General features: G+C 59.2%; 113 protein-coding genes, 3 pseudogenes and 1 riboswitch (2 of these 117 only partly in view). Of the genes and pseudogenes, 40 read left to right on the top strand and 76 right to left on the bottom strand.

Annotated features, from left to right (window positions below):
• From FHX08_RS23330 to FHX08_RS23345, 4 genes are all read right to left on the bottom strand, one after another.
• Nucleotides 1-1,857, bottom strand: partial view of a hypothetical protein gene (locus FHX08_RS23330; RefSeq protein WP_184327689.1) — the 5' portion only. Its footprint begins 303 nt before the window's first position; the window shows 1,857 of its 2,160 coding nt (coding positions 1-1,857); the start codon lies at nt 1,855-1,857; the stop codon falls past the left edge of the window.
• 67 nt (nt 1,858-1,924) lie between these two features.
• On the bottom strand, nt 1,925-2,383 hold the full coding sequence (locus tag FHX08_RS23335; RefSeq protein WP_184327690.1) for a hypothetical protein: 459 nt from the start codon (nt 2,381-2,383) through the stop codon (nt 1,925-1,927).
• Nucleotides 2,384-2,449: 66 nt separating this feature from the next.
• Nucleotides 2,450-3,904, bottom strand: coding sequence for a hypothetical protein (locus FHX08_RS23340; RefSeq protein WP_184327691.1), 1,455 nt, complete (start codon nt 3,902-3,904; stop codon nt 2,450-2,452).
• Complete coding sequence (locus FHX08_RS23345; protein WP_246698366.1) at nt 3,904-4,365, bottom strand: terminase small subunit protein; 462 nt, start codon at nt 4,363-4,365, stop codon at nt 3,904-3,906. Before FHX08_RS23345 ends, FHX08_RS23340 begins: the two co-directional genes overlap by 1 nt.
• Before the next feature lie 103 nt (nt 4,366-4,468).
• Here FHX08_RS23345 and FHX08_RS23350 point away from each other — a divergent pair, with 103 nt between their 5' ends.
• Both FHX08_RS23350 and FHX08_RS23355 read left to right on the top strand, forming a co-directional pair.
• Nucleotides 4,469-4,675 carry a hypothetical protein gene (locus FHX08_RS23350; RefSeq protein ID WP_184327692.1) on the top strand — a complete coding sequence of 69 codons (207 nt, stop codon included), beginning with the start codon at nt 4,469-4,471 and terminating at the stop codon, nt 4,673-4,675.
• A 45-nt stretch (nt 4,676-4,720) separates the two neighbouring features.
• Nucleotides 4,721-4,948: a hypothetical protein gene (locus FHX08_RS23355; protein WP_184327693.1), complete on the top strand. Its 228-nt coding sequence runs from the start codon at nt 4,721-4,723 to the stop codon at nt 4,946-4,948.
• Nucleotides 4,949-5,432: 484 nt separating this feature from the next.
• Here FHX08_RS23355 and FHX08_RS23360 read toward each other — a convergent pair whose 3' ends face one another.
• The 8 genes from FHX08_RS23360 to FHX08_RS23395 form a co-directional block, all read right to left on the bottom strand.
• Entirely contained in the window at nt 5,433-6,122 is a 690-nt protein-coding gene (locus FHX08_RS23360; protein ID WP_184327694.1) for a transcription termination/antitermination NusG family protein, read from the bottom strand.
• Nucleotides 6,119-7,948, bottom strand: coding sequence for an AAA family ATPase (locus FHX08_RS23365; RefSeq protein WP_184327695.1), 1,830 nt, complete (start codon nt 7,946-7,948; stop codon nt 6,119-6,121). Before FHX08_RS23365 ends, FHX08_RS23360 begins: the two co-directional genes overlap by 4 nt.
• The gene (locus FHX08_RS23370) at nt 7,945-8,700 is read right to left on the bottom strand and encodes a DUF1376 domain-containing protein (protein ID WP_184327696.1); all 756 of its coding nucleotides are present in this window, start codon (nt 8,698-8,700) and stop codon (nt 7,945-7,947) included. Before FHX08_RS23370 ends, FHX08_RS23365 begins: the two co-directional genes overlap by 4 nt.
• Nucleotides 8,700-8,921, bottom strand: coding sequence for a hypothetical protein (locus FHX08_RS23375; RefSeq protein ID WP_184327697.1), 222 nt, complete (start codon nt 8,919-8,921; stop codon nt 8,700-8,702). The genes FHX08_RS23370 and FHX08_RS23375 overlap by 1 nt, the downstream gene beginning before the upstream one ends.
• The gene (locus tag FHX08_RS23380; protein ID WP_184327698.1) at nt 8,918-9,493 is read right to left on the bottom strand and encodes a hypothetical protein; all 576 of its coding nucleotides are present in this window, start codon (nt 9,491-9,493) and stop codon (nt 8,918-8,920) included. The genes FHX08_RS23375 and FHX08_RS23380 overlap by 4 nt, the downstream gene beginning before the upstream one ends.
• Nucleotides 9,493-9,747: a hypothetical protein gene (locus FHX08_RS23385; RefSeq protein WP_184327699.1), complete on the bottom strand. Its 255-nt coding sequence runs from the start codon at nt 9,745-9,747 to the stop codon at nt 9,493-9,495. Before FHX08_RS23385 ends, FHX08_RS23380 begins: the two co-directional genes overlap by 1 nt.
• Complete coding sequence (locus tag FHX08_RS23390; RefSeq protein ID WP_184327700.1) at nt 9,737-10,069, bottom strand: hypothetical protein; 333 nt, start codon at nt 10,067-10,069, stop codon at nt 9,737-9,739. The genes FHX08_RS23385 and FHX08_RS23390 overlap by 11 nt, the downstream gene beginning before the upstream one ends.
• A 77-nt stretch (nt 10,070-10,146) precedes the next feature.
• Nucleotides 10,147-10,335, bottom strand: a complete 189-nt coding sequence (locus FHX08_RS23395) for a DNA-binding protein (RefSeq protein ID WP_409527416.1) — start codon at nt 10,333-10,335, stop codon at nt 10,147-10,149.
• 130 nt (nt 10,336-10,465) lie between these two features.
• Between FHX08_RS23395 and FHX08_RS31880 the strand changes: the two genes are divergently transcribed.
• Nucleotides 10,466-11,149 (top strand): Arc family DNA-binding protein, encoded by a 684-nt coding sequence (locus FHX08_RS31880; protein ID WP_184327701.1) that lies wholly within the window; start codon nt 10,466-10,468, stop codon nt 11,147-11,149.
• Nucleotides 11,146-12,381: a tyrosine-type recombinase/integrase gene (locus FHX08_RS23405; RefSeq protein WP_184327702.1), complete on the top strand. Its 1,236-nt coding sequence runs from the start codon at nt 11,146-11,148 to the stop codon at nt 12,379-12,381. Before FHX08_RS31880 ends, FHX08_RS23405 begins: the two co-directional genes overlap by 4 nt.
• 112 nt (nt 12,382-12,493) lie before the next feature.
• Here the strand turns inward: FHX08_RS23405 and FHX08_RS23410 are convergent.
• Nucleotides 12,494-12,999: pseudogene (locus tag FHX08_RS23410) on the bottom strand (DUF2937 family protein).
• Nucleotides 13,000-13,143: 144 nt separating this feature from the next.
• On the opposite strand from FHX08_RS23410, the gene FHX08_RS23415 reads away from it, so the two are divergent.
• Both FHX08_RS23415 and FHX08_RS23420 read left to right on the top strand, forming a co-directional pair.
• Nucleotides 13,144-13,404 carry a hypothetical protein gene (locus FHX08_RS23415; RefSeq protein ID WP_132655622.1) on the top strand — a complete coding sequence of 87 codons (261 nt, stop codon included), beginning with the start codon at nt 13,144-13,146 and terminating at the stop codon, nt 13,402-13,404.
• Nucleotides 13,405-13,508: 104 nt separating this feature from the next.
• Nucleotides 13,509-13,670 carry a hypothetical protein gene (locus FHX08_RS23420; RefSeq protein ID WP_165911936.1) on the top strand — a complete coding sequence of 54 codons (162 nt, stop codon included), beginning with the start codon at nt 13,509-13,511 and terminating at the stop codon, nt 13,668-13,670.
• On the opposite strand, the gene FHX08_RS31600 is transcribed toward FHX08_RS23420, so the two are convergent.
• The 4 genes and pseudogenes from FHX08_RS31600 to FHX08_RS23435 all read right to left on the bottom strand — a co-directional run bounded on the left by FHX08_RS31600 (nt 13,671) and on the right by FHX08_RS23435 (nt 15,556).
• Entirely contained in the window at nt 13,671-14,084 is a 414-nt protein-coding gene (locus tag FHX08_RS31600; protein ID WP_246698367.1) for a hypothetical protein, read from the bottom strand. It lies immediately after the preceding gene.
• Between the two features lie 12 nt (nt 14,085-14,096).
• A pseudogene (locus tag FHX08_RS31970) lies at nt 14,097-14,467 on the bottom strand (class I SAM-dependent methyltransferase); the annotation flags it as partial.
• 93 nt (nt 14,468-14,560) lie between these two features.
• The gene (locus FHX08_RS23430) at nt 14,561-14,851 is read right to left on the bottom strand and encodes a BON domain-containing protein (protein ID WP_132656283.1); all 291 of its coding nucleotides are present in this window, start codon (nt 14,849-14,851) and stop codon (nt 14,561-14,563) included.
• A gap of 57 nt (nt 14,852-14,908) precedes the next feature.
• A complete protein-coding gene (locus FHX08_RS23435; RefSeq protein WP_132655624.1) occupies nt 14,909-15,556 on the bottom strand; it encodes a hypothetical protein in 648 nt (215 codons plus the stop codon).
• 377 nt (nt 15,557-15,933) lie between these two features.
• On the opposite strand from FHX08_RS23435, the gene dxr reads away from it, so the two are divergent.
• Entirely contained in the window at nt 15,934-17,109 is a 1,176-nt protein-coding gene (dxr, locus tag FHX08_RS23440) for a 1-deoxy-D-xylulose-5-phosphate reductoisomerase (protein WP_132655626.1), read from the top strand.
• A gap of 33 nt (nt 17,110-17,142) precedes the next feature.
• Here the strand turns inward: dxr and hemA are convergent, their stop codons facing one another.
• The gene (hemA, locus tag FHX08_RS23445; RefSeq protein ID WP_132656285.1) at nt 17,143-18,357 is read right to left on the bottom strand and encodes a 5-aminolevulinate synthase; all 1,215 of its coding nucleotides are present in this window, start codon (nt 18,355-18,357) and stop codon (nt 17,143-17,145) included.
• Nucleotides 18,358-18,697: 340 nt separating this feature from the next.
• Between hemA and FHX08_RS23450 the strand changes: the two genes are divergently transcribed.
• From FHX08_RS23450 to FHX08_RS23460, 3 genes are all read left to right on the top strand, one after another.
• A complete protein-coding gene (locus FHX08_RS23450) occupies nt 18,698-18,952 on the top strand; it encodes a YMGG-like glycine zipper-containing protein (protein WP_132655628.1) in 255 nt (84 codons plus the stop codon).
• 172 nt (nt 18,953-19,124) lie between these two features.
• The gene (locus tag FHX08_RS23455) at nt 19,125-21,050 is read left to right on the top strand and encodes an autotransporter assembly complex family protein (RefSeq protein ID WP_132655630.1); all 1,926 of its coding nucleotides are present in this window, start codon (nt 19,125-19,127) and stop codon (nt 21,048-21,050) included.
• 78 nt (nt 21,051-21,128) lie between these two features.
• Nucleotides 21,129-27,560, top strand: coding sequence for a translocation/assembly module TamB domain-containing protein (locus FHX08_RS23460; protein ID WP_184327743.1), 6,432 nt, complete (start codon nt 21,129-21,131; stop codon nt 27,558-27,560).
• A 17-nt stretch (nt 27,561-27,577) separates the two neighbouring features.
• On the opposite strand, the gene FHX08_RS23465 is transcribed toward FHX08_RS23460, so the two are convergent.
• Complete coding sequence (locus FHX08_RS23465; RefSeq protein WP_132655632.1) at nt 27,578-28,006, bottom strand: Lrp/AsnC family transcriptional regulator; 429 nt, start codon at nt 28,004-28,006, stop codon at nt 27,578-27,580.
• A 131-nt stretch (nt 28,007-28,137) separates the two neighbouring features.
• Between FHX08_RS23465 and rocF the strand changes: the two genes are divergently transcribed.
• The 4 genes from rocF (at nt 28,138) to FHX08_RS23485 (ending at nt 33,128) form a co-directional block, all read left to right on the top strand.
• On the top strand, nt 28,138-29,073 hold the full coding sequence (gene rocF, locus FHX08_RS23470) for an arginase (RefSeq protein WP_132655634.1): 936 nt from the start codon (nt 28,138-28,140) through the stop codon (nt 29,071-29,073).
• Between the two features lie 13 nt (nt 29,074-29,086).
• A complete protein-coding gene (gene rocD, locus FHX08_RS23475) occupies nt 29,087-30,286 on the top strand; it encodes an ornithine--oxo-acid transaminase (RefSeq protein ID WP_132655636.1) in 1,200 nt (399 codons plus the stop codon).
• Nucleotides 30,287-30,572: 286 nt separating this feature from the next.
• A complete protein-coding gene (locus FHX08_RS23480) occupies nt 30,573-31,049 on the top strand; it encodes a chemotaxis protein CheW (RefSeq protein WP_029868938.1) in 477 nt (158 codons plus the stop codon).
• Nucleotides 31,050-31,367: 318 nt separating this feature from the next.
• A complete protein-coding gene (locus FHX08_RS23485) occupies nt 31,368-33,128 on the top strand; it encodes a methyl-accepting chemotaxis protein (RefSeq protein WP_132655638.1) in 1,761 nt (586 codons plus the stop codon).
• A 103-nt stretch (nt 33,129-33,231) separates the two neighbouring features.
• Here FHX08_RS23485 and FHX08_RS23490 read toward each other — a convergent pair whose 3' ends face one another.
• The 9 genes from FHX08_RS23490 to soxR all read right to left on the bottom strand — a co-directional run bounded on the left by FHX08_RS23490 (nt 33,232) and on the right by soxR (nt 42,078).
• Nucleotides 33,232-33,477, bottom strand: coding sequence for a formate dehydrogenase subunit delta (locus tag FHX08_RS23490; protein ID WP_132655640.1), 246 nt, complete (start codon nt 33,475-33,477; stop codon nt 33,232-33,234).
• Nucleotides 33,467-34,237, bottom strand: coding sequence for a formate dehydrogenase accessory sulfurtransferase FdhD (gene fdhD, locus FHX08_RS23495; RefSeq protein WP_409527418.1), 771 nt, complete (start codon nt 34,235-34,237; stop codon nt 33,467-33,469). The genes FHX08_RS23490 and fdhD overlap by 11 nt, the downstream gene beginning before the upstream one ends.
• A 56-nt stretch (nt 34,238-34,293) precedes the next feature.
• Nucleotides 34,294-37,173, bottom strand: a complete 2,880-nt coding sequence (fdhF, locus tag FHX08_RS23500; RefSeq protein WP_132655644.1) for a formate dehydrogenase subunit alpha — start codon at nt 37,171-37,173, stop codon at nt 34,294-34,296.
• A gap of 3 nt (nt 37,174-37,176) precedes the next feature.
• Entirely contained in the window at nt 37,177-38,733 is a 1,557-nt protein-coding gene (locus FHX08_RS23505) for a formate dehydrogenase beta subunit (RefSeq protein WP_132655646.1), read from the bottom strand.
• Nucleotides 38,730-39,209, bottom strand: a complete 480-nt coding sequence (locus FHX08_RS23510; protein WP_132655648.1) for a formate dehydrogenase subunit gamma — start codon at nt 39,207-39,209, stop codon at nt 38,730-38,732. Before FHX08_RS23510 ends, FHX08_RS23505 begins: the two co-directional genes overlap by 4 nt.
• Before the next feature lie 135 nt (nt 39,210-39,344).
• Nucleotides 39,345-40,238 (bottom strand): LysR family transcriptional regulator, encoded by an 894-nt coding sequence (locus FHX08_RS23515; RefSeq protein ID WP_132655650.1) that lies wholly within the window; start codon nt 40,236-40,238, stop codon nt 39,345-39,347.
• Between the two features lie 72 nt (nt 40,239-40,310).
• Nucleotides 40,311-40,652, bottom strand: coding sequence for a helix-turn-helix transcriptional regulator (locus FHX08_RS23520; RefSeq protein WP_132655652.1), 342 nt, complete (start codon nt 40,650-40,652; stop codon nt 40,311-40,313).
• Between the two features lie 101 nt (nt 40,653-40,753).
• Nucleotides 40,754-41,524 carry an SDR family NAD(P)-dependent oxidoreductase gene (locus FHX08_RS23525; protein ID WP_132655654.1) on the bottom strand — a complete coding sequence of 257 codons (771 nt, stop codon included), beginning with the start codon at nt 41,522-41,524 and terminating at the stop codon, nt 40,754-40,756.
• A gap of 89 nt (nt 41,525-41,613) precedes the next feature.
• Nucleotides 41,614-42,078, bottom strand: a complete 465-nt coding sequence (gene soxR, locus FHX08_RS23530) for a redox-sensitive transcriptional activator SoxR (protein WP_132655656.1) — start codon at nt 42,076-42,078, stop codon at nt 41,614-41,616.
• A gap of 80 nt (nt 42,079-42,158) precedes the next feature.
• Between soxR and FHX08_RS23535 the strand changes: the two genes are divergently transcribed.
• From FHX08_RS23535 to FHX08_RS23565, 7 genes are all read left to right on the top strand, one after another.
• The gene (locus FHX08_RS23535) at nt 42,159-42,734 is read left to right on the top strand and encodes an NADPH-dependent FMN reductase (protein ID WP_132655658.1); all 576 of its coding nucleotides are present in this window, start codon (nt 42,159-42,161) and stop codon (nt 42,732-42,734) included.
• Nucleotides 42,735-42,984: 250 nt separating this feature from the next.
• A riboswitch (TPP riboswitch) is annotated at nt 42,985-43,098 on the top strand.
• Entirely contained in the window at nt 43,089-43,697 is a 609-nt protein-coding gene (locus tag FHX08_RS23540; RefSeq protein WP_132655660.1) for a YkoF family thiamine/hydroxymethylpyrimidine-binding protein, read from the top strand. (Overlaps the previous riboswitch by 10 nt.)
• Nucleotides 43,698-43,711: 14 nt before the next feature.
• On the top strand, nt 43,712-44,503 hold the full coding sequence (locus FHX08_RS23545; protein ID WP_132655662.1) for an ABC transporter permease: 792 nt from the start codon (nt 43,712-43,714) through the stop codon (nt 44,501-44,503).
• Nucleotides 44,500-45,255, top strand: coding sequence for an ABC transporter ATP-binding protein (locus tag FHX08_RS23550; protein ID WP_132655664.1), 756 nt, complete (start codon nt 44,500-44,502; stop codon nt 45,253-45,255). The genes FHX08_RS23545 and FHX08_RS23550 overlap by 4 nt, the downstream gene beginning before the upstream one ends.
• Before the next feature lie 10 nt (nt 45,256-45,265).
• Nucleotides 45,266-46,270 carry an ABC transporter substrate-binding protein gene (locus FHX08_RS23555; RefSeq protein ID WP_132655666.1) on the top strand — a complete coding sequence of 335 codons (1,005 nt, stop codon included), beginning with the start codon at nt 45,266-45,268 and terminating at the stop codon, nt 46,268-46,270.
• Between the two features lie 65 nt (nt 46,271-46,335).
• A complete protein-coding gene (locus FHX08_RS23560; RefSeq protein ID WP_132655668.1) occupies nt 46,336-47,550 on the top strand; it encodes an acyltransferase family protein in 1,215 nt (404 codons plus the stop codon).
• 162 nt (nt 47,551-47,712) lie between these two features.
• A complete protein-coding gene (locus FHX08_RS23565; protein WP_184327703.1) occupies nt 47,713-48,447 on the top strand; it encodes a sugar transferase in 735 nt (244 codons plus the stop codon).
• 159 nt (nt 48,448-48,606) lie between these two features.
• On the opposite strand, the gene FHX08_RS23570 is transcribed toward FHX08_RS23565, so the two are convergent.
• The 9 genes from FHX08_RS23570 to FHX08_RS23610 form a co-directional block, all read right to left on the bottom strand.
• Nucleotides 48,607-49,014 carry a F0F1 ATP synthase subunit epsilon gene (locus tag FHX08_RS23570; protein WP_132655672.1) on the bottom strand — a complete coding sequence of 136 codons (408 nt, stop codon included), beginning with the start codon at nt 49,012-49,014 and terminating at the stop codon, nt 48,607-48,609.
• Nucleotides 49,014-49,253 carry a hypothetical protein gene (locus tag FHX08_RS23575; protein WP_132655674.1) on the bottom strand — a complete coding sequence of 80 codons (240 nt, stop codon included), beginning with the start codon at nt 49,251-49,253 and terminating at the stop codon, nt 49,014-49,016. The genes FHX08_RS23570 and FHX08_RS23575 overlap by 1 nt, the downstream gene beginning before the upstream one ends.
• Nucleotides 49,253-50,680, bottom strand: coding sequence for a F0F1 ATP synthase subunit beta (gene atpD, locus FHX08_RS23580; RefSeq protein ID WP_132655676.1), 1,428 nt, complete (start codon nt 50,678-50,680; stop codon nt 49,253-49,255). The genes FHX08_RS23575 and atpD overlap by 1 nt, the downstream gene beginning before the upstream one ends.
• Nucleotides 50,681-50,702: 22 nt before the next feature.
• Nucleotides 50,703-51,587 (bottom strand): F0F1 ATP synthase subunit gamma, encoded by an 885-nt coding sequence (locus FHX08_RS23585; RefSeq protein ID WP_132655678.1) that lies wholly within the window; start codon nt 51,585-51,587, stop codon nt 50,703-50,705.
• Between the two features lie 28 nt (nt 51,588-51,615).
• Complete coding sequence (atpA, locus tag FHX08_RS23590) at nt 51,616-53,145, bottom strand: F0F1 ATP synthase subunit alpha (protein WP_132655680.1); 1,530 nt, start codon at nt 53,143-53,145, stop codon at nt 51,616-51,618.
• On the bottom strand, nt 53,145-53,711 hold the full coding sequence (locus FHX08_RS23595) for a F0F1 ATP synthase subunit delta (protein WP_132656289.1): 567 nt from the start codon (nt 53,709-53,711) through the stop codon (nt 53,145-53,147). Before FHX08_RS23595 ends, atpA begins: the two co-directional genes overlap by 1 nt.
• A gap of 255 nt (nt 53,712-53,966) precedes the next feature.
• Nucleotides 53,967-54,356 (bottom strand): DUF4345 domain-containing protein, encoded by a 390-nt coding sequence (locus FHX08_RS23600; RefSeq protein WP_132655682.1) that lies wholly within the window; start codon nt 54,354-54,356, stop codon nt 53,967-53,969.
• Between the two features lie 77 nt (nt 54,357-54,433).
• Nucleotides 54,434-56,650 carry a primosomal protein N' gene (locus tag FHX08_RS23605; protein WP_132655684.1) on the bottom strand — a complete coding sequence of 739 codons (2,217 nt, stop codon included), beginning with the start codon at nt 56,648-56,650 and terminating at the stop codon, nt 54,434-54,436.
• A gap of 48 nt (nt 56,651-56,698) precedes the next feature.
• Nucleotides 56,699-57,640 (bottom strand): GNAT family N-acetyltransferase, encoded by a 942-nt coding sequence (locus tag FHX08_RS23610; protein WP_132655686.1) that lies wholly within the window; start codon nt 57,638-57,640, stop codon nt 56,699-56,701.
• 143 nt (nt 57,641-57,783) lie between these two features.
• Between FHX08_RS23610 and FHX08_RS23615 the strand changes: the two genes are divergently transcribed.
• Nucleotides 57,784-58,719 carry a tyrosine recombinase XerC gene (locus FHX08_RS23615; RefSeq protein WP_132655688.1) on the top strand — a complete coding sequence of 312 codons (936 nt, stop codon included), beginning with the start codon at nt 57,784-57,786 and terminating at the stop codon, nt 58,717-58,719.
• An 87-nt stretch (nt 58,720-58,806) separates the two neighbouring features.
• Entirely contained in the window at nt 58,807-59,883 is a 1,077-nt protein-coding gene (locus FHX08_RS23620; protein ID WP_132655690.1) for a TraB/GumN family protein, read from the top strand.
• Nucleotides 59,884-59,895: 12 nt separating this feature from the next.
• Here FHX08_RS23620 and FHX08_RS23625 read toward each other — a convergent pair whose 3' ends face one another.
• The 18 genes from FHX08_RS23625 to sdhC all read right to left on the bottom strand — a co-directional run bounded on the left by FHX08_RS23625 (nt 59,896) and on the right by sdhC (nt 77,862).
• A complete protein-coding gene (locus FHX08_RS23625; protein WP_132655692.1) occupies nt 59,896-60,396 on the bottom strand; it encodes a cytochrome b in 501 nt (166 codons plus the stop codon).
• Between the two features lie 102 nt (nt 60,397-60,498).
• Nucleotides 60,499-61,902: a dihydrolipoyl dehydrogenase gene (gene lpdA / locus FHX08_RS23630; protein ID WP_132655694.1), complete on the bottom strand. Its 1,404-nt coding sequence runs from the start codon at nt 61,900-61,902 to the stop codon at nt 60,499-60,501.
• 24 nt (nt 61,903-61,926) lie between these two features.
• On the bottom strand, nt 61,927-62,679 hold the full coding sequence (locus FHX08_RS23635; protein ID WP_132655696.1) for an SDR family oxidoreductase: 753 nt from the start codon (nt 62,677-62,679) through the stop codon (nt 61,927-61,929).
• Nucleotides 62,676-63,209 carry a hypothetical protein gene (locus FHX08_RS23640; protein WP_409527419.1) on the bottom strand — a complete coding sequence of 178 codons (534 nt, stop codon included), beginning with the start codon at nt 63,207-63,209 and terminating at the stop codon, nt 62,676-62,678. The genes FHX08_RS23635 and FHX08_RS23640 overlap by 4 nt, the downstream gene beginning before the upstream one ends.
• Nucleotides 63,202-63,945 carry a DUF4241 domain-containing protein gene (locus FHX08_RS23645; protein WP_132655700.1) on the bottom strand — a complete coding sequence of 248 codons (744 nt, stop codon included), beginning with the start codon at nt 63,943-63,945 and terminating at the stop codon, nt 63,202-63,204. Before FHX08_RS23645 ends, FHX08_RS23640 begins: the two co-directional genes overlap by 8 nt.
• A 15-nt stretch (nt 63,946-63,960) precedes the next feature.
• Nucleotides 63,961-65,205 (bottom strand): 2-oxoglutarate dehydrogenase complex dihydrolipoyllysine-residue succinyltransferase, encoded by a 1,245-nt coding sequence (gene odhB / locus FHX08_RS23650; RefSeq protein WP_132655702.1) that lies wholly within the window; start codon nt 65,203-65,205, stop codon nt 63,961-63,963.
• A 31-nt stretch (nt 65,206-65,236) separates the two neighbouring features.
• Nucleotides 65,237-65,554, bottom strand: a complete 318-nt coding sequence (locus tag FHX08_RS23655) for a YciI family protein (RefSeq protein ID WP_132655704.1) — start codon at nt 65,552-65,554, stop codon at nt 65,237-65,239.
• Nucleotides 65,555-65,571: 17 nt separating this feature from the next.
• Nucleotides 65,572-68,556 (bottom strand): 2-oxoglutarate dehydrogenase E1 component, encoded by a 2,985-nt coding sequence (locus tag FHX08_RS23660; RefSeq protein WP_132655706.1) that lies wholly within the window; start codon nt 68,554-68,556, stop codon nt 65,572-65,574.
• Between the two features lie 167 nt (nt 68,557-68,723).
• A complete protein-coding gene (gene sucD, locus FHX08_RS23665) occupies nt 68,724-69,626 on the bottom strand; it encodes a succinate--CoA ligase subunit alpha (protein ID WP_064707972.1) in 903 nt (300 codons plus the stop codon).
• A gap of 13 nt (nt 69,627-69,639) precedes the next feature.
• Nucleotides 69,640-70,131, bottom strand: a complete 492-nt coding sequence (locus tag FHX08_RS23670) for a DUF1579 family protein (protein ID WP_132655708.1) — start codon at nt 70,129-70,131, stop codon at nt 69,640-69,642.
• An 8-nt stretch (nt 70,132-70,139) separates the two neighbouring features.
• The gene (sucC, locus tag FHX08_RS23675) at nt 70,140-71,333 is read right to left on the bottom strand and encodes an ADP-forming succinate--CoA ligase subunit beta (RefSeq protein WP_132655710.1); all 1,194 of its coding nucleotides are present in this window, start codon (nt 71,331-71,333) and stop codon (nt 70,140-70,142) included.
• 36 nt (nt 71,334-71,369) lie between these two features.
• On the bottom strand, nt 71,370-72,332 hold the full coding sequence (mdh, locus tag FHX08_RS23680; RefSeq protein WP_132655712.1) for a malate dehydrogenase: 963 nt from the start codon (nt 72,330-72,332) through the stop codon (nt 71,370-71,372).
• A 174-nt stretch (nt 72,333-72,506) separates the two neighbouring features.
• Entirely contained in the window at nt 72,507-73,670 is a 1,164-nt protein-coding gene (gene zapE / locus FHX08_RS23685) for a cell division protein ZapE (protein WP_132655714.1), read from the bottom strand.
• A gap of 48 nt (nt 73,671-73,718) precedes the next feature.
• Complete coding sequence (locus tag FHX08_RS23690; protein ID WP_132656291.1) at nt 73,719-74,225, bottom strand: protease inhibitor Inh/omp19 family protein; 507 nt, start codon at nt 74,223-74,225, stop codon at nt 73,719-73,721.
• A gap of 211 nt (nt 74,226-74,436) precedes the next feature.
• Complete coding sequence (locus FHX08_RS23695; RefSeq protein WP_007822372.1) at nt 74,437-75,216, bottom strand: succinate dehydrogenase iron-sulfur subunit; 780 nt, start codon at nt 75,214-75,216, stop codon at nt 74,437-74,439.
• Between the two features lie 15 nt (nt 75,217-75,231).
• The gene (gene sdhA, locus FHX08_RS23700; protein WP_165911937.1) at nt 75,232-77,070 is read right to left on the bottom strand and encodes a succinate dehydrogenase flavoprotein subunit; all 1,839 of its coding nucleotides are present in this window, start codon (nt 77,068-77,070) and stop codon (nt 75,232-75,234) included.
• Between the two features lie 7 nt (nt 77,071-77,077).
• Complete coding sequence (sdhD, locus tag FHX08_RS23705; protein WP_184327704.1) at nt 77,078-77,458, bottom strand: succinate dehydrogenase, hydrophobic membrane anchor protein; 381 nt, start codon at nt 77,456-77,458, stop codon at nt 77,078-77,080.
• An 11-nt stretch (nt 77,459-77,469) separates the two neighbouring features.
• The gene (gene sdhC / locus FHX08_RS23710) at nt 77,470-77,862 is read right to left on the bottom strand and encodes a succinate dehydrogenase, cytochrome b556 subunit (protein WP_132655720.1); all 393 of its coding nucleotides are present in this window, start codon (nt 77,860-77,862) and stop codon (nt 77,470-77,472) included.
• A 301-nt stretch (nt 77,863-78,163) separates the two neighbouring features.
• Between sdhC and FHX08_RS23715 the strand changes: the two genes are divergently transcribed.
• A complete protein-coding gene (locus FHX08_RS23715; protein WP_132655722.1) occupies nt 78,164-78,658 on the top strand; it encodes a hypothetical protein in 495 nt (164 codons plus the stop codon).
• Here the strand turns inward: FHX08_RS23715 and FHX08_RS23720 are convergent.
• The 5 genes from FHX08_RS23720 to tsaD are packed head-to-tail and all read right to left on the bottom strand — an operon-like array spanning nt 78,655 to nt 82,126.
• Nucleotides 78,655-79,302, bottom strand: a complete 648-nt coding sequence (locus FHX08_RS23720) for a class I SAM-dependent methyltransferase (RefSeq protein WP_132655724.1) — start codon at nt 79,300-79,302, stop codon at nt 78,655-78,657. The genes FHX08_RS23715 and FHX08_RS23720 overlap by 4 nt on opposite strands.
• A 6-nt stretch (nt 79,303-79,308) precedes the next feature.
• On the bottom strand, nt 79,309-79,740 hold the full coding sequence (locus tag FHX08_RS23725; protein ID WP_132655725.1) for an EVE domain-containing protein: 432 nt from the start codon (nt 79,738-79,740) through the stop codon (nt 79,309-79,311).
• A gap of 5 nt (nt 79,741-79,745) precedes the next feature.
• Nucleotides 79,746-80,039 carry a YciI-like protein gene (locus FHX08_RS23730; protein WP_132655726.1) on the bottom strand — a complete coding sequence of 98 codons (294 nt, stop codon included), beginning with the start codon at nt 80,037-80,039 and terminating at the stop codon, nt 79,746-79,748.
• Nucleotides 80,040-80,048: 9 nt separating this feature from the next.
• The gene (locus FHX08_RS23735) at nt 80,049-81,032 is read right to left on the bottom strand and encodes an NAD(P)H-dependent glycerol-3-phosphate dehydrogenase (protein WP_132655727.1); all 984 of its coding nucleotides are present in this window, start codon (nt 81,030-81,032) and stop codon (nt 80,049-80,051) included.
• A complete protein-coding gene (gene tsaD / locus FHX08_RS23740; RefSeq protein ID WP_132655728.1) occupies nt 81,029-82,126 on the bottom strand; it encodes a tRNA (adenosine(37)-N6)-threonylcarbamoyltransferase complex transferase subunit TsaD in 1,098 nt (365 codons plus the stop codon). Before tsaD ends, FHX08_RS23735 begins: the two co-directional genes overlap by 4 nt.
• Before the next feature lie 72 nt (nt 82,127-82,198).
• Between tsaD and hemC the strand changes: the two genes are divergently transcribed.
• The 6 genes from hemC (at nt 82,199) to FHX08_RS23770 (ending at nt 88,031) form a co-directional block, all read left to right on the top strand.
• On the top strand, nt 82,199-83,128 hold the full coding sequence (gene hemC / locus FHX08_RS23745) for a hydroxymethylbilane synthase (protein WP_132655730.1): 930 nt from the start codon (nt 82,199-82,201) through the stop codon (nt 83,126-83,128).
• Nucleotides 83,129-83,133: 5 nt separating this feature from the next.
• Nucleotides 83,134-83,841, top strand: coding sequence for a uroporphyrinogen-III synthase (locus tag FHX08_RS23750; RefSeq protein WP_132655732.1), 708 nt, complete (start codon nt 83,134-83,136; stop codon nt 83,839-83,841).
• An 89-nt stretch (nt 83,842-83,930) separates the two neighbouring features.
• The gene (locus FHX08_RS23755) at nt 83,931-85,184 is read left to right on the top strand and encodes a COG4223 family protein (protein WP_132655734.1); all 1,254 of its coding nucleotides are present in this window, start codon (nt 83,931-83,933) and stop codon (nt 85,182-85,184) included.
• A 2-nt stretch (nt 85,185-85,186) separates the two neighbouring features.
• Entirely contained in the window at nt 85,187-86,794 is a 1,608-nt protein-coding gene (locus tag FHX08_RS23760; RefSeq protein WP_132655736.1) for a heme biosynthesis protein HemY, read from the top strand.
• A gap of 18 nt (nt 86,795-86,812) precedes the next feature.
• Complete coding sequence (locus FHX08_RS23765) at nt 86,813-87,298, top strand: TerB family tellurite resistance protein (protein WP_132655737.1); 486 nt, start codon at nt 86,813-86,815, stop codon at nt 87,296-87,298.
• Nucleotides 87,285-88,031, top strand: coding sequence for a glutamine amidotransferase (locus FHX08_RS23770; RefSeq protein ID WP_132655738.1), 747 nt, complete (start codon nt 87,285-87,287; stop codon nt 88,029-88,031). Before FHX08_RS23765 ends, FHX08_RS23770 begins: the two co-directional genes overlap by 14 nt.
• Here the strand turns inward: FHX08_RS23770 and FHX08_RS23775 are convergent.
• A complete protein-coding gene (locus tag FHX08_RS23775) occupies nt 88,012-89,256 on the bottom strand; it encodes an MFS transporter (RefSeq protein ID WP_132655740.1) in 1,245 nt (414 codons plus the stop codon). The genes FHX08_RS23770 and FHX08_RS23775 overlap by 20 nt on opposite strands.
• Before the next feature lie 108 nt (nt 89,257-89,364).
• On the opposite strand from FHX08_RS23775, the gene FHX08_RS23780 reads away from it, so the two are divergent.
• The gene (locus tag FHX08_RS23780) at nt 89,365-89,697 is read left to right on the top strand and encodes a YggT family protein (protein ID WP_132656293.1); all 333 of its coding nucleotides are present in this window, start codon (nt 89,365-89,367) and stop codon (nt 89,695-89,697) included.
• Nucleotides 89,694-90,005 (top strand): DUF167 domain-containing protein, encoded by a 312-nt coding sequence (locus tag FHX08_RS23785; RefSeq protein WP_132655742.1) that lies wholly within the window; start codon nt 89,694-89,696, stop codon nt 90,003-90,005. The genes FHX08_RS23780 and FHX08_RS23785 overlap by 4 nt, the downstream gene beginning before the upstream one ends.
• A 3-nt stretch (nt 90,006-90,008) precedes the next feature.
• Here the strand turns inward: FHX08_RS23785 and ppa are convergent, their stop codons facing one another.
• From ppa to FHX08_RS23805, 4 genes are all read right to left on the bottom strand, one after another.
• Nucleotides 90,009-90,545: an inorganic diphosphatase gene (gene ppa, locus FHX08_RS23790; RefSeq protein ID WP_112572889.1), complete on the bottom strand. Its 537-nt coding sequence runs from the start codon at nt 90,543-90,545 to the stop codon at nt 90,009-90,011.
• Between the two features lie 148 nt (nt 90,546-90,693).
• A complete protein-coding gene (locus tag FHX08_RS23795) occupies nt 90,694-91,200 on the bottom strand; it encodes a GNAT family N-acetyltransferase (protein WP_132655746.1) in 507 nt (168 codons plus the stop codon).
• 199 nt (nt 91,201-91,399) lie between these two features.
• The gene (gene typA / locus FHX08_RS23800; RefSeq protein ID WP_132655748.1) at nt 91,400-93,220 is read right to left on the bottom strand and encodes a translational GTPase TypA; all 1,821 of its coding nucleotides are present in this window, start codon (nt 93,218-93,220) and stop codon (nt 91,400-91,402) included.
• A 159-nt stretch (nt 93,221-93,379) separates the two neighbouring features.
• Nucleotides 93,380-95,470 (bottom strand): M3 family metallopeptidase, encoded by a 2,091-nt coding sequence (locus tag FHX08_RS23805; protein ID WP_132655750.1) that lies wholly within the window; start codon nt 95,468-95,470, stop codon nt 93,380-93,382.
• Between the two features lie 205 nt (nt 95,471-95,675).
• Here FHX08_RS23805 and FHX08_RS23810 point away from each other — a divergent pair, with 205 nt between their 5' ends.
• Nucleotides 95,676-96,122, top strand: coding sequence for a hypothetical protein (locus tag FHX08_RS23810; protein ID WP_132655752.1), 447 nt, complete (start codon nt 95,676-95,678; stop codon nt 96,120-96,122).
• On the opposite strand, the gene FHX08_RS23815 is transcribed toward FHX08_RS23810, so the two are convergent.
• Together FHX08_RS23815 and FHX08_RS23820 are read right to left on the bottom strand one after the other, a co-directional pair.
• Nucleotides 96,123-96,764: a LysE family translocator gene (locus tag FHX08_RS23815; RefSeq protein ID WP_132655754.1), complete on the bottom strand. Its 642-nt coding sequence runs from the start codon at nt 96,762-96,764 to the stop codon at nt 96,123-96,125.
• A 138-nt stretch (nt 96,765-96,902) separates the two neighbouring features.
• On the bottom strand, nt 96,903-98,126 hold the full coding sequence (locus FHX08_RS23820) for an argininosuccinate synthase (RefSeq protein WP_132655756.1): 1,224 nt from the start codon (nt 98,124-98,126) through the stop codon (nt 96,903-96,905).
• Nucleotides 98,127-98,317: 191 nt separating this feature from the next.
• On the opposite strand from FHX08_RS23820, the gene FHX08_RS23825 reads away from it, so the two are divergent.
• Nucleotides 98,318-99,169 carry an SDR family NAD(P)-dependent oxidoreductase gene (locus FHX08_RS23825; RefSeq protein WP_132655758.1) on the top strand — a complete coding sequence of 284 codons (852 nt, stop codon included), beginning with the start codon at nt 98,318-98,320 and terminating at the stop codon, nt 99,167-99,169.
• An 85-nt stretch (nt 99,170-99,254) separates the two neighbouring features.
• Nucleotides 99,255-99,896, top strand: coding sequence for a LysE family translocator (locus tag FHX08_RS23830; protein ID WP_132655760.1), 642 nt, complete (start codon nt 99,255-99,257; stop codon nt 99,894-99,896).
• Between the two features lie 69 nt (nt 99,897-99,965).
• Here FHX08_RS23830 and FHX08_RS23835 read toward each other — a convergent pair whose 3' ends face one another.
• The 5 genes from FHX08_RS23835 to FHX08_RS23855 all read right to left on the bottom strand — a co-directional run bounded on the left by FHX08_RS23835 (nt 99,966) and on the right by FHX08_RS23855 (nt 104,806).
• Nucleotides 99,966-100,760, bottom strand: coding sequence for an ABC transporter ATP-binding protein (locus tag FHX08_RS23835; protein WP_132655762.1), 795 nt, complete (start codon nt 100,758-100,760; stop codon nt 99,966-99,968).
• Nucleotides 100,757-101,635: an ABC transporter permease gene (locus tag FHX08_RS23840; RefSeq protein ID WP_132655764.1), complete on the bottom strand. Its 879-nt coding sequence runs from the start codon at nt 101,633-101,635 to the stop codon at nt 100,757-100,759. Before FHX08_RS23840 ends, FHX08_RS23835 begins: the two co-directional genes overlap by 4 nt.
• A 119-nt stretch (nt 101,636-101,754) precedes the next feature.
• A complete protein-coding gene (locus FHX08_RS23845; protein WP_132655766.1) occupies nt 101,755-102,708 on the bottom strand; it encodes an ABC transporter substrate-binding protein in 954 nt (317 codons plus the stop codon).
• Nucleotides 102,709-102,801: 93 nt separating this feature from the next.
• A complete protein-coding gene (rlmN, locus tag FHX08_RS23850; protein WP_132655768.1) occupies nt 102,802-104,037 on the bottom strand; it encodes a 23S rRNA (adenine(2503)-C(2))-methyltransferase RlmN in 1,236 nt (411 codons plus the stop codon).
• Nucleotides 104,038-104,290: 253 nt separating this feature from the next.
• Nucleotides 104,291-104,806 (bottom strand): invasion associated locus B family protein, encoded by a 516-nt coding sequence (locus tag FHX08_RS23855; RefSeq protein ID WP_132655770.1) that lies wholly within the window; start codon nt 104,804-104,806, stop codon nt 104,291-104,293.
• Nucleotides 104,807-105,145: 339 nt separating this feature from the next.
• On the opposite strand from FHX08_RS23855, the pseudogene FHX08_RS31615 reads away from it, so the two are divergent.
• Nucleotides 105,146-105,509: pseudogene (locus FHX08_RS31615) on the top strand (sigma factor-like helix-turn-helix DNA-binding protein).
• Between the two features lie 94 nt (nt 105,510-105,603).
• Here FHX08_RS31615 and FHX08_RS23860 read toward each other — a convergent pair.
• Entirely contained in the window at nt 105,604-105,996 is a 393-nt protein-coding gene (locus FHX08_RS23860; RefSeq protein WP_132655774.1) for a YkvA family protein, read from the bottom strand.
• 63 nt (nt 105,997-106,059) lie between these two features.
• A complete protein-coding gene (locus tag FHX08_RS23865; RefSeq protein ID WP_132655776.1) occupies nt 106,060-106,365 on the bottom strand; it encodes a 4a-hydroxytetrahydrobiopterin dehydratase in 306 nt (101 codons plus the stop codon).
• Nucleotides 106,366-106,400: 35 nt separating this feature from the next.
• Here FHX08_RS23865 and FHX08_RS23870 point away from each other — a divergent pair, with 35 nt between their 5' ends.
• The gene (locus tag FHX08_RS23870) at nt 106,401-106,901 is read left to right on the top strand and encodes a low molecular weight protein-tyrosine-phosphatase (RefSeq protein WP_132655778.1); all 501 of its coding nucleotides are present in this window, start codon (nt 106,401-106,403) and stop codon (nt 106,899-106,901) included.
• Here FHX08_RS23870 and thpR read toward each other — a convergent pair.
• Both thpR and FHX08_RS23880 read right to left on the bottom strand, forming a co-directional pair.
• Nucleotides 106,808-107,401, bottom strand: coding sequence for an RNA 2',3'-cyclic phosphodiesterase (thpR, locus tag FHX08_RS23875; protein ID WP_132655780.1), 594 nt, complete (start codon nt 107,399-107,401; stop codon nt 106,808-106,810). The genes FHX08_RS23870 and thpR overlap by 94 nt on opposite strands.
• A 68-nt stretch (nt 107,402-107,469) precedes the next feature.
• The gene (locus FHX08_RS23880) at nt 107,470-108,114 is read right to left on the bottom strand and encodes an arylesterase (protein WP_184327706.1); all 645 of its coding nucleotides are present in this window, start codon (nt 108,112-108,114) and stop codon (nt 107,470-107,472) included.
• A 72-nt stretch (nt 108,115-108,186) separates the two neighbouring features.
• Here FHX08_RS23880 and FHX08_RS23885 point away from each other — a divergent pair, with 72 nt between their 5' ends.
• The 3 genes from FHX08_RS23885 to FHX08_RS23895 all read left to right on the top strand — a co-directional run.
• Nucleotides 108,187-108,894, top strand: a complete 708-nt coding sequence (locus FHX08_RS23885) for an ABC transporter ATP-binding protein (RefSeq protein ID WP_132655784.1) — start codon at nt 108,187-108,189, stop codon at nt 108,892-108,894.
• On the top strand, nt 108,891-111,431 hold the full coding sequence (locus FHX08_RS23890) for an ABC transporter permease (RefSeq protein WP_132655786.1): 2,541 nt from the start codon (nt 108,891-108,893) through the stop codon (nt 111,429-111,431). Before FHX08_RS23885 ends, FHX08_RS23890 begins: the two co-directional genes overlap by 4 nt.
• A gap of 173 nt (nt 111,432-111,604) precedes the next feature.
• A protein-coding gene (locus tag FHX08_RS23895) for a Bax inhibitor-1/YccA family protein (RefSeq protein WP_184327707.1) crosses the window boundary here: on the top strand, nt 111,605-111,642 show its 5' portion. The gene runs 691 nt beyond the window's last position; the window shows 38 of its 729 coding nt (coding positions 1-38); its start codon is at nt 111,605-111,607; its stop codon lies off the right edge, out of view.

A 111,642-nucleotide genomic window follows, 5' to 3' on the forward strand; every position in this document is an offset into this window, starting at 1 on the left:
AGGCTGATTTCGGGCCTGTTCGGCCTTTGCCCTCGCATCGGTGACCATCTTTTCGAGCGTGTCTTCCACGGACTTGCCGAGGTTGAACATGCGCGAGGTGGAGGAAAAGATTTCCACCGCGGCATCAGCCGGCAGCGCGCCCTGCTGAACGAGAGGAGCGACGGCTGCGAAGTAAGCCGATGCGCCCTGAAGAAACTGCGAGACTTCCTGTTTCTGGCGCGTCAGGTCGGCACGGATCGTGGAATCGCTTTCGACGTCGATGCGGTAGTAGGAAGCGAGCGGCCGACGCAGCAGGTTTATGACGTCGAGCTTCAGTTTCTGCTGGTCTGGAGTGTCCTGCGGGTTGGGCAAGAGTGGAATGCCCGTCATCTCTTCCAGCGTGTTCAGCGAGAAGAGCTTCGGAATGATTTCGCTCATCATCACGAACAGGTCGCGGGCGCAGCGCTCCATCATGCGCTGCATCTTCTGGATGCGCAGCGAACCCCACTGGCTCTTGATGTTCTGCGCCGTGGCCGTTTCGGATGCCGCTGATGCACCGCGGACGATATCGCTAATCCCGGTGATTTCGTAGATCGCTTGCTTCGTCTGGTCCCGATCGGCGTAGAGCTCCTGCAGGGCCGTGATGAACTTCTCGATCGGCCAGAACGCGATTGCCGCTGCAATGCCGCCCTGGCTCTTTGACCAAAGCTCGCCGTTGTCGATCGGCGCGAACTCGTTGTCTTCCAGCTGCAGGACGCTCTTCAGGTCCGCCGCCTCGCCCGCATACCAGCCGCGGACCTTCATAGCCTTCGTCAGCACGTCTATACGCTTGGTGATCGTGTCGAGCTGGTCGGCCAGCTTGCGATAGATCGAGAACGGATTGACCGGCTTCAGGCGGCCCGTCAGTTCGATCGGCTGCATGGGCGTCGGGATCGGGAAGAAGTTCTTCAGTCCAAGCGGATCGTCGATCGTTTTCAGCATAACGCCGTCATCGCTGACGAATTTCACTTTCCTCGTCTTCTTGCACCAGATTTCCCAGCCGCAGATATCGCCGTCGCTCTTCGACCAGGTGTTCTTCTCGCCTTCGTCGAACTGGCTGCGGATCAGATTGCTGTCGAAGGACTCTTCCTCATCTTCCTTCGGGATGACGAAACGAAAGGCGTCCCACTGCCGGTCTTCCCAACGCTTGGCCGGACCGTGGCGGTAATCCTTCCAACTGACAGCCTCGAAGCAGATCCGCTCGTTCTCGACGGTCTCCAAGGGTGGGCCGCCGTTGCCGCCTATGCCGTTGGACCCAAAGCCGAGAGGCACTGGATCATCAGACGCCGCAGTCTCAGCAAGCCCATCATTGAACATCGTGGCGCCGATTTCTTCCGATGACCGGCCATTGTCCGGGCCTTCGTCGGTATCAGCGTCCGCGTCCCTGAGGTCCTGGTCAGTCGGCTCACCGCCTACGATATCACTCTTGAACTTCAGGCGGACAATGCCGCGGCCAGCGAGAAACGAATCCTGCGCGCCGGCTTCCATCTCGACCTGCAGACGGCTGTCATCGATCTGAACGGAAATGGCCCGTTCCATGATGTCGGCGACGATGCGCGCTGCAGGGTCCGGATCATTGAAACGCCTGCGGATGTCCGGTACCGGCGGCGAATTGATCACCGCAGGAACAATGGTTTCGACGTTTGCGAAGAGGATGTTGAAGTCGTACCGCGACCCCAGCGCCTTTTCGTCGTTCTCCGCCTTCTCTTCGTTGGTGTAGGCGCGGACGGCCTTTGCCGCGTCGTCGAGCCAGTCCTTTTCCAGCTTCTCGGCGGCTTTGATCTTGTCGATCCAGCGCTGCCCCTCTTCGCGGAGCTTTCTGTTCGGAGAAGCGGTCATTGATTATCCCACGCGAAAAAGGCCCGCCACGGATGACGAGCCTCTGAAAGGTGATGAGAGAGATGGATCAGGCGGCGGTCGGGTTCTGCGGATCGGGGTTCAGCTTTGTCGACACGACGTCACCGGCCGACCCTTTACCCTTCTTATCGCCTGTCTTCGCGCCGGCAGCTTTCTCGCGCGCCTTACGGCCTGGTTCCAGCTTCTTGTCGATGGCGTTCTGCTGGTCCTTGCCTTCGTCGCTCGAAAGATTTGACGCGTCGGTCGCTTCCTTGCGGTTCTCCGGCTGGACTGCGAGAGGATCGCCGCCCTGGTCGGATACCGTCTCGACGACAGCGCCGCTTGAGGGTGCCGAAATATACCGCTCGATGCCCGGGATCTCTTCCCGCAGCTCGTCGAACAGCTTTTCGTTCAGCTTGTTGCCGGCGCCATAAACAAGCTCGGATGCCCGAGCACCGGCGAGGCGATGTTCTCCACCGTTCCACTGACGGATGATGGACTTGAAGGCCTGTTCTTCATTCGCTTTCATGATGAAGTCCTTGTTGTTTCGGGACTTCGACGCGTTGATGAAACGCCATCGTCCCGCCTGGGGTTCCTATGCATTTGCACGGCGACGGCGGACCATCGCTTCGACTGCCTCTTTCACGTTGACCTTGATCTCAATGCTGCCATCCGGCCGGCCGTGAACGAGCGGCTCGCCCTTGGGAGGCGGAGGTGGTGGAGCTTCCTCTTTGATGACCTCAGATCGCCATGCGAGACCGAGATACCGCCAGCTCGAACCGATATGTTCGGCCCAATCCTTCACCGGGTTTTCAAGGAAGGTCTTGCGCTTGTCGTCCCATTCGCGCCGATATGCCTTCAGGCCGTCCACCCCGAGCGAAACACGCTGGCCCCGATCGTCTTCGCCCTCGTAGAACGTTGCGGCCTTGATGGTTGACCGGCCCGCGTTGATCCCATCGGCGACAGCGACCTTTGCCACCATGCGCGGCTTGCGCCCGCAATCCTTCAGGACATCATATCGAGTGCGGTTCGAGCCCCAATTCTTCACCATGATATCGTGAGGAACGTAGTCGTTGCCGTGATAGCCCTTCCCGTCGAGCCACTTGCACCACTCTTCCAGATCGTCTGAATCCGGGAGGTAGAAATCAATGATACGCGGACCCGGTTCACCCGGTATGCACTGGAAACACCAAATCGGGTTGTTCGTCGCCTTGCCCAAATCCCAGGCTGTATGGACTGGATAACGAAAGTCGATCTCGAAAAGCTTGAAGCGTCCCTGCTTCTCCGCTTCTGCGATTTCCGCGCCCCAATAAGAGCCCACCATCGCGCCGGCGAACGAGCAATAGAACTCCTGCTCGATCAGCAGATTGGCTATGTCCTTGCCATATAGCGAGGCATAGATGCCGCGCTGTCTCTCGATGCCCTCCGCGTCGATCGCCATCGTCTGATCGGCCCGCAGGATTTGCGTGAACCATCCCTTGGGATTGGTGACCGGATCATAAGCATCCGCCTTCGCAGCGTCATACATGCCCTTTGCATGGTTGTTGCCGCGCGGCGTGGTGATGAACGATGCCCAGCCGCCGTTCTCTTCCAGGATAGGCGAGAGGAACGCCCATGCACTCGGATTTGCGAGAGCCCATTCCGAAAATGTAATCCCCACCGGTGGCGACCCGACGAGGCTGTTGAAGTTGTCAGAGCCAACGACCTGAAACGTCGAGCCGGTCTTGAACCGGATGAACATCTCGTTGTCGTTCTGGTTCTCGATGATCTCCCGCGGGAAAGCCTCATCGATGCGGCGCTTGCCTGAGTGGGGATTCACCGCGTTCCAGATTGCCTTTCGAGCCTGAGCAGCTTCCGGCAGCATATGCCAGTACGTGCCAGGCCGCGTCATAGCACTGACGGCATGCTTCTGCAGGTCGATCTCATCCTTGCCGGCGCGACGATGCCAGATCAGCAGTTGGCGCCGGCATCCCCTCTCCCATGCGTTCCATGCCGGCAGCTGGTAATCGCGAGGACGCCAGCCGAGCGCGGGAATTCGAACCGTCTGCATCAGCTGTCCGAGAAGCGAACAACCTCGACCTTGAACGCACCGCCGTCAGGATCGGTCAACGCGACCTTTGTTCCATACTTCTTCGGCTTCAGCTTCTCAGCAATCCACTGGCGGGTGAGGATACGCAGCTGCGATCGACGAAGAGCTTCGCCGTTCTCTTGCCAACCTGTGATCTCGCCGGCCGCGTTCTTCTTTTCCATCCAGTCGTTGCTGCCGTCGTCGGCAATGTCGGTCATCTCGTCGACGAGGCTGTCAGCCTGGGCTTCGCGCGCGTATGCGTACATGGTCCGAAAAGTCTCATGCGCATCATCAGCCAACCATGCAAAGACGGTCGATTTCGATGGCATGTCTTCAGCGAGACAGATCGAGCGGAGGCTTTCGCCGTCCGAGATCCGGTCACAAATGGTGGCGGCAATCGCATCGTTGTAATCCGATGGCCGCCCTGTTCTCTTCTTTGCCATAAGGTTTCGACGCCTTGTGAATTTCGGGGGATAGCAGAGGTTGTATCTTGCGACTCATGGTCGTTCATCGTTTTCTTTCGAGAAAATCGGATGGAGACTAAAAATGCGCCTCGCTGTATTCACTTCGACCGTGCCTGCGGGTGCGACCGTTTTTATCAACCCAGCTCAAGTCGTCGCCGTTTCGGCTTTTAACAGTCAGACCCACATCCATGTCGCGGTGCCAAACCAAGATGGACATCCGTTCTTCTACACTGTCGCAGAGTCCTTACAGGCCGTGAGACAGGAACTAAATCTGGCAATGAGTGACTGACCTAATCATCTAATTCAAACTTCATAAAAGTTAGGAAATACAAATATGTGGCTTGAACTGCACGACGATGATGGACGAAGCATTTTCGTCAACATGACTAACGCAACCGACTTTCGAAAATGGAACCCGGAAGACAAATACACGCAAATCGCAATGGGCAGCTTTGGCGATAAAGGCAAAATTGTCATGGTGGTTGAGAGCCCGGGCGACATCATGAACATGATCGCCAGAGAGCAACAGCGCGGAGCTAACCTGGCAAAGACAGCCCGCTGACCACTGCATACCCTTTCGAGCTCGATAATTCTTGATGGTATGAGAGGTAAGTTATGTTGATCTGGTTACAGCTTGGCAGCGCCATCTGCGGCCTATTAGGAGCTGTCCTCTGGTGGCTATCAGCTCAAAGGTTCTTCACTCAAAGTAAAACCGCAACACTCGAGTCGACAATAGGTGGAGACGGTGACAGGGCCTATAATCTTGGCGACGGCATGCTGACGGTCGATCACCATTCTCGCGTCGCACTCACTAATGCGTGGGCTGCGGGGCTGTCTGGAGTGGCTGTCTTACTTCAGACAGTTCCGGTGGTTTTTCAGCTCTTTGGTGTAGCTATCTGAAGCTTTGACCAGCATCGCACTTCCCATAGGTCACGGGCGCCAAATAAGCACATTTCTTCCATCGTGCGGATTGCTGCTTATCCGCGTGGACCGGCGCTCTGCGCACTGAACATCCACAAATCAGTGCGCAGAATATAACCGAACGGTTATGCTTGATCAATATTCCCTGCGAGATTCCCCAGCGTATTCAGCGTTTCCGTTATGAATGCGCGAGAGGATGCGGACGACAGACTCGATGACAGACTGCCGCCAAGCTCGGTAAACTGCGACCGGCGAATCTTCCGGGTACTACTACCGCCACGCTTCCCGCGCCCTGGTTGCTGCAGTTCAAGCTCCTCTTCCCGCTGGCGACGAGCGCGTGCAAACAGGAAGCTCTGTTCCTGCTCCCACTGGATGTAGCGGAGCCGGTCGATGGTCTCCTGGGAAAACTCGAAGGGCATCGGTCGCTCTTCGTATCGCTTGGTGAAGCGCAGGATCTTGCTGACGCCTTCGACCTCTTCGACCGCGCGGTAGTCATGCGGACCGATATTGACAAACAGGTATCCAACAAACGTCGGAAAGCGCCGCTCGATCCAATGCTTCTGACGATGGTGCCTAACCTCGATCCTGTAGCTCGGCATGAAAGCTTCAAAGCCAGCGTTGCGAAGGTTGCGTTCGATTAGGCTTTCGCCTTTACGGTCGTGCCCTTCCCGCATTGACGGGCAGCGCTGAGCGCCTGGCGCCGTCTTTACGGCAAACCATGTCTCGATTGGTGGATGCCACTTGCGGGCTACACCTTCATCTGCTCGTAGTTTTCGGAAGGTACCCTCGTCGATTCTAAAGGCCGGTGAGTTCAAGTTGCTTGTCCCTCGGTGATAGTTTCAGCGGAGGCTCTGGGCACGTACAGGCGTTCCCAGGCGAGCTTGTTCGGTGTCGTATGGTATCGATAGGTTTTCTGGTCGAACCAGAAGCCTACCTTGCCTTCGAAGTCGCCATTGCGCTGTTTGGCGACGTTGATAACGACTGACGGCTTTTCGTTAAGTTCGTCGCGTTCCTCGTCGGTCTTCGCCGCTTTCAGCTTTTCCTCGTGAGCCTTGTTTCGCCAGACGCTGACGATGTTGAAGGCGTTGGCGCCGATCTCCATGGCGCCCTTGATATCTTCGGTTTCCGGTGCGCCGGCCCGATCCTTGTCGCCCTTGCGGGAGTGCGCGACGAGATGGACATGGACGTTGTTGGCGATGGTCCAGTCAACCAGTTGGAAGACTGCTTTCTCCTGCCCGTTGTAGTCGTCTTGCGCGATGCCAACGCGCATCAGGCTATCGATGATGAATTGGTCGCAGCCGTACTTCGCCCGGGCATAGTCGAAGACTTCCAGCAGCGCTGGAATGCCGGCTTTGCCGACGTGATCGTAGATCAGCAGACCTTGATCGAGCCAATCGAGAATGTCCCCGATAAAGCGGGCGGTCGGTCGATCCGAGCCACCAGTCTGTTTCGCGAGACGCTTCAATGTCTGTTCGCCCTTCATTTCGAGCGAGGCGATGCAGATCCGGCTTCCCTGTTTCACCCAGTGCGGTACGCAGTCGGAGAGCAACTGGCTTTTGCCGTGGCCGGACGCTCCGCTCCAAAGGGTAAGCTCCGCCGGACGAAGCAGGAACTTTCCTGCAAGCTTGTCGTAAGGCAGGCTATAGCCGACGTGCTCGCCTTCAGCCGGCCAGAAGAGATAAATCACACGGTCTTTCAGATCGGACGGACGCCGCAATCCGGCCGGGTCGAGCCCTTGCGCAGTACGAAGGCACTCATCCATGTCCTCCTTCGATACCCGTTCCTTCAGGCATTGGTTAGCGTCCTTGTGAGGCAGCTTGACGCGGAAGCACCGATGCCGACCGAGGCGGCTGGCGATCTCCTCCGCTGCTTCATCACCGACCGCGTCCATGTCGGTCGAGATGTAGATCCGCTCGAAGCGCTGGAGCCGATCGTATTCGTTCTGGATCCAGTTTTGCTTGCCGCCCTTGCCGCCGCCGAACGGCACTGACACCGCCATGTGCTCGTATGTCGCCCACGAAAGCGCATCGATCTCGCCCTCGGTGATGATCAGGTCGCGAGCGTTAGGCGATATCGCCTGCCAGCCGAAAAGCACCGGCTCACAGTTTGCGGCAGTCGGCATCGGCTTCGCGCCGTCCTCAGCCTTCCGGCTTTTCGCCAGAGCAAGAACACCGTCCGGCAGCAGGAACGGAAAAATGATCTCGTCGCCTCGCTCGCCGACGCGGTAGATTTCGAGAATGCCGTCAGGAATACCACGAGCGTTGAGGTATGCCTTTGCCTTGCCAGCCGGCTTCTTGCACTCCGGCCGCTTTGGGCGCTCGTAGTTCGGCCGCGGATCGCGTACCGGTTCCGGTCGGGCCATGCCGAGCCAGTTGCGGATGTCGTCGATGGCATCGGCGAGCGATCGGCGACGCACCGCCACCCAAAGATCGATCAGGTCGCCGCCCTCGCCAGAACTGAAATCCGACCAGACTCCAGCCTTCAAGCCCGACAGATGAACGCCTAGGCTCCTACCCTCCTCGCCGTCTACGGACCCCACACGCCACTCGTTCGAAATCTTCTTGCCTTTCGGAAGAAGATATTCCGCCACCGACTGTGCGCGCTCCGTCAGCCGGCGTTTGATCTCGATGATATCCGTCATACGTCGACCCCCGCGTAAGCTGGATCGTCGCGCCAGTCCGAGTTGGCGGGCGCTTGGCCGACGGGATTTGCCCAGCAATCGCCATTCAGCCAAGTCGCCGCGTTCTTGGTGAACTGCTGATCCTTGCCTCGCCGTTCCCCGGCATAAGCCAGGACAGCCGACAAGATCGTCTCCAAGTCAGCACGCTGCAGCGCTTTGACGAAGGCACCCTCAGCCCGACGCTTGTCTGACTTTTTCGGATAGATTTCCCAGAAGCGATCGAACGCCGCGCGCGCATCAAGAGAAGTATCGTCAGATACTTCCTTTAAAGGTTGGTGGTTGTTGGTTGCTAGTTGATAGTTGTTAGTTAGCTTTTCGCCGGAAGAACCTTCAGCTTTTGCCTTGCCTTGATTTTTCTCACTTTTTCCTTTCGGTCGTCCGCCCTTCGAACCAACTTCGGATGCAGTTTGGATTCTCTTCAGAGAACGTTCAACCTCACTTTGAGCACGGTTCTGGCACAGTTTGGCATCACTTTGGCGATAGATCTTTCCCTTTTCGACAAGGCTTTGAATGACACGCCGAATGTCAGCGGGCCGGTTCAGGCACAGTGACGATAGGCGCTTTGGGTTGTCGTCGACAGGCCCGCCCTCGGACATGATGAGCGCGCAAATCATCCAGTAGACCCCCTGCTCTTCAGCGGTGAGTTTGCCGGCGACGCCGGCAATGTATTCGTCGCAATAGAAGTCGACTCGTCGCGCTTTCCCGCTGGGCATCAGGCACCCCTCGGCGGGCGTGTCTTATGGACGGGAAAGGTCGCGACGTTTTGGCGGTCTGTTGACGCCGGGAGATGTCCGGCAAACAGATCGGCGAAGCGCTTCCAGGCTATCGCCGCTGCCTTCCCGTCGTTGAACGAGAGGGACAGGTCGGCTTTGAGCCTGGCCTGTCGATAGTCCTCCCAGGCGGACAGCTCGATCTCGGTCCGATCGTGGATCATGGGTGGCCCTCCACCGGCCCCAACAAGGACCGAAGGAAGATCCGCAGTACGCGCTCCACAGGCTCAGCGCTGTACGTCGCGCTCGAAAGACTTTCGAAGACGTTGTCGTTGCTCAGTGCTATCTCGACTTTCGCACGTATGTCGGCGGGCGTGAGGCAAGGCTGCGCTATCATGTCAGCCTCGGCATCGTCCATGGCGTGCCATAACGCATCGTGATCACTGGCCTGGTCGGCTGAAACGGCTTTCCGATAGCTATCGTCAGCACGCTTCCACGTGTCGATCGCCTGCCTGAGCTTTGGATTAACATCATTCGACGGCAGCAGGATCGACGCCAGGAACTCCCTGTTGAGGTCGACTTGAACCGCATCCGCGAGTGTCGGGCAGCTGGCAACGTACGACAGCTTCTGCTGTACCTCAGCTTCAGTTGTGCATTGGAAGACGACGAACGCATGCTCGGCATCCGCGAATGCGTCATACGCTTCACCTTCCGCTTCGAGATCTTCATGCGGACCGACAGTGTTCAGCCAGGTTTGGAGAGCGTGGGCATGTTTTTCGATAAGAGCGGTTAGCATCACACAGCTCCCTTCATTCGAACATAGGTTCCCGGGATGTCGAAATGCTCGGTACCTGCAACTAGAGCTGCCGTGTGCGAATGCGCGATGTTGATCAGGCTGCTGATGCGATCGAGCGCATTGTCGCGGGAACCATCGGGGCGCACATAGTTGCCTTCTGACGTCAGCAGATCATGGACGGTATCGAGAAGCTGCTCCAGGTCAGCAAGCTCATAGACAAGGTCTTCGGGTTCGAGTTGCGAATTAGGCTTCATTGGCGCGCTCCTTCGCAACGTCGTCCCGGTCGGGATGATTGAGATGAAAAAGCCGCGCGCGGAGTGCCTCCGCTTCCTCAAATGATCGCTGCGCGATGCTGACAAGGCGCTGAAGAGCACCGATCGCTTCGTCGCCGTCCATCTCGATTACCATCATGCCGATGGCAGTCAGGATGTCGTGGATCGTCCAGAGCGGATTTTCCATCTTGCAGACGATGTCGTAGGTCTGGCCCTCACGCACGAGGGCATCCGATTTTGCAGCGCCCGCGACAGCGGGTACTGGAATCTCGATTGGCTTGCTGCTAAGTATGTTGCTGTTCATTTTCGTTTCCTTTGCTAGGGATCGAGAACCATGGCTCGGGACCGTTGGCGCGGTTGCCGGGCCTTTCTCTTTGGCGATCATGCTGCGGTGTCCATGAAGAAGGCGATGAGCTTGCTGCGCTCCGCCACCCATCGGCCGCCAACCTTTTTTGCTGGCAGTTCTCCGTTATCAAGCATGTAAAAAGTCGCCCGAGCGGTGCGGCCGATGAGCTTAGCGATTGCCTCGGCCCCCCACACTAATTCCATTCCGTTATCAGTAGCCGTCACGCGTTCGACCTCCTTGTTAACCATAAACCATAATACGGATTCGCTACATCTTGACCATAGCGATTCCGTACGATTGAAGCAAGTGGTGATCTATAGCAATTCCGTACTATCTGTTCTCAGGGGGCGAAAAATGGCGCGGCCAAAATATCCGAGCGACAAGCAAGACCAGTTCATGGTCCGACTTCCGGAAGGCATGAGAGATCAGATTGCCACTGCCGCAGAGCAGAACGGCCGATCCATGAACGCTGAGATCGTGTCCAGGCTCGATCAATCTTTTCGAATAGAAGAGGGACTCGATCGCTTTATCGCGAGCCATGAAGAATTGGCAAAAGACCATCAAGAACTAAGCAGAGGGTATTCGGCGCTTGAGTCGGAACATGACAAGCTCAAGATCGAACTTTCGGCGGCCAAAGCTGCACTAATTGAGCAAAAGACCATATCGTTCAGCCTTCAGCACATGCTTGAAGAAAACTTGCAAGAAAGAAAAAAACAATCGGAACACGATTCGGAAACAATGGCTGCAATCGAAGCCCGATATAACGAGATGAAGGAGCAAGCCGTTTATCTCGAATCGCTCAAAGTCGAACTACTCAATATGTCGAGAGAGCGCCAAGAGATCAGAACGGACGCTGAAGCACTTGTCAGCGAGCAGGGAAAAGTCATCACTCGTCTATCTGAAGATCATAAGGCCACAGCGAGGGCCTTGATTGGCTTGCAGAATGCGTTGCAGAAAGCTGCTCGCGGCGACGATGCTGAACTTTCCAAGATTGTCGCATCCTTCTCAACTGATGATGGAGCTGGCGAGAAGCCATGAGCGTCCGAAAGCGCGAGTGGACAACGCCCAAGGGCGCCCAAAAGTCAGCCTGGGTAGTCGACTATACGGACGCCGCCGGCAAGCGCCGTCTGAAGACGTTTGCTCGAAAGAAGGAAGCAGATGCTTTCGCAGCAACGGCCTCGGTCGAAATCCGGGAAGGCGTTCATGTCGCCGAGAGCGCCAGCGTCACTGTCGAGGCAGCGGGCAAGCTCTGGATAGCCAGCGCCAGGGCGGCGGGGTTAGAACGCGCTACCATCATGGATTACGAGCGGCATCTGCGGATGCACATCAATCCATTCATCGGAAACACAAAGCTACCGAGCCTGACAATCCTCAAGGTGCGCAAGTTTGAGGACGATCTGCGCGAGGCTGGCCGATCGCCGGCAATGATCAAGAAAGTTATGGTGAGCCTTGGCACGTTAATTGCGGACGCATCGGAACAGGGCCTCATTGCGCGCAATGTCGTCAGGGAAAGGAAAAAGCGACGAGGCTCGAAAGATTCACGCCAGGAGAAGCGCCAGAAGGGCAAGCTAAAGGTCGGGGTGGACATTCCCACCCGAGACGACATCAAGGCGCTGCTGAGTGTCCTGAAAGGACGGTGGCGGCCTCTCATCCTTGTGGCAATTTTCTGCGGCCTTCGAGCTTCAGAGCTGCGAGGCCTGCGGTGGCCGGATGTCGACCTCGATAAGCGCGAGATCCATGTTCGCCAGCGCGCCGATCGGTTCAACGATATCGGCCGTCCGAAATCCGAATCTAGCGAGCGCACCGTCCCCGCACCCCCGATGGTGATCAACGCCCTGAAGGAATGGAAGCTCGTCTGCCCCAAGCGCAACACTGGCAAGAAGGACGACGCCGGCGCGCCGATTATGGTGCTCGAACTTGTATTCCCGAACGGGACCGGCAGGGTGGAGCAGCTGAACAATATCCTGCGACGCGGACTGCATCCGTCCTGGGTGGCCGCCGGCATCGCTGTTGACAGCGGCGAGGTCGACAAGAAGGGGAAGCCGATCATGGAGCCGAAGTACACCGGCATGCATGCCCTACGGCACTTCTTCGCCTCGTGGTGCATCAATCGGAAGGAAGACGGTGGGCTCGGATTAACGCCAAAAATGGTTCAGGAGCGCATGGGCCACTCCACCATTGCAATGACGATGGACACCTACGGGCACCTGTTTCCGAAGGACGACGACGCAGACGAATTGGCGGCAGCAGAGAAGGCATTTCTTGCCTGACTGCAACATGAATGCGACATGGACCGACGAACGCCCTGCATCATATGTATCTGTAGCGGATTCCTAATCTGAGGGTCACGCGTTCGAATCGCGTCGGGATCACCATTTCTTTTCAACGATAACGCGGCCGCCACCGCAAGGCGCGCTTTGCGCCCGCCCCAAACAGCGCCGCCACGATCCATACGCCGATAAAGCCGATCGCTGCCCAGACGAGACCTGCGAAGCTGACGGGCACGCCTGGCACGAAGTCGTGCCATTGGCAATTATTCCCTCATCGGCATCGCGCAACAGCACGAAAGGCTTTGCAATCAACGAGGCGGCACCGAGATTCGATTGCTGGGTGACGAGGCGCTCATAGCGCTCCAGCGTACGGCACATCGAGAGGCCGCGATCACGCAGAAAGTCGTCAGGGGAGCGGGCATAGATATCGAGCGCCTGCCGGCGGTCGAGATGATGGTCGGCGGCCTGTTTCGTGAAGTCGTCGACGATGATCTTGAGCTCGTCGATCGCCCCGCCGATACGCTGGCGATACTGCTGGGCAAATTCTGGCGCCTGGGAGAAAAACGTGCCGCCGGCAAGCCCGACGACCAGCGTAGCGACCCTTCCGATCGAGCCCATGACGGTGCCTCCAACTGTTCCCACGCCAGAACGATTCTGAAAGGACAAAAGTTGCCGCTGACACAATCGTTAATGCTATGTGATTGAACTGATTACGCTTCGTTCGAGTTGATCCCTCGACCAACTTGGAAAGAGAGGCTTGTTATGAGGAATATTGTCATCGCTTCCGCATTGGCTGCGGCTACGATTTTTGCCGGCGCTCTGCCGTCCCAGGCTGCCAGCGTGACCATCACCACGGACAACGGCGGATACGGCTATCATCGTATGATGGACCATCCTTACCACCGTCCTTACTATCGCCACCACCTGCCGCCGCGCCGGATTTCGGACGATTGTTTTACCCGCACGGAACGCATCCATCACCACGGTCGTACCGTAATCAAGGAAACCCGCGTCTGCCGCTAAGAGCACGAAAACCCCGGCTGGAAACCCAGCCGGGGTTATCGTTCCTGAGCATGAGGAACTTAGGTTTTTTCTCCGCGTTTAGCGGTGAAACGGGAGTATCCGCCATGCGTATTCGAATAGCTCTGCTTGCAATCGGTTTTGTCATCAGTGGCCTGCTGCTGGCACTCGTCCATCAGCCGCAAGGCCCCGTTACAACGCCGAAGACCGATCGGCTTATCGGCGAGAAGGCTCCCGCCGGTTTTCTGCCAGAACGCTTTGCCGGCTGATCAGCTGAACGACAGCTTGCGTGCCACGACGTGGAAATATTCCTCGTCTAGCAACGTCTCGCCACCGAGCGGACGGCCATCGACCGAAAAGAGCAATGGCTCGCCGTTAAAACCATTTTCTGAAAGCTGCGAGCGCAACTGGCCAGGTGTCGTAGCATAGACCATAATGCCGAAATCATGGGCGCGATGCAGCAAGATCGCATGTTCGCCGTCGCGCTGTTCGAGCGGCGCGAGGCGGCGCTCCCGCACCAGCCCCATTGCATGTTTGAGAAGCCGGAAGCTCAGCTTCACCGGGTGGTTGGACCAGACAACCGAAGAGCGGGCGCGCTTTTCGCCAAACCCATGCCAATTGCGATTGAAGGTTGAAAAGGCGAATGTGCCTCCGGCCTTCAGAACACGCGCGACTTCCCGCATGACCGATTTGCGGCCATCGGTATCGACGGAGTCGATACCATTATAGCTGAAGACGACGAGATCGAAGGAGCCTTGGCAAAAGCCGATAGATCGCGAGCGTCCATATTTTCGAAACGAAGGCCCGGATGGTTCGACCGCGCGAGCGTCACCATTTCGGGCGTGTAGTCGATGCCGACATAATCACCGGCCTCCCCAGCGAGAAGCGCAGCCGTACGGCCGCCGCCGACGCCGATATCGAGGACCCTACCGCCCTTGGCATTCGCAAGGCCGATGCCGAGCACCATGCGCTCGCCTTCATTGATGAAGCCGCTACTGTTGCGATAGTCGCGCCTGGAAAGCGGACTGCTCCATGTCCGCCGATTAATTACTTCCATCTGGTGCATCGAAATACCTGACTTTCCGGGCTGGAATAGGACCAAACCTAGGTCAGGGGACGGTGCGGATAAACTTACAGATAGTTAATGTTCGGTTAATGGTTAATGTCGAACGTTAGCTATCGGGTCCGCAAGTAGAATACGGTTCCGAACGGTGTGAACCCCTTCAACTGTTCTTGCGATGACCGTTGCTCGCTCTATTTCATCCACCGTACCGACATAGCCGCTCAAAACGATCTCGTCGCCTTCGGCTGTAACCTCGACGTCAGCTGCATCGATACCGCCAGCGACGGCCAGCGCATTGGCGATCGCAGCTTCCAATGTCGCACGATTGGTATATTCGGCCTCAGCTTCGGGCTGATGGCCGTGAAATGTCTGTTCCTTGAAGACCATCATTCTGTCCTCCTTGGTGGCGGAGAAGAAACGCGGCTCGGAGGGTTTTGGTTTCGCCTACCAGCGCAGCTGATAGTTCAGATTGACATTTCCCGTCCGTCCCGTCGAAAGCGGATCGGATACCGACGCACTCAGCCCGAGATTGGGCAAGATGTTTTGACTGACGGCAACGGTACTGGAAAAGTCGCCACTGACATCACTGATGCTGCTGCCGGCCGAGATCGATGTGCCAGTCCACGGATAGATCAGCTTGACCGCTTGCGAGGCTGATACCGTCGCCTGACGCACGTCTTGGGCATTGTAGCCGAGACTGACGGTGCGCGTGGTCTGCATGTCGAGCGAATCCGAAAGAATCCAGTTTCGCGAGCGGCTGAGCATCAGCGCACCGCTGCCGCGCAACGTATCGACCTGCACTGTCGCATCCTGTTGCATCCGGCTGCCTGGCGTAACGCTCACCTTCTCCAGCTTGCCCCAGAGCATCGCCTGGCCGGAATCCGGCAGCGGGGCTCCGCTCTTGTTGGAGGCGAGCGCGAGATCCGCGCCGGCGCTCGTCTCCCATTCCGTCGGTAGGCGAAACCCGATCGTCGTCTTGTAAGAACGGGTCGACACCTTCACCGGCGACCAGATCACCAGGTCATCGGCAAATACCGGATTGGCCAACGGCAAAAGGGCAAAAACAAAGCACGCAATCTTTACTTTCGTCATAACATTGCATCGTTTGAACTTGCACGCCGACTGCGCACCGATAGGCGCGGAACGGACGTGGAAGCGCTTATATTGAACGCACCAAGGGATGCGCAGACAGGCAATCCCGGCTTAGTCTTCGATTTTTGTTGGCCAGCGGCCGATGGCATAAAACTGCCGGTTGTTCGTCGGACGCATCAGCGCCCAGCGGATTTGCCTCTTCCGGTCGTAACCGGCCGCAGCAAATGATTATCCCGTAGGGATCGTTATCAGGATCACATCATGGCTGGGGCATGTAAACTCCTTTAGAGTTGAAATTTGCTGCACCGCACACTTGCTGCCTCCCGAGATCCCCTGTAGAGCCGGTGGCAAATGTGCAATTTCTTGCGAAATCGAGCATGCAGACGAGCAAAAACACGCCTCGGCGTCTGAGTATCTTCGGTTCGACAGGCTCGATCGGCCGGAATACGCTCAATGTCGTCGATCATCTGGGCGGTCGAGAAAATTTCGAAATTTCCGTCCTGACCGGCAACGGCAATGTGGAATTGCTGGCCCGGCAGGCGAAGTCATCGGGCGCGAGGCTCGCCGTCATTGCAGATGATCGCCATTATGAATCGCTGAAGAGCGAGCTTTCGGGCAGCGGCACCGCGGTCGCTGCAGGCAAATCCGGTCTGATGGAGGCCGCAGACCGCGAGGCAGACTGGATAATGGCAGCCATCGTCGGCACGGCCGGCCTTGCGCCTACCCTTGCCGCGGCCCGCCACGGCGCCGATATCGCGCTGGCCAATAAGGAATGCCTGGTTTCTGCCGGCGATCTTTTCGTCGAGTCAGTGAAAAAAGGCGGCGGTAAGCTCTTGCCCGTCGACAGCGAACACAACGCGATCTTTCAGGTGCTGGAGGAAAACCAGCGCCACGCCGTAGAACGCGTCATCCTGACGGCATCAGGCGGCCCCTTCCGCACCTCCTCGATGGAGGAAATGGCCAATGTCACGGTAGAAACGGCGCGCGCCCATCCACGGTGGTCGATGGGCCTGAAGATTTCCATCGACAGCGCTTCGCTCTTCAACAAGGCGCTGGAGATGATCGAGGCGAAGCACCTTTTTGGACTGCACCCCGAGCAGGTGGAAGTGATCGTTCACCCGCAGTCGGTCATCCATTCGATGGTCGGCTATACGGATGGTTCCGTACTGGCCCAACTCGGCGCGCCCGATATGCGTACCGCTATCGGTTATGCACTGTCCCACCCGCGCCGCGCCAATCTGCCGATCGAGCGACTGGATTTCGCCAAGCTCGCACGGCTGGATTTCGAAGCGCCGGATGAGATGCGTTTCCCTGCTTTGCGGCTTGCACGGCTGGCGATGACGCGCGGCGGCGTGCAGGGCGCAGTACTGAATGGCGCGAAGGAGGTCGCGCTCGAAGCCTTCATCGAGGGCCGCTTGCCCTTCCTCGCCATGGCTGAAATCACCGAGAAGGTGATGGACGAGCTCATTGGCCTGCCAGCGGCGACATCGATGGACGATGTCTTCGCCGCAGACAAAGAAGCCCGGCAGCGGGCTGCCGGGCTCATTCAGTAAAAAGCTTGTCTGGGAAAATCAGGCGACGTTGCTTCAAGCGACGTGACGGGCGAGCGCGCAACGCGACCAGAGCGAATGCAGCGCGCCGACGAGATGCTCGATATCGGCATCCGAATGCAGTGGCGTCGGCGTGATGCGCAGGCGCTCGGTCTTCTTCGGCACCGTCGGATAATTGATCGGCTGCACATAGACACCGAAATTGTCGAGCAGCAGATCCGAGATCCACTTGCACTTGGCGGCATCGCCAACCATGACCGGCACGATGTGGCTCGGGTTCGGCATATGCGGAATGCCCTGCTGGTCAAGCAGCGCGCGCAACTTTCGCACGCGGTCCTGATGGCGCGCCCGCTCAAAGGGGCTCGCCTTCAGATGCCGTATCGACGCGACCGAGCCGGCAGCGAGGGCCGGCGGCAGCGACGTCGTGAAGATGAAGCCCGACGCAAACGAGCGGATGAAATCGCAGAGTGCAGCGGAAGCGGCGATATAACCGCCCATAACCCCGAAGGCCTTGGCAAGCGTGCCCTCGATGACAGTGATCCGATCCATCAAGCCTTCGCGCTCGGCAATACCACCACCACGCGGACCGTACATGCCGACGGCATGCACTTCGTCGAGATAGGTCATCGCACCATATTTATCAGCGAGATCGCAGATTTCCTTGATTGGCGCGATATCGCCATCCATCGAATAGACCGATTCAAAGGCGATAAGCTTTGGCGCCCTGGGATCGGCAGCAGCCAACTTGGCTTCGAGGTCGGCGATGTCATTATGCTTCCAGATCACCTTATCGCATTTGGCGTAGCGGATGCCCTCGATCATCGAGGCATGATTCAGTGCATCAGAGAAGATGATGAGCCCGGGAATCTTGGCGCCGAGCGTACCGAGCGCTGCCCAGTTTGAGACATAGCCGGATGTGAAGGTCAGTGCCGCTTCCTTGCCGTGCAGATCGGCGAGCTCTTGCTCGAGGAGAACGTGGTAATGGTTGGTGCCCGAGATATTCCGGGTGCCTCCCGCACCCGCGCCACAGTGATCGATGGCTTCTTTCATCGCCTCGATCACCTTTGGGTGCTGGCCCATGCCAAGATAGTCGTTGGAGCACCAGACGGTCACTTCCTGTTCGCCATTCGCCGTGTGGCGGGTCGCACGCGGAAAATTACCGCGGTGGCGTTCCAGATCGGCAAAAACGCGGTAACGGCCCTCAGCGTGAAGTCCGTCCAGCTCGCTTTTGAAAAAAGCTTCGAAATCCATCATATGCTCCAGTTCGTGCGGCTGTTTTTGCTGAGGCGGCAACCGCACGTCAACCCTTGGTCCCAGCTTTAGCATCAACTGCGGCAAAAGGCGCAGACTTTTGAATGATTCCAGATAAAAAATACGCGAACCGCAACAAGGGAACTTGATCGACGTCAAATCCGGCGAAGAATGTCCAAGAGTTCTGCTTTTAGTCGTGGAAAGAAACCTGCGCCTTACGAAAAAGGCCCGATAATGGTGGACAAGTCCTTCTTGCGACATAGTTTCCGGGCTAACCTGAAAAAACAGGTTAGGGACGACCTCCGCCCGCTGGGGCGCCAAAAAACCTCGGAGAGAAGAGATGAAGAAAGTCCTCGTATTCGGATTGATCGGCCTTTCGATCGCAAGCTGTACACCCACACAGCAGGGCGCCGGTATCGGCGCAGCGTCGGGTGCCGTCATCGGCGGTGTCGTCACCGGCGATGTGCGCGGCGCGGCAGTCGGCGCAGCGATCGGCGGCGTTTCCGGCGCGCTCATTGGAAGGGTCGCCGAACAGCCCGGCCAGTGCTACTACCGGGACCGCTACGGTCGCCGCTATATCGACGATTGCCGCTGAAACCTGCAATCAGCATGGGAAAAATGGAAATCCCGGACCCCTGTCCGGGATTTTTTGTACTAAATTAGTGCGGCGTCAGTTTAAATTGGTACACGTGGCGCGATTTTGTCGCTAAGCTTCTCGTTGGCTGGGGAACGCAGAGCTTCATTTTAATGTAACCCAAAAGCGGCGGATGCGGATTAGAGGGACAGGCCTGAGAACCGGTATTGCGTATCGAGCAGGCGCCGTGGTGGTGGTCGCAGCGGCGACTGCATTTTCGCCGATCCTCGTGGGCAACGCTTACGCATTCAAGCTTTTTGGCATCACCATATTCGGCAAGGACGAGGACGAGAACCTACAGGTGCCCGATCCCGTCCACTATGACGTCGATCTCGAAACCGGGACAGCCGATCGCGACCTCAAGGAGGCGCTGGAGAACAGCTCCCGTCTCTTAGGCGACAAGGACCGTCCGGTTTCGGGCGATCTGGGCGTTGTCGTGAAAGCCCGCGACGACCGCGATAGACTGATCGCCACGCTCTACGAAAAGGCGCGCTATGGCGGCGTGGTAACCATCACCATCGATGGCCGCAACATCAACGACCTGCCACCGAATCCAAGCTTCGACCGCTCCAAACCGATCACAGTCAAGGTGGATATCGCGCCCGGCCCAGTCTTTACCGTCAACGAAGTCCAGTTCGGCGGCGATGCTGCGCACCGCAATCCGGCTGACTACGACCTCGGCCCGGGTGAGCAGGCGGGCTCGCTCGCTATCATCAAGGCGGGCGACACGATCGTCGACCAGTTGAAGAGCGAGGGCAGGCCCTTCGCCAAGCTGACCGAGCGTCGGGTGGTGGCCAATCACAGAACGAATACCGTCGATATCGTTCTCGCTGCCGAAGGCGGTCCGGTTGCACCGATCGGCGATGTCGGCGTCTCGGGCGAAAAATTGGTCAAGCCGGAATTCATCCAGCGCTACTCACGTCTGCAGAAGGGCGAGGCCTATTCGCCCGAGGCGCTGAGGAAAGCAGGCGAGCGCCTGCGCGCGCTTGGCGTCTTCTCGAGCGTTACGATCCACGAGGGCGACGCGCTGGCCCCCGACGGCACTTTGCCGATGATGATCGAGGTTTCCGAAGGCAAACGACGCTACCTCGGCATCGGCGCGCAATATTCGACGATCGACGGCTTCGGCGTCAACGGCTACTGGGGCCACCGTAACCTGTTTGGCGAGGCCGAATCGCTGCGTATCGAGGGCGCCGTCTCGCGTCTCGGCGAAGCATCCGACCTCGGCACTCTCGATTATTCCGCCGGCATCCTCTTTACGAAACCGGGCTTTATCCACCCGTCAGCCACTCTGAAAGCAGGTATCGTCGCCAAGACGGAAAATCCCGATGCGTATAATGCAAAGCTCATCACTGCCTCGCTCGGCATCTCCTACGAACTGACGGACAAGGACACCATTTCCGCAGCCGGCGAACTGAGCTTCGAGAATGACGACGACGCCTTCGGCAACAATAACTATCTGACCTTCACGCTGCCGATCACCTATGATCGCGATGCCCGCGATGACAAATTCAATCCAACCAGCGGCTACCACGCGACGCTCTCGGCAAAACCTGGCTACGAATTCTTCAACGGTACGATCTACTCCGCCTTCGAGGGTTCAATATCGGGCTATCTCGGCCTCGGCGCCGAAGACGGCGTCGTTCTGGCCGGCAAGCTCGCAGCCGGCACGCTGATCGGTGGCGGCGGTGTTGAAGACATTCCGGCCACCCAGCGTTTCTTTGCCGGCGGCGGCGGATCGGTGCGCGGTTACGGCTATAAGGAAATTTCGCCTTATAACGAGAATAACGACGCGACCGGCGGCCGCTCCTATGTGACCGGCTCTTTCGAGGCGCGCATCAAGATCACCGATACGATCGGCGTCGTACCTTTCATTGATGTCGGCACGGTTTCGGACAGCATTGCGCCTGATTTCTCCGATATCAGAGCGGGTGCAGGTGCCGGTATCCGCTATGCAACACCTTTCGGACCTCTCCGGCTTGATTTCGCCGTCCCGCTGAACAAGTACGATGGTGGGACGGATTACGGAATTTATGCCGGCATAGGCCAGTCATTCTAGGCCGGTCATCAGGAAGGCAGATTTCACAGTGTTTTCCGACCTGTGAGCTGTCATGAAAACGGGATAGTGTCCGCTCTTATGCAAATGTTGGCGAAAATCATGAACTGGGTGATGCGGCTGATTGGCTACGGCCTCGGTGCGACAATCATCCTTGCCGTCATTGCACTGGCGATCTTCGGCTTTACGTCGTTCGGCGCCCGGATCATCACCGAAAACGTCGCCTCCGCGCTTTCCAATCGCGACATGACGATAACGGTGCGCGAACCCGAAGGCCTGTTGACGGGTGGGCTGCGCGCAGCCGAAATTACGCTGTCCGACACGCGCGGCACATTTGCAGAAATCCGCGGCGTCGCCATCGACTGGAATCCCCTTGCACTGCTGACTGGCTCCTTCCGCGCCGAACAGGTCTCCGTCGCCTCTATCGATGTGCGCCGCAGACCGGTGCGAACCCTGCCCTCCAGGCCGGCGACTCCCGAAGAAGAGAGCAGCGGTGGTTTCCGCCTGCCGCTGAAGATCGATGTCGAACATATCGCTTTGCCCGATATTTCTCTCCAGGCACCGCTGACTGGCCGCGCCTTCTCGCTTGCCGCAACAGGCAGCCTCAGGGCCGACGGCGATGGCGGCGAAGCGCTGATCAATGTCAATCGCCATCAGATTCCCGACGCGAAACTCTCCGCCGACGTCGCTTTTACTCCCGCAAATGGTCATCTTCGGTTGAATGCCCAACTTGCCGAACCGCAGGGCGGCCTGCTCGCAGGCTTTCTCGGCCTGCCTGGCAGCCCAGCCGTCAACATCGCGCTCAATGGCGAAGGTCCGATTTCGGACTGGAACGGCAAGCTGCAGGCCGCGCTCGATGGCCAGCAAAGGGCCGCGCTCGAAGGCAAGCATGCAATCACACCCGACGGTCTGCATCATCTCGATCTCAAGGGCGGCGGCGATGTGAGCTCTCTGCTTCCAATGGCGTTCCGGCCGCTCTTTGCGGGTCAGACGAATATCGATGTATCCGCAACCTTCGACAACAGCGGCAAGATCGATATTCAGACCGGCAACCTAGCGACCGGCAGCGTCGTCATCGCCGCATCTGGCATGTTCGATCCTGCCGGCAACAACAGCCTCAATGCCAATCTGCTCGGCACCTCGGGGCCAGTCGATTTCCGCTGGCCGCTGGCGGACGGCGAAGCGCGCTTCATGATTTCAGGTCTCAATCTGGCGATGACCGGGCAGGCGCAAGCCGTGCGCATCAATGCCAGTGGATCACTGGATTCGGCCACGATGCCACAGGCCGATATCGGCAACGTCAAGCTGACGGCCAAAAGCGATTCCTTCAACCTTGCCAACGGCGCCGGCGATATCCAACTGCGGCTCGTCGCCGGAGACGCGACATTCACCGAACCCAACCTCAACCGTGCCGTTCGGGGACCGATTACGCTTGTCGCTCCGCTTCAGATCTCGCGCAACGGCATCGGCTTTAACGGCACGACGATTGAAAGCGCCAATATCGGCGCCGATCTCAATGGCTCCTATGGACTGGCTGACAATACGCTGACCGGCAATGCCAAATTTACGGTCCAGCCCGCTGCCCTGCCACCGGCTGTCGCCGAGAAATTCGATGCACCGATCGATCTGGAAACTCAGGTCGCCGGAACGATCCCTTCCAAGGTGACACTTTCGAATATCACACTCAAGTCCCCCACCATAGAGGCGGCCGGCAATATCGCGCTTAACGACGACGTGCTGACCGCCGATCTCGCCGGCAAGCTCCCCGATATCGACAAGCTGCTGGCCGGCACCAGCGGCCAGGCGGATTACAGCATCAAGGCAAGTGGCAGCCTTCCCGCTCTGGCAATCACGGCCAACGTGAAAGCTGCCAGCCTGCAGATGGCCGATCGCAGGCTCGGCGATCTCAATATCGACCTGACCGGAACCGCCGATCCTGCCGCGCCGCAGGGCAGGATTGCCGCGACCGGCATGATCGACCGTCAGCCGATCGGCATCAATGGCGACGTCAAGTCCGAAAACGGAACGATTTCGATCCCGGCACTGACCGCCGATGTCGGCAGCAACCGCCTGGCAGGCAACCTCACACTCTCGTCCGGCATGACGCCGGCGGGCGCGCTGACTTTCGACTTCCCAGATATCAGCCTGCTTGCTGCCCTTGGCGGCCAGAAGGCGGAAGGCGACCTCAAGGGTTCCATCGACATTACAGGCAATGACGGCAAGATCGCACTCAAGGTTGCTGCCAACGGTAGCGGCATTCGCCGCGACACGCTGACAATTGCCAAACCGACGATCGACATGACCGTTAGCGATATCAAGGCCTTTGCCGCCAATGGCACGATACGGGCCGATGAGTTCGGCGTCGGCACCAACAAGCTTACCGGCATTGTGCTTGATTTCGTCCAGCAGCAGACCCGCACCGACTTCAACCTGGATGCAGGCTATGACGGCAACCCGCTGCAGGCGGCCGGAAACGTGCAGTCTGCCGGCGGAATGATCGACCTTAGTCTCGATCGCTTCGCCGCAAAGCCGCACAATATTCCGGTCGAACTGGCATCACCCGCACAAGTCAACGTCACCAAGGGAGTTGTCAGCCTGAGCGGCCTGACGGTTAAGACGGGCAACGGCTCGGTATCGGTCACCGGTTCCGCTGGTGAGACACTGAAGCTCGATGCTGTCATCACCGACCTGCCGGCGAGCCTTGCCAACAGTTTCGTCCCCAATCTTGCCGCCGACGGCACCATTTCCGGGACGGTCAACGTAACCGGGACACCGGCCGCCCCTACAGTCAATTTCAAGCTCGACTGGAAGGATGCGGCCACCAGCCATACAAAGGGCGCCGGCATTGGCCCTCTCGGCATCTCGACATCGGGAACCTTCGCCAACAACATTCTGAATTTCGATGGCGGCATTGGCGGCGCCGACGGCCTTTCCCTGAAGGCAGCGGGCGACATCGGCCTTGCGGATCCGAACGGCCCGACACTCAACGTCGATGCCGATATCGTCAACGTGCCGGCAAAGATCGCCAACGGTTTCGTCCCCAATCTTGCCGCTGAAGGTGCTGTGTCGGGAACAATCAAGGCAACCGGTACGCCCGCCGCACCTGTGGCTGATTTTAAGCTTATTTGGAAAAATGCTGCAACGAGTCAGACGAAGAGCGCTAAGCTCACCGGCCTATCGCTCAATGCATCCGGCAGGTTTGCGGACAACAAGCTCGATTTCGATACTGCCCTCATCGGCAAGGGCGGGCTGTCGCTGAAAGCGCTCGGGAATGTCGCGATCACCGGAACCACAGTCGGCAACATCAATGTCGATGCCGAACTTGCCAATGTTCCCGCCAATATCGCCAATGGTTTCGTGCAGGATTTCGACGCCGGCGGAACGATTTCGGGCACTGCCTCAGCCACCGGGACGCCGGCTGCTCCGGCTGGGGAATTCAAGTTTACCTGGCAGGACGCCACGACGCGGCAAGTCAAGACAGCACGTCTGACCGGGTTGAATCTTGCCGCGACCGGCCGTCTTGCAGACCAGAAACTCGACTTTGATGCCAGCCTCACCGGGCCGAAAGGCCTATCGCTGAAGACGGCAGGCAATGTCGAGCTTACCGGAACAACGGTCCGCAATCTGAAAGTCGATGCCGATCTCGCCAACTTTCCTGCGGGACTTGCGAACGGCTTCGTCCCCGATCTCGGCGCCGAAGGCACCATTTCCGGCAAGGCATCGGCCTCCGGCTCGCTGCCGACACCGGCTGTCACCTTCGATCTTGCCTGGGCGAATGCTGCAACGCGCCAGACGAAAAGCAACGGGCTCACCGATCTCTCCGCCAGAGCGACCGGCAAATATGAAAACAACAGGGTCGATTTCGATGCCAATCTCGGTAGTGGCAATGGCGCGCTACTGAAAGCAACCGGCGGCGCAACGATCGACGGCACGGACATTCGTGACCTCGCGGTCAATGCCGACATCGCCGGCCTGCCTGCAAACCTCGCCAACGGATTCGTGCCCGGCCTCGGCGCTGAAGGCACGATCTCCGGCAATGCCGTCACCTCCGGCACTCCGACAGAGCCTGTGGTCGATTTCAAGCTCGCCTGGGAGAACGCGGCAACCCTCCAAACCAAGACCGCCGGCTTATCCGGCCTGGCACTTGCCGCTTCAGGCAAATATGTCAGCAACCGCCTGGATTTCGATACCAATCTCAATGGCAACGGCGGCGTCTCGCTGAAAGCGGTCGGCAATCTCGCGCTGACCGGCACAACGATCCAGGGTATTGATGCGAAAGCCGATATCGCCAATCTGCCGGCTGCCGTCGCCAATGGTTTCGTCCCGGATATTGAAGCCGCAGGCGTCATTACTGCCACCGCTACGGCTTCCGGGTCGCTCACGGCTCCATCAGCCAATTTCAAGATCGACTGGAAAAACGCCGAAACGAGACAGACAAGAACTGCCGGTCTCTCCGGCCTTGCACTTGCCGCCTCCGGCAAGCTCGATAGAGATCGGCTGGATTTCGACGCCAATCTCAGCGGCAACGGCGGTATTTCGCTGAAAGCGGTCGGCAATCTCGCGCTGGCGGGCACCACGATCCAGGGCATTGATGCGAAGGCCGATATCACCAATCTACCGGCTGCCATCGCCAATGGCTTCGTCCCAGATATTGGAGCCGGAGGCGTCATTACAGCGACCGCCACAGCCTCCGGGTCGCTCACGGCTCCATCAGCCGATTTCAAGATCGACTGGAAAAACGCTGAAACGAGACAGACAAGAACTGCCGGCCTCTCCGGCCTGGCGCTCTCCGCCTCCGGTAAGCTCGATAGAGATCGCCTGGATTTCGACGCCAATCTCAGCGGCAACGGCGGCGTTTCCTTGAAGGCCTCGGGCAATCTCGCGATAGCGGGCACGACCATCACAGGCGTCGACGTCAAGGCCGATGTCGCCAATCTGCCGGCAGCAGTCGCCAATGGCTTCGTTCCCGATCTGGGTGCGGCAGGCGCGATATCGGCAACGGGCACGGCTTCAGGAGCGCTTCCGCTTCCCTCGGTCGATTTCAAGGTCGACTGGAAGAATGCCGAAACGAGCCAGACCAAGAGCGCCGGCCTTGCCCCGCTCACCATCGGCGCAAACGGTAGGCTGGCCGAAAACCGGTTGACGGTCGACGCCAACCTTACCGGCGACGGCGGATTATCGCTAAGGGGCGGTGGCAATCTCGCGATGACGGGCAACCGCGCCATGTCGATGCGATTCAACGGCAGCCTTCCCTTCGCCGTTCTCGGCGCGCAGCTCGCCCAGCAAGGTCTCGTTGCCGAAGGCGTCGCCAATGTGAACCTTGAGGTCAGCGGCACCACGGCTGCCCCCGTTATCAACGGCACGCTCGCCACGGATGGCGCAAAGCTGATCGACGTTCGCCGCAACCTTGCGATCGAGGGCCTCGGCGCGACCATTACCTTCAATGGCCAGCAGGCCGTCATTTCCCGCCTGAACGGCCGCCTGGCGAGCGGCGGCTCTATTTCGGCCAGTGGCTCGGTCGGCATCAGCGGCAACTTCCCCGCTGATCTTTCCATCCGTCTGGACCACGCGGTCTATGTCGATGGTACGCTGGTTGTCGCGACGGTCGACGGCACGCTCGGCCTCAGAGGACCGCTGCTCTCCAATCCCACGCTGAACGGCAGGCTTCACATCGACAAGGCCTCGATCACCGTGCCGGAAAGGTTGCCGACATCGCTGAGTGAAATCGATATCCGCCATATTCATGCGCCGCCCGCTGTGCTGGCCCAGCTCAAACACAAGGGCAACCAGCAGCCGCCGCGCGAAAAATCGTCGACAATCATGCTGGATATCGCGCTCGATGCGCCCTCACAGATATTCGTGCGCGGCCGCGGCATCGATGCGGAGGTCGGTGGCAACATTACCATCCGAGGCTCGGCCGCTGTGCCTGAAGTTGTCGGCGCCTTCACCATGCGTCGCGGCCGTCTGACAATCCTCAACCGCCGGCTCGATTTCTCCGATCGAAGCCGCATTACCTTTGCAGGTGACCTGACGCCAGCCCTCGACATGGAGGCAACGTCGACTTCGGGCAGCACGACGCTCACGGTAAATGTCGCGGGCCTCGCGACCGATCCTGCCATTACCTTCTCCTCCTCACCGGCTCTGCCTCAGGATGAGGTGCTGGCGCAGCTCATCTTCGGCCAGTCGATGTCTCGCCTGTCACCGGTGCAGATAGCCCAGCTCGCCGATGCCGTCAGCCAACTCGCCGGCAATCGCTCTACTTCGCTCTTCGAAGGGCTGCGCAACCAGCTCGGGGTCGACGACCTCGACATCAGCACTAATGCGAAGGGCCAGACGAGCGTCAGCGTCGGCCGCTACCTTAACGAACGAACCTATTTCGAGCTGCAGCAGAGCGAAGGATCCGGTGCCAAGGCCATCATCAATCTCGATGTCGGCCGTGGCGTGAAGCTTCGGGCTGGTGCTGGCGGCCAGGGAGAAGGTGAAGCCGGTGTCGTCTACGAGCACGAATACTGAGACCGCCTGACTGGAGCCTAGAAGCTTGCCTTGCTGGTCTTCAGGAGAATGTTGGTTTCGGTTGTATTGATGCCATCGATAAGGCGTATCCGGCGCAGCGTCTCGTCGAATGAGACGAGGTCGCGGTCTTCGAGTTCGGCAACGAAATCCCATTTGCCGTTGGTGCTGTGCAGCGCGCGCACCTGAGGCAGGCCGCGGAGCTGGTTTGCAACCTTATCGGCAAGCTTGCCGTGCACCTCGATCATGACGATCGCCCGAACGCCGGCCGAACGCGTCTCATGGCCGGTGCGGATGGTAAAGCCGGCGATCGTGCCGCTTTCGACCAGCCGGTCGATGCGCGCGGCAACCGTCGCTCGCGAGGCGCCCGTCAACGCAGCAAGCGAGGACACGGAGATTCGTGCATTGTGCCGAAGCGCACTCAGAAGCTCATTGTCGAGATCGTCCACGTTTTCACTTTGTCAAATTGGCTTTATCAATTTGCGTAATCATAGTCCATTTCTGGCACTTTTCCATCTATTTGCCGCCGCCACTTTATTCCACTATCGGCCAAAACAGGCCTCACAACGGAGCCCTAGGAATGGAAGCACAATCTCAATCTGTCACCCTCATCGGCGTCCCCCTTGAGGAAGGTTCGGGCCGCAGAGGCGCTGGCATGGGACCGACAGCATTGCGCATTGCAGGCGTCGACAAGGCGCTGATCGATCTTGGACACGACGTCATCGATGCAGGAGACATCAATGTCGTGCCGGCCAGAGATCTTCCCAACCATCCCAAGGCGCATAATCTTCGCACCGTTGGTGCCTTTACCCGCGCACTCGAAGCGGCGACCTACGACGCTGCGAAATCCGGCCGTTTCCCGCTGATCCTCGGCGGTGACCACAGCTTGTCCATGGGCAGCGTCTCCGGCATGGCACGTTATGCGGCCGAGCAGGGCCGGCCGCTCTTCGTTCTCTGGCTCGATGCTCATTCGGACTTCAATTCGCCCGAAACCTCACCGTCGGGCAACATTCACGGCATGCCGGTCGCCTTCTTCTGTGGTCTGGCGGAGCTTGCGGAAATCCTGCCAAAGGACCGTCCTCTGGTCGATCCAAAGAAGGTATTCCAGGTTGGTATCCGTTCGGTCGATGCTTCGGAACGGCAGGAAATCCGCAAGCATGGCGTCAACGTCTTCGACATGCGCTCACTCGACGAACAGGGCGTGGCTGTCATCCTTCGCCAGGTCCTGGAAACGGTCGAGAAGGCGAACGGCCTGCTGCATGTCAGTTTCGATGTCGATTTCCTGGATCCCGACTTTGCACCTGGCGTTGGCACCACCGTCCCGGGTGGTGCGACGTTCCGCGAGGCGCACCTGATCATGGAGATGCTGTCTGACAGCGGTCTCGTCTCCTCGCTCGATCTCGTCGAACTGAATCCTTTCCTTGATGACCGCGGCAAGAGCGCCCGCATCATGGTGGAGATGACGGCAAGTCTCTTCGGCCGCCGCATCTTCGATCGTCCTACACGCGCCGCATAAGGGAGCACCGGCCATGAACATCTCGTCAAACCTCATTGCCTCCGAACAGCGTCTTGGAGCCAATAATTACAAGCCGCTTGATGTGGTGCTGACGCGAGGTGAAGGTGTTCATGTCTGGGATACGGATGGCAAGCGCTACCTCGATTGCCTCTCGGCCTATTCCGCCGTCAATCAGGGCCACTGCCATCCGAAGATTCTCGCCGCCATGGTCGAACAGGCCAGCCGCCTGACACTCACCTCTCGCGCCTTCCGCAATGACCAGCTCGGATATCTCTACGAGGAACTGGCGGCATTGACCGGCTCCCATAAGATCCTGCCGATGAACTCCGGCGCGGAAGCCGTCGAGACTGCCATCAAAGCGGTCCGCAAATGGGGTTACGAGGTGAAGGGCGTGCCGGAAGGCATGGCGGAGATCATCGTTTGCGCCAATAATTTCCACGGCCGCACGCTGAGCATCATCAGCTTCTCGACCGATCCCGACGCCCGTACCGGCTTCGGACCGTATACGCCGGGCTTCCGCATCGTTCCCTTCGGCGATGCTGAAGCTCTCGCGGCGGCTATCAATACCAATACCGTCGCAGCTTTGATCGAACCGATCCAAGGCGAAGCCGGCGTCATCATTCCACCATCCGGTTACTTCACTCGCGTGCGCGAACTCTGCACGGCAAACAATGTCACGCTCATTCTCGACGAGATCCAGACGGGCCTCGGCCGCACCGGCAAGCTGCTTGCCGAAGAGCACGAGGGTATCGAAGCCGACGTGACGCTCATCGGCAAGGCGCTTTCGGGCGGCTTCTATCCGGTCTCGGCAGTACTTTCGAATTCGGAAGTGCTCGGTGTGCTCAAACCGGGTCAGCACGGTTCGACCTTTGGCGGCAATCCGCTCGCCTGTGCGGTCGCCCGCGCGGCACTGAAAGTATTGGTCGAGGAAGGGATGATCGAGAATGCCGAAAAAATGGGCGACTATTTCCTTGAAGGCCTGCGCTCCATCCGCTCCAACATCGTCAAGGATGTTCGCGGTCGCGGCCTGATGCTGGCAGTCGAACTGGAGCCGGAAGCTGGCGGCGCGCGGCAATATTGCTACGCGCTGAAAGATCTGGGGCTCCTCGCCAAGGACACGCACGACCACACGATTCGCTTTGCGCCGCCGCTCGTCATCACCCGCGAACAGGTTGACTGGGCTATGGAGCAGATCGAAAAAGTCCTCACTTAATGAATTCTTGCACACCAAGGACGGCGTCCGGCCGCCCGAGCCTGCTCAGTGTTTGGTCGACGGTACAGAGAGATACGGCAACATAGGCTTTCAATAACGGCTCAAACCTTTGCTATCTCGTCTCCCAATTTAGATTTGGGCAACACTCTTTCGCTAAGCTCACAAACAACCGTCGTAATGCTTCGCCGTATGGGAGGCATTACATGACGGCGGAAGGCAAAGCTCGTCAGCGCCAATGGTGGCGCATCCGCTTCTGCCCTGGCTTACGACAGTTGGGAAGAATTTAATGGCCACGATCAACTCCACTAGCTTCAGCGGCGACACGCTCGAAATCATTGCCTTCCGCCTGCACGATCAGGAATTCTGCGTGAAGACCACGACCATCCGCGAAATCCGCGGCTGGGCACCGTCGACACCGATCCCGCATTCTCCGGCAGACGTCATCGGTGTCATGAACCTGCGCGGTTCGGTCATCCCGATCATCGACCTCGCCTACAAGCTCGGCATGAAGAGCACCGTCGCTAATGAGCGCAGCGCCATTGTCGTCGCCGAAGTCCACAATATGGTCATCGGCATGCTGGTCGACCGCGTTTCCGACATCTTGACGATTTCTTCTAGCCAGGTGCAGCCGGTTCCCGAAGTGACCGCGTCCTTCGACCGCGCCTTCTGCGAAGGCATCATCGCTTCCGAAAACGGCATGATCTGCTTCCTGAACCTCGCAAAGATGTTCAAGGAAAACGAGACGGACGAGCTGGCGGCCTGATCGCCACGCCAAGCAGTTTGGAAAATAATTGAGATGAAGAACCGCCTCACAAGGGCGGTTTTTTGTTAACCGCTTCCTACACATGGACGAACTGTAATTTCCTCTCTAAAATATATATTTATTAGCACCTGCTTTTATACAGAAAATTTACCACCGCTGATCATCATCGGTTGTGAAGCATCAACCCGATACGATTTTTGATAGGCGGAAATGGCAGCCATCGCCCGGCTGCATTCCCACGCCGCGAACCCGTGCCTGTTTGGTCTTCTATTTCAGAGGTGAGCGCGAACAGACGCGCCATATTCAGAGGGGACGGGAATGTTTGGTCTATCATCCGATTCAAAATACGTTCTTGATGCCATTTCCAGGTCGCAGGCGATCATCGAATTCGACCTGGCCGGAAATGTTCTCACGGCGAACGAAAATTTCTGCAAGACGCTTGATTACAGTCTGGACGAGATCGCCGGCAAGCACCACAGCATGTTCTGCGAACCGGCCTATTCGGCAACCACCAGCTACCGGGATTTCTGGACCCGCCTCGGCCGCGGCGAATATGACGCTGGCACTTACAAGCGCTTGGCAAAAGGCGGTCGCGAGATCTGGATCCAGGCCTCCTACAACCCTGTCCTCAAGCACGGCAAACCTTTCAAGGTGGTGAAATTCGCCTCCGACATTACCGAGGCCAAGAAACGCGCCGTCGAGGACGCCGGCAAGCTCGATGCCATTTCGCGCTCGCAGGCCGTGATCGAATTTACTCCCACAGGCGACATACTCACGGCCAACGAAAACTTCTGCAATGGTCTTGGCTATTCGCTGTCGGAGATTGTTGGCAAGCATCACAGCATGTTCTGCGATCCCGCCTATGCCCGCAGCGACGAATACAAGCGGTTCTGGCCGCGGCTGGCGAAGGGCGAGTTCATTGCCAACGAATTCGTACGCTATGGCAAGGGCGGCAAGGAAATCTGGATCCAGGCAGCTTACAATCCGATCGCCGATGCAGATGGCAGAATCTATAAAGTTGTGAAGTTCGCAACCGACGTGACGCAACGCATGAGCGCGATTGCCCTTCTCGGCACCGCCTTGCGCCAGCTTTCCGAAGGCGATCTGACTCGGACTCTGGACACGGCTTTCGTGCCTTCGATGGAGCAGTTGCGTCACGATTTCAACGCGACGATCGACAAACTCTCCCGGACGATCAAGACCATCGGCGAGAACGCCATCGCTATCGCCGATAGTTCACGGGAGATCGGCTCGTCGGCAGACTCTTTCTCCAAGCGAACGGAACAACAGGCCGCCTCCGTCGAGGAAACGGCAGCTGCGCTGGAAGAGATCACCACCACAGTCAACGATTCCAGCCATCGTGCCGAAGAAGCCGGCCGTCTCATTGCACAGACGAAGCACGGCGCGGAACAATCCGGCACCGTCGTGCGCAAAGCGGTCGCGGCGATGGACCAGATCGAACAGTCCTCCCGCGAGATCACCAACATCATCGGCGTGATCGACGATATCGCCTTCCAGACCAACCTGCTGGCGCTCAATGCCGGCGTCGAGGCAGCACGTGCCGGCGAAGCCGGCAAGGGCTTTGCCGTCGTCGCCCAAGAGGTGCGTGAACTCGCCCAGCGCTCGGCGAGCGCGGCCAAGGAGATCAAGGCGCTAATCAACACATCGAGCGAACTCGTGAAAAACGGCGTGGGACTGGTCGGCCAAACCGGCAAGGCGCTGGAGGAAATCGTCGTTCAGGTCGCCAGCATCAATTCAAACGTCGTGGCGATCGTCGAGTCCTCGAAGGAGCAGGCGACCGGCCTCAAGGAGATCAATCAGGCCGTCAACACGCTCGACCAGGCAACACAACAGAACGCCGCGATGGTGGAGGAGAGCACAGCCGCCAGTCATAATCTCGCCGCAGAAGCCGATGCATTGCGGACGCTGCTCACGCAGTTTCAGCTCCCCGGCGGCAATATCGCCGCAACGCGGCACGCGGCAAAGCCAGCTGCCTCTCCGGCCCTGCATCTCGTTGCCCGCGTCCCGAGAGCCCACGGTGCAGCTGCTCCAGTCGCCGAAAGCTGGGAAGAATTCTGAACCAGTTTCAGTCGAATAGCGAGTGCCGCCGCAAAAGCGGCACGCGCTCTTACTGATGATAGCCTTTGGTCAGCAACCCGAAGAACCGCCCACCAATGTCGGTTTATCGAAGTGGCTGTTCTGCCGGCTCCGGTTTCCGGATCAGGGGCGCCGCCTTCAGCACGAGTGCGTCGAGGCTGTTATCTTCCTTTTCCAGGATTTCGAAGAGTTGCCGCCGCATGCGCGGCTCCCAAAATTTATTGATATGCGTCGCAACCCCTTGCACAGCTTCGCTTTCGGGCTGCGTCTTGAAAAAGGTTGCGATCTGGTTTGCCATATAAACAAGCTTGGTCTTGGTATCATGCGACATCGGCAATGTTTCCGGGCGACAGACGATGCGGGTGGGTGAAAATCTCGAAATCCTCGCCGCGCACGAGGGCGACAAGCGTCATGCCGGCTTCCTCGGCAGTGCCGATGGCAAGTGCCGTCGGCGCGGAAATGGCGATCAATACGGGCGCGCCGAGGATCGCCGTCTTCTGGACCATTTCGACGGAGAGGCGGCTGGTGACGGCGACGGCACCGGAAGAGCCCGTCTCTCCTGCCCGAACGACTGCGCCGCAGAGTTTGTCGAGCGCATTGTGCCGGCCGACATCCTCACGAACGGCAATCAGTCCCCTGCCAGAAACATAGAAACCCGCCCCATGAACCGCCCGCGTCTCGCGATGCAGCGGCTGGGACTCGTTGAGCGATGCAATCGCCCGCACGATATCGGCATGCGACAGCGACATCTCGGCGTTGGAAACGTCTGGCACGGTGCGAACTGCCTGCTCGATCGATTCAATGCCGCAAAGGCCGCAACCGACAGGTCCCGCCATGCTGCGCCGCCGCCGCCTCAAAGCATCTTCGACATCGTCGACAAGCGTCACCTGGATATCGATGCCCTTCTCGTCTTCGATGAGCTCGATACCGGCGATCTGGCTGCGGTCAGTGATGATGCCTTCCGTCAGGCTGAAGCCAACAGCAAAATCTTCGAGATCGGCGGGCGTGCCCATCATGACCGCATGCGAACTGCCGCCATAGGAAAAGGCGATCGGCACTTCCTCGGGCACGATACGCTCGCCGCGCATCATGACGCCGCCCTTGCGGACGACTTCCTTCACTGCTATGCGGGTCGTCCTCGCAATCATTATTCGGCAGCCTCCATCTTTTCGGCGATGCGGCGAGACTGGCGAGCCTGCTCGTCATATTCGATCTGCCAGTCGGACGGACCGTTAGAGAGCGAGACCTGGACTGCCGTCACCTTGTATTCCGGGCAGTTCGTCGCCCAGTCGGAGAAGTCTGTCGTAATCACGTTTGCCTGCGTATCCGGATGGTGGAAGGTCGTATAGACGACGCCGGGCGCCACGCGGTCGGTGATCAGCGCGCGAAGCGTCGTATCGCCCGAGCGGCTGCCGAGCTTTACCCAGTCGCCATCGCGGATGCCGCGCTGTTCGGCATCGTGTGGATGGATCTCCAGCCGGTCTTCTGCATGCCAGATCACGTTGTCGGTACGGCGCGTTTGCGCCCCGACATTATACTGGCTGAGGATACGGCCCGTGGTGAGAAGCAGCGGGAAGCGCGGACCGGTGCGCTCGTCGGTCGCCACATATTCCGTGCGGATGAACTTGCCCTTGCCGCGCACGAAGCCATCCACATGCATGATCGGCGACCCGAGCGGATGCGCTTCGTTGCACGGCCACTGAACCGAGCCGATCTTTTCGAGATAGTCATAAGAGACCAAAGCGAAACTCGGCGTCGTCGCGGCAATCTCGTCCATGATTTCGGACGGATGCGCATAGTGCCAGTCGAGGCCCATCGCCTGCGCCAGCTTCTGCGTCACTTCCCAGTCGGCATAGCCGTTGCGCGGCGTCATGACCTTGCGCACACGGTTGATACGGCGTTCTGCATTGGTGAAGGTGCCGTCCTTTTCCAGGAAGGTCGAGCCCGGCAGGAAGACGTGCGCATAGTTCGCCGTCTCATTGAGGAAAAGATCCTGCACGACGACACATTCCATGGCGGCAAGACCGGCGGCGACATGCTTGGTATCCGGATCGGACTGGAGGATGTCTTCCCCCTGGATGTAAATGCCCTTGAATGAACCGTCGACGGCAGCATCCAGCATGTTCGGGATGCGCAGGCCCGGCTCATTGCTGATTGTCACGCCCCAGAGCTTTTCAAAGATATCGCGCGTCGCGTCGTCGGAGATATGACGATAACCCGGAAGCTCGTGCGGGAAGGAACCCATGTCGCAAGAGCCCTGCACATTGTTCTGGCCACGCAGCGGGTTTACGCCGACGCCGGGACGACCGATATTGCCGGTCGCCATGGCGAGGTTGGCGATCGCCATGACGGTCGTCGAGCCCTGGCTGTGTTCGGTCACGCCGAGACCGTAATAGATGGCGCCATTGCCGCCGGTCGCATAGAGCCGGGCAGCGCCGCGCACATCTTCCGGCTTGACACCGGTGAATTTCTCCACGGCCTCGGGGCTGTGTTGCGGCTCGGCGACGAAAGCGGCCCAGTCCTCGAATTCCGACCAGTCGCAGCGCTCACGGATGAACTTCTCGTTAAAAAGCCCCTCAGTCACGATCACATGCGCCAGCGCTGTCATAACAGCGACGTTAGTGCCGGGTTTCAGCGGCAGATGGAAGGAGGCCTCGACGTGCGGCGAGCGAACGATATCGGTGCGACGCGGATCGATGACAATAAGCTTGGCGCCCTGCCGCAGCCGCTTCTTGAGACGCGAAGCGAAGACCGGATGACCATCGGTCGGGTTGGCGCCGATAATGACGACGACATCGGACTGCTCGACACTGTCGAAATCCTGCGTGCCGGCCGAGGTGCCGAAAGCCTGACCCAGTCCATAGCCTGTCGGCGAATGGCAGACGCGAGCGCATGTATCGACATTGTTGTTTCCGAAACCGGCACGGACCAGCTTCTGGACAAGATAAGTCTCTTCATTGGTGCAGCGAGACGACGTAATGCCGCCGATTGCATCGCGGCCATACTGATACTGGATGCGGCGAAACTCGGAAGCGACATGCGCATAGGCCTCCTCCCACGTCACCTCGCGCCAGGGATCCGTCACCTTTTCGCGGATCATCGGATTGAGGATGCGGTCCTTATGGGTTGAATAGCCGTAGGCAAAGCGGCCCTTGACGCAGGAATGGCCGCGGTTGGCTTGCCCATCCTTCCACGGCACCATGCGCACCAGCTCTTCGCCGCGCATTTCCGCCTTAAAAGAACAGCCGACGCCGCAATAAGCGCAGGTGGTGACGGCTGAATGTTCCGGCTGGCCGATGCGGATGACCGATTTTTCCGTCAGCGTCGCCGTCGGGCAGGCCTGCACGCAGGCGCCGCAGGAGACGCATTCCGACTCGACGAACTGCTCATGCATGCCGGGGGAAACGCAGGAATCGAAACCGCGTCCCTCGATCGTCAGCGCAAAGGTGCCTTGCACCTCTTCGCAGGCACGCACACAGCGGGAACAGACGATGCACTTTGACGGATCAAAGGTGAAGTACGGGTTGGATTCGTCCTTCGGCATCCATTTCAGATTGATCTCGCTATTGTTTCGAGCCTTGACGTGGTTGTCGCCGTCATAGCCGTAACGCACGTCGCGCAGACCAACGGCACCCGCCACATCCTGCAGCTCGCAGTCACCATTGGCCGCGCAGGTCAGACAGTCGAGCGGATGGTCAGAGATGTAGAGCTCCATGACGCCGCGGCGGATATTCTTCAGGCGCTCGGTCTGCGTGTGGACGATGATACCTGACGCCACCGGCGTGGTGCAGGAGGCAGGCGTTCCGTTGCGGCCATCGATTTCGATGAGACAGAGGCGGCAGGAACCGAAGGCATCAATCATGTCGGTCGCGCACAGCTTCGGCACCTCAATGCCGGCCTCCATCGAGGCGCGCATGATCGAGGTTCCCTCGGGAACCGTCACCTGCCGACCATCGATGGTCAGCGTCACCATCGTCTCGGATTTCGAGACCGGCGTTCCATAATCGATTTCGTGAACAAGAGACATCGTCTATTCCGCCGCTTCGATAAGAGGAGTCGGAGCAAAATCTTCAGGAAAATGCGTCATGGCGCTCACGACAGGATAGGGCGTAAAGCCACCGAGCGCACAGAGCGAACCGAATTTCATCGTATTGCAAAGATCGGCGAGCAGTTCGCGGTTCTTTTCCGGTTCGATGCCCTGCGCGATCTTGTCGGCCGTTTCGACGCCGCGTGTCGAGCCGATGCGGCAGGGCGTGCATTTGCCGCAGCTTTCCACCGCACAGAATTCCATCGCAAAGCGAGCCTGCTTCAGCATATCCGCTGTATCGTCGAAGATGACGAGGCCGGCGTGGCCAATCAGCCCGTCCTTGGCGGCGAAGGCTTCATAATCGAAAGGCGTATCGAAGAGCGCTCGTGGAAAATAGGCGCCAAGCGGCCCGCCCACTTGCACCGCCTTTACCGGCCGGCCGGATGCGGTACCGCCGCCAATCTTCTCGACGATATCGCCGAGCGAAAGGCCGAAGGCGGTTTCATAGAGGCCACCATATTGCACGTTGCCGGCGATTTGCAGCGGAATAGTGCCGCGCGACCGGCCCATGCCGAAATCGCGATAAAAGGCAGCCCCCTTGTCCAGGATCACAGGCACAGAGGCGAGCGAAATCACATTGTTGATGACGGTCGGGCAGTCAAACAGGCCTTTATGCGCCGGCAGCGGCGGCTTGGCGCGGACGACGCCGCGCTTGCCTTCAAGACTGTTCAGCAACGCCGTTTCTTCGCCGCAGACATAAGCGCCCGCACCCGTCCGGACTTCCATGTCGAATGCCTTGCCCGAGCCGAACACCGAGGCGCCGAGAATACCTGTCTTGCGGGCAACCTCCACCGCCTTGGTCATCGTGGCAATGGCATGCGGATATTCCGAACGTATGTAGACGAAGCCTTTCGTGGCACCGGTTGCAAGCCCGGCAATCGCCATGCCTTCGATCAGCACGAAGGGATCACCTTCCATGATCATCCGGTCGGCAAATGTACCGCTGTCACCTTCATCTGCATTGCAGACGATATATTTGCGAGGGCCAGGCGCATCAAGCACCGTCTTCCATTTGACGCCCGTCGGAAAACCTGCGCCGCCACGACCACGAAGACCGGAATCGATGACTTCCTTGACAATATCTCCAGGTTGCATCGAAACCGCACGGCGAAGACCCGCAAGCCCGCCATGGGCTTCATAATCCTCGAGCGAAAGCGGATCGATAATGCCGCAACGGGCGAAGGTGAGACGGGTCTGGCCTTTCAGGAATGGGAGGTCCTCGACCTGCCCAAGACAGAGCGCGTGTGCTCCGCCCTTCATCAATCCCGCGTCGAAGAGACCGGCAACATCCTTCGCCTTGACCGGCCCATAGCCGATCCGCTTTCCGGAAAGCTCGATCTCGACCAGCGGTTCGAGCCAGAACATTCCGCGCGAGCCGTTCCGAATGACAGTTGCATCGAGGCCGCGGGCAGCGATCTCTTGGGCAATCGCCTTTGCCACTTTCTCGGCCCCGAGTGACAGCGCCGCAGCATCGCGCGGAACATAAATCTTGACGGTCATCGGCGTGCCTCCTCGACGAGTTCGGCCGCCAGTTCATCATCTAGGCGGCCATACACTTCGCCGTCGAACATTGCGGATGGCGCGCAGGCACAGAGACCGAGACAATAGACAGGCTCCAGCGTGACGCTGCCGTCAGGGGTCGTCTGGTGGAAATCGATGCCGAGCAGGGCCTTGATTCGCTCGGCCAGCGCGGCGCCGCCCATCGATTGGCAGGCTTCGGCACGACAGAGCCTCAGCACATGTCGGCCGGCAGGGTGGTCGCGATAATCATGGTAGAAGGTCACGACGCCGTGGACTTCGGCACGGGATATATTGAGCTCATCTGCAATGACCGGTAGGGCCGCCTGCGGCACATAGCCGAACGCGTCCTGAATCTCATGGAGGATTGGAAGCAACGGACCTTCGAGGGAACGAAGACCGGCGACGATCGAGCGAACACGCTCGGCAATATCGCCCTCGGCGATCCGTATGTTCATCAGCAGCCCTCCCTACGGCTTGCATAGTCAGGAAACCGCAAAACCTCCCCATGTCCTTACGATTTCTATGGAACTGTCTCAGGGAAGAAGATTGCAATCAATAAAGCAGTCTCGTTGCTTGATAGTTTTTTTCTATCAAAGTTCCGCATCTTCGACGAGTCTTCTTGCTTCATGCAACAAGGCGGAGACGAGCGGCGTGAAGGGCTCGCGATAGGGAGCAACGAGGCCAACGAGATGGTGGGCCTCAGGCTCGACGATGGGAATCATCCGGATCTCAACGGGAAAACCAAATGATTTCGCGACGTTATGCGGCATGATACTTGCCCAGCGGCCCGTTCGCACATGTGAGAAGAGGACGATCATCGAGTTTGATTCAAGCGTCGGATGGACTGTCGCCCCCGCTTCGGTCAAATGCCGGTTGATGATACGCCGATTCTGCATGTCGGCCGTCAATAGACAAAGCCGAAGATTGCCCACTTCACGCCATGTCACACTCTCGCGATCCGAGAGCGGACTGCCGGCGGCTGTGATGAGATTGTAGCGTTCCGCGTAGAGCGGCACCGACGTGACGCGCCCGAGCGGCTCATTTTCCAGATAGGTAATCCCGGCATCAATCTCGAGATTTTCGAGCATGCTCAGTACCTGCAGCGAATTGCGCGAGACGATGGAGAAGGTGACGTCGGGATGCCGTTCCTGGAACGGGGTGGTGATCCGAGACAACATGGCGAGCGCGGTCGGGATGGAAGCCAGACGCAGATGGCCGGAAAGACCTCTGCGCGCGGCGCGCATTTCCTCCCGCATGGTACGCGTATCGCCGACGATACGCCGCGCCCATTCGAGCACGCGCTGTCCTTCCGGCGTCAATCCTTGAAAGCGCGAACCGCGCTGTACCAGCATAACGCCAAGCTGATCTTCAAGCTGGCGAATGGCGGCCGACAACGTGGGTTGAGAGATACCGCATTCCTCTGCCGCACGACCGAAATGTTTCTCGTTGGCAAGTGCGATGAAGAATTCCAGCTTGTCGATCATTCGGCCTCCCTACCGAATTCGGGACACGGCCTATCTTTGCGGCTTGTCGGCGGCTTCGCAAGGTCTGCGGGCTCAGCTCTTCTCGGCAACCTGGAAGAGACTGAAAAGCGATTCGAGGAAATCCAGAACGCTCTTATTGCCCATACTGTAATAGACGAGCCGCCCTTCCCGCCGCGTATTGACTAGGCCTTCGAGCCTCAGCCGCGCAAGCTGCTGCGACACCATAGCCTGCTGTATACCAAGGATATCCTCGATCTCACCGACGGTCTTTTCCCCTTCCGACAGGATGCAGAGGATGAGCAGTCGTGTCTGATGGGCTAACGCCTTCAGGAGATCACTCGCCTCGTGGGCTTTGTCAGCAAGCTTCTGCAAGTCCTGGCCGGTCATACCCAGCTTCGGTTTAGGCAATGGCATTTGCTTCTCGGAAGGAGGTAATAAGGTAGATCAGAACAATATCATATTCGCAGAAGCGAATTGGTCAAATGTCACGAAATACCAAAAAAAGTCCAAGCAAATCAGCAGATAAGCTGGCCGCCATTGATCTCCAAGACTTGACCGGTGATATATCCTGAGAGTGATGGAGCCGCCAGGAAGAGATAGGCTGGCGCACAATCCTCCGCTGTTCCGAGCCGTTGCAGAGGGATAGACTTGCGGGCCTGTTCCAGTTTTTCGCGCGATGAATAGCGTGCATGGAAATCGGTATCGATCGTTCCTGGCGAGACGCAATTGACCCTAATACCGTCGGGCGCGAGCTCCCGGGCGAGCGCCTTGGAATAGGTCGCAACGAAAGCCTTCGACGCGGAATAGATTGCAGAACCAGGGCTTCCGCCGGTCGACGCCGAAATCGAAACCGTATTGACGATGGCAGCACCCTGCGCCGCCCGCAGCGCGGGAAGCAGAGCCCGCGTCAACTCCACCACCGACGTCTGGTTGAGGCGCACGATAGTCTCGTACTCGATATCCGTAAGTTCTCCGGCCGGAAAACGCCCGTGCATCGTACCGGCATTGTTGACTAGGACATGCACGGCATCGAAGAATTCAAGCGCCTCCTCCGCGAACTTTGCCGCGCCGCCCGGATGCAGGAAATCCGCCGGCAGCAGCAGGGCGCGGCGCTCCGATTCGGCCGTCAGGAGAAAATCCGGCAGTTCGCGTTCTCCGCCGCGACCGGTGTGGACGAGAACGCGTGCCCCGCAATCGAGAAACTGGCGGGCGATTTCCAGGCCGATACCCCGGCCGGCGCCCGTTACAACGACATTGCGGTTCTCGAACAGTTTGGGATGAAACACGAAGCTCTCCTCTTTGCGGGACCGGCCCCGCTGCTTGCGCCATTCGGCCTTAACATATGAGGAGATCGGCCAAAAGAAAGCCCAGCGGCCTACACATCCGGGTCCAGAAGCCGTGCACCAGTTCCTTCTTTGCCGAGTATGTCGAAAGGATTGCGTAGCGGACAGGCGTCGATGGAGAGACACCCGCAGCCGATGCAGCTCGTCAGATGATCGCGCAGCAGGCTCAGCCGCTTGATGCGGGCATCGAGATCGTTCTTCCAGAGCGCCGACAGTCTCTGCCAATCCTCGACGGTTGGTGTGCGGCTCTGCGGCAGGGTTTCGAACGCAGTCTGGATTTCGGCAAGCGGAATGCCGACGCGCTGCGCCACTTTGATGATACCAAGGCGCCGCAGCACATCGCGACCATAGCGGCGCTGGTTGCCGCGAGTACGGATGCTCGAGATCAGCCCCTTCGCCTCATAGAAATGCAGGGCGGAAACCGCAAGTCCGCTGCGCTCTGCCACCTCACCCACTGTCAGAAGCTTGCTCAAGGAGAATGTCGGATTCTGTTGCATGACCTATTGACCTCAATATTAGTTGAGGTTTTATAGACTGCGCTCCTGAGGCCGTAAAGCGACGTGAAAAGGAGCTATATATGCAGGAGCCCATGAGGCTTGCCGTCATCTACGGCAGCACGCGCGAGGGACGCATCTGCGAGCGGGTGGTCAAATGGCTTGCAAGAGAGCTGGCCCGCTTTCCGCAATTCAAAATCGACATCATCGACCCACTGGCATTTTCGCTCCCGCGAGAGCACATACCGCATCATCCGGAGGCGAGACGGCTGGCAGACCATCTCAACCGGGCCGATAGCTTCATTCTCGTCACCCCGGAATATAATCACAGCTTCACCGCCTCCCTGAAGTTCCTCATCGATCTCTTCGCAGAGCCCTGGCACGGCAAGCCGATTGCCTTTGTCTGCTATGGCGGCGTGTCCGGCGGGCTGCGGGCGGTCGAGCAGCTTCGCCTCGTCTTTGCCGAGCTCCACGCCGTCACAATTTGCGATGCCGTGAGCTTCAATTCACCTTGGCGCCGTTTCGACGATGAAGGCCGGCTTCACGATCCGGAAGATGCCCTGCGCCGGCTCGCGCGCATGATGGCCCAGCTGCAATGGTGGACCGAGGCGCTAATCGCCGCCCGCAACGATAGTCCTTATGCCGGCGCAGCCGCCTGAGACGACGACATCTGGTTCCGTTTCTGGCAGGTACGGAACCGGCTGGACACCCGGACAGGACCTCCGTCCGGGTGTTTCCCTTTCGCACCCGAGGCATCTCCGAGCTTCGACCACGGAGCTGCCTGGATAGATTGATAGCCTACAATATTAATGTGGGCCGAGACGGCTTAGTCAGCACCTTCGTACCGACGGTGTAGCCGGATAGGAATTTTACGGTTGCGGTAGGGGCCACCCGGTGCTAGCTTCCGCCACAATTTCACAGGGGAGCTCCGTATTGTCGGGGCTGAGATGTGAGGCGCATGCCTCCGGACCCTTCAAAGCTGATCTGGGTAATGCCAGCGGAGCGAGGTTTAAATGTTTTCCGGCGCACAAGTGTCTCTATATCCGATGTCCGGCAATTTCGTCGGCATCATCTTAGACGCGATCAAGGCTCTCGATCCCTATCGCGATCGCCTTCGCATCGAGACGGACGATATTTCCACGCTGATGGTCGGCCCGCCCGACGTCTTGTTTGCCGCCATGTGCGACCTTTTCGTCTCGGCTGCGGCAAGCGGCGAGCACTGTGTCTTGTCGGCGGCCATCTCGCGTGGTTGCCCCGGCGGGCCGGATGATGCGATCTGCGGCGCCGGCCTGTCTTTCAGCCGGTCCGAACCCCTCGCCGAGCGGGTGGAAGCTGCAATCGCAGCGGTCAGAGACACCACTGTGACTGGGCAGCCGACGGTCGCCCAATTTTCTCTCTATGTTATGGGAACGGGCACCCACATGGACGAGATCTACGGCTGCATCGATTTCCTGAAGCGTTCGGGCACATTCGACCGCTCCAAGAATTTCTGCACCAAGCTGCGTGGTGATGCCGGCGCGATCTTCGCGACCATCCATGAAGCCTTCTATCGCTTCGGCGATCCTGAAGGCCATGTGACGCTGGATATCACGGTATCCGCTAACAGCCCGAGCAAAGCCTGAGACGCCTGACGGCAATGACCTTACCGAAACCGGAATCGACATTCGCGCCATTGAGGCGGGCCTTGCCCGCCATTCTTGCCGTGTTTGCTTTCCTCGCCATCTGGGAGATCTATGTCGATCTCTCCGGCATCAAGCCCTCCATCCTGCCTTCGCCCTCCCGCATCATCACGCAGGGCTGGTTGAACAGACAGGCACTGCTCGACAATACCTGGCCCACGCTCAGCGCAACACTCGGCGGTTTCGCCCTGTCGCTGGCTTTCGCCCTTGCCTCGTCAGTTCTGATGGATTTCGTACCCTTCATGCGCCGCGCGATGCTGCCGCTCTTTATCGTCAGCCAGACGCTGCCACTGGTCGCAATCGCGCCTCTCGTCGTGCTCTGGTTCGGTTTCGGTCTGCTGCCTAAACTTCTGCTCGTGGCCCTCGTCACCTTCTTTCCGCTGCTCGTCGCTCTGCTGCAGGGCTATGAATCGACGGACCGGGATATTGCTGAGCTTCTGAGCTCGATGAAGGCAAGCCGCTGGCGCATCTTCCGCCTGGCGAGGCTTCCCTCCGCCATGCCCTTTTTCTTCGCCGGCCTGCGCATCTCGATCACCTATGCCGTGGTTGGCGCCATCTTCGCCGAATATGCAGGCGCTGCCCGTGGCCTCGGGATCTATATTCTCAACGCCAAAAACAATTTCCGGCCGGATCTTGTGCTCGCCGCCGTCATCGTCAGTGCTCTCCTGACGCTCTGCCTCTTCGGCCTCACACTGGCGGCACAGCGCTTCGTCATGCCCTGGCAATCCCCTCCGGAGAAGCGCCGATGAGCGGGATGCTCGAACTCAAGAATGTCTCGAAGTCCTTCGATGGCATGGAGGTGCTGAAGGACATTTCCCTTCATATTGCCAGAGGTGAATTCGTCTCGATCGTCGGCCCATCCGGCTCCGGCAAGTCGACGATCCTCCGGCTGCTGACACAGGCGCTGCTCGCCGATGGAGGTGACATTCTCTTTGAAGACACCCCGCTTTCGCAAGCGGCACATGCCTTCGCCTTCATGCCGCAGCGCGATGCGCTGATGCCGTGGCGAAGCGTCATCGACAACGCGATCCTTGGCCTGGAAGTGCACGGCATGCGACGCAGCCAGGCGCGCGCCGTTGCTGCCCCGCTCTTCGAGCGCTTCGGCCTTGCCGGTTTCGAAAATCACTATCCCGCCGCCCTTTCCGGCGGCATGCGCCAGCGCGCAGCTCTGTTGCGCACGGTGATCCAGCGGCAGGACATGCTGTTGCTCGACGAGCCCTTCGGGGCGCTCGACGCCTTGACCCGCACCCAGATGCAGGAATGGCTGCAGGATATGTGGACCGATCACCGCTGGACGGCCCTGCTGATTACCCACGATGTGCGGGAGGCCGTTTTCCTGTCCGACCGCATCTATGTGCTTTCCGCCCGCCCGGCGACCGTGGTCAGGGAATTCGAGGTGCCGCTGAAAAGGCCGCGCACCCTCGCCGATATCGGCTCCCCGGCCGCTCAGGCGATCGAAATGGAAATTCTTCAAACACTGCTGCATCCGCAAAGAACCTGAGGAGGTCACAATGCTTCTCACCCGCCGACAGACCCTTTTTGCCGCCATGGCCGCAAGCCTGGCCGGCAGCGCCGCCCTGGCCCAGTCCGCTGCCAAGGTGCGTATCGCGCTCGACTGGACACCGAACACCAATCACATCGGCATCTATGTCGCCAAGGCCAAAGGTTTTTATGAAGCCGTGGGCCTCGACGTCGAGATTCTGCCCTATGCAGACACCAGCGCCGGTACTCTCGTCGCAAATGGAGTTGCCGATTTTGGCATCTGCGGAGAAATCGAGACTTTTACCCAGCGCGTCGCCGGGGCGGATGTGAAGCTCGTCTATGCCGTGGTACAGACGGAAACCGGCAGACTGATTTTTAAGGGCGGTCGCGACGACATCAAGAGCCCGAAAGATCTCGACGGAAAGACCTATGGTGGCTTCGGCGGCGCCTGGGAAGAGGCGCTGGTTTCCTCGATGATCCGCAACGACGGCGGCAAGGGTAAATTCCAGGCCGTCACGCTCGGCACCTCGGCCTATGAGGCGCTCGATAACGGCGCGGTGGATTTCACGCTGGAGATCTACACTTGGGAAGGCATTGCCGCCCAGCTTGAAAAGCGGCAGGTCGGCCGCTGGCGCTATACCGATTACGGCATTCCTGATGAGCAGACGACCGCAATCGCCTCCAGCGATGCTTATCTTGCAGCCAATCCGCAAAATGCCCGCGCCTTCATTCAGGCGACACTCAAGGGTTACGCCTTTTCGGTCGATAATCCGGATGAGGCCTGCAACCTGCTGATTGCGGGTAGCAACGGCGCACTGCTCAATACCGACCTTGTCAAGGCATCGCAGAAGGCACTGGTCGAGGGGCATTTCCTTAAGGGCGAAAACGGCGCAATCGGTACCATCGATCCGGCCAAGGCAGAAGCAATCGGTACCTTCCTGTTCGATCATGGCATCCTGCTTGACGCGAACGGCGCGGCGCTGAAGGAAAAGCCAGATTTTTCCGCCTATTACACCAACGATCTGCTTGGTTAAGATGATCCTGCCCTTGCCGGCGGCAGCTTTCCGCTGCAAAGTCCGGCAAGGAGCGAGGGAATGATATGCAGCAGCAGGACCGGGTGGCCGGAGCAGATTTCTTGCGTGCAGCCGCCTGCCTGCTGGTACTCACCCATCATCTCATTCTGCGCATCGACCTAACCAAGCTCGGCGAAGGATTGCGACCGATACTGACCGCCTTGCGCTTCGGCAATTTCGGCGTCGCCATCTTCTTCATCCTCAGCGGCTTTTTGCTGGCCTTACCGTTCTGGCACGCCCTTGATGCTGGCGATACCATGCCCGATCTGCGCATCTATGCGCTACGCCGCGCGGCCCGCATCGTACCCGGCTATTGGGTAGCTTTGACGGCGGGCTTCATCGTCAGCATCACGTTACTTGGTCATGCGCTGACACCGGAACTTACTCTGCGCTATGCCAGCGGCCTTTGCTTTATGAGCCAATGGCACTGGCGTACTTTCTTTCCTGTCGAAGGGAACGGCCCGCTTTGGTCCATATCGTTCGAAGTGACGAGCTATGTGCTGCTGCCGCTTTGTTTCCTCTGGCTTTTCGCTATTCCAGAAAGCCGCCGCTCTCCACCCGTCACGCGGCTTGCCTGGCTTGGCATGATTGTTGTGACGCTGTTCGCCCATGAAGCTTTCCGGATATTTTCCCTTCCCGATGAGATTGAGCGTGGTTGGCAATACGGCATGCAGGGCGGAGCGAAGGAGTGGATGCCCAACTACAATCCCATCGGCTTCTTCGCCGTTTTTGCGCTCGGTGCGCTCTCAGCCGGCATCCAGACCTTGCTGCCGCGAAAGCGTCGGATCTGGTTCGATATCATCGCGTTGACCTGTCTTGCCGCAGCCGGCCTGTTGCTGCCGCTTTCGACAGGCGGACCTTGGGATGCCTACGGATGGCTCGGAATTCCCTACGCCTTTCCGATGTTTCCAGTTCTGACCGCCGTCGCCCTTTTGGCCCTTTCGCGTTCTGTGCTGCTTGCAGCATTACTCGACAATGCCTTCACACGCTTCACGGCCACCATTTCATTCGGGATCTATATCTGGCAGGACATCGTTCTGACCTCGCTGCAGACGATCTCTCCCGCCATATTCGGCATCGGTAAAGACGATCCGGTACGCGACTGGCTTACCGGCTGCGTCTTTGCGACGGCGGTCACTTTTCTTCTCGCAAGCTTCAGCTACTTTCTTCTTGAGTTGCCGGTAATACGGCGCGCCGCACGCATAACGCGTAGTAATTCAGCTATTACTCAATATAGTTAATTTTCAACCCCTCAAAAATATCATAAAGATATCGGCAAATACTCCCTAATTTGGCTCTTTTAGGGTTACGAAAATACTAACGAAGCGGGTGACAAATCGAGCTCGTCCATGTATTTGTGCCAGCGCGACGCAATAGGCGAGTATTTCCACGGACGTTGCTTAATGAATGTGTTCAATTCGAAGCTTCTAGATACGGCCTTCTCTGCAAAAACAGTGAAGATGAAAGCTCTCGATGCAGCGAATTCCAATATTCGCCAGCCCGAAAGCTTTGCCGCATTGGGTGGCCGGAAGAGACTTCAGCTCGGCCTGAAGAGAACTTTCGACATTTTCGGTGCCACGAGCGCGTCGGTCATCCTGCTTCCGGTTTTTCTGACGATCGCGCTTCTCATTGTGCTCGATGACGGTGGGCCGGTATTTTTCCGGCAGATTCGCTGGGGCCTGAAGGGTAGCAAGATCACGGTCTATAAGTTTCGCTCCATGCGGTCGGATCTCTGCGATCCGACCGGCGTCGAACAGACTGTCAAGGGTGATCGGCGCCTGACGCGGATCGGCGCCTTCCTGCGCAAGACCAACATCGACGAGCTTCCACAGCTCCTCAACGTCATAAAGGGTGATATGTCGCTCGTCGGTCCCCGCTGCCATGCCATCAACATGCGCGCCGCCGGCATGCTCTACGAGGAGTTGGTGCCGGAATATCATTATCGCCATCTGATGCGGCCGGGTATCACCGGTCTCGCCCAAACGCGTGGCTGGCGCGGTCCGACGGAACGCCCTGCAGAGGCGCGCGCGCGCATCGCCAGCGATATTTATTACATTAGAAATTTCAGCATCTGGCTGGATATGAAGATCATGTTCCGCACGCTACTGTCCGAACTGCGCGGCGGCACCGGGTTCTGAGATACCGAATTTTCGCGAATTAAATCAATCAAGACAGGTGGTGAAATACGGCCTGTCTTGGTTTTGCAACATTCGCGGCGATAAGGAGCAGCTCATTCCGCAAAAAAAGCGGCCTGAAGGCCGCCTTTCTATCCACTCTATGATGTCTGACTGAACCGATCAGTCTTGACCGACCATGCCCTGCAGGCGGGTCATCTCCATGATGAAGTGCTCGAGCTTGGACTTGTGCTCGTGATGCACGACATCCTCGAGTTCCTTCTTCGCAGCTTCGATGCGACGGGTCAGTTCGTCCTTGTTTAGTTCTTCCACCGGAACGGCAGATTCAGCAAGCAGCGTGCAGCCGCTGGGCAGGACGTCAGCGAAACCGCCGAACACGACGTAATCCTGCTTCGAGCCGGAAGAGGAACGAACGCTTACGATGCCCGGCTTGATGGTCGTCATCGTCGGGGCATGGTTGGCCATGACCGTCATTTCGCCTTCAGTGGCAGGAATGACGACCTCGGTCACCATTTCCGACAGCAGCAGACGCTCCGGCGAAACGAGCTCAAAGTTGAAATTGTCAGCCATCAGTGACTTACCTTCTCGGCTATGGCTTTTGCATCTTGCAATTTGGTCCCGCAGAACGGGCAGTGCACTATCGCCTGGTCGAGATAGCCAAGGCCTTCCTCGGTCTGAGCCAACCCGACGACCATCATCATCACACCGTTATCGGCACGGTAGATGGTCGGCGCCGCCGGTTCAGGAAGTTCTGCCACGACACTCTTGAGGGCGTCGCAGCAGAATATCTCGTCCTGAGCGTCGCTCATCAAGCAGCAGCGAGCTTCTTGGCCTTCTCGATGGCTTCGTCGATCGAGCCGACCATGTAGAAAGCAGCTTCCGGCAGATGGTCATATTCGCCGTTCACGAGACCCTTGAAGCCCTTGATCGTGTCTTCGAGAGCAACCAGCTTGCCCGGCGAACCGGTGAAGACTTCTGCAACGAAGAACGGCTGCGACAGGAAGCGCTCGATCTTGCGGGCGCGGGCAACCGACAGCTTGTCTTCTTCAGACAGTTCGTCCATGCCCAGGATGGCGATGATGTCCTGCAGGGCCTTGTAGCGCTGCAGCGTCGACTGAACCTTACGAGCAACTTCGTAGTGCTCCTCGCCAACGACCATCGGGTCGAGCATCCGCGACGTGGAGTCGAGTGGGTCAACAGCCGGGTAGATACCCTTTTCAGCGATCGAGCGCGACAGAACGGTTGTTGCGTCCAGGTGGGCGAACGAGGTTGCCGGTGCCGGATCGGTCAAGTCGTCGGCCGGAACGTAAATGGCCTGAACCGAGGTGATCGAGCCCGTCGTCGTCGTGGTGATGCGTTCCTGCATCTGGCCCATATCGGTTGCGAGCGTCGGCTGATAACCCACGGCCGAAGGAATACGGCCAAGCAGAGCCGACACTTCCGAACCAGCCTGCGTGAAGCGGAAGATGTTGTCGACGAAGAACAGAACGTCCTGGCCCTGGTCACGGAAGTGTTCAGCAACCGTCAGACCCGTCAGAGCGACGCGAGCGCGGGCGCCCGGCGGTTCATTCATCTGGCCGTAAACGAGTGCAGCCTTGGAGCCTTCGCCGCCGCCATGCTTGTTGACGCCCGATTCGATCATTTCGTGGTAAAGGTCATTGCCTTCGCGGGTACGTTCACCCACGCCTGCGAAGACGGAGTAACCACCATGCGCTTTGGCGACGTTGTTGATCAGTTCCATGATCAAAACGGTCTTGCCAACGCCTGCACCGCCGAACAGACCGATCTTGCCGCCCTTTGCATAGGGGGCGAGAAGATCAACGACCTTGATGCCGGTGACGAGGATCTGCGCTTCCGTGGACTGCTCGACATAGGCCGGAGCGTCCTGGTGGATAGCGCGCTTGTGAGCGGTGTTCAGCGGGCCTGCTTCGTCGACCGGCTCGCCGATGACGTTCATGATACGGCCGAGGGTTTCGTCACCAACCGGAACCGAGATCGGAGCGCCGGTATCGGTAACCAGCTGGCCGCGAACGAGACCTTCAGACGAGTCCATGGCGATCGTGCGGACTTCGTTTTCGCCCAGATGCTGAGCGACTTCGAGAACCAGACGGTTGCCGTTGTTGTCGGTTTCGAGCGCGTTCAAAATCGCCGGCAGTTCGCCTTCGAAAGCAACGTCGACGACGGCGCCGATAACCTGGGTGACTTTGCCGACAGAGCGGGTAGCTGCCTCAGCCATTTTCTTACCCTCTTTTCCTAACTCAGAGCGCTTCCGCGCCCGAAATGATTTCAATCAGTTCCTTGGTGATCTGAGCCTGACGCTGACGGTTGTAATTGAGCGTCAGCTTGTTGATCATCTCACCAGCGTTGCGCGTCGCATTGTCCATCGCGCTCATCTTGGCGCCCATTTCGCCCGCGACGTTCTCGAGGAGAGCGCGAAAGATTTGGACGGAGACATTGCGCGGGATCAGATCGTCAAGGATCGACGTCGGATCCGGCTCGTATTCGTAGACAGCGCCGGCATGATCGGCATCCTCGGCGACAGCTTCGGGAGCCTTTGCCGGAATGAGCTGCTGCGCGGTCGGAACCTGGCTGATCACCGACTTGAACTCGGAGTAGAACAGCGTGCAGACGTCAAATTCACCGGCATCGAACATCTCGATGATACGTTTGCCGATCTGGTCGGCATTCTCGAAACCGATCTTCTTGACGTCACGCAGTTCTTTGCGCTCGACGATCATCGACGCAAATTCGCGACGCAGGATGTCATAGCCCTTCTTGCCGACGGTGAAGATCTTCACCGTCTTGCCTTCAGCGACGAGCTTGCGGACATGATCGCGCGCAAAGCGGGCGATCTGCGAGTTGAAGCCGCCGCACAGGCCGCGTTCGGCCGTGCAAACGACGAGCAGGTGAACCTGGTCCTTGCCGGTACCGGTCATCAGGACCGGCGCGCCATCCGCATCGGAAACGGCCTTGGCGATGTTCGCCAGGACCGCATTCATACGCTGCGAGTAAGGCCGGGCGGCCTCGGCCGCCTCCTGCGCACGCCGAAGCTTCGCCGCGGCGACCATCTTCATCGCCTTGGTGATCTTCTGCGTCGCCTTGACGGAGGCGATCCGGTTTTTCAGATCCTTAAGTGAAGGCATCCGTTATCCGTCCTAACCTAGGGCCCGATTACTGGAAAGACTTGGCGAAGCTGTCGAGAGCAGCGGTCAGCGCACCCCTCGTCGCGTCGCTGATAGCCTTTTCCGTGCGGATCGTATCCAGGATGGCAGAGCCTTCCGAACGCAGGTAGGACAGCAGACCCTGCTCGAACCTGCCGACCTGAGCAACCGGCAGCTTGTCGAGGTAGCCGTTGACGCCTGCGAAGATCACAGCGACCTGCTCCTCCGTCTTCAGCGGCGAGAACTGCGGCTGCTTCAGGAGTTCGGTCAGGCGAGCACCGCGGTTCAGCAGGCGCTGCGTTGCAGCATCGAGGTCCGAGCCGAACTGGGCGAAGGCGGCCATTTCACGATACTGGGCGAGTTCGCCCTTGATCGAGCCGGCAACCTGCTTCATCGCCTTGATCTGGGCCGAAGAACCGACGCGGGAAACCGACAGACCGACGTTAACGGCCGGGCGGATACCCTGGTAGAACAGGTCGGTTTCGAGGAAGATCTGGCCATCGGTGATCGAGATCACGTTGGTCGGAATGAAGGCCGAAACGTCGTTACCCTGTGTTTCGATGACCGGCAGAGCAGTGAGCGAACCGGCGCCCTTGTCGTCGTTCATCTTTGCAGCGCGCTCAAGAAGACGCGAGTGCAGGTAGAAAACGTCGCCCGGATAGGCTTCGCGACCCGGCGGGCGGCGCAGCAGCAGCGACATCTGGCGGTAAGCAACAGCCTGCTTGGACAGGTCGTCGTAACCAATCAGCGCGTGCTGGGCGTTGTCACGGAAGTATTCGCCCATTGCGCAACCTGCGAACGGAGCAAGATACTGCATCGGAGCCGGATCGGAAGCCGTAGCGGCAACGACGATCGAGTACTTCAGCGCGCCACGCTCTTCCAGAACCTTGACGAACTGGGCAACAGTCGAGCGCTTCTGGCCGATGGCAACATAGACGCAGAAAAGCTTGTCCTGATCAGGGCCGTTGTCATGGATCGGCTTCTGGTTCAGGAACGTGTCGAGAATAATGGCGGTCTTGCCGGTCTGGCGGTCGCCGATGACGAGCTCACGCTGGCCACGGCCGACTGGGATCAGAGCATCGATAGCCTTGAGGCCGGTCGACATCGGCTCATGAACCGACTTGCGTGGAATGATGCCTGGAGCCTTGACGTCGACGCGCGCACGACGGGTCGCGTTGATCGGGCCCTTGCCGTCGATCGGGTTACCGAGAGCGTCGACGACGCGGCCGAGCAGTTCCGGACCAACCGGAACGTCAACGATCGCGCCAGTACGCTTGACGGTGTCGCCTTCCTTGATGTCACGGTCGGAGCCGAAAATAACGACACCGACGTTGTCGGATTCAAGGTTCAGCGCCATGCCGCGGATGCCGCCGGGGAACTCGACCATTTCACCAGCCTGAACGTTGTCCAGACCATAAACGCGAGCGATACCGTCACCAACGGAGAGAACCTGGCCGACTTCCGAGACTTCTGCCTCTTTGCCGAAGTTCTTGATCTGGTCTTTAAGAATTGCGGAAATTTCCGCAGCGCGGATATCCATCAGCCGACCTCTTTCAATGCAAGCTTAAGGGTAGAGAGTTTGGTACGAAGAGACGTATCAATCTGACGGGACCCGACCTTGACGATCAGACCACCAAGAATTGACGGATCAACCGTGACAGCAATTGCCACGTCTTTGCCGGTGACGCCCTTCAGCGCCGCCTTCAATTCATTTTCCTGCTCTGCTGTCAGAGCATGGGCCGAAGTGACTTCGGCAGAAATTTCGCCACGCTGGTTGGCAGCAATGATGCGGAAGGCCTTGATCATGCCCGGCAGGGCAAACAGACGACGGTTACGCGCCACGACCTTCAGGAAGTTGGCGAAGAAGCCCGAAATGCCAGCCTTTTCGCTAATCGCGATGATCCCCTTGAGCTGATCTTCTGCGGAGAAAACCGGGCTGAGAACAAAGCGCTTCAGGTCTTCGCTTTCATCCAGCATAGTCTGGAATCGGTCAAGATCGGCGGTAACGCTGTCAACGGCGCCTTCTTCAAGGGCCAGCTCGAAAAGCGACGAGGCATAGCGCTCTGCAACACCAGAAGTAAGCTGGGACGTGTCTGCCACGGGCACAAATTTCCCTGATTTCAATTCAAAACCGGACTTTCGGCGGGCGCCGAACTTATGACTTTGAATTCGTTTTGATTTCCCCCAGAAATCGCAAGAGAAGCCTCTTGCTTCTTCCGAAATTCGGGGTCCGTCTAACATAGGATATTCGGACTCGCAACACGCGTAATGCCGGAATACGTGTTTCGCTCGATTTTCTGCCGGCAAAAATGCCGAAACGCCCGAAAGCAGCCTGTGAGACGTATTCTTTAATACGTTTAATCAGCTCTGCAGGAAGCCAAATACGTAAAGCAGAGGCAGCGCCGCGACAAGCGCCTGCACAACCAGAAGTAACCAATTGAGGAGCGTGTTCCCCTTGTCTGACAGGATGGAGATGATGCGGGCAAAAGCGGCCATCACGAACGCCGCTCCGAAGGCCGTATAGATCAAAGGCTGGGCCAGTACGATCGCACCGAGGCCGAGGCCGAGATAGAAGCCGCCCATCGACCGGACTTCGCTAAAGCCTTCACAACGTTCGCCACGCGCGGCCAGACCGAACGCCCGCATCGCAAGACCGGGCGCGAACATGATCACGAAGCCCGCGAAGGCGGTGAAGGCGGCCGCGCCGAAGGCAAGCTGCTCGCCAAATTCCGTCGGAAATTCAAACTCCATGCATCGACCCCAATCATCAGCTGATTCTACGTTTATGCCATGATCGGCCGGTTGCGGAAACGCCGGGTGAAAACGATCTACAGGAAGCTCTGCGGATCGATGTCGAGCTGTACCTGAACCGAGCCGCGCTCCTTCGGCGATTGCGACAACATCGCCCGCAGATAGGCCTGCATGTCTGAATTGCGGCGTCCATGGACCAGCAGACGGAAACGATGACGGCCACGCACCAGCGCCAGCGGCGCCTCTGCCGGGCCGAGAACGGAAATGCCGGAAACCTGCGGTGCGGCATTGCGCATACCACGCGCATGGTTCTCCGCATCATGACGCGTATCGGCCGAAACGATAATTGAGGCGAGCCTGCCAAATGGCGGCAGGATCGCACGCTCACGCTCGCTGATTTCGCGGTCGTAGAAGGCGCGCGCATCGCCGGAGACGATCGCCTGCATGACTGGATGCTGCGGCTGATAGGTCTGCAGCAAACCGTGGCTCTTGAGGCCGGTTCGCCCGGCACGGCCCGTGACCTGCGAAAGAAGCTGGAACGTCCGCTCCGCTGCACGCGGATCGCCGTTCGCCAGCCCAAGATCGGAATCGACAATGCCGACCAATGTCATCAGCGGAAAGTTATGTCCCTTGGCAACGAGCTGCGTACCGATGACGATATCCGCCTCGCCCTTGGCGATGGCATCGAGTTCCAGCCGCAGCCGTTTCACCCCACCCATGATATCGGAGGAGAGCACGATGGTGCGCGCGTCGGGAAAATGGCGCTCCACTTCTTCTGCGATACGCTCCACACCCGGCCCGCAGGCGACGAGGTGGTCGAGCGTTCCGCATTCCGGGCAGGCCTCCGGCGTCGGCTCGGAATGACCGCACTGGTGGCATTGCAGCTGCCGGCGGAAGCGATGCTCCACCAGCCAGCTCGAACACCGCGGGCACTGGAAACGATGGCCGCACACACGGCAAAGCGTCAGTGGCGCATAGCCGCGCCGATTGAGGAAGAGCAGCGCCTGCTCGCCCTTTTCCACCGTCTTGCCGATCGCCCTGATCAGCACGGGCGACAGAAAGCCGCCTCGCTCCGGCGCATGGCGTCGCATGTCGATCAGATGCAAGTCAGGCAAAGCCGCATCGCCGAAACGCGTAGGCAGGTGTATCGTGCTGTAGCGTCCACTCTGGCCGTTGACCTGGCTTTCCACCGATGGCGTCGCCGAAACGAGCACGACAGGGAAATCGCCGATCCGCGCCCGTACGACCGCCATGTCACGCGCATTGTAATAGACGCGATCCTCCTGCTTGTAGGCCGGGTCGTGCTCTTCATCGACAATGATCAGCCCAAGATCCTCGAAAGGCAGAAACAGCGCCGATCGCGCGCCCGCGACGACCCTCACCTCACCCGTCACCGCCTGCCGCCAGACCTTTTCGCGCATCCGCGGCGCAAGATCGGAATGCCACTCGGCAGGCTTCGCCCCAAAACGATTCTGAAAGCGTTCGAGGAAACTCGCCGTGAGCGCGATTTCCGGCAGCAGGATCAGCACCTGCTTGCCACGCCTCAGCGTCTCGGCAATCGCCTCGAAATAGACTTCGGTCTTGCCTGATCCGGTCACGCCGTCGATCAACGAGACTGCAAATTCGCCCTTGCGCACTTCGTCCAGGATTTCTTCGGCGGCATCTTTCTGCGGACCGTCGAGGCGGGAGCCGATAAAATCCGGATCGGGCCTAGCGACGACAGGCGGCGGCGGCAGGAAGATCGTCTCGAAAATGCCCTGTGCGATCAGCCCATCGACGACACTGGTAGAGACGCCCGCCGCATGGGCAAGACCGATGCGTGTCCAAGGGAGCCCGTCCGCTGCGGTATCGAGCACGCGCGCGCGCGCCGGTGTCATCCGTTCCGGTTCGCCGCCGACGAAGCGCAATCCTTCTACCATTGGCTCCGGCTCGAAGGCATTCGGCGCCCTCAGCGCCATGCGCGCCACCAGACCCGGCGGAGAAAGCGTGTAAGCCGCCACCCAGTCGATGAAATCCCGCATTTCCTTGTTGAGCGGCGGGCAGTCGAAGACATGGGTAATAGGCCTGAGCTTCTTCGGATCGACGCCATCCTCGCCACCGTCCCACACGACACCGATAACCTGGCGCGGACCAAGCGGCACCTGCACGACTGAACCGGGTTCGACCGCCATGCCTTCGGGTACTGAATAGGAATAGGGTTTTGGCGCCGGCATCGGCACCAGCACCGGAACCGTGCGGTTCACGGGCGGGGCTTCGAAAAGTGCGCCAAAGAGATCGGACGAATCTGTACTCATTGCGGCAGACCATGCCCGCAACGACAAAAAATTGGAACCATAAAGAGGTCAGACGGCCACGGATTCAGCCGGTTGCGCAGACGGATCGAAGACAGGTATGAACTGCGCATCTCCATCTGCAGCCATGTCGCGGATAGTGTGATTTTCCAGAGCCTTCGTCACCTCGTTCAGATCGCCGTCAAGCTGCTCAACCGGAATGAGATTGCCGATAACGAAATCAAAACGGTCACCCTTCTTGTTCAGAAGCTCGTGAAAAACCGTCATGTCGCGCAGCTCGGTCGACCATTTGGCGAACCAGTAAAACAGGCCGGAATTGCGCGCCGTCATGTGAACGGGAAGGATCGGCAGACTGTATTTGCGGGCAAGGCCAACCGCAGATGTCTTCCACGGCCGCTCATTGAGGCGCCCGTTTGCCCAGTAGGCGATACGGCCCGATGGGAAAAGCACGGTCGCCTTGCCTTCCTTTACCGCGTGATTGGTCAGCTGCAGCGTCTCTCGTGTTTTGAGCTTGCTCTTGAATTCCTCGCGCCACTCGACCGGAATAATGATTTCCGCAAAGCGTGGATTGACGCGCACTGCATCCCGATTGGCGAAGAACATCATATCCGGGCGGCGCGTCTTCAAAAGATCGAATACGGCCACGCCGTCAGCAATGCCGGTTGGGTGGTTGCTGACGAGAATGAAACCGCCGGATGCCGGAATGCGCTCGGCATTCTTAACATTGATATCGAGCTTCAGCAGGTTGCTCATATATTCGAACGACTGGAAGCCAGGCATATTGGCGACATCATTGGCGAACTCGATCGCCCTGTTATAGCGCAGCAATGTGTAGAGAAACGGCCGCATGACAGGCCAGAGCGGATGACGGACGATCTTCTGACCGCGCTCGGCGATCAGCGTATCGACGATATGGCCGGGTTTTCCGTGCGAGACCAAGGCGATCGCTTCCGCAAGCTGTCCGAAAGCCGTCATCGAGTCGCGCCGTGCCATAAAAATTCCTGTCTTAACGGAGCTACAAGCTATCTCAGTGAATTATGATCGATACATGACAAGGGCTTGGCAAGCATTAGCAATTCCATAACGCCACTGTTTCAGAATTGGGGTTATGGAAATCAAATTCAAGAGCCATGGCCGTGAATGAACTTCTGATCATCGCCGATCCACACCTGATGGCGGAGCGCAACGCTTGGCTTGAAAATCTGACACGCGAACGCCGTCTTTCCGAGCATACGCTCGATGCTTATGAGCGCGACACACGCCAGTTCCTGACCTTTCTGACCGGTCATCTCGGCGGCCCCACGACGCTGCGCGACATTGAGACGCTGCGCCCCGCCGACTTCCGTGCTTTCCTGGCAGCCCGCCGCCGCGATGGAACCGGTGCCCGCTCACTCGGTCGCAATCTCGCCGGCCTTCGCTCCCTTTTGCGCTATCTGGAACGCAAAGGCCTCGTCAACGCTGCGGGCGCTGGCGCTGTGCGATCGCCGAAACAACCGAAATCTCTTCCGAAGCCACTCTCTGATAGACAGGCTATAACCGTTGTCAGTAACGACGCGCAACTTCATGACGAGCCATGGATTGCCGCTCGCGATGCGGCTGTCATGACACTGCTTTACGGCTGCGGCCTGCGCATTTCAGAGGCGCTCGACGTGAAGCCAAGCGAAATCAGTGCCGGCACGACGACGCTGCGCATTACCGGCAAGGGCAACAAGACGCGCCTCGTGCCTTTGCTGCCGATCGTCCTTGAAGCCGTCGAGAAATACCGACAGCTCTGCCCCTTTCATCTTGACGAAGGCCAGCCGCTCTTTCGCGGCGCGCGCGGCGGCAGACTACAGCCCGCCATCATCCAGCGCGCCATGCAGAAACTGCGCAGTGCCTTCGGCCTGCCGGATTCCGCAACCCCGCATGCGCTGCGCCATTCCTTCGCCACCCATCTGCTGGCCGGCGGCGGCGACCTGCGCACCATTCAGGAACTGCTCGGCCACGCCAGCCTTTCCACCACCCAGGTCTATACCGGCGTCGATGCGTCAAGGCTTCTGGAAGTGTATGATAAGGCCCATCCGCGCGCTTAATCCTTCGTTAACACTGTCTCTTAAAGGAATATGCGCAAGCCCGGCGTACAGCATGACACTTGAGGCATTTGTGACCGGATTACCAGCATGACGATCTCTATCGGCCACCGGACTTTCCATATCGCGCAGCCGGGCAATATCCTGCTCTGGCTGTTCGCAGCCTTCCACATGCTGCTCGTCGCCGCGCTGCTCTCCGTCGTCTTTTCCGTCACGACGGCCGATGCTGCTGAGGATAATTGCACCGGAGCGAATCTGCTGACCGAACTGCAGCAGAAGGACCCCGCCCGTTACGCCGACGCCGTGAAGGAAGCGGATGCGACGCCAAACGGCAAAGGCATTTTCTGGAAGATCGAAAAACCGGGTCTCAAAGCCTCCTGGCTGCTCGGCACCATGCACGTCACCGATCCGCGCGTCCTGAACCTGCCGCCGCGCGCACAAACCGCCCATGACGGCGCCGATACGATCATCATCGAGTCCGACGAAATCCTCGATGAGAAGAAGGCCACTGCCTCGCTTCTGATGAGACCGGACCTGATGATGTTCACGGACGGCACCACGATCGAGAAGCTTCTTTCTCCTGAAGATTACACCCGTCTCGAAACCGGTCTGAAGCAGCGCGGCATCCCGTTATCGGCCGTTTCCCGCATGCGCCCCTGGATGATCGCAAGCGCAGTGGCACTTCCCGCCTGCGAGATCGCCCGCAAGGCAAAAGGCGGGCAGTTCCTCGATCAGAAGATCGCTGCCGATGCGGCGGCCGAAGGCAAGCAGGTCAAGGGCCTGGAAACGCTGGCCGAACAGCTGCAGGCCATGGCGGAGCTACCAGTCGAATTTCATCTGAAGTCGCTGATCGAAACCCTGGAACTCGGAGCCAGGATGAACGATGTCGTTGAGACCATGACCGATATCTATCTCTCCGGCGATATCGGCATGACGATGCCGATGCTGAAGACCGTCACACCCGAAGGCAGCGACGAGGACAGCGACTACGCCGCCTTCGAGCAACGCGTCATCCTTGACCGCAATAAGGTTATGGCCGAACGCGCCACACCCATCCTCGCCCACGGCAACGTCTTCATGGCCGTTGGCGCCCTGCACCTTCCCGGCAAGGAAGGTGTCATAGAACTGCTGCGCCAGCAGGGTTTCACGGTCACGGCGGTCAACTGACCGGGCTAGTCTTTAACCGATAGTCATCCGCCGCAAAACATCGGTCTTCCAGTAAAACTGGTGAACCAGCGCGCCGAATACATGCGCAACAATGACGATCCACAGGATGAGCTTCAGGATATCGGCATGCAGCGAGCTCAATGCTTCCACACCGAGATAATAGACCGCGATACCTGACACGGGCAGGGCGAGCAGCAGCACATAGAGGCTTGCATGCGCAAGCCGCGCGGCAAGGCGAAAGATTGCCGGCTCGCCTGCGGATTCAGGCGGCACGCCCTGCACGAAGCGCAGACAGAGCCTGAGGACCGTCACAAGCAGGATGGCAATGCCGACATAGGCATGGATATTGGCCGAAGCGATTTGTTCCGGCGAGGGCGTCCCGCCACGGCGGACAAGCCGATACCAGGCATTCATCCCATCGGGCAAAAGAAGATTGTAGAGGACCAGCAGCACGGTCGCCCAGTGAAGGAAACGTTGAGGGAGGCTGTAGCCGACAACGACGCGATCATTCATATTCTTGGCTTTCGTCAAAGAGTTAGCAAAGCTTGCCTAACAAATAAAAATGCCGCTCGTCTGAAGGCAAGCGGCATTATGAATGATTGCTGATATTTAATCTTACATATGGATCGGCTTGAAGAATGCGGCGAGCGCTGCTTCCTTCACGGCCTCCGACATGGTCGGATGCGCATGGCAGGTGCGGCCGAGGTCTTCAGCGGAACCACCGAACTCCATCAGCACGGCGATCTCGTGAATCATCTCGCCGGCGCCGAAGCCGACAATGTGGCCGCCGAGCACGCGGTCGGTTTCCTTGTCGGACAGGATCTTGACGAAACCGTCCGTCGCCAGCATGGCGCGGGCGCGGCCGTTCGCCGAGAACGGGAACTTGCCGACCTTGTAGGCGACGCCTCCAGCCTTCAGCTCTTCTTCAGTCTTGCCGACGGAAGCGACTTCCGGCTGAGTGTAGACGACGCTCGGAATCACGTCGTAGTTCACATGGCCGTGCTGCCCGGCGAGGATTTCGGCGAGAGCCACACCTTCGTCTTCAGCCTTATGCGCCAGCATCGGACCCTTCACGACGTCGCCGATCGCATAAATGCCTTCGACATTGGTCTTGAAGTGGCCGTCGATTTCGACGCGGCCGCGATTGTCAAGCTTGACGCCTGCCTCTTCGAGACCGAGGCCGGCCGTGTACGGAATACGGCCCGTGGAAATGAGAACGACATCGGCTTCGAGCGTCTGGGCAGCACCGCCCGCGACCGATTCGAAGGTCACCTTGGCGCCGTTGTCACCCTTCTCGACGCCGGTTACCTTGGAGCTCAGCTTGATGTCGATACTCTGCTTGCCGAGCATGCGCTGGAACTGCTTGGAAACATCCGCATCCATCGTGCCGAGAATCTTGTCGAGAAATTCGACGACGGTAACCTTTGCGCCGAGACGCGACCAGACCGAGCCGAGCTCGAGACCGATGACGCCACCGCCGACAACGATCATCGTTTCCGGCACTTTCTCGAGAGCGATCGCGCCGGTCGAGGAGACGATGATCTTCTCATCGATACCAACCTTCACGCCCGGAATGCCCGCCACGTCGGAGCCCGTGGCGATGACGATGTTCTTGCCTTCGATTTCCTGAACCGTGCCGTCTTCGGCGGTCACCGATACCTTGCCGGCGGAGACAATCTTGCCTGTGCCATGGAAGGCGTCGATCTTGTTCTTCTTGAACAGGAAGGCAACGCCATCGACGTTGGACTTTACCGTCGCGTCCTTGTGCGCCAGCATCTTGTCGAGGTTGAGCTTGGGAGCAGCGACCTCGATGCCGAGTTCATCCATGTGATGGGTTGCATGGAACATTTCGGAAGCATGCAGCAGCGCCTTGGAGGGAATGCAGCCGATATTCAGGCAGGTGCCGCCATAGGTGGCGCGCTTTTCGACGACCGCGACCTTGAGGCCAAGCTGCGCAGCCTTGATTGCCGCGACATAGCCGCCAGGGCCGGTTCCGATAACGATCACATCATAAGACATTGCTTTTTCCTTTTGCGTTATTGACTAGCGCCCGCCGCTCACGTTGAGGATCGCGCCTGTTATGTAGGATGCCGAAGGCGAGAGCAGATAGACGATCGCGTCGGCTACCTCTTCCGCCTGTCCGGTTCGCTTCATCGGGATCGATGAAGCCATTTCTTTTGGCTTGTCCGGCTGTCCGCCCGAGGCATGAATATCGGTTTCGATGATGCCGGGCCGGATGGCGTTCACCCTGATGCCTTCAGCTGCGACTTCCTTGGAAAGCCCGACCGTGAAAGCATCGATGGCTGCCTTGGAGGCGGCATAGTCGACATATTGCGCAGGCCCGCCGATCACCGCGGCCATCGAGGAGATGTTGACAATCGCACCGCCCTGCCCGCCATGGGCAGCCGACATGCGTCGTACAGCCTCGCCGGCGCAAAGGATGGAACCGGTCACATTGATCCGCATCATCCGTTCAAGGCGCGCGGCCGACATTTCGTCGACCCTTGCAATGTAATCAACGACACCGGCATTGTTCACCAGCCCGTCCAGCCGCCCGAAATATCTGTCGACCGCCTCGAACATCGCGACGATATCGGCGGCATTTCCAACGTCGCCCTTGACGGCGATCGCGTCGCCGCCGGCCTTCTTGATCTCGGAAACGACGGAATTTGCAGCGTCCTCATTGGAGGCATAGTTCACCGCGACACGCCAGCCGTGACGGGCAGCAACCAGGCAGGCTGCAGCGCCGATGCCGCGGCTACCACCGGTAACGAGTAAAACGGGGCTGTCGGTCATTGTGCGCATCCCTTGAAATCGAGGACGTCCCAGGGCGCCACCTTTGCCTTGCCGTCACCCCAGACGGAAGATTGGCGGATCGCCGGGCCGAGACCGGGAAAGACAATTTTTTCCGCGGCAGGACTATTACCGGACTGCAGGTTGTCGAGCCTGCCATCGGCACCTGCGCGATAGACAAAGCCCTGCCACACTGTACAGGCATCGAGGTCGGCACCCGTGACGTCGCCATCCGGGCAGTTGAACAGCACCATGCCCATGGTCCGCTCCGGATCATCCGACGGCATCACGTAACCATCCATCACGACAGGGGTCTTGAGTGCACTGAGCTTGAACCGGTGGCTGGAAGTTGCGGCTTCAGATGTTATCGGCGAAAAGCGCAGCTCATAGGCACCATCGCGATCGGCATAGATTGCGTTGGCCTGCCTGCACTCGGCAGCGATGACCGAAGCCGGCGCGCAGGCAAGCGCGGCGATCATCATCGCGACTGCGCCCTTCCGCTTGGTCAGCATAGCCCCGCCCCGCTCATTGATGGTTCGGCTCCCTGCGGCCGTCAGCATTCTCAGTGACCTGGAAATCCGTCAGCAGCACCAGCGGACGCCCGTCCTTGTCCAATCCCCAGAAAACCGGATAGAAGCCATCGCCCCAACCGCTCCAGAAGATTGCGATATTGCCCTTCTTGCCTTTGATTGGCCGATGGAGATCATAGACGCCCTTGTTGGCATCGAGCTCCGAAGCGACCACATCGTCATAATAATTTACATCGGAATCCGGCTTCTGGGTCTGCACCTGCTGCTCACGCTGCCCGATCAGCACAAGCGTATCGGCATCCATATAACTGCCGAGGCCGGCATCGACGGGATAGCCGAAGATCTCGTCATCCTTCAGCGCAGCGACATCCTGACCGGGAAGTGTCGCAAGCTCCCAATGATCGGGCTTGCCATCGGCAAAACGCATGCTTGCAGCCGCAACCCGTCCAAAGGCCTCATAGAGGCGCACTGGATAATCGCCGATGGGAACCGTTTTCGCCAAGGCCGGCCGATCCGGCTGCGCCAACGGATCGGCAGCAACGATACGGCCCGAAGTCAGCTCGACATTGCCCATATCAACGGTCTTGATGGCGCGTGTGGAAAGCTCCGCATCGCTCAATGATACAAGATCGAAATTGCTGCTCGCCTTGTTCACATCGAAGGCAAGCGCCGAGACCGGTATGAAGGCAACCATGGCGCAGAATACTGCGCCCGCCGCTCGCATGATCCGGTCTCGCATGGCAGATCGCTCCGCTTAGAGGTCCAGGACCAGACGTTCCGGATCTTCCAGGCTTTCCTTGACGCGCACGAGGAAGGTCACGGCTTCCTTGCCGTCGACTATGCGGTGATCGTAGGATAGCGCCAGATACATCATCGGACGGATGACGACCTGACCGCCAATGGCGACCGGGCGCTCCTGGATCTTGTGCATGCCGAGAATGCCCGACTGCGGTGCGTTCAGGATCGGCGAGGACATCAGCGAACCGTAGACGCCGCCATTGGTGATGGTGAAGGTGCCGCCCTGCATTTCGGCCATCGACAGCGAACCGTCACGGGCTGCCTTGGCGAGGCGACCAAGTTCCTTCTCGATTTCGGCGATCGACATCTGGTCGGCGTCACGGATGACAGGAACGACGAGGCCCTTGTCGGTGCCGACGGCCATGCCGACGTGGCAGTAGTTCTTGTAGATGATGTCGGTGCCGTCGATCTCGGCGTTGACGGCCGGCAGCTCCTTCAGGGCGTGCGTGACAGCTTTGGTGAAGAAGCCCATGAAGCCGAGCTTCACGCCATGCTTCTTTTCGAAGACGTCCTTGTACTTGTTGCGCAGGTCCATGACGGCCTTCATGTCCACCTCGTTGTAGGTGGTCAGCATGGCTGCCGTGTTCTGCGCATCCTTGAGACGCTTGGCGATCGTCTGGCGCAGGCGCGTCATCTTCACGCGCTCTTCGCGGGCGGCATCCTCTACCGTCGACGGACCACGCGGTGCGGCAGGCGCTGCCGGAGCGACGGCAGCCTTGGCGACGGCAGCAATGACATCACCCTTCAGGACCTGACCGCGTTTGCCGCTGCCGTCGACCTGATCGGCCGAGAGATTGTTTTCTGCGAGCATCTTAGCAGCAGCCGGAGCCGGCGGCATGGAGGATACGGCAGCGGCCGGAGCTGCAGCGGCGGCAGCCGGTGCGGCAGAAGCAGCAGGCGTCGGAGCCGGAGCGGCGGGTGCTGCTGCCGGAGCTGCGGCAGCAGGAGCAGCAGCGGCAGCCGCACCTTCAGCGATCTGGCCAAGAAGCGCGCCAAGACCAACGGTTTCCCCAGCCTGGGCGACGATTTCCGAAAGCGTGCCGGAAGCTGGGGCCGGAACCTCGATGGTCACCTTGTCGGTTTCAAGCTCGAGAATGGGCTCGTCAGCCTTCACGGCGTCGCCGACCTTCTTGAACCAGGTGCCGACGGTTGCCTCGCTGACGGATTCACCGAGTGTTGGAACGCGGATTTCTGTGGCCATTGTTCAAATCCTGATTGTGCTTGTTATCGTGTTAGATAGCGGTCCCGGCCTGTGGCCGGAGAATGATGGAGGGCATTGGCGAGACATCGAAACGGAAACCGAAGCCGGATGTGATGATCGGGTCCGCATCGGCAAGCGCCCGCGCTGCCGCCTGGTCCGCAACCTCGACGATCGCGATGCCGAAGGCCCCTTCCTCCTCGAAGACGGGACCGACGGCAATCGCCGATCCTGCAAGAGCGTTCTGGTGCCAGTATTCGGCATGGCGTTTCATCGCCGCCATTTCCTCCCCGGTTCCGTCATGCGGGAACGTGGGGCGCGGTGGCACGAGTCTCATGAAAAAATATGCCATCGCGCACCCCTTTTTTATTAGCCGCCCAGCGCATCCTCGAGGAACGCGGCGAGCTGCGACAGATGCTTGGACATCAGACCCGTTGCCGGCGAAGCGGCAGCCGGGCGACCTGTATAGCGAACGCGCTGGTACTTCGCATCGATATGGGCAAGGACCCATTCCAGATATGGGTCGATGAACGACCATGCGCCCATGTTCTTCGGCTCTTCCTGACACCAGACCATCTCTGCGTTCCGGAAGCGCGACAGCTCGTTGATGAGCGCCTTGGCCGGGAACGGATAGAGCTGTTCGATGCGCAGCAGGTAGATATCGTCGATGCCGCGCTTTTCACGCTCTTCCAGAAGATCGTAATAGACCTTGCCGGTGCAGATTACGACGCGACGGATCTTGGCATCCTTCTGCAGCTTGATCGGGCCGTCCTTGATGACCTCGGCATCGTCCCACAGGAGACGGTGGAAGGAGGATTCACCGGCCATTTCGGCAAGCGTCGAGACGGCGCGCTTGTGGCGCAGCAGCGACTTCGGCGTCATCAGGATCAGCGGCTTGCGGAAGTCACGCTTCAGCTGGCGGCGCAGGATGTGGAAGTAGTTCGCCGGCGTCGTGACGTTGGCGACCTGCATGTTGTCTTCCGCGCAGAGCTGGAGATAACGCTCCAGACGGGCAGACGAGTGTTCCGGACCCTGACCTTCATAACCGTGCGGCAGCAGACAGACGAGGCCCGACATACGCAGCCACTTGCGTTCGCCCGACGAGATGAACTGGTCGAAGACGACCTGGGCGCCGTTTGCGAAGTCGCCGAACTGGGCTTCCCAGAGCGTCAGCGCATTCGGGCGGGCAAGCGAGTAACCGTATTCGAAGCCGAGAACGGCTTCTTCCGAAAGCATCGAGTTGATGACTTCGTAACGGGCCTGCGTCGGCGACAGGTTTGCGAGCGGGATGTAGCGTTCTTCGGTTTCCTGATCGTAGAGAACCGAATGGCGCTGCGAGAAGGTGCCGCGTTCGCAATCCTGACCGGACAGGCGGATCTTGTGGCCTTCGACGACAAGCGAACCGAAGGCAAGTGCTTCCGCCATTGCCCAGTCGAGCCCTTCGCCGCTCTGGATCATGTTGGCGCGGTTTTCCATAAAGCGCTGGATCGTGCGATGCGCATTGAAGCCTTCAGGGATTTCCGACAGCTTGCGGCCGATATCCTTGAGCGTCTTCATCGGCACGGCGGTCTTGCCACGGCGCTGTTCGTCGGCATTGTCTGCCGTGCGCAGGCCGGACCACTCGCCGTCCAGCCAGTCGGCCTTGTTCGGCTTGTAGTGCTGGCCGGCCTCGAACTCCTGCTCGAGATGGGCACGCCAGTCGGCCTTCATCTTTTCGACTTCACCGTCGGTGACGAGGCCTTCGCGAACGAGACGCTCTGCATAGAGTTGCAGGACCGTTTTGTGGCCGCGAATGACCTTATACATCTTCGGCTGCGTAAAGGACGGCTCATCGCCTTCGTTATGGCCGTAGCGACGATAGCAGAACATGTCGACCACAACGGGCTTGTGGAACTTCATGCGGAATTCGGTTGCAATCTTCGCGGCGTAGACGACGGCTTCCGGATCGTCGCCGTTGACGTGCAGGATCGGGGCTTCGATCATCTTGGCAACGTCGGACGGATAGGGCGACGAGCGTGAGAAGGCCGGGTTCGTCGTAAAGCCGATCTGGTTATTGATGATGACGTGCATCGTGCCGGCGACACGATGGCCACGCAGGCCAGACAAGCCGAGGATTTCGGCAATGACGCCCTGGCCGGCAAAAGCTGCGTCGCCATGGATCAGAAGCGGCAGAACTTTGGAACGTTCGGACAGCGGAATGATGTCACCGTCCCAGACGGTAGCGCTCATGTCCTGCTTGGCACGGGCCTTGCCCATGACGACAGGATCGACGATTTCGAGGTGTGAAGGATTTGCCGTCAGCGAGACGTGCACCTTGTTGCCGTCGAATTCGCGGTCGGAAGAAGCACCCAGATGGTACTTCACGTCGCCGGACCCTTCGACTTCGTCAGGTGCGTAGGAACCGCCTTTGAACTCATGGAAGATGGCGCGATGTGGCTTGCCCATGACCTGTGAAAGCACGTTGAGGCGGCCACGATGGGCCATACCGAACACGGCTTCCTTGAGGCCGAGAGAGCCCCCGCGCTTGAGGATCTGTTCGAGCGCCGGGATCAGAGATTCGCCACCGTCGAGACCGAAGCGCTTGGTACCCTTGAATTTGACGTCAAGGAACTGCTCGTAACCTTCGGCTTCAACGAGCTTGGCGAGGATCGCCTTCTTGCCTTCGACCGAGAAGGCAACACCCTTGTCCGGACCTTCGATGCGTTCCTGGATCCACGCCTTTTCTTCCGGATTGGAAATGTGCATGAATTCGACGCCGAGGGTCGAGCAATAGGTGCGCTCGAGGATCTCGATCATCTCGCGGATGGTCGCGTATTCGAGGCCGAGCACGTTATCGATGAAGATCTTGCGATCGTAATCGGCAGCGGTGAAACCGTAATTTTCAGGTGAAAGCTCGTGATAATCCTCGACCGGAGCGGCAATACCGAGCGGATCGAGCTTGGCGTGCAGGTGACCGCGCATGCGATAGGCGCGGATCATCATGATGGCGCGGACGGAATCGCGCGTCGCCTGCAAAACGTCGGCAGCAGCTACCGGCTGGCCAGCGGCTTCGGCCTTCGCCTTCACCTTGGTCTCGATGACTTTTTCGACAATGCCCCAGTCGCCATCGAGCGCAGAGACGAGATCGCCGCTTGCCTGCAGCGGCCAGTTCTTCTTGCGCCAGGAAGCGCCCTTGGCCGCCTTCTTCACATCAACAGGATCGTCTTCCAACGCCTTGAAGAAGGAACGCCACTGATCGTCGACCGAGTTGGGATCGTCTTCATAACGGGCGTAGAGCTGCTCGATATAGGCAGCGTTGGCGCCATCCAGAAACGAGGTGATCTGAAATTGCTCGTTGGCTTCTTGCCGTGCCATGGTGTTACGCGGACGCTTCCGCCCGCCTCCTGACTTAGATGAATTTGCCGGCTTCGTCGCCGGCTGCCGCATTCCGATTGCCGCCTGTCCGCGGCGCATCCGCATTGAAATGGCGAGCCGGGCGGAGGCCGGGATGCCGTTCCTCCGCCCGGGGTATATAGGTTGGTTTAGCCCTTGAGGACTTCAACCAGCGTCTTGCCGAGGCGAGCCGGAGACGGAGACACCTTGATGCCTGCCGATTCCATTGCCGCGATCTTCGATTCCGCATCGCCCTTGCCGCCGGAAACCACAGCACCGGCGTGGCCCATGGTGCGACCCTTCGGTGCCGTACGGCCCGCGATGAAGCCGGCCATCGGTTTCTTGCGGCCCTTCTTGGCTTCGTCCTTGAGGAACTGGGCTGCATCTTCTTCAGCCGAACCGCCGATTTCGCCGATCATGATGATCGAGGTCGTGGCTTCGTCGGCCAGGAACATTTCCAGCACGTCGATGAATTCGGTGCCCTTGACCGGATCGCCGCCGATGCCGACAGCCGTCGTCTGGCCGAGACCTTCATTGGAGGTCTGGAAGACGGCTTCGTAGGTCAGCGTGCCGGAACGGGAAACGATCCCGACCGAACCCTTGCGGAAGATCGAGCCCGGCATGATGCCGATCTTGCATTCTTCCGGCGTCAGAATGCCCGGGCAGTTCGGCCCGAGCAGGCGCGACTTGGAGCGGTCGAGGCGAGCCTTGACGCGAACCATATCCATGACCGGAATGCCTTCGGTGATGCAAGTGATGAACGGGATTTCGGCATCGATCGCCTCGATGATCGCGTCGGCAGCACCTGCCGGCGGTACGTAGATGACGGTCGCGTCTGCGCCTGTCTTTTCCTTGCCCTCGGCAACGGTCGCGAAGATCGGCAGGCTTTCGCCCTTCGAGCCGGTCCAGGTTTCGCCACCCTTCTTCGGGTGGATACCGCCGACCATCTGGGTGCCGTAGTAAGCGAGCGCCTGTTCGGTGTGGAACGTGCCGGTCTTGCCGGTTAGGCCCTGAACCAGAACCTTGGTGTCTTTATTGACGAGAATGGACATGCGAGGCCTTTGTTTAGGAGAGGTTGGAAGACGTGAGGGACGCGCGGCGATAGATGCCGCTGACGACCTCCTGCCAAGTATCGCTGCCTGCAGGCGAAAAGCTGACGCCCATCCGGTAGCAGTCTTCATTTTCAAATGTGAATATGGTGCGCTGTCTGCCGCGCGGCGAAACTTTCATCAGCACGAGTTCATTGCCGTTCCACTCGCCGGACGCCGGCGAGGGCGGGGCAAAACCCACGCTGTCGAACTGGTAGAGCTTGTAAGTCTGATCCGAACCATCGAAGCCGAAAACATTGCGGGCTTCGAAGGAAACTTCGCCGTCACGCATCTGGCGATAGCACTGTTGGAGGAAGAATCCGCCGAACAGCGCCTCGCCGGAGAGCGAAGCGCTGGCCTTGCCTTCCTTCGTCCAGGCCGAAGCCGCAACATGCTCTTCCCCTTCCCAGACGCCGGCAAAAGCGTCGAGGCGGAGATGAGCAGCGGACGGCGTGGACTGAAAGGCCATGATCGTTCTCAACCGTTGATCGCAGCGACGATCTTCTTGGCCGCGTCATCCAGATCGTCGGCAGCCGTGATCGCCAGACCCGACTCGTTCAGGATCTTCTTGCCGAGCTCGACATTGGTGCCTTCGAGGCGAACGACGAGCGGAACCTTGAGACCGACTTCCTTGACAGCGGCAATAACGCCCTCAGCAATGACGTCGCACTTCATGATGCCGCCGAAGATATTGACGAGAATGCCTTCGACCTTCGGGTCGGCCGTAATGATCTTGAAGGCTGCAGCAACCTTTTCCTTGCCGGCGCCACCACCGACGTCGCAGAAGTTTGCCGGCTCCTTGCCGTAGAGCTTGATGATATCCATCGTCGCCATCGCAAGGCCTGCGCCGTTGACCATGCAGCCGATGTTGCCGTCGAGCGCCACGTAGGCGAGATCCCACTTGGAGGCCTCGATTTCCTTGGTGTCTTCTTCGGTCTCGTCGCGCAGCGCCTTGACGTCGTCATGGCGGAAGAGCGCGTTGCCGTCGAAGGAAACCTTGGCGTCGAGAACGCGCAGGTGGCCGTTGGTCATGACGATCAGCGGGTTGATTTCGAGAAGCGACATGTCCTTCTCGTCGAAGGCCTTGTAGAGGATCGGGAAGAGCGACTTGGCATCTTCGGCGGCAGCGCCGTCGAGAGCCAGCGCCTTGCAGATCTTCTCGACGTCGGCAGCGGTGACACCTGCAGCCGGATCGATAGCAATCGTGTGGATCTTCTCAGGTGTGTCATGGGCGACAGCCTCGATGTCCATGCCGCCTTCGGTCGAAACGACGAAGGCAACCTTGCCGACCGAACGATCGACCAGCAGCGAGCAATAGAGCTCGCGAGAGATATCGGCGCCGTCTTCGATGTAGAGACGATTGACCTGTTTGCCGGCCGGGCCGGTCTGGGCGGTTACCAGCGTGTTGCCGAGCATTTCCTTGGCATTGGCAACGACGTCTTCGATCGAGCGAGCGAGACGCACGCCGCCCTTGGCTTCAGGCGAAAGTTCCTTGAACTTACCCTTGCCACGGCCGCCGGCATGGATCTGGCTCTTGACTACGTAAAGCGGGCCGGGAAGCGACTTGGCGGCAGCCTCGGCTTCGTCAGCCTTGAGGATAGCCACGCCTTCCGCAACCGGCGCGCCGTAGCTCTTCAGCAGAGCCTTGGCCTGATATTCATGAATGTTCATGGGTTTATCCCTGTTTCGATTGGGTCAGCGCACCGATTACTTCAGGGCAGGTGCGATGTTGATGCAGGCCTCGCAGAGACCGGCAACGGCGCCGACGGACTTGTCGAAGGCTTCCTTCTCGGTCTTGTTGAGGTCGATCTCGATAATGCGCTCGACACCGCCGGCACCGATGACCGTGGGCACGCCGACATACATGTCCTTGACGCCGTACTGGCCGGAGAGGTGTGCCGCGCAGGGCAGAACGCGCTTCTTGTCCTTGAGGTAGGATTCAGCCATTTCGATCGCCGAAGCGGCCGGAGCGTAGTAGGCGGAACCGGTCTTGAGCAGGCCGACGATTTCGGCGCCGCCGTCACGGGTGCGCTGGATGATTTCTTCGAGACGTTCCTTGGTGACCCAACCCATGGTGACGAGGTCGGTCAGCGGAATGCCGGCAACCGTCGAGTAACGGGCGAGCGGCACCATCGTGTCGCCGTGACCACCGAGGACGAAAGCCGTGACGTCCTGAACGGAAACGTTGAATTCCTTGGCAAGGAAAAGACGGAAGCGCGAGGAGTCGAGAACGCCGGCCATGCCGACGACCTTGTTGGCCGGAAGGCCTGAGAACTTCTGCAGCGCCCAGACCATGGCATCGAGCGGATTGGTAATGCAGATGACGAAAGCGTTCGGGGCATACTTCTTGATGCCGGCACCGACCTGCTCCATGACCTTGAGATTGATGCCGAGAAGATCGTCGCGACTCATGCCCGGCTTGCGCGGAACACCGGCGGTGACGATGCAGACATCGGCGCCTTCGATCGCGGAATAGTCGCTGGCGCCAGTCAGGTTCGCGTCGAAGCCCTCGACCGGGGAGGACTGTGCGATGTCGAGACTCTTGCCCTGGGGAATGCCGTCAGCAATGTCGAAGAGGACGATGTCGCCCAGCTCCTTCAGGCCGGCGAGATGCGCCAGCGTGCCACCAATCATGCCAGAACCGATGAGTGCGATCTTGTTACGCGCCATTTCGCTTTTCCTTTGCGATCAAAATCCGTCGGGCGACGCGCGGGCATCGCCCAATGCCGCAATCGCATAGACCTAAAGCCCAAAAATGGCAATCGATTATTTTTGATGTAGGAATTTCAATCGTTTAGATATTAAAATTCTTACGTAAACGTAAGATAAATTGTCAGAAAAGTGTTATTCGGCAGCCCGCCGCTCACGGTGCGCAGCAAGATACTCCGCACTTCTCATTTCGAAGAGACGCGATGCCGTACGGTCGAATTCGAAGCCCTCGGTCCCCTGTCTTTCGACGAGAAGATCCTCCGGCATGGCGGCGGCTGAAACGTAAAGACGGATGCCGTGATCGTAGAGCGTATCGATCAGAATGATAAAGCGTTTGATCTGGTTTCGCTTTTCCGGGCCAAGCAAGGGAACGTGCTCGAGAAAGATCGTATCGAAGCGTTCGGAGATGGCCAGAAAATCGGCTGCACCTAGCGGCTTATCGCAGAGATCGGCGAAGGAGAAACGCGCCATCCGGTCTGCAGCAAGTGGTACATGGATGGCCCGGCCCTTCATGGGGATTTCCACCGACTGCGCCTTGCGGCCATGCAGTGCCTGTGTCCACAAGGCGTCCATCGCCATGTCGGTGCGCTCGTCGATCGGAACGAGATAGATCGGCTGGCTATTCAGTTTTTCCATCCGGTAGTCGGTCGCGGAATCGAGGGTGACGATTTCGACATGCTTCTTGAGAAGGCCGACGAAGGGCAGGAAAAGCCCACGATTGAGGCCGTCCTTGTAGAGATTGTCGGGCTCGACATTCGAAGTCGCCACCAGCACGCAACCGCGTTCGAAAAGCTCGGAAAACAGCCGCGACAGGATCATCGCATCGGCAATGTCGGTGACCGTGAACTCGTCGAAGCACAGAAGCTCCGCCTCCTCGAAAAGGGCCGCGGCAACCGGCGGTACCGGATCGGCCTGCTTTGTCTCACCATTCTTCAGCTTCTGCCGGTGGGCGGCGATGCGATTGTGAACATCGGCCATGAATTCGTGGAAATGCGCGCGCCGCTTCTTCCGGCAGGGCGCCATCGCAAAGAACATGTCCATGAGCATCGTCTTGCCGCGCCCGACGCTGCCATGGATATAGAGACCCCTGATGCCGGGCTCGGCCTTCTTCTTGGAGGCAAACAGCCAGCCGAGCGCACTGCTCTTGGCCGCCGGCTGCTTCTGCTTAAGGGAAGTAAGCACCCGGTCAAGGCACTTGGCTACATCCATCTGGGCAGAATCAGCCTGTAGCGTCCCCGAAGCGGCCAGCGATTTGAGCTGCTCGATAACGCTGTGCGAATAGTCTGGTATTGGCTGCATCAGGGCTCGTCCGCCTATACGTAACCGGCGGACTCCCACCGGATTGTCTTACCGGCTGAGGTTGATCGGCTGTCCGGTCGAAGTCTGACCGTTGAAGCTGTTGTCGGCAACCTTGTAGACCGAACCGATCTGGTTGCCGCTGCGATCTTTGAGCAGAACCTGCTTGCCGGACACTTCCCAAGAGCCCATGGCCGTCAGCTCGCCCACACAACCACGCGTACCGCCACGCGAGCCGCTGCCGAGATTGGTAAGCGTCAGGAACATGTCGCAGGTGCCGTTGACACGCCAGCTGCCGACCATCGATTCCTTGGTGACGTCCATGGCAGCAGTCGGCGCGGCACCACCCTGCTGGACACCGCCCATCGGCGCCGTCGAGGCTGGTGCGGCAGGAAACTGCCCGGTCGGCGGAGGTAGTTGGCCGCCCTGTACGGAGGGAACCGGCTGCGCGGTCAGCGGCGGAGGCGCACTATTACTGCTGTAATCATATGAGGTGCGTTGGCATCCTGCCAAGGCCAAAGCGGCCGTCAAACCCGTCACCACATATCGCAACTGCATCATCACACTCCTGATCTTCGACTCTTGCCCTAAGGCTTGCGCGCAATCACGGCGGAATTATCGTGAAAGGCTGTATTGAATCAAGCCGGCGCACGGAGAATTTGTGCCATGGCGGGAACCAACCCTAACGGCGGGACAAAATTGGCACAATCGACAGTAAATCAAGGATCCGTGAAAGAAAACGGGCCGCTCGAGGCGGCCCTGTATTTCGTTATACGCGACGCTCGACCATCATCTTCTTGATTTCAGCGATTGCCTTGGCCGGGTTCAGGCCCTTTGGGCAGGTCTGCGCGCAGTTCATGATCGTGTGGCAACGATAGAGGCGGAACGGATCTTCGAGATTGTCGAGGCGTTCGCCGGTCGCCTCGTCTCTGGAATCGATCAGCCAGCGATAGGCCTGCAGCAGGACGGCCGGACCGAGGTAACGGTCGCCATTCCACCAATAGCTCGGACAGGAGGTCGAGCAGCAGGCGCAGAGGATGCACTCATAGAGGCCGTCGAGCTTCTGACGATCCTCATGGCTCTGCTTCCATTCCTTGGCAGGCGTCGGCGAAACCGTCTTCAGCCAGGGCTCGATAGAGCGATGCTGGGCATAAAAGTTGCTGAGATCCGGAACCAGGTCCTTGACCACAGGCATATGCGGCAGCGGATAGATCTTCACCGTTCCCTTGATGTCGTCCATGCCCTTGGTGCAGGCAAGGGTATTCGTGCCGTCGATATTCATCGCACAGGAACCGCAGATGCCTTCACGACAGGAACGGCGCAGCGTCAGCGTCGGATCGATCTTGTTCTTGATATAGAGAAGCGCATCGAGAACCATCGGGCCGCAATCGTCGACATCGACGTAGAACGTGTCGATCGACGGGTTCTGGCCATCATCCGGGCTCCAGCGATAGACGCGGAATTCACGGGTGTTCTTGGCACCCGCCGGCTTCGGCCACACCTTGCCTTCGCGCATCTGGGAATTCTTGGGAAGAGCGAGTTCAACCATGTCAGGTTCCTCTGATCAGTATACGCGGGCCTTCGGCTCGATCTTGTGAGGATCGATGCCGTCTGCGATGAGGTCGGTGTGGACAGGCCGGTAATCGAGCTTCACGTCGCCCGCCTCGTTCACCCAGGCCAGCGTGTGCTTGCGCCAGTTGGCGTCGTCGCGGCCTGCGAAGGGGCCTGACGTATAATCTTCACGGGCATGCGAGCCGCGGCTTTCCTTACGGGCTTCGGCGCCGTAGATCGTCGTGATGGCGTTGGCCATCAGGTTCTGCAGTTCCAGCGTCTCGACGAGATCGGAGTTCCAGATCATCGAGCGGTCGGTGACCTTGATGTCCTTGAGCTCGCCCCAGATTTCCGAGAGACGACGGCAACCTGATTCCAGCGATTCCTGCGTACGGAACACCGCTGCGTCTTCCTGCATGGCGCGCTGCATCTTCTCGCGCAGCACCGCGGTCGGCGTGCCGCCATTGGCGTGACGCAGACCGTCGAAACGATCCATGATCTTGTCACATGCAGCCGTGTTGAGCGCCGGCACTGGTTCGTTACGGTCGATAACCTCACCTGCTCGGATTGCAGCGGCACGCCCGAACACCACGAGGTCGATCAGCGAATTGGAACCCAGGCGGTTGGCGCCGTGAACCGACGCACAGCCTGCTTCACCGACAGCCATCAGGCCAGGCGCAACCCGTCCTGGATTGGAACTATCGGCATTCAACACTTCGCCCCAGAAGTTCGTCGGGATGCCGCCCATGTTGTAATGCACGGTCGGCAGAACCGGGATTGGTTCGCGGGTCACGTCAACGCCGGCAAAGATCTTGGCACTCTCGGAAATACCCGGGAGGCGCTCGTGCAGAACGGCCGGATCGAGATGATCGAGATGCAGGAAGATATGATCCTTGTTCCTGCCGACGCCACGGCCTTCACGAATTTCCAGCGTCATGCAGCGCGAAACGACGTCGCGTGAGGCCAGGTCCTTGGCCGATGGCGCATAGCGCTCCATGAAACGCTCGCCTTCGGCATTGACGAGATAACCGCCTTCGCCGCGCGCGCCTTCGGTGATCAGACAGCCGGAGCCGTAGATGCCGGTCGGATGGAACTGCACGAATTCCATATCCTGCAGCGGTAGGCCAGCACGGGCCACCATGCCACCGCCGTCGCCGGTGCAGGTGTGAGCCGAGGTCGCCGAGAAATAGGCGCGGCCGTAACCGCCGGTCGCCAGCACCACCATTTTGGCGGCAAAGCGATGGATCGAGCCGTCATCCAGGCACCAGGCGACGACGCCGGTGCAACGGCCGTCATCGGACATGATGAGATCGAGCGCGAAATATTCAACGAAGAATTCGGCGTTGTTGCGCAGCGACTGGCCATAGAGCGTGTGCAGGATGGCGTGGCCGGTACGGTCGGCGACAGCGCAGGTGCGCTGCACCGGCGGGCCTTCGCCGAAGTTCTGCATGTGGCCGCCGAACGGGCGCTGGTAGATCTTGCCTTCCTCGTTGCGCGAGAAGGGCACACCATAATGTTCAAGTTCGTAGACGGCCTTCGGCGCTTCCATCACCATGTACTGCATGGCGTCCACATCGCCGAGCCAGTCGGAACCCTTGACGGTGTCGTACAGGTGCCACTGCCAGCTGTCGGGCGTCATGTTCTGCAGCGAGGCGGCGATGCCGCCCTGGGCGGCAACGGTGTGCGAGCGAGTCGGGAATACCTTGGTGATACAGGCGGTGCGGAAGCCCTGTTCGGCCATGCCGAGCGTGGCACGCAGGCCGGCGCCGCCGGCGCCGACGACGATCACGTCATAGGAATGGTCGACATAGTTGTAGGCCTTCCCATTCTGAGCGGGTGAAGACGTTGCCATGATGCGGTTATCCTACGAATGCAATTTTCAGAATGGCGAAGAGACAGAGGCCGGCGATCAGAACCGCGAAGAACGTATTCAGCATCAGAAGCAGCAGTTTGCCGATCTCGCCGTGAACGTAGTCTTCGATGATGACCTGCATGCCGAGCTTCATGTGAATAGTGCCAGAGATGACCATCAGACCCATGACGACGGCGACAAATGGGTTCGAGAGAGCACGAACCACATCGGCATAAGGCGCGCCGGCATAGACGATCATAAAGATGGCGAAGAAAATGATGAGCGGGATGTTGGAGACAGCCGTCAGGCGCTGGCGCCAGAAATGATCGGTGCCTTCCTTGGCGGAGCCGAGGCCGCGAACCTTGCCCAGAGGAGTGCGCATATCCATGAGTGCGACCTTTAGAAGCGAATGATGAAGCCGAGCACCCAGACCAGGACGGTCAGGCAGAGCGATCCGATAACATTGGCAATGGCGAGCTTGGTGGAGAATTCCTTCTCGAAACCGTGTCCAAGATCCCACATCAGGTGGCGAAAGCCGCCGAGCATGTGATGGAGCAGGGCCCAGGTATAACCGAGCAGGACGAGCTTGCCGATGATGCTGCCAAGCACCCAGTTGGCCCAGTCGTAATAGGCCTGGCCGGAAGCGGCGGCGATCAGCCACCACGCAACCAGCAGCGTGCCGAGATAAAGTGCGCCACCGGTAATACGGTGAACGATCGACATGACCATGGTGGGGATTGGCTTATAAATTTGCAGATGCGGCGACAGGGGCCGGTTTGTCACATTCGCCATCAGAACCTCGCGGCGTCTTCTCTTTGCCCTTGATGTCAGGGGCTTTTCTCAGTCAACCACACGAATGACAAAATTCTGTGTGCGTTGCATCAACCGACGTTTAATCACCGAAATCCCTGACGACAAGCATAATCGCTGCCTGCATTTAATTTAATCGATTCACGTTGCCGCGAAGTTTTCATGGCCGCGAAACTCAGATCTTTAGCTCATTTTTTAAGCTGACCAAACGCCTGCGTGGACAAGATCAGCCTTTTGGCGCAATCTGGCGTTAACGATTTGTTAGTGCTTCGGAGTTTGGTCCATGTTTCCCAGTCTGTCCAAGGCCACTCTGGCTCTTTTCACTATGCTTGTGACGCTTCCTGCCACGGCCGCAGAACGCCATTTTGACCATCGTTTTTCGCGCCACCAGGGCTTTAACGACGGCCTATTCCTCGGCAGACGTACGCACTGGGATAGCGGCCTGCACTTCACCCGCGGCAACGTCATCGGCTATCGCCCTCGCAGCCATTTGCTGAAACGCTTTGATTACCCTTCGGCAAATCGATACGGCCGCAACAATATCGTCGTCATTGCCTCGCAACCCCAGACCTATGATCCGCCCTACGGGAGCAACGGCCTCTATTCCGGGTCATCCTATGCCTACCAGACTGATGGAGGCACCTATGTCGGCGGCGACGGATATTATCGGGTGGCTGAACCTGCGCGCGAGCTCGCGCCAAAAGCCAAGGTCATCGATATCGGCATTGCCGATGATCCCTGCTCCTATGAGGCCAATGTCTGCGTCATCAGGCCTTAGGGTTTGAAGCGCCAGACAGTCGTCCTTTTAACCTCGCTGTCTTCGAGCGCCCGGGTAACCGGCACCTCATAGACGGCGCAGAATTCCAGCCTCTCTTTCGGCAGATAGGCCCGCCCTGGATCACCGACCAGAACGTCCTTGCCGGCGGCCGCAAGCGCCTCGAACCACGGTATCAGCGCTGCGGCAAAAGCCTTGTCGTAGAAGACGTCGCCCGCGAGCACGACATCCACGCCGACGTCGCGCCCGATGAGATCGGCGCCGTCGAACGCGAGCGAGACGGCATTGGCGGCCGCGTTCAGCCGCACTGCCGTCTGCGACCACGGATCGATATCGGCAGCAAGAACCTCGGCGGCTCCAGCCTTGCTTGCGGCAATTCCGACCAGTCCGGAACCGCTCGCAAAATCGAGAACGCGTTTGCCGCGGACCGTTTCGGGGTGATCGAGAACATAGCGGGCCAGCCCTTGGCCGCCTGCCCAGGCGAATGCCCAGAAGGGCGGCGGCAAGCCAATTGCTTCCAGCTCCTCTTCCGTCTTCAGCCAGAGCTCATGCACTTCGCTCGCCAGATAGAGCCGGATCTCCGGCACATGCGGCGGCGCAAGCAGGCTCGTATTGGCGCGGATGAAGGTTTCCGGATCGGTCTTCAAGGTTGCTCAGCGTGGCGGATTATCGAAACCGCCCATGCGGCAGACTTCAGCCCATTCATCGTCCGTCACCGGTTGCACGGAAAGCCGCATCGAGGTGACGAGCGACATCTTGGATAGTTTTTCGTTTGCCTTGATATCCTTCAGCGTTACCGGCTTCGGCACATCCATGACGGCGCGGATATCGACGCAATCCCACCGATCGTCGTCCTTGGAGGTGGAATCCGGATGAGAAAGCGCGCAGACCTCGACGATACCGACGATCTCCAATCCATCGTTGGAATGGTAGAAGAAGCCTTTGTCGCCGATCTGCATGGCCCGCATGTTGTTGCGCGCCAGATAGTTGCGCACGCCGGTCCATTCGGTGCCCTTCTCGCCGGCCGCCTTCTGCTGTTCCCAGGACCAGGCCGCAGGCTCGGATTTATAAAGCCAGTGCGCCATGCCGCTTAAGCCTCCGGCTTGTTGAAGACCCAGTTGAAGGGCTTCGCTTCGACACTCTCAAAAAGACCAGCCAGTGCGTAAGGGTCGGCAGCACCGAGCGCCTTGGCTTCTTCCGCGGTTTCAGCATGGACGATCACGAGGCTGCCATTCGCATTACCCTCGGCGTCGAGAAACGGGCCGGCCATAGCAAGCTTACCTTCGGCATTCAGCTTGTTGAGATAATCGAGATGGGTCGGACGCGTTTCCATGCGCACGCTGAAATGGCCGGGCTTGTCCTTGCAGAGAAGGGCGAAAAGCATGTCTGTCTCCTATTCGGTCGTAATTGGACGTGTCATCAATTGTTCGATAGCTTCGGCTATACCGAGTTTGCCTTCGATGATTGCTGAGACCGCATCGGTGATCGGCATCTCGACGCCAAGCTCTTCGGCAAGCCGCGAAGCCACTGCGGCGGCAAAAGCACCTTCCACAAGCTCGCCACGGGATGGATCAACCTTTTCCCCGCGCCCGAGCGCAATACCAAAACGCAGGTTACGTGACTGATGGCTGGTTGCCGTCAGCACCAGATCGCCGAGGCCGGAAAGCCCCCGCGCCGTGTCGGCATTGCCACCCTTGGCAACGATTAAGCGCGACATCTCGGCAAGTCCGCGGGCAATCAGCGCCGCACGCGCCGAATCGCCGATACCGCCGCCTTCGACGATGCCGCAGGCAATCGCCAGCACATTCTTCAAGGCGCCCCCGAGCTGCACGCCGATCCGATCTGCCGACGCATAAAGCCGGAACGTCCGGCCCGAGATCGCCTGCGCCAGCCGTTCGGCAACCTTCATATCGGCAGCCGCAATTGCCATGGCTGTCGGCAATCCCTTGGCGATATCGGCGGCAAAGCCCGGACCGGAGAGCACGGCTATCGGATGATTGGGCAATTCCCGCTCCAGCATGTCGGTCAGAAGCATGCCGGTTGTCCGCTCGATGCCTTTCGCACAGGTGACGACGATGGCGTCTCTGGCCAGATAAGGGCCATAGTGCCTCGCGGCATCAGTCTGCGCCTGTGAGGGCATGGCGAAGAGCACGATGTCGGCGCTGCTGATCGCGTCTGCTTCGGCAGAAAATTCCAGCGTTTCCGGCAGCGGAATGCCGGGCAGAACCGCATCGTGCAATCGCTCCGCCTTGAGGTCTTCGATCAGCGCCGGATCGCGGCCGACGAGAATAGCGGAATTGCGCCCCGTCAGGGCAATGACGGCGGCAAGCGCCGTGCCGAAAGCTCCCGATCCGACGACGGCAATGCGCTCGCTCATGCCTTGGCTCCCCGCTTTCCTGATCCGAGCACGGTCGCTGCACTGGAATCGAGCGGCCAGCGTGAACGCGGCTGAACATCAAGGTCATCGGGCGCAACGCCCTTTGCCATGCGCTCCAGTCCGGCCCAAGCGATCATCACCGCGTTGTCGGTGCAGAGCCTCAGCGGTGGCGCGATGAAGCGGAACCCGTTTTTGTCGCAAAGCGCCTGCAATGTGCCGCGGATTTCCAGGTTGGCGGCGACGCCTCCGGCTACTACCAGAGCCGGTTTTTCCGGAAGATTCGTGAATTCCGCCTTGAACCGCTGCAGACCGCGGCCAATGCGATCTTTCATCGTACGGGAAACGGCCTTCTGGAAAGAGGCGCAGATATCGGCGATATCCTGATCCGTCAGCGGCGCGATCTCGGTCGCCGCCTGTCGTACGGCCGTCTTCAGGCCGGAGAAGGAAAAATCGAGCCGCGCCTCGCCGACCAGCGGCCGCGGGAAATTGAAGCGATCGGCATTGCCCCCCTTCGCCATCCGCTCCACCGCCGGCCCGCCGGGATAAGGAAGGCCGAGCAATTTTGCCGTCTTGTCGAAAGCCTCGCCCAGCGCATCGTCGATCGTCGTGCCCCAGCGCTCATATTCGCCGATACCGCGCACGAGGATGAGCTGCGTATGACCGCCGGAAACGAGCAGCATCAGATAGGGAAAGGAAAGCCCGTCCGTCAGCCGCGCCGTCAGCGCGTGGCCTTCGAGATGGTTCACGGCGTAAAGCGGCTTGCCGGCGGCCTTGGCGATCGCCTTGCCAGTCATAAGCCCCACCAGCAAGCCACCGATCAAACCGGGGCCTGACGTCGCAGCAATCGCATCGACGTCGGAGAGCGACACATTGGCGCGCTTCAGGGCCTCGTCAATCAGCTCATCGAGCGCCTCGACATGGGCACGGGCGGCGATCTCCGGCACCACGCCACCATAGGCGCTGTGCTCATCCAGCTGGGAAAGAACGACGTCCGATAGTATATTGGAGCGACCTTCCGCATCGCGCTCGACAACTGCCGCCGCGGTTTCGTCGCAGCTTGTCTCGATGCCGAGGATGCGCAGAAAGGAAGCCATGAAACCTGTTCGTTGATTGCGATAGGGGTTAAACCCGTTTACGAGACCTCCGGTAACAACGGATCAAAGCGGATGCAAACAAAACCTTTCCGGATCGGCACGCGCGGCAGCCCGCTGGCGCTCGCACAGGCGCACGAAGCCCGCGCCCGGCTGATGGCAGCCCATAATTTGTCGGAGGAGATGTTCGAAATCGTCGTGCTGACGACCAAGGGTGATCGCATCACCGATCGTTCGCTAGCCCAGATCGGGGGCAAGGGACTTTTCACGGAAGAGCTGGAGCAGCAGCTCGTCGCCGGCGAGCTCGATCTCGCTGTGCATTCGAGCAAGGACATGCCGACAGCTCTGCCGGAAGGTCTCCATCTCTCCGCCTATCTGCCGCGCGAGGATATTCGCGATGCGGTTATCGGACGCACCGCGCCGAAGCTGATCGACCTGCCGCACGGCGCGACCGTTGGCTCCTCCTCGCTTCGCCGTCAGGCGCTCATCCGCCGCATGCGGCCGGATATCAATGTCATCACCTTCCGGGGCCTTGTGGACACGCGCCTGCGCAAGCTACAGGAAGGCCAGGTCGATGCGACGCTTCTGGCGCTCGCCGGCCTCAAGCGGCTCGGCAAGGTCGATGTTATTACAGATATTCTCGACCCGGACAGCTTCCCGCCGGCGCCCGCCCAGGGCGCGATCTGCATCGAAAGCCGCATCGGCGACACGAGGATCGACGATCTGCTAGCACCGATCAACGATGCGCCGACCTTCGACACGGTCTCCTGTGAGCGCGCCTTCCTTGCCGCCCTCGACGGCTCCTGTCGTACACCGATTGGCGGCTACGCGGTCTGCGAAGGCGATCAGATCCGCTTCTCAGGCCTCATCCTCACTCCAGACGGCCGCCACCAGCACGCGATCACCATCGACGGCCACCGCCGTGATGCTGCGGCGCTCGGCACCCGCGCCGGCCAGGACGTGCGCGCTAGAGCCGGCAGCAGCTTCTTCGAGGACTGGAGCTAGCCCGCATGCGCGTGCTCGTCACCCGCCCTGCACATTCGGGCGAGCGAACCGCTCAACGTTTGCGCGCGCTGGGCCACGAGCCACTGTTGCTGCCGCTCAGCCGTCCCGTCCACGACACCGCCGCCGCTCGGCAGGCTCTGGAAACGACCGGTGGGGCGATCGCCATTACGAGCGCCGAAGCAGTGCGGGCCTTGCAGTCCCTGGGCCAGGCTCTAACGCCTCATCTTTCTCGCAGTCTCTTTGCCGTCGGCGAAGCAACGGCCGACCAGGCCCGCGAGCTGGGGTTCCATTCTGTCACGGCGTCGTCGGGCAGTGGTCGCGAACTGGCGGAGCTGATTGCGGCCAACAATGCCGACGGGCTTCTCTATCTCGCCGGCAGTCCGCGCGCAGAGACCTTCGAAATGCGGCTGACGGAGCTCGGGCGGAACTTCTCGATTACCGAATGTTACCAGATGGAACCCGTTACTCCCGATCCCGGGGCCGTTGCACTGCTCCTGACAGAAAATGCGCCGGAAGCGGTTCTTTTTTACTCGCGCCAGACGGCCGGAAATTTCTTTCATATCCCGCAGGTAGAGTCCCTTTTGCTGCAGCTGCCGAAAATCCGTCTCATTTGCCTCAGCAACACCGTTGCGGAAGCTGTCCCACCGGTTTTGGAGGGAGCCCTGGAGATCTCGCCAATGCCGGATGAAAAAAGCCTTTTGTCGCTGCTTTGAAGGCTTTAGCCGCCCAAATTTGATCTAACCTCTTCCCTTAATTGCCATCCCTGTCTAGTTTCGTTGCAATGCAGGATAATGAGGACCTCATGGTATCGGGAAATCCGCCACGCCACTCGAAGAGCTCCGATGAACCGGTCACGATCGACCTGGACACGCAGGACTTCGCCTTGGCGACTGACCGTGAAAAGCCTGCCGAAGAAGGTGCACAGACGTCCGACGATACCTCTGTTGCCGAAACCGTAGCCGCAGCGGAATCAGGGGGGGAGCCGCTGTCCGAACATGAGAGCGAGCGTGCCGCCGGTGCACAGGAAGAGCCTCCCGCAAAAGAGCCCCTGCCATCGCAACCGGTACAGCCGCCTCCGCCACAGAAGGGCGCAGTCACGTCGGGCCTGATTGCCGCCGGCATCTTCGGCGGCCTTGTCGCCCTCCTCGGAGCCGGGGCGATTCAATATGCCGGTTATCTGCCTGGCTCCTCCCCTCCGCCGACGAACTCTGCCGAAATGGCCGAGCTCTCGGGCGAGATCGAAAGCCTCAAACAATCGCTCGCAAGCCTTGCCGCCAATCCGCCGTCGGCCGCCGATAACAGCGCCCTCGAGAAGCGTGTCGCGGCTCTCGAAGCGGCCCCTCAGACACCGGCGTCCGGCGCATCGACCGGCTCTGCCGATGTCGAGGCACTCAACCAGAAGATTGCAGATCTGACTGCTGAGATCGATCAGCTGAAGACGAGCCTTGCGCAAACCACCGAGCAGCAAGCCTCCAGCGGCGCCGATATTTCCAACCGTCTCGCCGAAGCCGAAAAGAAACTGAACGAACCGCGTGAGGATGTGGCCGTCGCCCGCGCCATCGCTGCTGCTGCCTTGAAGGCCGCAATCGACCGCGGCGGTCCCTTCATCGCCGAACTCGATACGTTTGCCGGCGTGGCGCCGGATGATCCGGCCGCAACCGATCTGCGCAGCTTTGCCGAAACCGGTGTGCCCTCGCGCGCCGAACTGATCCGTCAGGTTCCCGATGTCGCCACCGCCATCGTCGCATCCGTCAACCAGCCCGATCCCAATCAGAGCTGGTCGGACCGCCTTATGTCGAGCGCCAAATCGCTCGTGTCAGTCCGCCCCGTCGGCAATGTTGAAGGCGAAAGCGTTGAAGCAATCGCCGCACGCATGGAGGACAAGGTGAAGAACGGCGATCTGCCCGGTGCGGCAACCGAGTGGAACAGCCTGCCTGCCGTCGCCAAGCAGGCTTCCGCTGCGTTCAAACAGTCGCTCGAGGCCCGCATCCGCGTCGAGGATCTCGTCGGCGGTGCCCTCTCCAAGGCCGTTTCCGGCACCGGCAAGGAAGGATGAGTATGGTCCGCCTGGTTATCTTCGCGCTCCTGGTCCTCGTCCTCGCCTACGGTTTCTCCTGGCTTGCCGATCGTCCAGGCGATCTGTCGCTGATCTGGGAAGGCCAGATTTATCAGACCAAGCTGATCGTTGCGGCGAGTGCCATCATCGCGCTGGTCGCAGCCGTCATGCTGGCATGGTGGTTCGTCCGCTTGGTCTGGACTTCGCCGCATTCGGTGACCCGCTATTTCCGCGCCCGCAAACGTGACCGCGGTTATCAGGCACTGTCGACCGGCCTCATCGCTGCCGGTGCAGGCAATGCGCTGCTCGCTCGCAAGATGGCGGCGCGCTCGCGCGGCCTCATTCGCGCAGATCAGGAGCCGCTGATTAATCTTCTGGAAGCGCAGGCGGCACTTATCGAGGGCCGCTACGCCGAGGCACGCTCCAAGTTCGAGGCGATGGCCAACGACCCGGAAACGCGTGAGCTCGGTCTGCGCGGTCTCTACCTGGAGGCAAAACGCCTCGGTGCCAACGAGGCCGCCCGCCAATATGCAGAAAAGGCGGCCGACAACGCCCCCTACCTGCCTTGGGCAGCACAGGCGACGCTGGAATATCGCAGCCAGTCCGGTCGCTGGGACGACGCCATCCGCTTGCTGGAACAACAGAAGGCTGCCAAGGTTGTCGAAAAGGCCGAAGCCAATCGCCTGCATGCCGTGCTTCTTACCGCTCGTGCCGATGACAAGCTCGAAAGCGACCCTTCCGGCGCCCGCGACGATGCCCAGCAGGCGCTGAAATTGTCGGCCGATTTCGTGCCCGCCGCCCTCATCGCTGCCAAGGCGCTTTTCCGCGAAGGCGGTATACGCAAGGCCGCATCCATTCTCGAACAGACATGGAAGGCAAAGCCGCATCCCGAAATCGGTCGCGTCTATGTCCGCGCCCGCAGCGGCGATTCCACCCTCGATCGACTAAAGCGCGCCGAGCGGCTGGAAAGCATGCGGCCGAACAACGTTGAGTCTCTTCTCGTCGTCGCCCAGGCGGCACTCGATGCGCAGGAATTTGCTAAGGCCCGCGCCAAGGCCGAAGCCGCCGCCCGCATCGAACCGCGGGAAGCAGCCTTCCTTCTGCTGGCGGATATCGAAGAGGCCGAGACGGGAGATCAGGGCCGCGTGCGCCATTGGCTGGCACAGGCACTGAAGGCGCCGCGCGATCCCTCTTGGGTCGCCGATGGTTTTGTTTCCGACAAATGGCTGCCGGTTTCGCCGGTGACTGGTCGTCTCGACGCCTTCGAATGGAAGGCACCCTTTGGCCAGCTTGAGGGCCCTGTCGAAGAAGGGTCGACGGCCGCTATCGAGACCGCGTTGAAAACCCTGCCGCCGCTGCGTGAAACCCGCCCGGAAAGCGTGGTCAACGACCACCGCATCATCGAGCTGGAACGTGCCGCGACGATTGCCGAATCTGTACGCCCGGCGAGCCCGCCGCCCGCACCGGCAAAAGCTGCCGAACCGTCCATTTCCCGGCCGACCCCTCCCATGCCTGAACCCAAACCCTTCTTTGGTGGCCTTCCGGATGATCCCGGTGTCCGAGACCCCAAGGTGGAACCGGAACCCAAGACACGGCTCCGCCTTTTCTGAAATGGAACGAAAAAACGCATGTTTGAACGATTTCAGGCATTCTTCCAGAATCTGACCGCCGATCGCCCGAGATCAGGCTTCGCCCCGGATGACCCGCGCATCGCGGTTGCCGCGCTCTGTATGCAGGTCATGGAGGCCGACGGCCAGATCAAGGTCAGCGAGAAGAAGCGGTTGCGCAAGCTCCTGAAGGAGCAATATGCACTCGACGGCAAACAGCTCGATGCCCTGATGGCCGCGGGACAGGAGGCCGAGAGTTCGGCGGTTGATTATTTCCGCTTCACTTCTGATCTTAAGAGACATCTCAATACCGAACAGCGTCTGGAACTCATCGGTATTCTCTGGGATATCGTCTATGCCGATGGCGAGCGCAGCGAAATGGAAGACCACGTGATCTGGCGGATTGCCGATCTCCTGGGCGTTTCTTCCCGTGAGCGTATTCAGAAGCGGCAGGAGGCGGCCGCAAGGGTTACGGACGCACGGGTGGTTCAGGATGACGCTGACTGAGAGAAGCATAAGGCGCGACAGGCGCCCTATCCTCATCATTCTTCATCAGGAGCGCTCCAGCCCCGGTCGAGTCGGCCAGCTTCTCATCAAGAAGGGCTACGATCTCGATATTCGCCGCCCGGTACTCGGCGACGCCTTGCCCTCTACGCTCGACGGCCATGCAGGCGCAGTGATTTTCGGCGGCCCAATGAGCGCCAACGATCCCGACGAATTCGTTAAGACGGAGATCGACTGGCTGAAAGTACCGCTCAAGGAAAACCGGCCCTATCTCGGCATCTGCCTCGGCGCACAGATGTTGGCCCGCCAGCTTGGCAGCAAGGTTGCAGCTAATTGCGATGGGTCGACAGAGATCGGCTGGTACCCGCTGCATCCGACAGAAAGGGGGCGATTGCTGATGCACTGGCCGAAAATGGTCTATCACTTCCACCGCGAGGGATTTGAACTGCCGCATGGCGCCGAGCTGCTGGCATCCGGCGATGCCTATCCCAATCAGGCTTTCCGCTATGACGACAACGCCTGGGGTCTGCAGTTCCATGCGGAACTGACAAGGGTGATGATGCACCGCTGGGTTGTCCACGGGGCGCACCGCTTCATTCTGCCGAATGCGCAGCAGGGGCGCGAGCATCTGGAAGGCCGGATGCTGTTCGATGCGCCGCTCAGAGCCTGGCTCGACGATTTCCTGGATATCGTCTTCGAAGGCAAGACGGCCGCCGTTACGCCACTTCTCGCATAGGCGCGGCAAGCGTATCGATCTTCCGCAGTTTCGGGAATCCGATTGCCCAGATTGCGGCAACGGCGAGCGTGCCAATCCCACCGATGATGACGGCAGGGACGGCGCCAAAAACCGAAGCCATGGTGCCCGCGCGGAATTCCCCGAGCTCGTTGGAAGCGCCGACGAAGACCGTGTTGACCGCGTTGACGCGGCCACGCAGATGATCCGGCGTCCAGAGCGCGATCAGGCTTTCACGAACGTAGACGGAGATCATGTCCGCAGCGCCCATGATGGCGAGTGCGGCAATGGAGACTTCGGTATTCGTCGACAGGCCGAAGACAATTGTACCGAGGCCAAAGATGGCTACACCGACGAACATGTACATCCCGGCCTTATGCTTCAGCGGATAAGCGGCAAGGAAAATTGCCATGATGATGGCGCCGACGCCAGGGGCCGATCGCAGCAGGCCGAGGCCCCACGGCCCGAGGGTCAGGATATCGCGCGCAAAGATCGGCATCAGCGCCGTTGCACCGCCGAGGAGGACGGCGAAGAGGTCGAGTGAAATGGCTCCGAGCACCACCTTCTCCTCTCTTATGTAGCGAAAACCACCGAGGATCATGTCCCAGTTCTTTGCCTCGCCTGTCGTCTTTTGTGGTGGCTTGGGAATCATGTAGAGCAGGATCGCACCAAGCGCGGAGAAGATGACGGCAACCCAATAGGCCGTCGAAGCGCTAACACCATAGAGCAGACCGCCGAGCACGGGACCGGTGATGGCCGCCAACTGCCAGGAAGACGAATTCCAGGCGATTGCGTTGGAGAGATCCTTTTCCGGCACCAGATTCGGAGCAAGAGACTGCACAGCCGGCGCCATGAAGGCGCGCTCGATGCCGAAGATCAGCAGCACGACGAAGACTGGTATCGGTGAAAAGCTGCCAGTGATCGTCATCCCCAGGAGCGCCAGCGTGCAGAGCGCACTGACGAGTGAGCAGATCGAAGCGATGGCGCGTCGATTATGCCGATCGGCCACCGAGCCGGTGACAAGGATCAGCACCAGAGACGGAAGGAACTGCACAAGCCCGATCAGACCAAGATAGATGGCACTACCGGTCTGGTCATACATCTGCCAGCCCACGGCGACGCTGACGATCTGCTGCGAGAAGGAGAGCAGGAACCGCGCGAAGAAAAAACGCGTGTAGGACGGATGCCGGAACGCGGCAAAACGATCTCCAGTGGACGAAAGCGACATGAAGCTTTTCCGAGGAAACGGGCGCCAAAGCCATGCAAAAGCGGCCGTTAAACATGATTCACCGTGCATCGGCGCACAGCACTTGCCCGTTTAGTCGCCAATGTCTACATGTCTGTCAACAACGAATTGGAGCCGGAGATGACAGCCCTATTTCAAACCATCCTTTTGGCATTAAATATTTATACTTGGATATTGATCGGAAGCGCCATCTTCTCCTGGCTCTACGCATTCAACGTGATCAACTCCCATAATCAGTTCGTCAACCAGATCGGCACGTTCCTCTACAACCTCACCGAACCAGTTCTGCGTCCGATACGCCGCGTTCTTCCTAATCTTGGTGGCATCGATATCTCACCGATTATCGTTCTGCTGATCATCTTCTTCATCAGCTCTCTCATCAAGACGACCATAGCGCCGGCTTTCGGCGTCCTCCTTTATTGACCGGCACATGGAAGAAATTTGACGATCATATCCGGCTCGCTGTCCGCCTGACGCCGAACGGCGGGCGGGATGCCATTGACGGTATCGAATCCGATGGCGAAGGCGGAATGCTGCTAAAGGCGCGCGTGACCGCCGCTCCGGAAAAGGGAAAAGCCAACAAGGCGCTCATTGCACTCATCGCCAAGTCGCTCGGCATCGCCAAGTCCTCCGTCGAGCTCATCTCTGGCGACACGTCGCGTAATAAAATCCTCCGGATCGATGGCGACCCGGAGGATTTGATCAGAAAGCTCGAAGCTCTCTCAGCCTGAAGATCAGGCTTTTTCCTTCTTGGCCCGCTCGATCGCTTCCAGGATGAGCGCGCCGGCTTCCTTGGAATCGCCCCAGCCGTAGATCTTCACCCACTTGCCGGGCTCCAGATCCTTGTAGTGCTCGAAGAAGTGTTCGATCTGCTTCAGCGTGATTTCCGGAAGGTCGGTATAATCCTTGACCTTCTCGTAGCGCAACGTCAGCTTCGGCGACGGGACGGCAATGATCTTCTCATCCTTGCCCGAATTGTCTTCCATCTTCAGAACGCCGATCGGACGAACGTTGATGACGCAGCCTGGAACGAGCGGGCGGGTGCTGGCGATCAGAACGTCGATCGGGTCGCCATCTTCGGAAAGCGTGTGCGGTACGAAGCCGTAGTTACCCGGATAGGTCATCGGTGTGTAGAGGAAACGGTCAACAACCAGCGTGCCGGCTTCCTTGTCCATTTCATACTTGATCGGATGACCGCCGACCGGCACCTCGACGATAACGTTGACGTCTTCTGGTGGATTCTTACCGATTGAAACGGCGTCGATGCGCATAGGAAACTCCCGCGAGGTTGAATTGCTCGAAGCCAGTTAATCGGTTTCATCTCGCAACGCAACATGCCTCGCAAGCGATGCTTAATACGCGAGGCGCTAGAATATATAATTTCTCTAATGAAAGATGCAGCACCTTCGGCGCTTGCAATCAGTTCCAAACGAAGCCGATCTTTTTAATCTGCTTATGATCGAAATTTTCCATACCTTCGCAGAAATCGATCCCGCCGTGATCACGATAGAAGTTGGCGGCGGTCTCGTTTTCTTCCAGACACCAGACGACCATCCCGTTGCAGCCAAGCGACTTCAGAAGCCGCCGAGCTTCGCCGAAAAGCAGCTTGCCGAGGCCGATGCCCTGATATTCCGGGCGCAGGTAAAGCTCGTAGATTTCGCCTTCTTGCGGCAATGCACGGGCGCGATTAAGCCCAAGAGTCGCATAGCCTGCGACCGTTCCTGCGACATCCAGAACGAGCAAGGTCGCAGGACCGCGTGTCGCCTTGCGCCACCAATTTTCTCCGCGGCGTTCGATCATCTGGGTCAGAGCGCGATGCGGAATGATGCCCGCATAAGTATGCTGCCAGGAAAGCCGATGGGCTTCCGAAATGGCTCGGGCATCATGCGGTTCGGCCCGCCGGACATCGATCGACAACGTCTTCATAACGCTTACTCTGGTCCTGTCGGAGGCGATTAACCATATGCGGCAGCCGCATCGTGATCGATTGCCCACAGACTTGATATGTGGACGACAGAGAAATTTTAACGCTTTTTTAACGATTGTCACAAGCCGGAATCGGCGCGGCGCACAATAAAAAACCCCGGCGCGAAAGCCGGGGTTCTAAACCAGGTATCCAAGGCTCTTAGAGAGAGGCCTTCGACTTTTCGAAACGTTTGCGGTCGTTGGCGTCGAGATACATCTTGCGCAGGCGGATGGACTTCGGCGTCACTTCGACCAGCTCGTCCTCTTGAATCCAGGAGAGAGCCCGTTCCAGGGTCATGCGGATCGGCGGAGTCAGCTTCACGGCTTCATCCTTGCCGGCAGCACGGATATTGGTCAGCTTCTTGCCCTTCAGCACGTTGACCTCGAGGTCGTTGTCGCGCGTGTGGATGCCGATAATCATGCCCATATAGACCTTCTCGCCGGCCTCGATAATCATCGGGCCGCGGTCTTCCAGGTTGAACAGTGCATAGGCAACGGCTTCGCCGGCTTCGTTTGCGAGCAGCACGCCGTTCACACGGCCGCCGATCTCACCCTTGTACGGCTGGTAGCTATGGAACAGGCGATTCATGATCGCCGTGCCCCGCGTATCCGTCAGCAGTTCCGACTGGTAGCCGATGAGGCCGCGGGTCGGCGCGTAGAAGACGAGACGAACGCGGTTGCCGCCCGACGGACGCAGCTCGACCATTTCGGCCTTTCGCTCGGACATCTTCTGAACGACGACGCCGGAATGTTCTTCATCCACGTCGATCAGGACTTCTTCGATCGGCTCCAGAAGCTGACCGGCATCATCCTTGTGCATGACGACGCGCGGACGCGAAACAGCAAGCTCGAAGCCTTCACGGCGCATGTTTTCGATGAGAACCGCGAGCTGAAGTTCGCCGCGGCCGGAGACGAAGAATGAATCCTTGTCAGCGCTTTCTTCGATCTTCAGCGCAACGTTGCCTTCGGCTTCCTTGAACAAACGGTCCCGGATGACGCGGCTGGTGACCTTGTCGCCTTCGGTGCCCGCAAGCGGCGAGTCATTGACGATGAAGGACATTGTAACGGTCGGCGGATCGATCGGCTGAGCCTTCAGCGCTTCGGTGACAGATGGATCGCAGAACGTATCGGCTACGGTGCCCTTCGAGAGGCCGGCGATCGCGACGATATCACCTGCATGGGCCTCTTCGATCGGCTGGCGCTCGATACCGCGGAAGGCGAGGATCTTGGAGATACGGCCTTGCTCGATGAGCTTGCCGTCCTGGCCGAGAACCTTGACGGCCTGGTTCGGCTTGATCGAGCCGGAAGCAATACGGCCGGTGATGATGCGGCCAAGGAAGTTGTTGGCTTCAAGGATCGTGCCGATCATGCGGAACGGGCCTTCTTCGATCTTCGGCTCGGGCACGTGCTTGACGACGAGGTCGAGCAGGGGTGCGAGGCCTTCATCGGTCGGGCCTGCCGGGTCGAAGTTCATCCAGCCGGCGCGACCGGAACCGTAAAGGATCGGGAAGTCGAGCTGTTCGTCGGTTGCGTCGAGAGCGGCAAACAGGTCGAAGACTTCATTGACGACTTCTTCGGCGCGAGCGTCCGGACGGTCGATCTTGTTGATTGCAACGATCGGACGAAGGCCAACCTTGAGCGCCTTGCCGACAACGAACTTCGTCTGCGGCATCGGGCCTTCAGCAGCGTCGACCAGAACGATCGCGCCGTCCACCATCGAGAGAATGCGCTCGACTTCACCGCCGAAATCGGCGTGGCCGGGCGTGTCGACGATGTTGATGCGCGTGTCTTTCCACTCGATCGAGGTCGCCTTGGCAAGAATCGTGATGCCGCGCTCTTTTTCGATGTCGTTGGAGTCCATCACGCGCTCCATGACGCGCTGGTTCTCGCGAAACGAGCCGGACTGCTTCAGAAGCTCGTCGACGAGGGTTGTTTTGCCATGGTCAACGTGCGCGATGATCGCGATGTTGCGAAGTGCCATATGTCATAATCTCTGAGGCTGGGGCGCTACGCCAAGTGGACGCGCCATTTATGTGTGGCGCGCTCTTACCGTTTTTTTCGCGATTGCGAAAGGGGGTGGCACGCGAAAGCTGCGGCGTGGCTGCCACCATGCCGCTTTGCTCTATGTCATCAAACTGTCTTAAGCGTCGCTGCCTGTCAATTCCTCGAAGGTCGCAAGCCCCTTTTTGACGAGCATCGCATCCGGGCTCGGCAGCTTGCCGCGGAAAGCCTTGTAGGCATCTTCCGGGTCAACGGAGCCGCCGATGGAGTAGATATTGTCGCGAAGCTTCTTCGCCATTTCGCCGTTGAAGGCGTCGCCCGTCTCTTCGAAGGCGGCAAAGGCATCGGCATCCAGCACTTCCGACCACATGTAGGAATAGTAGCCGGCCGAATAGCCGCCAGAGAAGATATGCTGGAAATGCGGCGCTGCGTGGCGCATGACGATCGATTTCGGCATGCCGATCTCCGAGAGCACCTCGGCCTGCACCGCCATCGGATCATCCACCTTGTCGCGCGTATGGAAAGCCATGTCGACCAGCGCCGAGGAGGTGAACTCCACCGTGTTGAAGCCGGAATTGAAGGTGCGGGCGGCAAGCACCTTGTCGAGCAGCGCCTGCGGCATCGGCTCTCCAGTCTCGAAATGCACGGCATATTCCTTAAGGATCGCGGGAACCGTCAGCCAGTGCTCGTAAAGCTGCGACGGCAGCTCCACGAAATCGCGCGAGACGCCCGTGCCAGACACCGAAGGATAGGTGACATTGGACAGCATGCCATGCAGTGCGTGGCCGAATTCATGGAACAACGTGCGCGCATCGTCGAGCGAAAGCAGCGCCGGCTTGCCTTCCGCAGGCTTTGCGAAGTTGCAGACATTGTAGATGATCGGCAGCTCGCCCTGATGGCCGTTCTTCAGCGCCAGCTTGTGCTGTGACTGGAACGAGCTCATCCAGGCGCCCGAACGTTTCGAGCTGCGGGCGAAGTAATCACCGAGGAAGAGCCCAACCAGCCTGTCATCCCGGTCGCGGATCTCGAAGACCCGGACATCGGGATGATAGGCGGCAATCCCCTTCTTCTCGACGGCGCGAATGCCGAACAACCGGCCGGCGACGTCGAAGCAGGCATCGATGATCTTTTCGAGCTGCAGATAGGGCTTCAGTTCCGCTTCTGAGAAATTGAACCGTTGCGCCCGGATTTTCTCGGCATAATGGCGCCAGTCCCAAGGCATGACCTCATGGTTCTTGCCCTCGGCCGCGATCAACCCGGCAATATCAGCTTCTTCCTCATGGGCACGCTTCACCGCCCTAGCCCAGACGGCCCGCAACAAGCCGTTAACGGCTTCGGGCGTCTTTGCCATCGTATTGTCGAGCTTCAATTCCGCAAAATTCTCGTATCCAAGGAGCTTCGCCACTTCATCGCGCAGGGCAAGCGTCTCACGAATGATCCCGCGGTTATCGGTCTCGCCGGCATTTTCACCACGCGCCACCCAGGCCTTGAAGGCTTGTTCGCGAAGATCGCGCCTTTCCGAGAAAGTCAGGAAGGGCTCGATGATGGAGCGCGACAGGGTCACAGCATATTTACCGTCCTCGCCACGTTCACGGGCAGCCGCCGCCATAGCGTCACGCAGGAAATCGGGAATGCCGCCAAGTTCGTCTTCGCTTGAGAGGATCAGCGACCAGTTTTTCTCGTCCGCGAGTACGTTCTGCCCGAAGCTCGTGCTGAGGCCGGCGAGCTTTTCATTGATCGAGGCGAGTTTCTCCTGCTCGGTCTTCGGCAGCTTGGCGCCCGATTTGACAAAACCTTTCCAGTGTCGCTCCAGCACGCGTGTTTGCTCCACGGTCAGGCCGAGACTCTCCCGCTTCTCCCAGAGCGCATCGATGCGTCTGAAGAGATCGGCATTCATGCCGATCTTTGAATAATGCCGCGACATCTTCGGCGAGATCTCCCGCTCCAGCGCCTGAATGACATCGTTGGTGTGGGCACCCGCCCGGTTCCAGAAGAGAGCGGAAACGCGCGAGAGCGCATCGCCGGCGATTTCGAGCGCCACAACCGTATTGTCGAAGGTCGGCTCTTCCTTACTCCCGGCGATCTCATCGATCTCTTTTTCGTGCGAGGCAAGCGCCGCCTCGAAGGCAGCGGCGAAATCATCGTCGGCCACAGCGTCAAAACGCGGCAAACCGTGAAGGCCATTCCAGTTGACAAGTGCCTGATTAAATTGGGAGGGAGAAGAAGACATGTGATAGTCCTTTATGCCGGCAAGTGAATTGATAATATAGGGAGGCGGTCACAGAATTGATATGTGGCTGACTCGGACTTTTGCCCGTCCCGCTAAATCTTGTGGGCAAGAATTGATACATAAAAATTAACCAATCGTTAACGATTGACGCGAATCGGCCCGGGACGCTACTTTCCCCTTGATCTTCAGGTAAGAGGACATGCGCATGGAAATTTTTTCCCTGCGGTCTTCTCAGAGTTTGCTATTCAAAAATAATACGAACAATAACGCAAAAAGTTCGAAGACCGCTGATATTACCGTCGAGCCCAAGCCGACCGTCGCCCAGGGCTCGTTCCAGATCGAAGATTTTGATAACCGCCAGGCGATCGATTTCACAGCCGTGAGTGCGGGTGAATTGCGCAGCTATGCGCGCCAAAGGCTCGACAGCGGCTTGATCGACCAGAATACATTTGCCGCAATATCCGAGCCGTTGCCCATGCATGCTATCGATCCACGCGGCAACGTCATTGATCTGTCTAATGTCACTGATGGCACAAGCTTCAACTTCCTGGATTATTACAAGAACCAGCTTCAGATAGCCATGTCGATTGGCGATCCGAATGAGGTTCAGACGCTGAAATCGGTCGTCGGTTTCCTTGTCAGCGAGGCCTGATCAGGCCCTGCGCCAGCCAAGCAGGCCGGGTGTGGCGTGCCAAAGCGCCTGCACGGCAAAGCCCATAAAGAGCACACCCGAGCAGCGCACGATCAACCGCTCATGAGCGCGATAGAAACGGCGCACGACACCGGCGCCGATAATGCCGATCAGGATGATATCAGCGGTGATGAAGCCGACGAAGGAGACGCTGAGCAGCATCGGCAGGGCCTCGAAATCGAGCGCATTTGCCGATCCCGCAACTAGCGCCGTGAAGGTGGCGAGCGCCACCGGATAGCCCTTTGGATTGGTGACACCGAAAATCAGTCCGCGCCGGAACGGCCGTTCCACAACGAGCAGCGCCTGCCCATTAGCCTTCGGCTTGGCGTTGACGGCGCTCCAGCCGATCCAGGCGAGATAGAAACCGCAGGCAAGCCCGAGCAGATCGAAGACAAACGTGCCGATCGTTCGGGCGCCGACAATCGCAACCAGCGCCAGTCCCGACCAGACGAGATCGCCGACGAGATGGCCCATCATGAAAAAGGCGCCTGCCTTGCGCCCCTGCCCGGCACCGATGCCGAGAAGCTGCAGGAAGGCCGGACCGGGAATGAGCACATAGAAAAGCGCCGCCAGAAAGGCGCCGAGAAGCAGGGACTGCGGCATGAAAAGGCTCCGGTGGTGACAACTGCAGCTTATGCCATGCCCTTGCCCCGTCAAGCCATCCGTCGACGGTGCATCAACGGCAAAGAAAAAGCCCGCGCGACAGAGCCGGCAGGCTTTTCGGGATCGGTCTGAGGCGGCTTACTTCTTCAGGTTACGCTTGCCGAGCGTGCGCAGACGCAGCGCGTTGAGCTTGATGAAGCCGGCGGCATCCTTCTGGTCATAGGCGCCCTGATCGTCTTCGAAGGTGACGAGCTTGTCGGAATAGAGTGACTTTTCGCTCTCGCGGCCGACGACCATGACATTGCCCTTGTAGAGTTTCAGCGTCACTTCGCCTTCGACATGCTCTTGGCTCTTGTCGATCAGAGCCTGCAGCATTTCGCGCTCCGGCGAGAACCAGAAGCCGTAATAGATGAGCTCGGCGTAACGCGGCATCAGCTCATCCTTCAGATGAGCTGCGCCACGATCGAGGGTGATCGACTCGATGGCGCGATGCGCAGCAAGCAGGATCGTGCCTCCAGGCGTTTCATAGACACCGCGCGACTTCATGCCGACGAAACGGTTCTCGACGAGATCGAGGCGACCAATGCCATTGTCGCGGCCGTAATTGTTGAGTGTTGCGAGCAGCGTCGCCGGAGACATCTCGACACCGTTGATCGAGACGGCATCACCCTTCCGGAAACCAACCTTGATGATGGTCGCCTTGTCGGGAGCGGCTTCCGGCGAGATGGTGCGCATATGCACATATTCGGGCGCTTCCTGCGCCGGATCTTCCAGAACCTTACCCTCGGAAGAAGAGTGCAGCAGGTTGGCATCAACAGAGAAAGGAGCTTCGCCCTTCTTGTCCTTTGCGACCGGGATCTGATGTTTCTCCGCAAATTCGAGCAGGTCGGTACGGCTCTTGAAGGACCAGTCGCGCCATGGAGCGATGATCTTGATATCAGGATTCAGCGCATAGGCCGAAAGCTCGAAACGAACCTGGTCATTGCCCTTGCCGGTCGCGCCGTGGGCGATCGCATCCGCGCCGGTTTTCCGGGCAATATCGATGAGATGCTTGGAAATCAGCGGCCGGGCAATCGAGGTGCCGAGCAGGTAGACGCCCTCATAGACGGCATTGGCGCGGAACATCGGGAAGACGAAATCGCGCACGAATTCTTCGCGCACGTCCTCGATATAGATCTCCTTGATGCCGAGCATCTCGGCCTTCTTTCGCGCCGGCTCCAGCTCTTCACCCTGGCCGAGATCGGCCGTGAAGGTGACGACTTCAGCGCCGAGTTCGGTCTGCAGCCACTTCAGGATGATCGAGGTATCGAGACCGCCTGAATAGGCGAGCACGACTTTCTTCACGTCTTTGTATGATGCCATGGTGATGAGGTCCGTTACATGAAGGCCGGCGGCAAACCCGCAAGGCCCGGTATCGCGGCACTTTTAGCGAGATTGACGCATGAAGCAAGGGCAACGAGGCAGGCAACGGTATCTCGATAAGGTTTGACAGCGCAAAAGCAGAGCCCATATTCGGCATCGTCCGAACAATGCTCCGAGGAGAGGCCAGTCCCGTGACGAATATTCAAGACATTTTCAAGCAATCCAATGTTGCCGTCGTCACCGGCGGTGCTTCCGGTATCGGCCTTGCTGCCGCAAAGCATTTCGCCAGGGCCGGCATGAGCGTCGTCATTGCCGATCTCCGCGGCGAGAAGCTCGCAAACGCCCGCGCCGAGCTTGAGGCCATCGCTGGCCAGGAACACGTCATGGCCGTCGAGACAGATGTATCGCAGAAAGAGCAAATCGAAGCCCTTGAGCGCGCTGTCATCCAGCGGTTCGGCCGCGTACACGTGCTGATGAACAATGCCGGCATCGGCTCGGAAACCTCGATCTTCAGCGCGCAGGCCAACTGGGACAATATTCTCGCCGTCAACCTCCTCGGTGTCATCAACGGCACACGCGTCTTCGGTCCCGGCATGATCGCCCATAACGAACCCGGCCTCATCATCAATACCGGCTCCAAGCAGGGCATCACGACACCGCCCGGCAATCCCGCCTACAATATCTCGAAAGCTGGCGTGAAGGTTTTCACCGAGGCGCTCGAACATGAACTGCGTAACACTGCGGGCGCAGGCATTTCCGCGCATCTGCTAATCCCTGGTTTTGTCTTCACCGGCCTCACCAAGGGCGACCGCAGCGAAAAACCCGCTGGTGCATGGACGCCGGAACAGACGGTCGATTTCATGGTCGAAAGCCTTGAGCGCGGCGATTTCTATATCCTCTGCCCTGACAATGACGTCGCCCGCCCTGTCGACGAGCGCCGCATGGCCTGGGCGGTGGGCGATATCATCGAGAACCGGCCGCCACTGTCGCGCTGGCACAAGGACTATGCCGATAAGTTCAAGGCCTTCCTCGAACAGAAGTAAACGGCGCCATCACAAGGTTTGATTGGTAATTTTCTGAAAGCCGGATAAGAGATCATCAGATCTTTTCCGGCTTTCAGAGTAGACCATGGATTTTCTGCCGAGCTTTCCGACGCTTGTCGCCTTTGCCGCCGCCACGCTGCTGCTGGCAGCAACCCCCGGCCCTGACATGACGCTGTCGATCAGCCGCGCGCTCGCGCAGGGCAAGAAAGCTGCGCTCTTTGTAGTGCTCGGCACCAGCCTCGGCATCGTCGTGCATACGATGCTGGTCGCCTTCGGCATCTCGGCGCTGATTACCGCCTCGCCGACCGCCTTCCTGATCCTAAAGACCGGCGGCGCCGCCTACCTCTTCTGGCTCGCCGTTCAGGCAATCCGCTTCGGCTCGAAGTTGACGGTCGCCAAGGTCGAGGGTCCGAAAGGCACGATCTTTTCGAACATTTCCTCGGGCTTCTGGGTCAATCTCTTGAACCCGAAGGTCATCATCTTCTTCATGACCTTCCTGCCGCAGTTCGTCAGCGCCAACGATCCGGCAGTCACGCACAAGCTGCTGTTCCTCGGCGTCTGCTTCATCCTGATCGGCATGCCGGTCAATGCGACCGTCGTCATGGCCGCCGACTGGCTGTCGAGCTGGCTGCAGAACAACAGGAAGGTGCTGCGCGGAATGGATTATACCTTCGCCGGCGTTTTCTCGGTCTTCGCTGCCAAGATCCTGCTAACCCAAGCCCGCTGACGTGTCGCTTGCGGCGGCACGCGCAAAGGCTTGAAAGTGTCGCGAATCCTGAAGATCGCGACAGTTTAATCAACCGATCAGCAGCGCATCGTCATCAAGCGTCTGTCCGCGCATCTTGCGGAACATGGCGATCAGATCTTCGACCTGCAGGTTCTTCCTGTTATCGCCTGCGACATCGAGAACGATCTCGCCGCCATGCAGCATGATCGTACGGTGACCGTAATCCAGCGCCTGGCGCATAGAGTGGGTGACCATCATGGTGGTCAGCTTGCGCTCCGACACGATCTTCTGGGTAAGGTTCATGACGAATTCGGCCATGCCCGGATCGAGTGCTGCCGTATGCTCGTCGAGCAGCAACACTTCAGAACCCGCAAGCGTCGCCATGACCAGCGAAACAGCCTGTCGCTGCCCGCCGGACAAAAGGTCCATGCGATCTTTCAGCCGGTTTTCCAGCCCGAGATTGAGTTCGGCGAGCCGCTCCTTGAAATAGCCGCGCCTGCTGCCGCCGAGCGCAGAGCCGAGCCCGCGCTTTTCACCACGTCGGGCAGCCAGCGCGAGGTTTTCCTCGATCGACAGTGCACCGCAGCTTCCGGTCAGCGGGTCCTGAAACACGCGCGCAACCATGCCGGCTCGCTTCGCCGTCGACTTGCGCGTCACGTCGGTCTTCCCGATCAGTACCGAGCCCTCGCTCGGCATGACATCGCCGGCAAGTACGCCAAGCAATGTCGATTTGCCGGCGCCGTTGGAGCCGATGACGGTAACGAAGGAACCTTGCTCGATGGTGAGGCTGACGCCGTTCAGCGCCTGCTTCTGCAGCGGCGTGCCACGCCCGAAGACGACTTTGATGTCCTTGACGCTGATCATGATGTGGCACCTCCGCGAAGGCGGGGAAGAATGAGTGCGACAGTCACGAGAACCGCCGTTACGATATTGAGGTCGGAAGCCTGCAGGCCGATCACGTCACTCGAAAGCGCAAGCTGGATGGCGATACGGTAGATGATCGAACCGAACACGCATCCGACAAGCGCAATCAGCAGCCCGCGGCGGCCGAGAAGCGTCTCACCGATGATGACGGCGGCAAGTCCGACGACAATCGTGCCGACACCCGAGGTCACGTCAGCAAAACCATTGGTCTGCGCAAAGAGTGCACCGCCAAGCGCCACCAACGCATTGGAAATCGCCATGCCAAGATAAATCTGCCGGCTGGTATCGACACCCTGGGCTCGAGCCATGCGGGCATTGGCGCCCGTCGCGCGCATCGCAAGTCCGGCATCGCTTTCAAGGAAGCGCCAGACGACGATGACGGCAATGACAACCAGAACGCCGACGAAGAGCGGCCGCACGTAGAAATCCCTGAGCCCGTGGCCGAAGAAGGGGCTGATCATTGTATCTGCGTTGATGAGCGCGACATTCGGCTTGCCCATCACGCGTAGATTGACGGAAAAGAGCGCGATCATCGTCAGGATCGAGGCGAGCAGGTTCAGGATCTTGAAGCGCACATTGAGGAGCGCCGTCACCATGCCGGCCGCAGAACCCGCCGCCATCGCAATCAGAGCCGCAAGCCAAGCGTTGACACCGGCGATAATCAGCACCGCAGTCACGGCAGCACCGAGCGGAAAGGAACCGTCCACCGTCAGATCAGGAAAATCGAGGACGCGAAAGGCAAGATAAACGCCGAGAGCGACGAAGGAATAGACCAGGCCGAGCTCGACGGCCCCCCAGAATGCGATTTGGCTCAAGGCTTTCTGCCCCTTTTGTTTCCGTTCCGCCCGTCGCGAAACCGGAGCCTTGTAATATAAACAGCCGCCCCCGTGCAAACGGGAGCGGCTGAATGTGAATAAGTTGATGGGTCAGTCGATTATTCAATGACCTTGTTGGCGCGCGAAAGCACGCTCTGCGGCAGGGTGACGCCCATCTTGGCAGCAGCAGACTTGTTGATCACGAGGTCGCTGCCGGCTGCCGTCTTGACGGCAATATCACCCGGGTTCTCGCCCTTCAGCACGCGCACGACGATTTCACCCGTCTGCTTGCCGACATCATAGTAGTTGAAGCCGAGGGCTGCGATCGAGCCGCGCGAAACGGAATCCGTGTCGGCCGTGAAGAGCGGCAGCTTGCTTTCTTCGGCAACGGCAACGGCGCCTTCGAGCGCGGAGATGATCGTGTTGTCGGTTGGAATGTAGATCGCATCGGCGCGGCCGACGAGCGCACGGGCGGCACCCTGTACCTCAGCGGACTTGGTTGCAGCCGATTCAACGACGGTGACGCCGGCCTTCGCGGCTTCGGCCTTCAGCGCCGCCAGCAGCGAGACCGAGTTGGCCTCACCGGAATTGTAGAGGTAGCCGATCGTCTTCACGTTCGGCAGGATTTCCTTGATGAGCGCAATATGCTCGCCGACCGGCGACATGTCGGAAAGGCCGGTCACATTGCCGCCAGGCTTGTCCATGTTCTTCACGAGCTGCGCGCCGAGCGGATCAGATACGGCGGTGAAGACAACAGGAATATCGCGTGTCGCAGAAACGACGGCCTGGGCGGACGGCGTGGAAATCGGCACGATGACATTGGGCTCATCGCCGGCGAACTGGCGGGCGATCTGCGCTGCCGTTGCGGGATTGCCCTGCGCGGATTCGAAAACGAACTTGAGGTTTTCGCCCTCCTTGTAACCGGCCGCAGCCAGCGCATCGCGCACTCCGTTGCGAGCCGCATCGAGCGCCGGATGTTCGACGATCGCGGTTACGGCGACGGTGACGTTATCGGCCTTCGCTGGCAGCGTCAGAGCCAAAGTTGCGGCAAAAGCCAGAAGAATTGAGCGCATGAGTGTCCTCCAGGATGATTTTTGAGGCACTTTTAGGAAAAGTAACCCCGATAATCAATCGCGGAGAATTGTAATGATGATCAAACTTGCTGATCAGTCGTCAGCGCCGTGATTGGCGATCATCATCGCCTCGAAGGCGAGACGTTCGGTCTTGCGCATGCGCTCGGATTCCGACTTGAGCTGACCACAGGCCGCCAGAATGTCGCGGCCACGCGGCGTACGGATAGGCGAAGCGTAACCTGCCGAATTGATGAAATCCGCGAATTTCTCGATCTGTGCCCAGTCGGAGCACTGATAGTTGGTGCCCGGCCACGGGTTGAAGGGAATGAGGTTGATCTTTGCCGGTACGCCCTTCAGAAGCTGGATCAGCCCCTTTGCGTCTTCCAGGCTGTCATTGACGTCCTTCAGCATCACATATTCAAAGGTGATACGACGTGCGTTCGACAGCCCCGGATAGTTCCGGCAGGCTTCGATCAGCTCCTTCAGCGGATACTTCTTGTTGATCGGCACGAGAATATCGCGCAGGTCGTCGCGCACGGCATGCAGCGAGATCGCCAGCATGACGCCGATTTCTTCACCGGTGCGCAGGATTTCGGGCACGACGCCCGAGGTGGAAAGTGTCACGCGACGCTTGGACAGCGACAGGCCGTCGCCATCCGTGGCGATCAACAGCGCCTGCTTGACCGCATCGAAATTATAGAGCGGCTCCCCCATGCCCATCATCACGATGTTGCTGACCTTGCGGCCTTCGGAAGGCACGACGGCGCCGACAGGCACGTCGCGGTCCGGGAAGTCGCCCAGCCGATCACGCGCGAGCAGAAGCTGGGAGAGGATTTCCTCGGCAGTCAGGTTGCGCACCAAGCGCTGGGTGCCCGTGTGACAGAAGGAACAGGTGAGCGTGCAGCCGACCTGGCTGGAAATGCAGAGCGTTCCGCGGCCTTCTTCGGGAATATAGACTGCCTCGATCTCGACGGGCCGGCCGGCACCGCGCGGCGGAAACCGCAGCAGCCACTTGCGCGTGCCATCATTGGAAATCTGCTCTTCGACGATTTCAGGCCGGGCAATGGTAAAATGCTGCTTCAGCATTTCACGCATGTCCTTGGCGACATTCGTCATATGATCGAAGTCGGAGACGCCGCGCACATAGATCCAGTTCCAGAGCTGCGAGACGCGCATCTTTATCTGCTTGTCCGGCACGCCCTTTTCGCGCAGCGCCGCACCCATCTCCTCGCGCGTCAGTCCGATCAGCGAGGGTTTGGGCGAAAGGTCAGTGCCGAGAGGCGTCAGCCCGGCGGGCTTGGCAACGGTCATCGCATCCATAACGGACATAATCTTCTAATCCCGAACTCAACATGGCAACTATCCCGGAAAGCCGGAAGACTTACGGGCCGATGACGCATGATTGCAGAAATGAATGGGCGGAGCGGCGATGAAATCGCCATCCTTCCGCAGTTGCGCGCCGCTTTAGCATCATTTTCCCTCCACGTCACTAGACCTGCGTCAGGAGATGGAGGTGTCCCATAGATGGAAACGACGAAGGCCGGCGCAAGGCCGGCCTTCAAACATTGCTGCAGCAATCAGCTTACTTGCAGCTTTCGATCTGCTTCAGTGCGGCCGAAATACCTGAGAGCGAATAGCTGTAGGAGGTGCCGGTACCCTTGCGCGACGTCGCGTTGACGGTCATCGAATGACCGGTCTTCATGGCAGCGACGAGCGCCGGCTCCTGCGCGGCGTTTTCAACCCAGGCTGCCTTGTCCTTGGTGAACATCACGAAAGTCTTGTTATCGATGACAACATTCACCTTGGAGTTTTCCTGCAGCGAATAGCCCATCATCGCCTGCGGCTCGTAGGAGATGTTCTGGCCGGGGCGCTGCGACACGATGAAGAAATTGTCGCCGTGGTCGACGCTCGCCGGCTGCTTGGCAGTCGGCACCGAAAGCACGTAGCAGACGGTGGAGGCGCCGGACTTGTAGGAATAGGCGCCCCATGCCTGGAACTGCTGGATGCGGGTCGGTGCTGCTGCCGCCTGCTGCGCTGCCGCCACTCCGGTCATAGTAACTGTGAGGGCGAGAGCGGATACGATACTTTTTACGAACATGGAATTCCTGCCGGTTCTTGCGGTTCAAGGCCCGAAGCGATCATTGCGGGCGGCGCATAATCACGATCTGCTTTATTTTGACTTAATTCAGGTTACCAAATGGTCAACAATAGCTGCGAATTGTATCTGCCTGTTTCATTTTCGCCCGACTGTCAACTTTCGAACCCGACAGCAGCGCGAGTGACACGCTCTGTCGCGCAATGGGCTGAGCCATCGCTTGGGGTGAATTTAAGACACAAAGATTCAGGCAAGAGTTTGACCTTTCTCAAATCCGTTGCTCCTGATTAAGGTGCGGAAATTCAGGACGAAATCTGTGTCGTAGGGAGTGCGTGAAGTGACATGGATGCCGAGGAAAGACAGCGTTCGCCGCCCTCGCAAAGGCCGCCGCCGAACAGCGCGATGAGGCCGCATCTCCATTCTCTTCGACTATTTCGCACCGCGCCTGATGTCATGGCTGATGCGCCGGAAAATGACGTCGGGCGAGGCCGAGGAACCGGTCCAACGATCACCGTGACGCATAGGTGCGCGAGGCCGTCAGCCAATTGCTTGGGGAGCAGTGGGCGCTGCTCCAGGCTGCCTTCTTCCTCGGCCATCGCATTCCGAAATCGCCGACGCGGCCAGTCTGCCGCTGGGCGCGGTGAAGTCGCGTATCAGGCTCGCCTTCGGCAAGCTGAGAAGCTTGTTGGAGCGGGAGGAGGTCTAGGCGGATGTCGCGCGAAGGGTGCTTTGTGATAACGACGTTGCGTAAAGCACCGATCTAAAGCACGAGAAGTGAGTCTGAAAGATCGCGACACGCTTTAGATCGTCTTCATGCCCTCTTCGGAACGGTCTTCAAGAATACGGTCAGCAGCCTCGTAGTGGCTTGGCCGGATATTGCCTCTCACCATGGCGAAAGCTGCCGACAACACGGCGATATCGTCAGAGAAGCCGATCACCGCGAAGATATCCGGGATAAGGTCGGCTGGCATGACGAAATAGGCAAGGGCCGCCAGAAGGACACCGCGCACCCGGACGGGCGTCTGCGGATCGAGGGCGCAATAGAAGCCAGCAACCACGTCGCGAGAAAATGGAATCTGCCGCACGGCACGGCGAAATGTCGGCCAGAACTTCTCCCGGACCGTCTTCTCGCGGCGGCTCTGCGTATCCTCGTCGCCTGGCAACAGGATTTCTCCGTACTTGACCTCGTCCATCCCGATATCCCTTGTGGTCGCTTCGAACATATGGTGACGGCCGAAGCCGATTCAATCGGACTTTCAACCAACCCGCCGTGCTGCGGCCTTATCCATGGCCTTGGCGAATTTGAAATCCAGCTCCGTCAACCCGCCGGCATCATGCGTGTTGAGCTTCACCTCAACGCGGGAATAGACATTGAACCATTCCGGATGATGGTTGAGCTTCTCGGCGGCAAGCGCCGATTCCGCCATAAAACCGAAAGCTTCTACAAAATTCGCGAACTTGAATGTTTTGGAAATCGAGCTTGCTGCACCGTCAAGCGTCCAGCCATCGAGGTCACCCAGCAATTGGTCGATTACCGATCTTTCCAGTTTTTCCATTTTCATGCCATGGTCCTTTCATCCTTCCGCAAGGCTCGGAGATGAAACGTATCAGCCTCCTTTTTGTTTGCATGGGCAATATCTGCCGCTCTCCGCTTGCCGAGGGAATACTCGACCATATTGCGAGCAAGGCTGGCCTTGGCGATGCCTTCCGCATCGATTCCGCTGGTCTCGGCGGCTGGCATCAGGGAGAGCTGCCCGACCGACGCTCGATCGCCACCGCAAGCGCCCATGGCATCGATATTGCCGGGCAGCGCGCGCGGAAGATATTGCCTGAAGATTTTGACGATTTCGATCTGATCCTCGCCATGGACTATTCGAATGTCGTGGAATTACGTCGGCGAGCGCCGCACGCAAACAACATCCATCTCTTCGGCGATTTCGCGCTCGCCACCGGCGAAGATATTCCCGATCCCTATTATGGCGATCGGGAAGACTTCGAGTTCGTTTACGCGAGGCTCTTCAGTGGCTGCAGCACACTGGTCGAAAGGCTCGGCGCCGTTAGCGGCTCGTGGAGCGGGAAGACCTCCTCGGTGAGGTAGGGTCCGCCGCCGACCGACTCGCGCGACGACAGAAGCACGAAGCGCGGCACAGTGAAGGTCGAGGTCTGAAAGTTGCCGCGGCCAGCAAGGTAATGGACGACATCGTCGACGCGAGAATATTTCAGCCGGGCCAGCGTGACATGCGGCGTGAACTTGCGCGGATCCGGTGGCAGGCCGATGCGCTGGCAGATCCGCTCGATCTCGCCCTGCAGGGCATACATTTCTGGCGAGGGAGAAACTCCCGCCCAGATCGAATGCGGTTTCTTGGAGCCGAAGGAGCCGATGCCTTCGAGCCGGAGCTGAAATTCCGGCCGGTCGATGCGATCGAGACGCTCGACGATTTCGTCGGCCGTGCGTCCATCGACGTCGCCGATAAAGCGAAGTGTTATGTGGTAATTCTCCACATCGATCCATCGTGCTCCGGGAAGACCACCGCGTAACAATGATAGGCTCATCGCCGCATTGCGCGGAATTTCGAGGGCGGTAAACAGTCTCGGCATAACGAGCACTCCCCGAATCTTTTGCAGGTGCTCACACGGAATCACGCATTACAAACCTGTGCAAGCCCCTATTTCTTCACAGAAGAAATCGTGTCGACGAATTTTGTGACAGCAGGCGCCATTTTCTCCACCATCACATCCACCCCCTTGGAATTGGGATGCATGCCATCATCGAGCTTCAGACCGGCGTCGAGAACCACGCCATCAAGGAAAAATGGATAGAGTTCAACTCCGTGTTTTTCCGCAAGTTGCTGGTAGATCGGGTTGAAGCGTTCGGCATAGTCCGCACCCATATTCGGTGGCGCCATCATGCCGGCGAGCAGCACCGCGATGCCGCGCTCCTTTAACCGGCTTATCATCTGGTCGAGATTTTTTTCACTCTGCTCCGGTGGGATGCCGCGAAGAGCATCATTGGCGCCGAGTTCGAGAATCACGCCGTCGGTTCCGTCGGGAATGGACCAGTCGATTCGCGCAAGTCCGCCCGTGGTCGTGTCACCCGAGACACCGGCATTGGTGATCGAGACATCGATCCCATTGGCCTTCAACGCAGTCTGCAGCTTTTCAGGAAAGCCTTCGCCTGGCGGCAGCTGGTAGCCTGCCATCAGGCTGTCGCCGAAACCGACCAGAGTGATCGTCCGTGCTTCGGCAAAAGTCGAGAAAATCAGGGAGAAGACGATGACAGCGAAGTGAAGGGCGGCAACTTTAAATCTCATAATGCTTTCCCTAGATTGGCTAGGTGCCGTTATACGGCCATTCGGTTAGGGAACTATATAGGGCGATTTCTGTTGGCCAAAACCATCATCGATCTGAAACACGCCGATTTGACGCTTGGCAATGCCGCCGCCTCGGTCCACGTGCTGAAAGGCATCGATCTGGAGATCAGCGCCGGTGAATCCGTCGGTATCGTCGGTCCCTCGGGCTCCGGCAAATCGACGCTGCTGATGGTGCTTGCGGGCCTCGAAAAGCTCGACAGCGGCGAGATCAATATCAACGGCACGCCCCTGCATGCGCTGAGCGAGGATCAGGTTGCCGATTTTCGCGGCCGCAACATTGGCATCGTTTTCCAGTCCTTCCACCTGATCGCCAATATGACGGCGCTGGAAAATGTCGCAGTCCCCCTCGAGCTCGCCAATATTCCTAATCCCTTTGAGATCGCCCAGCGCGAATTGATATCCGTCGGCCTTGGCGAGCGTCTGAAGCACTATCCCGGCCAGCTCTCCGGCGGCGAACAGCAGCGCGTGGCAATCGCCCGTGCGCTCGCCCCTTCGCCTGCCCTGCTGATTGCCGATGAGCCGACCGGTAATCTCGATACCGATACCGGCCGGCAGATCGCCGACCTCCTGTTTTCCAAGCAAGCAGAACGCGGCATGACCCTGCTTCTCGTGACCCACGATATCGGCCTTGCCAATCGCTGCTCACGCCAGATCCGTGTCCGCTCCGGCCGCATCGAAGGCGATAGCGCCGTCCGCCAATCCGAGGCGGCGATTGCATGATCGTCACCCCGCGCATCTCGCTCGCCTTCCGTCTGGCCCTGCGCGAGCTGCGCGGCGGCCTCAGAGGCTTCTACATCTTCCTCGCATGTATCGCGCTCGGAACCGCGGCAATCGCGGCCGTCAATTCGGTATCGCAGTCGATTACCGATACGATCGCTTCGCAGGGACAGGAGCTTCTGGCCGGTGATGTCCGCTTCGAGCTCAACAACCGCGAAGCAACGCCGGAGGAGATGAATTTCCTCCGCGGCCTCGGCGAGGTCTCGGTTTCCACTGGCCTGCGCTCGATGGCCCGCAAGCCCGATGGTTCGGACCAGGCGCTGGTCGAGGTTAAGGCCGTCGACGATGCCTATCCGCTCTACGGCACGTTTGAAGCCGAACCGAACTATCCGCTCGCGTCCACGCTTGCCGGCGAAGGCGGCACTTTCGGCGCCGTCATCGCACCGCTGCTTCTGGAACGGCTGGGCCTGCAGATCGGCGACGAGCTTCTGCTCGGCAACGTCAAGCTCAGCATCACCGGCACGGTCAAGACGGAACCGGACGCGCTCTCCGAAGGCTTTGGTTTTGCCCCGCGCATGCTCGTCAGCCAGCGCGCACTTCAGGCATCTGGACTGATTCAGACCGGCAGCCTCGTGGAACATGCCTACAAGGTCAAGCTGGAGGACCGTAGTACCATGGGGGGCATCCAGGCGCGTGCGACCAAGGAATTCCCCTCGGCCGGCTGGTCGATCCGCACCAGCGATCGCGCAGCACCTTCGCTGACGGAAAACATTACCCGCTTCACGCAGTTCCTGACGCTGGTTGGGCTGACTGCGCTGATCGTGGGCGGTGTTGGCGTCGCCAATGCCGTGCGCGCCTTCCTCGATGCCAAGCGCACGACGATCGCGACCTTCAAATGCCTGGGTGCGCCGGCGGCCGTCGTGGTCTGGATCTATCTGTTTCAGATCGCCATCATCGCAACAGGCGGCATCCTGGTCGGCCTCGTGGTTGGCGCCCTATCGCCCATGCTGGCGGCGCAATTTCTCGCCCAATTCCTGCCGGTCTCTACCGATCCGACCCTCTATCCGGGCGCGCTGCTGCTTGCTGCCGTCTTCGGCATGCTGACGACGCTTGCCTTTGCGATTTTGCCGCTTGGCCATGCGCGCGAGGTGCCCGCGACCGCTCTCTTCCGCGAGCAGGGTTTTGAAGCCCGCCAGCTGCCCTCCTGGCCCTACGTTCTGTTGGCGGCGCTCTTCATGGCAGCACTCGCCGGCCTTGCCATTCTGACCGCCTATGACCGCTTCATTGCCGTTGTCTTCGTCGGTGCGATCATATTCGCCTTCGTCATCCTGCGTCTCGTCGCCGCTTTGATCGCCTGGCTGGCGCGCAGGAGCCCGCGTGTCAACTCGCCGGCACTCCGGTTGGCGATCGGCAATATCCATCGCCCCGGCGCGCTGACGCCCTCTGTCGTCCTGTCGCTCGGTCTTGGCCTTGCGCTGCTGGTGACGCTGACGCTGATCGATGGCAACCTGCGCCAGCAACTGACCGGCCGTATGAGTGAAGGCGCACCGAACTTCTTCTTCGTCGATATCCAGAGCACCGAGGTCGACGCCTTCCGCGACCTGATCCACACCCAATCGCCGAACGGCAAGCTGGTGGAAGTGCCGATGCTGCGCGGCCGCATCATCGCCTTCAATGGGCAGGACGTGACGAAGATGGATGTTCCGGCCGCCGGCCGCTGGGTCCTGAACGGCGACCGCGGCATCACCTATGAGGAGAGCCTGCCGGAGAGTTCTGCGCTCGTCGAGGGGCAATGGTGGCCCAAGGATTACAGTGGTGAACCGCTCGTTTCCTTCTCAGCCGAAGAGGCGCGAGAACTCGGTCTGAAGATCGGCGATACCGTCACCGTCAACGTGCTCGGACGTAACATCACCGCCAAGATCGCCAATCTGCGGCGGGTCGAGTGGGAATCGCTGTCGATCAACTTCGTCATGGTTTTCTCGCCGAACACCTTCCGCGGCGCACCGCATGCATGGCTGGCGACACTGACCGATCCCGCCGCGACCGAGGCTGAGGACGCCGCGATCCTGAAATCGGTGACAAATACCTATCCGACGATCACGAGCGTGCGCGTCAAGGACGCGATCGATATTGTCAACCAGCTGGTCGGAGAGCTGGCGACCGCAATCCGCGCTGCCGCCTCCGTCGCCCTCATCGCTTCGGTTCTCGTGCTGTCAGGCGCACTCGCTGCCGGCAATCGGGCGCGTACCCATGATGCGGTGGTGCTGAAAACGCTTGGTGCGACGAGAACCATGCTAATCCGTGCCTTCAGCTACGAATATCTGATCCTCGGCGTTGCGACGGCCATCTTCGCGCTCTTTGCCGGTGGTGTGGCCGCCTGGTTCATCGTCAGCCGCATCATGCACCTACCCTCGAGCTTCATGCCCGATGTTGCGGGCCTTACCCTCGTCACGGCGCTCGTCTTGACCGTCGGCATAGGGCTGATCGGCACCTGGCGCATCCTTGGACAGAAAGCGGCACCTGTTTTGCGCGAACTCTGATGGGTGCGAGGCTCAATTCACCTTACGGCGATTTAACCGAACGGCCGATTGCAAAGGCCTTGTCTGAAAAGGTCGAAAGCCTCATATTGTCAGCAGGCATGCTGAAGCTCCGCAGCGGCGCCCGGGTCGTGAACCCGACACCGTATTTCCATCGGAGCTTGTAAGAGGAAACTATGGCTGATCTTCGTAACTACCAAAGCCGTGCACAAAC

The sequence above is a fragment of the Rhizobium sp. BK529 genome (assembly GCF_014194105.1).
In the GTDB taxonomy this organism is placed as follows: Bacteria; Pseudomonadota; Alphaproteobacteria; order Rhizobiales; family Rhizobiaceae; genus Rhizobium.

What these genes read in the sequence shown, in the direction of transcription:
- rocD (WP_132655636.1), top strand. Translation starts at nt 29,087, where the DNA reads ATGAACATCTCGTCAAACCTCATTGCCTCCGAACAGCGTCTTGGAGCC.
- FHX08_RS23635 (WP_132655696.1), bottom strand. Translation starts at nt 62,679, where the DNA reads ATGACCGACAGCCCCGTTTTACTCGTTACCGGTGGTAGCCGCGGCATC.
- FHX08_RS23645 (WP_132655700.1), bottom strand. Translation starts at nt 63,945, where the DNA reads ATGCGAGACCGGATCATGCGAGCGGCGGGCGCAGTATTCTGCGCCATG.
- FHX08_RS23385 (WP_184327699.1), bottom strand. Translation starts at nt 9,747, where the DNA reads ATGAAGCCTAATTCGCAACTCGAACCCGAAGACCTTGTCTATGAGCTT.
- FHX08_RS23620 (WP_132655690.1), top strand. Translation starts at nt 58,807, where the DNA reads ATGACGATCTCTATCGGCCACCGGACTTTCCATATCGCGCAGCCGGGC.
- zapE (WP_132655714.1), bottom strand. Translation starts at nt 73,670, where the DNA reads ATGCAGCCAATACCAGACTATTCGCACAGCGTTATCGAGCAGCTCAAA.
- FHX08_RS23880 (WP_184327706.1), bottom strand. Translation starts at nt 108,114, where the DNA reads ATGAGATTTAAAGTTGCCGCCCTTCACTTCGCTGTCATCGTCTTCTCC.
- FHX08_RS31880 (WP_184327701.1), top strand. Translation starts at nt 10,466, where the DNA reads ATGGCGCGGCCAAAATATCCGAGCGACAAGCAAGACCAGTTCATGGTC.
- FHX08_RS23865 (WP_132655776.1), bottom strand. Translation starts at nt 106,365, where the DNA reads ATGAAAATGGAAAAACTGGAAAGATCGGTAATCGACCAATTGCTGGGT.
- FHX08_RS23890 (WP_132655786.1), top strand. Translation starts at nt 108,891, where the DNA reads ATGATCGTCACCCCGCGCATCTCGCTCGCCTTCCGTCTGGCCCTGCGC.
- hemA (WP_132656285.1), bottom strand. Translation starts at nt 18,357, where the DNA reads ATGGATTTCGAAGCTTTTTTCAAAAGCGAGCTGGACGGACTTCACGCT.
- FHX08_RS23725 (WP_132655725.1), bottom strand. Translation starts at nt 79,740, where the DNA reads ATGGCGCACTGGCTTTATAAATCCGAGCCTGCGGCCTGGTCCTGGGAA.
- FHX08_RS23460 (WP_184327743.1), top strand. Translation starts at nt 21,129, where the DNA reads ATGCAAATGTTGGCGAAAATCATGAACTGGGTGATGCGGCTGATTGGC.
- FHX08_RS23560 (WP_132655668.1), top strand. Translation starts at nt 46,336, where the DNA reads ATGCAGCAGCAGGACCGGGTGGCCGGAGCAGATTTCTTGCGTGCAGCC.
- FHX08_RS23420 (WP_165911936.1), top strand. Translation starts at nt 13,509, where the DNA reads ATGCGTATTCGAATAGCTCTGCTTGCAATCGGTTTTGTCATCAGTGGC.
- FHX08_RS23510 (WP_132655648.1), bottom strand. Translation starts at nt 39,209, where the DNA reads ATGAACATACGGATCGCCGAGGGCGATATTGCCGAGCGTGTTCGCTCG.
- FHX08_RS23550 (WP_132655664.1), top strand. Translation starts at nt 44,500, where the DNA reads ATGAGCGGGATGCTCGAACTCAAGAATGTCTCGAAGTCCTTCGATGGC.
- sucD (WP_064707972.1), bottom strand. Translation starts at nt 69,626, where the DNA reads ATGTCCATTCTCGTCAATAAAGACACCAAGGTTCTGGTTCAGGGCCTA.
- hemC (WP_132655730.1), top strand. Translation starts at nt 82,199, where the DNA reads ATGCAAACAAAACCTTTCCGGATCGGCACGCGCGGCAGCCCGCTGGCG.
- FHX08_RS23340 (WP_184327691.1), bottom strand. Translation starts at nt 3,904, where the DNA reads ATGCAGACGGTTCGAATTCCCGCGCTCGGCTGGCGTCCTCGCGATTAC.
- sdhD (WP_184327704.1), bottom strand. Translation starts at nt 77,458, where the DNA reads ATGGATATGCGCACTCCTCTGGGCAAGGTTCGCGGCCTCGGCTCCGCC.
- FHX08_RS23820 (WP_132655756.1), bottom strand. Translation starts at nt 98,126, where the DNA reads ATGGCATCATACAAAGACGTGAAGAAAGTCGTGCTCGCCTATTCAGGC.
- FHX08_RS23815 (WP_132655754.1), bottom strand. Translation starts at nt 96,764, where the DNA reads ATGCCGCAGTCCCTGCTTCTCGGCGCCTTTCTGGCGGCGCTTTTCTAT.
- odhB (WP_132655702.1), bottom strand. Translation starts at nt 65,205, where the DNA reads ATGGCCACAGAAATCCGCGTTCCAACACTCGGTGAATCCGTCAGCGAG.
- FHX08_RS23480 (WP_029868938.1), top strand. Translation starts at nt 30,573, where the DNA reads ATGGCCACGATCAACTCCACTAGCTTCAGCGGCGACACGCTCGAAATC.
- sucC (WP_132655710.1), bottom strand. Translation starts at nt 71,333, where the DNA reads ATGAACATTCATGAATATCAGGCCAAGGCTCTGCTGAAGAGCTACGGC.
- FHX08_RS23355 (WP_184327693.1), top strand. Translation starts at nt 4,721, where the DNA reads ATGTGGCTTGAACTGCACGACGATGATGGACGAAGCATTTTCGTCAAC.
- thpR (WP_132655780.1), bottom strand. Translation starts at nt 107,401, where the DNA reads ATGCCGAGACTGTTTACCGCCCTCGAAATTCCGCGCAATGCGGCGATG.
- FHX08_RS23600 (WP_132655682.1), bottom strand. Translation starts at nt 54,356, where the DNA reads ATGGAGTTTGAATTTCCGACGGAATTTGGCGAGCAGCTTGCCTTCGGC.
- fdhF (WP_132655644.1), bottom strand. Translation starts at nt 37,173, where the DNA reads ATGTCTCTTGTTCACGAAATCGATTATGGAACGCCGGTCTCGAAATCC.
- sdhA (WP_165911937.1), bottom strand. Translation starts at nt 77,070, where the DNA reads ATGGCAACGTCTTCACCCGCTCAGAATGGGAAGGCCTACAACTATGTC.
- FHX08_RS23370 (WP_184327696.1), bottom strand. Translation starts at nt 8,700, where the DNA reads ATGCCCAGCGGGAAAGCGCGACGAGTCGACTTCTATTGCGACGAATAC.
- FHX08_RS23695 (WP_007822372.1), bottom strand. Translation starts at nt 75,216, where the DNA reads ATGGTTGAACTCGCTCTTCCCAAGAATTCCCAGATGCGCGAAGGCAAG.
- FHX08_RS23775 (WP_132655740.1), bottom strand. Translation starts at nt 89,256, where the DNA reads ATGTCGCTTTCGTCCACTGGAGATCGTTTTGCCGCGTTCCGGCATCCG.
- FHX08_RS23455 (WP_132655630.1), top strand. Translation starts at nt 19,125, where the DNA reads ATGCGGATTAGAGGGACAGGCCTGAGAACCGGTATTGCGTATCGAGCA.
- FHX08_RS23555 (WP_132655666.1), top strand. Translation starts at nt 45,266, where the DNA reads ATGCTTCTCACCCGCCGACAGACCCTTTTTGCCGCCATGGCCGCAAGC.
- FHX08_RS23435 (WP_132655624.1), bottom strand. Translation starts at nt 15,556, where the DNA reads ATGACGAAAGTAAAGATTGCGTGCTTTGTTTTTGCCCTTTTGCCGTTG.
- FHX08_RS23780 (WP_132656293.1), top strand. Translation starts at nt 89,365, where the DNA reads ATGTCTGTCAACAACGAATTGGAGCCGGAGATGACAGCCCTATTTCAA.
- FHX08_RS23415 (WP_132655622.1), top strand. Translation starts at nt 13,144, where the DNA reads ATGAGGAATATTGTCATCGCTTCCGCATTGGCTGCGGCTACGATTTTT.
- FHX08_RS23755 (WP_132655734.1), top strand. Translation starts at nt 83,931, where the DNA reads ATGGTATCGGGAAATCCGCCACGCCACTCGAAGAGCTCCGATGAACCG.
- FHX08_RS23585 (WP_132655678.1), bottom strand. Translation starts at nt 51,587, where the DNA reads ATGCCTTCACTTAAGGATCTGAAAAACCGGATCGCCTCCGTCAAGGCG.
- FHX08_RS23715 (WP_132655722.1), top strand. Translation starts at nt 78,164, where the DNA reads ATGTTTCCCAGTCTGTCCAAGGCCACTCTGGCTCTTTTCACTATGCTT.
- FHX08_RS23810 (WP_132655752.1), top strand. Translation starts at nt 95,676, where the DNA reads ATGGAAATTTTTTCCCTGCGGTCTTCTCAGAGTTTGCTATTCAAAAAT.
- fdhD (WP_409527418.1), bottom strand. Translation starts at nt 34,237, where the DNA reads ATGATGCGCGGCGAGCGTATCGTGCCCGAGGAAGTGCCGATCGCCTTT.
- FHX08_RS23545 (WP_132655662.1), top strand. Translation starts at nt 43,712, where the DNA reads ATGACCTTACCGAAACCGGAATCGACATTCGCGCCATTGAGGCGGGCC.
- sdhC (WP_132655720.1), bottom strand. Translation starts at nt 77,862, where the DNA reads ATGGCGAATGTGACAAACCGGCCCCTGTCGCCGCATCTGCAAATTTAT.
- FHX08_RS31600 (WP_246698367.1), bottom strand. Translation starts at nt 14,084, where the DNA reads ATGCGGGAAGTCGCGCGTGTTCTGAAGGCCGGAGGCACATTCGCCTTT.
- FHX08_RS23490 (WP_132655640.1), bottom strand. Translation starts at nt 33,477, where the DNA reads ATGTCGCATGATACCAAGACCAAGCTTGTTTATATGGCAAACCAGATC.
- FHX08_RS23805 (WP_132655750.1), bottom strand. Translation starts at nt 95,470, where the DNA reads ATGTCTTCTTCTCCCTCCCAATTTAATCAGGCACTTGTCAACTGGAAT.
- FHX08_RS23520 (WP_132655652.1), bottom strand. Translation starts at nt 40,652, where the DNA reads ATGCCATTGCCTAAACCGAAGCTGGGTATGACCGGCCAGGACTTGCAG.
- tsaD (WP_132655728.1), bottom strand. Translation starts at nt 82,126, where the DNA reads ATGGCTTCCTTTCTGCGCATCCTCGGCATCGAGACAAGCTGCGACGAA.
- FHX08_RS23575 (WP_132655674.1), bottom strand. Translation starts at nt 49,253, where the DNA reads ATGAGCGACGCTCAGGACGAGATATTCTGCTGCGACGCCCTCAAGAGT.
- FHX08_RS23515 (WP_132655650.1), bottom strand. Translation starts at nt 40,238, where the DNA reads ATGATCGACAAGCTGGAATTCTTCATCGCACTTGCCAACGAGAAACAT.
- FHX08_RS23625 (WP_132655692.1), bottom strand. Translation starts at nt 60,396, where the DNA reads ATGAATGATCGCGTCGTTGTCGGCTACAGCCTCCCTCAACGTTTCCTT.
- atpA (WP_132655680.1), bottom strand. Translation starts at nt 53,145, where the DNA reads ATGGATATCCGCGCTGCGGAAATTTCCGCAATTCTTAAAGACCAGATC.
- FHX08_RS23845 (WP_132655766.1), bottom strand. Translation starts at nt 102,708, where the DNA reads ATGCGCTCAATTCTTCTGGCTTTTGCCGCAACTTTGGCTCTGACGCTG.
- rocF (WP_132655634.1), top strand. Translation starts at nt 28,138, where the DNA reads ATGGAAGCACAATCTCAATCTGTCACCCTCATCGGCGTCCCCCTTGAG.
- FHX08_RS23655 (WP_132655704.1), bottom strand. Translation starts at nt 65,554, where the DNA reads ATGGCATATTTTTTCATGAGACTCGTGCCACCGCGCCCCACGTTCCCG.
- FHX08_RS23760 (WP_132655736.1), top strand. Translation starts at nt 85,187, where the DNA reads ATGGTCCGCCTGGTTATCTTCGCGCTCCTGGTCCTCGTCCTCGCCTAC.
- FHX08_RS23735 (WP_132655727.1), bottom strand. Translation starts at nt 81,032, where the DNA reads ATGAGCGAGCGCATTGCCGTCGTCGGATCGGGAGCTTTCGGCACGGCG.
- FHX08_RS23750 (WP_132655732.1), top strand. Translation starts at nt 83,134, where the DNA reads ATGCGCGTGCTCGTCACCCGCCCTGCACATTCGGGCGAGCGAACCGCT.
- dxr (WP_132655626.1), top strand. Translation starts at nt 15,934, where the DNA reads ATGCAGACGAGCAAAAACACGCCTCGGCGTCTGAGTATCTTCGGTTCG.
- lpdA (WP_132655694.1), bottom strand. Translation starts at nt 61,902, where the DNA reads ATGTCTTATGATGTGATCGTTATCGGAACCGGCCCTGGCGGCTATGTC.
- soxR (WP_132655656.1), bottom strand. Translation starts at nt 42,078, where the DNA reads ATGCAACAGAATCCGACATTCTCCTTGAGCAAGCTTCTGACAGTGGGT.
- FHX08_RS23660 (WP_132655706.1), bottom strand. Translation starts at nt 68,556, where the DNA reads ATGGCACGGCAAGAAGCCAACGAGCAATTTCAGATCACCTCGTTTCTG.
- FHX08_RS23830 (WP_132655760.1), top strand. Translation starts at nt 99,255, where the DNA reads ATGGATTTTCTGCCGAGCTTTCCGACGCTTGTCGCCTTTGCCGCCGCC.
- FHX08_RS23380 (WP_184327698.1), bottom strand. Translation starts at nt 9,493, where the DNA reads ATGCTAACCGCTCTTATCGAAAAACATGCCCACGCTCTCCAAACCTGG.
- FHX08_RS23335 (WP_184327690.1), bottom strand. Translation starts at nt 2,383, where the DNA reads ATGAAAGCGAATGAAGAACAGGCCTTCAAGTCCATCATCCGTCAGTGG.
- FHX08_RS23835 (WP_132655762.1), bottom strand. Translation starts at nt 100,760, where the DNA reads ATGATCAGCGTCAAGGACATCAAAGTCGTCTTCGGGCGTGGCACGCCG.
- FHX08_RS23535 (WP_132655658.1), top strand. Translation starts at nt 42,159, where the DNA reads ATGCAGGAGCCCATGAGGCTTGCCGTCATCTACGGCAGCACGCGCGAG.
- atpD (WP_132655676.1), bottom strand. Translation starts at nt 50,680, where the DNA reads ATGGCTGAGGCAGCTACCCGCTCTGTCGGCAAAGTCACCCAGGTTATC.
- ppa (WP_112572889.1), bottom strand. Translation starts at nt 90,545, where the DNA reads ATGCGCATCGACGCCGTTTCAATCGGTAAGAATCCACCAGAAGACGTC.
- FHX08_RS23565 (WP_184327703.1), top strand. Translation starts at nt 47,713, where the DNA reads ATGAATGTGTTCAATTCGAAGCTTCTAGATACGGCCTTCTCTGCAAAA.
- FHX08_RS23450 (WP_132655628.1), top strand. Translation starts at nt 18,698, where the DNA reads ATGAAGAAAGTCCTCGTATTCGGATTGATCGGCCTTTCGATCGCAAGC.
- mdh (WP_132655712.1), bottom strand. Translation starts at nt 72,332, where the DNA reads ATGGCGCGTAACAAGATCGCACTCATCGGTTCTGGCATGATTGGTGGC.
- FHX08_RS23570 (WP_132655672.1), bottom strand. Translation starts at nt 49,014, where the DNA reads ATGGCTGACAATTTCAACTTTGAGCTCGTTTCGCCGGAGCGTCTGCTG.
- FHX08_RS23795 (WP_132655746.1), bottom strand. Translation starts at nt 91,200, where the DNA reads ATGAAGACGTTGTCGATCGATGTCCGGCGGGCCGAACCGCATGATGCC.
- FHX08_RS23765 (WP_132655737.1), top strand. Translation starts at nt 86,813, where the DNA reads ATGTTTGAACGATTTCAGGCATTCTTCCAGAATCTGACCGCCGATCGC.
- FHX08_RS23430 (WP_132656283.1), bottom strand. Translation starts at nt 14,851, where the DNA reads ATGGTCTTCAAGGAACAGACATTTCACGGCCATCAGCCCGAAGCTGAG.
- FHX08_RS23390 (WP_184327700.1), bottom strand. Translation starts at nt 10,069, where the DNA reads ATGAACAGCAACATACTTAGCAGCAAGCCAATCGAGATTCCAGTACCC.
- FHX08_RS23870 (WP_132655778.1), top strand. Translation starts at nt 106,401, where the DNA reads ATGAAACGTATCAGCCTCCTTTTTGTTTGCATGGGCAATATCTGCCGC.
- FHX08_RS23350 (WP_184327692.1), top strand. Translation starts at nt 4,469, where the DNA reads ATGCGCCTCGCTGTATTCACTTCGACCGTGCCTGCGGGTGCGACCGTT.
- FHX08_RS23670 (WP_132655708.1), bottom strand. Translation starts at nt 70,131, where the DNA reads ATGGCCTTTCAGTCCACGCCGTCCGCTGCTCATCTCCGCCTCGACGCT.
- FHX08_RS23365 (WP_184327695.1), bottom strand. Translation starts at nt 7,948, where the DNA reads ATGACGGATATCATCGAGATCAAACGCCGGCTGACGGAGCGCGCACAG.
- FHX08_RS23855 (WP_132655770.1), bottom strand. Translation starts at nt 104,806, where the DNA reads ATGTTCGTAAAAAGTATCGTATCCGCTCTCGCCCTCACAGTTACTATG.
- FHX08_RS23730 (WP_132655726.1), bottom strand. Translation starts at nt 80,039, where the DNA reads ATGCTTTTCGCCCTTCTCTGCAAGGACAAGCCCGGCCATTTCAGCGTG.
- FHX08_RS23345 (WP_246698366.1), bottom strand. Translation starts at nt 4,365, where the DNA reads ATGGCAAAGAAGAGAACAGGGCGGCCATCGGATTACAACGATGCGATT.
- FHX08_RS23405 (WP_184327702.1), top strand. Translation starts at nt 11,146, where the DNA reads ATGAGCGTCCGAAAGCGCGAGTGGACAACGCCCAAGGGCGCCCAAAAG.
- typA (WP_132655748.1), bottom strand. Translation starts at nt 93,220, where the DNA reads ATGGCACTTCGCAACATCGCGATCATCGCGCACGTTGACCATGGCAAA.
- FHX08_RS23690 (WP_132656291.1), bottom strand. Translation starts at nt 74,225, where the DNA reads ATGCAGTTGCGATATGTGGTGACGGGTTTGACGGCCGCTTTGGCCTTG.
- FHX08_RS23860 (WP_132655774.1), bottom strand. Translation starts at nt 105,996, where the DNA reads ATGGACGAGGTCAAGTACGGAGAAATCCTGTTGCCAGGCGACGAGGAT.
- FHX08_RS23485 (WP_132655638.1), top strand. Translation starts at nt 31,368, where the DNA reads ATGTTTGGTCTATCATCCGATTCAAAATACGTTCTTGATGCCATTTCC.
- FHX08_RS23505 (WP_132655646.1), bottom strand. Translation starts at nt 38,733, where the DNA reads ATGACCGTCAAGATTTATGTTCCGCGCGATGCTGCGGCGCTGTCACTC.
- FHX08_RS23375 (WP_184327697.1), bottom strand. Translation starts at nt 8,921, where the DNA reads ATGATCCACGATCGGACCGAGATCGAGCTGTCCGCCTGGGAGGACTAT.
- FHX08_RS23540 (WP_132655660.1), top strand. Translation starts at nt 43,089, where the DNA reads ATGTTTTCCGGCGCACAAGTGTCTCTATATCCGATGTCCGGCAATTTC.
- rlmN (WP_132655768.1), bottom strand. Translation starts at nt 104,037, where the DNA reads ATGTCCGTTATGGATGCGATGACCGTTGCCAAGCCCGCCGGGCTGACG.
- FHX08_RS23605 (WP_132655684.1), bottom strand. Translation starts at nt 56,650, where the DNA reads ATGAGTACAGATTCGTCCGATCTCTTTGGCGCACTTTTCGAAGCCCCG.
- FHX08_RS23770 (WP_132655738.1), top strand. Translation starts at nt 87,285, where the DNA reads ATGACGCTGACTGAGAGAAGCATAAGGCGCGACAGGCGCCCTATCCTC.
- FHX08_RS23610 (WP_132655686.1), bottom strand. Translation starts at nt 57,640, where the DNA reads ATGGCACGGCGCGACTCGATGACGGCTTTCGGACAGCTTGCGGAAGCG.